104 protein-coding genes, 4 tRNA genes, 2 pseudogenes and 1 riboswitch (1 of these 111 running past the window's edge) are annotated in these 115343 nt (G+C 35.4%); of the genes and pseudogenes, 75 read left to right on the top strand and 35 right to left on the bottom strand.

The features are described 5' to 3' along the window. The 14 genes from AC3WTA_RS25520 to AC3WTA_RS25455 all read left to right on the top strand — a co-directional run. Positions 1-577 carry the 3' portion of an adenylosuccinate synthase gene (locus AC3WTA_RS25520; RefSeq protein ID WP_000100226.1) on the top strand. Its footprint begins 713 nt before the window's first position, so 577 of the gene's 1290 nt are visible here — the last part of the coding sequence; its start codon lies off the left edge, out of view; it ends in the stop codon at positions 575-577. A 140-nt stretch (positions 578-717) separates the two neighbouring features. Further along, positions 718-793: transfer RNA gene (locus tag AC3WTA_RS25515), tRNA-Lys, on the top strand. Between the two features lie 13 nt (positions 794-806). Continuing rightward, a tRNA-Glu gene (locus AC3WTA_RS25510) sits at positions 807-878 on the top strand. Between the two features lie 22 nt (positions 879-900). After that, a tRNA-Asp gene (locus tag AC3WTA_RS25505) sits at positions 901-976 on the top strand. A 41-nt stretch (positions 977-1017) separates the two neighbouring features. Then, a tRNA-Phe gene (locus AC3WTA_RS25500) sits at positions 1018-1090 on the top strand. Positions 1091-1474: 384 nt separating this feature from the next. Continuing rightward, entirely contained in the window at positions 1475-2182 is a 708-nt protein-coding gene (walR, locus tag AC3WTA_RS25495; protein ID WP_000971866.1) for a cell wall metabolism DNA-binding response regulator WalR, read from the top strand. 3 nt (positions 2183-2185) lie between these two features. Further along, on the top strand, positions 2186-4027 hold the full coding sequence (gene walK, locus AC3WTA_RS25490; RefSeq protein WP_000755363.1) for a cell wall metabolism sensor histidine kinase WalK: 1842 nt from the start codon (positions 2186-2188) through the stop codon (positions 4025-4027). Continuing rightward, complete coding sequence (locus AC3WTA_RS25485) at positions 4024-5340, top strand: YycH family regulatory protein (RefSeq protein WP_000061589.1); 1317 nt, start codon at positions 4024-4026, stop codon at positions 5338-5340. The genes walK and AC3WTA_RS25485 overlap by 4 nt, the downstream gene beginning before the upstream one ends. Then, the gene (locus AC3WTA_RS25480; protein ID WP_000383734.1) at positions 5321-6163 is read left to right on the top strand and encodes a two-component system regulatory protein YycI; all 843 of its coding nucleotides are present in this window, start codon (positions 5321-5323) and stop codon (positions 6161-6163) included. Before AC3WTA_RS25485 ends, AC3WTA_RS25480 begins: the two co-directional genes overlap by 20 nt. Beyond that, a complete protein-coding gene (locus AC3WTA_RS25475) occupies positions 6147-6941 on the top strand; it encodes an MBL fold metallo-hydrolase (protein WP_000522836.1) in 795 nt (264 codons plus the stop codon). Before AC3WTA_RS25480 ends, AC3WTA_RS25475 begins: the two co-directional genes overlap by 17 nt. 63 nt (positions 6942-7004) lie before the next feature. Beyond that, on the top strand, positions 7005-8180 hold the full coding sequence (locus tag AC3WTA_RS25470; RefSeq protein WP_000008035.1) for a S1C family serine protease: 1176 nt from the start codon (positions 7005-7007) through the stop codon (positions 8178-8180). Positions 8181-8233: 53 nt separating this feature from the next. Beyond that, positions 8234-8419: a CxxH/CxxC protein gene (locus AC3WTA_RS25465; RefSeq protein ID WP_001052827.1), complete on the top strand. Its 186-nt coding sequence runs from the start codon at positions 8234-8236 to the stop codon at positions 8417-8419. 59 nt (positions 8420-8478) lie between these two features. After that, positions 8479-8958 (top strand): 23S rRNA (pseudouridine(1915)-N(3))-methyltransferase RlmH, encoded by a 480-nt coding sequence (gene rlmH / locus AC3WTA_RS25460; RefSeq protein WP_001027003.1) that lies wholly within the window; start codon positions 8479-8481, stop codon positions 8956-8958. 171 nt (positions 8959-9129) lie between these two features. Then, positions 9130-10008 (top strand): radical SAM/SPASM domain-containing protein, encoded by an 879-nt coding sequence (locus tag AC3WTA_RS25455; RefSeq protein ID WP_000713629.1) that lies wholly within the window; start codon positions 9130-9132, stop codon positions 10006-10008. A gap of 37 nt (positions 10009-10045) precedes the next feature. Here AC3WTA_RS25455 and pepF read toward each other — a convergent pair whose 3' ends face one another. Both pepF and guaC read right to left on the bottom strand, forming a co-directional pair. Beyond that, positions 10046-11863, bottom strand: a complete 1818-nt coding sequence (gene pepF / locus AC3WTA_RS25450) for an oligoendopeptidase F (protein ID WP_000789358.1) — start codon at positions 11861-11863, stop codon at positions 10046-10048. Between the two features lie 137 nt (positions 11864-12000). Further along, positions 12001-12984, bottom strand: coding sequence for a GMP reductase (gene guaC / locus AC3WTA_RS25445; protein ID WP_000432444.1), 984 nt, complete (start codon positions 12982-12984; stop codon positions 12001-12003). 240 nt (positions 12985-13224) lie between these two features. Between guaC and AC3WTA_RS25440 the strand changes: the two genes are divergently transcribed. The 3 genes from AC3WTA_RS25440 (at position 13225) to AC3WTA_RS25430 (ending at position 17371) form a co-directional block, all read left to right on the top strand. Beyond that, positions 13225-14256: an acyltransferase gene (locus AC3WTA_RS25440; protein WP_000827021.1), complete on the top strand. Its 1032-nt coding sequence runs from the start codon at positions 13225-13227 to the stop codon at positions 14254-14256. 188 nt (positions 14257-14444) lie between these two features. Next, the gene (gene dbpA, locus AC3WTA_RS25435) at positions 14445-15890 is read left to right on the top strand and encodes an ATP-dependent RNA helicase DbpA (RefSeq protein ID WP_000039357.1); all 1446 of its coding nucleotides are present in this window, start codon (positions 14445-14447) and stop codon (positions 15888-15890) included. 242 nt (positions 15891-16132) lie between these two features. Further along, positions 16133-17371 carry a hypothetical protein gene (locus AC3WTA_RS25430; RefSeq protein ID WP_001011936.1) on the top strand — a complete coding sequence of 413 codons (1239 nt, stop codon included), beginning with the start codon at positions 16133-16135 and terminating at the stop codon, positions 17369-17371. Between the two features lie 164 nt (positions 17372-17535). Here AC3WTA_RS25430 and AC3WTA_RS25425 read toward each other — a convergent pair whose 3' ends face one another. After that, positions 17536-18096, bottom strand: a complete 561-nt coding sequence (locus AC3WTA_RS25425) for a DUF1836 domain-containing protein (RefSeq protein WP_000427911.1) — start codon at positions 18094-18096, stop codon at positions 17536-17538. Positions 18097-18260: 164 nt separating this feature from the next. Between AC3WTA_RS25425 and trhA the strand changes: the two genes are divergently transcribed. The 4 genes from trhA (at position 18261) to AC3WTA_RS25405 (ending at position 22195) form a co-directional block, all read left to right on the top strand. Then, positions 18261-18908, top strand: coding sequence for a PAQR family membrane homeostasis protein TrhA (gene trhA, locus AC3WTA_RS25420; RefSeq protein WP_001099732.1), 648 nt, complete (start codon positions 18261-18263; stop codon positions 18906-18908). A gap of 223 nt (positions 18909-19131) precedes the next feature. Then, a complete protein-coding gene (gene galE, locus AC3WTA_RS25415) occupies positions 19132-20148 on the top strand; it encodes a UDP-glucose 4-epimerase GalE (RefSeq protein WP_000996152.1) in 1017 nt (338 codons plus the stop codon). Positions 20149-20617: 469 nt separating this feature from the next. Continuing rightward, positions 20618-21208 carry an AmiS/UreI family transporter gene (locus AC3WTA_RS25410; RefSeq protein WP_000542574.1) on the top strand — a complete coding sequence of 197 codons (591 nt, stop codon included), beginning with the start codon at positions 20618-20620 and terminating at the stop codon, positions 21206-21208. Positions 21209-21307: 99 nt separating this feature from the next. Beyond that, positions 21308-22195: an NAD-dependent epimerase/dehydratase family protein gene (locus AC3WTA_RS25405; RefSeq protein ID WP_050552136.1), complete on the top strand. Its 888-nt coding sequence runs from the start codon at positions 21308-21310 to the stop codon at positions 22193-22195. An 88-nt stretch (positions 22196-22283) separates the two neighbouring features. On the opposite strand, the gene sodA is transcribed toward AC3WTA_RS25405, so the two are convergent. Further along, a complete protein-coding gene (gene sodA, locus AC3WTA_RS25400; RefSeq protein ID WP_000094059.1) occupies positions 22284-22910 on the bottom strand; it encodes a superoxide dismutase [Mn] in 627 nt (208 codons plus the stop codon). Positions 22911-23126: 216 nt separating this feature from the next. On the opposite strand from sodA, the gene AC3WTA_RS25395 reads away from it, so the two are divergent. After that, complete coding sequence (locus AC3WTA_RS25395; protein WP_000047642.1) at positions 23127-24197, top strand: nitric oxide synthase oxygenase; 1071 nt, start codon at positions 23127-23129, stop codon at positions 24195-24197. 361 nt (positions 24198-24558) lie between these two features. Further along, positions 24559-26127, top strand: a complete 1569-nt coding sequence (locus AC3WTA_RS25390) for a BCCT family transporter (protein ID WP_001242479.1) — start codon at positions 24559-24561, stop codon at positions 26125-26127. Between the two features lie 108 nt (positions 26128-26235). Here AC3WTA_RS25390 and AC3WTA_RS25385 read toward each other — a convergent pair whose 3' ends face one another. Further along, on the bottom strand, positions 26236-27534 hold the full coding sequence (locus tag AC3WTA_RS25385; protein ID WP_001103439.1) for an MFS transporter: 1299 nt from the start codon (positions 27532-27534) through the stop codon (positions 26236-26238). A 328-nt stretch (positions 27535-27862) separates the two neighbouring features. Here AC3WTA_RS25385 and lytS point away from each other — a divergent pair, with 328 nt between their 5' ends. From lytS to msrB, 6 genes are all read left to right on the top strand, one after another. Next, complete coding sequence (lytS, locus tag AC3WTA_RS25380) at positions 27863-29632, top strand: two-component system sensor histidine kinase LytS (protein WP_000933595.1); 1770 nt, start codon at positions 27863-27865, stop codon at positions 29630-29632. Continuing rightward, positions 29610-30350, top strand: a complete 741-nt coding sequence (locus tag AC3WTA_RS25375) for a LytR/AlgR family response regulator transcription factor (RefSeq protein WP_000921819.1) — start codon at positions 29610-29612, stop codon at positions 30348-30350. Before lytS ends, AC3WTA_RS25375 begins: the two co-directional genes overlap by 23 nt. A 133-nt stretch (positions 30351-30483) precedes the next feature. Beyond that, positions 30484-30915 carry an antiholin-like murein hydrolase modulator LrgA gene (gene lrgA, locus AC3WTA_RS25370; RefSeq protein ID WP_000104908.1) on the top strand — a complete coding sequence of 144 codons (432 nt, stop codon included), beginning with the start codon at positions 30484-30486 and terminating at the stop codon, positions 30913-30915. Positions 30916-30949: 34 nt separating this feature from the next. Next, positions 30950-31642 carry an antiholin-like protein LrgB gene (gene lrgB / locus AC3WTA_RS25365; RefSeq protein ID WP_000168858.1) on the top strand — a complete coding sequence of 231 codons (693 nt, stop codon included), beginning with the start codon at positions 30950-30952 and terminating at the stop codon, positions 31640-31642. Between the two features lie 327 nt (positions 31643-31969). Continuing rightward, entirely contained in the window at positions 31970-33013 is a 1044-nt protein-coding gene (locus AC3WTA_RS25360; RefSeq protein ID WP_001165997.1) for an AI-2E family transporter, read from the top strand. Positions 33014-33104: 91 nt separating this feature from the next. Next, a complete protein-coding gene (gene msrB / locus AC3WTA_RS25355; protein ID WP_000290183.1) occupies positions 33105-34070 on the top strand; it encodes a peptide-methionine (R)-S-oxide reductase MsrB in 966 nt (321 codons plus the stop codon). Positions 34071-34095: 25 nt separating this feature from the next. Here msrB and AC3WTA_RS25350 read toward each other — a convergent pair whose 3' ends face one another. After that, a complete protein-coding gene (locus AC3WTA_RS25350) occupies positions 34096-37212 on the bottom strand; it encodes an efflux RND transporter permease subunit (RefSeq protein ID WP_001031850.1) in 3117 nt (1038 codons plus the stop codon). Between the two features lie 143 nt (positions 37213-37355). Here AC3WTA_RS25350 and AC3WTA_RS25345 point away from each other — a divergent pair, with 143 nt between their 5' ends. Beyond that, positions 37356-38228: a TetR/AcrR family transcriptional regulator gene (locus AC3WTA_RS25345; RefSeq protein ID WP_000659622.1), complete on the top strand. Its 873-nt coding sequence runs from the start codon at positions 37356-37358 to the stop codon at positions 38226-38228. 30 nt (positions 38229-38258) lie between these two features. Here AC3WTA_RS25345 and AC3WTA_RS25340 read toward each other — a convergent pair whose 3' ends face one another. After that, on the bottom strand, positions 38259-39230 hold the full coding sequence (locus AC3WTA_RS25340; RefSeq protein ID WP_001170707.1) for a glycosyltransferase family 2 protein: 972 nt from the start codon (positions 39228-39230) through the stop codon (positions 38259-38261). A 36-nt stretch (positions 39231-39266) separates the two neighbouring features. Further along, complete coding sequence (locus tag AC3WTA_RS25335) at positions 39267-39650, bottom strand: GtrA family protein (protein WP_000413287.1); 384 nt, start codon at positions 39648-39650, stop codon at positions 39267-39269. A gap of 307 nt (positions 39651-39957) precedes the next feature. Between AC3WTA_RS25335 and AC3WTA_RS25330 the strand changes: the two are divergent. Further along, positions 39958-40241: pseudogene (locus AC3WTA_RS25330) on the top strand (glycosyltransferase family 39 protein); the annotation flags it as partial. 238 nt (positions 40242-40479) lie between these two features. Here the strand turns inward: AC3WTA_RS25330 and AC3WTA_RS25325 are convergent. The 5 genes from AC3WTA_RS25325 to AC3WTA_RS25305 all read right to left on the bottom strand — a co-directional run bounded on the left by AC3WTA_RS25325 (position 40480) and on the right by AC3WTA_RS25305 (position 47000). Next, positions 40480-41943, bottom strand: a complete 1464-nt coding sequence (locus AC3WTA_RS25325; RefSeq protein WP_098116602.1) for an ArnT family glycosyltransferase — start codon at positions 41941-41943, stop codon at positions 40480-40482. Between the two features lie 94 nt (positions 41944-42037). Next, a complete protein-coding gene (locus tag AC3WTA_RS25320) occupies positions 42038-43591 on the bottom strand; it encodes an ABC-F family ATP-binding cassette domain-containing protein (RefSeq protein WP_000055399.1) in 1554 nt (517 codons plus the stop codon). A gap of 207 nt (positions 43592-43798) precedes the next feature. Beyond that, positions 43799-44620, bottom strand: a complete 822-nt coding sequence (locus AC3WTA_RS25315) for a glycosyltransferase family 2 protein (protein WP_000672692.1) — start codon at positions 44618-44620, stop codon at positions 43799-43801. Positions 44621-44648: 28 nt separating this feature from the next. Continuing rightward, positions 44649-46103 (bottom strand): oligosaccharide flippase family protein, encoded by a 1455-nt coding sequence (locus AC3WTA_RS25310; RefSeq protein ID WP_001172393.1) that lies wholly within the window; start codon positions 46101-46103, stop codon positions 44649-44651. A gap of 384 nt (positions 46104-46487) precedes the next feature. Then, positions 46488-47000, bottom strand: a complete 513-nt coding sequence (locus AC3WTA_RS25305) for an acyl-CoA thioesterase (RefSeq protein ID WP_000412135.1) — start codon at positions 46998-47000, stop codon at positions 46488-46490. Between the two features lie 308 nt (positions 47001-47308). Here AC3WTA_RS25305 and AC3WTA_RS25300 point away from each other — a divergent pair, with 308 nt between their 5' ends. Beyond that, the gene (locus AC3WTA_RS25300) at positions 47309-48622 is read left to right on the top strand and encodes an ArnT family glycosyltransferase (RefSeq protein WP_492333072.1); all 1314 of its coding nucleotides are present in this window, start codon (positions 47309-47311) and stop codon (positions 48620-48622) included. Between the two features lie 93 nt (positions 48623-48715). Here AC3WTA_RS25300 and AC3WTA_RS25295 read toward each other — a convergent pair whose 3' ends face one another. From AC3WTA_RS25295 to AC3WTA_RS25285, 3 genes and pseudogenes are all read right to left on the bottom strand, one after another. Then, positions 48716-49522: a methyl-accepting chemotaxis protein gene (locus AC3WTA_RS25295; RefSeq protein WP_371399815.1), complete on the bottom strand. Its 807-nt coding sequence runs from the start codon at positions 49520-49522 to the stop codon at positions 48716-48718. Next, positions 49520-49897 (bottom strand): annotated as a pseudogene (locus AC3WTA_RS25290) (protoglobin family protein); the annotation flags it as partial. The pseudogene AC3WTA_RS25290 and the gene AC3WTA_RS25295, both read right to left, overlap by 3 nt. Positions 49898-50147: 250 nt before the next feature. Further along, entirely contained in the window at positions 50148-50780 is a 633-nt protein-coding gene (locus AC3WTA_RS25285; RefSeq protein WP_492333071.1) for a trimeric intracellular cation channel family protein, read from the bottom strand. A 271-nt stretch (positions 50781-51051) separates the two neighbouring features. Here AC3WTA_RS25285 and AC3WTA_RS25280 point away from each other — a divergent pair, with 271 nt between their 5' ends. The 8 genes from AC3WTA_RS25280 (at position 51052) to AC3WTA_RS25245 (ending at position 60415) form a co-directional block, all read left to right on the top strand. Then, positions 51052-52458, top strand: coding sequence for an O-antigen ligase family protein (locus tag AC3WTA_RS25280; protein WP_000947789.1), 1407 nt, complete (start codon positions 51052-51054; stop codon positions 52456-52458). Positions 52459-52535: 77 nt separating this feature from the next. Continuing rightward, positions 52536-53636, top strand: coding sequence for a glycosyltransferase family 4 protein (locus AC3WTA_RS25275; RefSeq protein WP_000865941.1), 1101 nt, complete (start codon positions 52536-52538; stop codon positions 53634-53636). 15 nt (positions 53637-53651) lie between these two features. Then, complete coding sequence (locus AC3WTA_RS25270) at positions 53652-54392, top strand: WecB/TagA/CpsF family glycosyltransferase (RefSeq protein WP_000453366.1); 741 nt, start codon at positions 53652-53654, stop codon at positions 54390-54392. 291 nt (positions 54393-54683) lie between these two features. Beyond that, positions 54684-55883: an MFS transporter gene (locus AC3WTA_RS25265; RefSeq protein ID WP_000521098.1), complete on the top strand. Its 1200-nt coding sequence runs from the start codon at positions 54684-54686 to the stop codon at positions 55881-55883. Between the two features lie 226 nt (positions 55884-56109). Beyond that, positions 56110-56826 (top strand): LytR/AlgR family response regulator transcription factor, encoded by a 717-nt coding sequence (locus tag AC3WTA_RS25260; protein ID WP_000698270.1) that lies wholly within the window; start codon positions 56110-56112, stop codon positions 56824-56826. 121 nt (positions 56827-56947) lie between these two features. Continuing rightward, positions 56948-59026, top strand: coding sequence for a carbon starvation protein CstA (gene cstA / locus AC3WTA_RS25255; protein WP_088107529.1), 2079 nt, complete (start codon positions 56948-56950; stop codon positions 59024-59026). Beyond that, positions 59019-59222 carry a YbdD/YjiX family protein gene (locus AC3WTA_RS25250; protein ID WP_000919815.1) on the top strand — a complete coding sequence of 68 codons (204 nt, stop codon included), beginning with the start codon at positions 59019-59021 and terminating at the stop codon, positions 59220-59222. The genes cstA and AC3WTA_RS25250 overlap by 8 nt, the downstream gene beginning before the upstream one ends. 146 nt (positions 59223-59368) lie before the next feature. Next, positions 59369-60415, top strand: a complete 1047-nt coding sequence (locus tag AC3WTA_RS25245; RefSeq protein WP_492333070.1) for a GGDEF domain-containing protein — start codon at positions 59369-59371, stop codon at positions 60413-60415. An 81-nt stretch (positions 60416-60496) separates the two neighbouring features. Here AC3WTA_RS25245 and pdxK read toward each other — a convergent pair whose 3' ends face one another. Further along, a complete protein-coding gene (pdxK, locus tag AC3WTA_RS25240; protein WP_000174241.1) occupies positions 60497-61321 on the bottom strand; it encodes a pyridoxine/pyridoxal/pyridoxamine kinase in 825 nt (274 codons plus the stop codon). A 134-nt stretch (positions 61322-61455) separates the two neighbouring features. Here pdxK and AC3WTA_RS25235 point away from each other — a divergent pair, with 134 nt between their 5' ends. The 3 genes from AC3WTA_RS25235 to AC3WTA_RS25225 all read left to right on the top strand — a co-directional run bounded on the left by AC3WTA_RS25235 (position 61456) and on the right by AC3WTA_RS25225 (position 64512). Continuing rightward, complete coding sequence (locus AC3WTA_RS25235) at positions 61456-63027, top strand: GAF domain-containing sensor histidine kinase (protein WP_000485086.1); 1572 nt, start codon at positions 61456-61458, stop codon at positions 63025-63027. Positions 63028-63047: 20 nt separating this feature from the next. Further along, positions 63048-63695 (top strand): response regulator, encoded by a 648-nt coding sequence (locus AC3WTA_RS25230; RefSeq protein ID WP_000695794.1) that lies wholly within the window; start codon positions 63048-63050, stop codon positions 63693-63695. Positions 63696-63885: 190 nt separating this feature from the next. After that, on the top strand, positions 63886-64512 hold the full coding sequence (locus AC3WTA_RS25225) for an FMN-dependent NADH-azoreductase (RefSeq protein WP_000246730.1): 627 nt from the start codon (positions 63886-63888) through the stop codon (positions 64510-64512). A gap of 62 nt (positions 64513-64574) precedes the next feature. On the opposite strand, the gene AC3WTA_RS25220 is transcribed toward AC3WTA_RS25225, so the two are convergent. After that, positions 64575-65246 (bottom strand): transcriptional regulator YeiL, encoded by a 672-nt coding sequence (locus AC3WTA_RS25220; protein WP_000868707.1) that lies wholly within the window; start codon positions 65244-65246, stop codon positions 64575-64577. A gap of 106 nt (positions 65247-65352) precedes the next feature. Between AC3WTA_RS25220 and AC3WTA_RS25215 the strand changes: the two genes are divergently transcribed. Continuing rightward, positions 65353-66048, top strand: coding sequence for a YjjG family noncanonical pyrimidine nucleotidase (locus AC3WTA_RS25215; RefSeq protein ID WP_000760181.1), 696 nt, complete (start codon positions 65353-65355; stop codon positions 66046-66048). Between the two features lie 40 nt (positions 66049-66088). Here the strand turns inward: AC3WTA_RS25215 and AC3WTA_RS25210 are convergent, their stop codons facing one another. Beyond that, positions 66089-67321 (bottom strand): chloride channel protein, encoded by a 1233-nt coding sequence (locus AC3WTA_RS25210; protein WP_000185594.1) that lies wholly within the window; start codon positions 67319-67321, stop codon positions 66089-66091. 314 nt (positions 67322-67635) lie between these two features. Continuing rightward, a riboswitch (SAM riboswitch) is annotated at positions 67636-67740 on the top strand. A 93-nt stretch (positions 67741-67833) separates the two neighbouring features. Here AC3WTA_RS25210 and AC3WTA_RS25205 point away from each other — a divergent pair. The 3 genes from AC3WTA_RS25205 to AC3WTA_RS25195 all read left to right on the top strand — a co-directional run bounded on the left by AC3WTA_RS25205 (position 67834) and on the right by AC3WTA_RS25195 (position 71458). Further along, entirely contained in the window at positions 67834-69132 is a 1299-nt protein-coding gene (locus tag AC3WTA_RS25205) for a bifunctional O-acetylhomoserine aminocarboxypropyltransferase/cysteine synthase (protein ID WP_000504750.1), read from the top strand. Continuing rightward, a complete protein-coding gene (gene metA / locus AC3WTA_RS25200; RefSeq protein ID WP_001121546.1) occupies positions 69116-70021 on the top strand; it encodes a homoserine O-acetyltransferase MetA in 906 nt (301 codons plus the stop codon). The genes AC3WTA_RS25205 and metA overlap by 17 nt, the downstream gene beginning before the upstream one ends. A 141-nt stretch (positions 70022-70162) precedes the next feature. Then, positions 70163-71458 (top strand): homoserine dehydrogenase, encoded by a 1296-nt coding sequence (locus AC3WTA_RS25195; RefSeq protein WP_000659071.1) that lies wholly within the window; start codon positions 70163-70165, stop codon positions 71456-71458. A 30-nt stretch (positions 71459-71488) separates the two neighbouring features. Here the strand turns inward: AC3WTA_RS25195 and AC3WTA_RS25190 are convergent, their stop codons facing one another. Then, positions 71489-72115 (bottom strand): YczE/YyaS/YitT family protein, encoded by a 627-nt coding sequence (locus tag AC3WTA_RS25190; RefSeq protein WP_000943426.1) that lies wholly within the window; start codon positions 72113-72115, stop codon positions 71489-71491. Between the two features lie 97 nt (positions 72116-72212). Here AC3WTA_RS25190 and AC3WTA_RS25185 point away from each other — a divergent pair, with 97 nt between their 5' ends. Genes AC3WTA_RS25185 through AC3WTA_RS25165 form a run of 5 tightly spaced genes read left to right on the top strand, consistent with a single transcriptional unit; the run spans position 72213 to position 76678 of the window. Then, complete coding sequence (locus tag AC3WTA_RS25185) at positions 72213-73190, top strand: LacI family DNA-binding transcriptional regulator (protein WP_000181999.1); 978 nt, start codon at positions 72213-72215, stop codon at positions 73188-73190. Between the two features lie 10 nt (positions 73191-73200). After that, positions 73201-74082, top strand: a complete 882-nt coding sequence (locus AC3WTA_RS25180; RefSeq protein ID WP_116480677.1) for an SGNH/GDSL hydrolase family protein — start codon at positions 73201-73203, stop codon at positions 74080-74082. After that, the gene (locus AC3WTA_RS25175; protein ID WP_000207746.1) at positions 74079-74996 is read left to right on the top strand and encodes an ABC transporter ATP-binding protein; all 918 of its coding nucleotides are present in this window, start codon (positions 74079-74081) and stop codon (positions 74994-74996) included. The genes AC3WTA_RS25180 and AC3WTA_RS25175 overlap by 4 nt, the downstream gene beginning before the upstream one ends. Beyond that, positions 74989-75981 (top strand): DUF2705 family protein, encoded by a 993-nt coding sequence (locus AC3WTA_RS25170; protein ID WP_001206503.1) that lies wholly within the window; start codon positions 74989-74991, stop codon positions 75979-75981. The genes AC3WTA_RS25175 and AC3WTA_RS25170 overlap by 8 nt, the downstream gene beginning before the upstream one ends. 19 nt (positions 75982-76000) lie before the next feature. Then, positions 76001-76678 carry a uracil-DNA glycosylase gene (locus tag AC3WTA_RS25165; RefSeq protein WP_000800192.1) on the top strand — a complete coding sequence of 226 codons (678 nt, stop codon included), beginning with the start codon at positions 76001-76003 and terminating at the stop codon, positions 76676-76678. Between the two features lie 41 nt (positions 76679-76719). On the opposite strand, the gene AC3WTA_RS25160 is transcribed toward AC3WTA_RS25165, so the two are convergent. The 3 genes from AC3WTA_RS25160 to AC3WTA_RS25150 all read right to left on the bottom strand — a co-directional run bounded on the left by AC3WTA_RS25160 (position 76720) and on the right by AC3WTA_RS25150 (position 79609). Beyond that, positions 76720-77013, bottom strand: coding sequence for a DUF3817 domain-containing protein (locus tag AC3WTA_RS25160; protein ID WP_000953396.1), 294 nt, complete (start codon positions 77011-77013; stop codon positions 76720-76722). Between the two features lie 209 nt (positions 77014-77222). Further along, positions 77223-78044 carry a Cof-type HAD-IIB family hydrolase gene (locus AC3WTA_RS25155; protein WP_000221370.1) on the bottom strand — a complete coding sequence of 274 codons (822 nt, stop codon included), beginning with the start codon at positions 78042-78044 and terminating at the stop codon, positions 77223-77225. A 281-nt stretch (positions 78045-78325) separates the two neighbouring features. Next, positions 78326-79609 carry a purine/pyrimidine permease gene (locus AC3WTA_RS25150; protein WP_000847012.1) on the bottom strand — a complete coding sequence of 428 codons (1284 nt, stop codon included), beginning with the start codon at positions 79607-79609 and terminating at the stop codon, positions 78326-78328. Between the two features lie 95 nt (positions 79610-79704). Between AC3WTA_RS25150 and AC3WTA_RS25145 the strand changes: the two genes are divergently transcribed. From AC3WTA_RS25145 to AC3WTA_RS25135, 3 genes are all read left to right on the top strand, one after another. Further along, positions 79705-80697 carry a potassium channel family protein gene (locus tag AC3WTA_RS25145; protein WP_000994006.1) on the top strand — a complete coding sequence of 331 codons (993 nt, stop codon included), beginning with the start codon at positions 79705-79707 and terminating at the stop codon, positions 80695-80697. 6 nt (positions 80698-80703) lie between these two features. After that, a complete protein-coding gene (locus AC3WTA_RS25140) occupies positions 80704-80991 on the top strand; it encodes a YwdI family protein (RefSeq protein WP_001167358.1) in 288 nt (95 codons plus the stop codon). Positions 80992-81056: 65 nt separating this feature from the next. After that, positions 81057-81425 (top strand): DUF423 domain-containing protein, encoded by a 369-nt coding sequence (locus AC3WTA_RS25135; RefSeq protein ID WP_000688324.1) that lies wholly within the window; start codon positions 81057-81059, stop codon positions 81423-81425. Between the two features lie 31 nt (positions 81426-81456). On the opposite strand, the gene gerQ is transcribed toward AC3WTA_RS25135, so the two are convergent. From gerQ to hemQ, 4 genes are all read right to left on the bottom strand, one after another. Next, entirely contained in the window at positions 81457-81885 is a 429-nt protein-coding gene (gene gerQ / locus AC3WTA_RS25130; protein WP_000068648.1) for a spore coat protein GerQ, read from the bottom strand. Between the two features lie 27 nt (positions 81886-81912). After that, positions 81913-82335, bottom strand: coding sequence for a cell wall hydrolase CwlJ (cwlJ, locus tag AC3WTA_RS25125; RefSeq protein ID WP_000538163.1), 423 nt, complete (start codon positions 82333-82335; stop codon positions 81913-81915). 175 nt (positions 82336-82510) lie between these two features. After that, the gene (locus AC3WTA_RS25120) at positions 82511-83782 is read right to left on the bottom strand and encodes a serine hydrolase (RefSeq protein WP_000722846.1); all 1272 of its coding nucleotides are present in this window, start codon (positions 83780-83782) and stop codon (positions 82511-82513) included. A gap of 356 nt (positions 83783-84138) precedes the next feature. Next, positions 84139-84882, bottom strand: a complete 744-nt coding sequence (gene hemQ, locus AC3WTA_RS25115) for a hydrogen peroxide-dependent heme synthase (protein WP_001287602.1) — start codon at positions 84880-84882, stop codon at positions 84139-84141. Between the two features lie 279 nt (positions 84883-85161). Here hemQ and pta point away from each other — a divergent pair, with 279 nt between their 5' ends. Beyond that, complete coding sequence (gene pta / locus AC3WTA_RS25110; RefSeq protein ID WP_000067226.1) at positions 85162-86133, top strand: phosphate acetyltransferase; 972 nt, start codon at positions 85162-85164, stop codon at positions 86131-86133. A 48-nt stretch (positions 86134-86181) separates the two neighbouring features. Here the strand turns inward: pta and lipL are convergent, their stop codons facing one another. Together lipL and AC3WTA_RS25100 are read right to left on the bottom strand one after the other, a co-directional pair. Next, positions 86182-87027, bottom strand: a complete 846-nt coding sequence (lipL, locus tag AC3WTA_RS25105; protein ID WP_000071923.1) for an octanoyl-[GcvH]:protein N-octanoyltransferase — start codon at positions 87025-87027, stop codon at positions 86182-86184. A 128-nt stretch (positions 87028-87155) separates the two neighbouring features. Next, positions 87156-87848: an RsfA family transcriptional regulator gene (locus AC3WTA_RS25100; protein WP_000868352.1), complete on the bottom strand. Its 693-nt coding sequence runs from the start codon at positions 87846-87848 to the stop codon at positions 87156-87158. 284 nt (positions 87849-88132) lie between these two features. Here AC3WTA_RS25100 and AC3WTA_RS25095 point away from each other — a divergent pair, with 284 nt between their 5' ends. The 6 genes from AC3WTA_RS25095 to AC3WTA_RS25070 all read left to right on the top strand — a co-directional run bounded on the left by AC3WTA_RS25095 (position 88133) and on the right by AC3WTA_RS25070 (position 94156). Beyond that, positions 88133-88357, top strand: coding sequence for a YuzB family protein (locus AC3WTA_RS25095; protein ID WP_000526075.1), 225 nt, complete (start codon positions 88133-88135; stop codon positions 88355-88357). Positions 88358-88671: 314 nt separating this feature from the next. Beyond that, positions 88672-89727, top strand: coding sequence for a FecCD family ABC transporter permease (locus AC3WTA_RS25090; RefSeq protein WP_000388284.1), 1056 nt, complete (start codon positions 88672-88674; stop codon positions 89725-89727). Beyond that, entirely contained in the window at positions 89724-90740 is a 1017-nt protein-coding gene (locus tag AC3WTA_RS25085; RefSeq protein WP_001260766.1) for a FecCD family ABC transporter permease, read from the top strand. Before AC3WTA_RS25090 ends, AC3WTA_RS25085 begins: the two co-directional genes overlap by 4 nt. Before the next feature lie 15 nt (positions 90741-90755). Further along, complete coding sequence (locus tag AC3WTA_RS25080; RefSeq protein WP_000212065.1) at positions 90756-91568, top strand: ABC transporter ATP-binding protein; 813 nt, start codon at positions 90756-90758, stop codon at positions 91566-91568. A gap of 189 nt (positions 91569-91757) precedes the next feature. Next, entirely contained in the window at positions 91758-92705 is a 948-nt protein-coding gene (locus AC3WTA_RS25075; protein ID WP_000787720.1) for an ABC transporter substrate-binding protein, read from the top strand. A gap of 146 nt (positions 92706-92851) precedes the next feature. Further along, positions 92852-94156: an HD domain-containing protein gene (locus AC3WTA_RS25070; protein WP_000262747.1), complete on the top strand. Its 1305-nt coding sequence runs from the start codon at positions 92852-92854 to the stop codon at positions 94154-94156. 39 nt (positions 94157-94195) lie between these two features. On the opposite strand, the gene thmT is transcribed toward AC3WTA_RS25070, so the two are convergent. Next, positions 94196-94381 carry a 2-hydroxymuconate tautomerase gene (gene thmT, locus AC3WTA_RS25065; RefSeq protein WP_001147171.1) on the bottom strand — a complete coding sequence of 62 codons (186 nt, stop codon included), beginning with the start codon at positions 94379-94381 and terminating at the stop codon, positions 94196-94198. A 111-nt stretch (positions 94382-94492) separates the two neighbouring features. On the opposite strand from thmT, the gene AC3WTA_RS25060 reads away from it, so the two are divergent. Together AC3WTA_RS25060 and AC3WTA_RS25055 are read left to right on the top strand one after the other, a co-directional pair. After that, positions 94493-95167: a site-2 protease family protein gene (locus tag AC3WTA_RS25060; protein ID WP_000372469.1), complete on the top strand. Its 675-nt coding sequence runs from the start codon at positions 94493-94495 to the stop codon at positions 95165-95167. Positions 95168-95192: 25 nt separating this feature from the next. Then, positions 95193-95702, top strand: coding sequence for a YwhD family protein (locus tag AC3WTA_RS25055; RefSeq protein ID WP_000136684.1), 510 nt, complete (start codon positions 95193-95195; stop codon positions 95700-95702). Positions 95703-95736: 34 nt separating this feature from the next. Here the strand turns inward: AC3WTA_RS25055 and AC3WTA_RS25050 are convergent, their stop codons facing one another. Beyond that, positions 95737-97788, bottom strand: coding sequence for a transglycosylase domain-containing protein (locus tag AC3WTA_RS25050; protein WP_000372981.1), 2052 nt, complete (start codon positions 97786-97788; stop codon positions 95737-95739). Between the two features lie 102 nt (positions 97789-97890). Continuing rightward, complete coding sequence (locus AC3WTA_RS25045) at positions 97891-98616, bottom strand: glycerophosphodiester phosphodiesterase (RefSeq protein ID WP_001039760.1); 726 nt, start codon at positions 98614-98616, stop codon at positions 97891-97893. Between the two features lie 152 nt (positions 98617-98768). Between AC3WTA_RS25045 and AC3WTA_RS25040 the strand changes: the two genes are divergently transcribed. The 4 genes from AC3WTA_RS25040 to speB all read left to right on the top strand — a co-directional run bounded on the left by AC3WTA_RS25040 (position 98769) and on the right by speB (position 102451). Next, positions 98769-99176: a MerR family transcriptional regulator gene (locus AC3WTA_RS25040; protein ID WP_000276576.1), complete on the top strand. Its 408-nt coding sequence runs from the start codon at positions 98769-98771 to the stop codon at positions 99174-99176. Between the two features lie 5 nt (positions 99177-99181). Beyond that, a complete protein-coding gene (locus AC3WTA_RS25035; protein ID WP_000444247.1) occupies positions 99182-100345 on the top strand; it encodes an MFS transporter in 1164 nt (387 codons plus the stop codon). 186 nt (positions 100346-100531) lie between these two features. Then, on the top strand, positions 100532-101359 hold the full coding sequence (speE, locus tag AC3WTA_RS25030) for a polyamine aminopropyltransferase (protein ID WP_000424696.1): 828 nt from the start codon (positions 100532-100534) through the stop codon (positions 101357-101359). Positions 101360-101578: 219 nt separating this feature from the next. Continuing rightward, complete coding sequence (gene speB, locus AC3WTA_RS25025; RefSeq protein ID WP_001209823.1) at positions 101579-102451, top strand: agmatinase; 873 nt, start codon at positions 101579-101581, stop codon at positions 102449-102451. Between the two features lie 264 nt (positions 102452-102715). Here the strand turns inward: speB and AC3WTA_RS25020 are convergent, their stop codons facing one another. Beyond that, entirely contained in the window at positions 102716-103753 is a 1038-nt protein-coding gene (locus AC3WTA_RS25020) for a PTS sugar transporter subunit IIC (RefSeq protein ID WP_000996303.1), read from the bottom strand. A gap of 234 nt (positions 103754-103987) precedes the next feature. On the opposite strand from AC3WTA_RS25020, the gene AC3WTA_RS25015 reads away from it, so the two are divergent. Continuing rightward, complete coding sequence (locus tag AC3WTA_RS25015; RefSeq protein WP_000779940.1) at positions 103988-104350, top strand: YxeA family protein; 363 nt, start codon at positions 103988-103990, stop codon at positions 104348-104350. Between the two features lie 25 nt (positions 104351-104375). Here the strand turns inward: AC3WTA_RS25015 and AC3WTA_RS25010 are convergent, their stop codons facing one another. Then, positions 104376-105362, bottom strand: coding sequence for a S66 family peptidase (locus tag AC3WTA_RS25010; RefSeq protein WP_000938064.1), 987 nt, complete (start codon positions 105360-105362; stop codon positions 104376-104378). 202 nt (positions 105363-105564) lie between these two features. On the opposite strand from AC3WTA_RS25010, the gene AC3WTA_RS25005 reads away from it, so the two are divergent. From AC3WTA_RS25005 to AC3WTA_RS24985, 5 genes are all read left to right on the top strand, one after another. After that, a complete protein-coding gene (locus AC3WTA_RS25005; protein WP_000414868.1) occupies positions 105565-106002 on the top strand; it encodes a YwiB family protein in 438 nt (145 codons plus the stop codon). Next, complete coding sequence (gene argS, locus AC3WTA_RS25000; RefSeq protein ID WP_001086441.1) at positions 106002-107672, top strand: arginine--tRNA ligase; 1671 nt, start codon at positions 106002-106004, stop codon at positions 107670-107672. The genes AC3WTA_RS25005 and argS overlap by 1 nt, the downstream gene beginning before the upstream one ends. Positions 107673-107840: 168 nt before the next feature. After that, on the top strand, positions 107841-108368 hold the full coding sequence (locus tag AC3WTA_RS24995) for an RNA polymerase sigma factor (RefSeq protein WP_000391646.1): 528 nt from the start codon (positions 107841-107843) through the stop codon (positions 108366-108368). Continuing rightward, the gene (locus AC3WTA_RS24990; RefSeq protein WP_000656677.1) at positions 108355-108669 is read left to right on the top strand and encodes a hypothetical protein; all 315 of its coding nucleotides are present in this window, start codon (positions 108355-108357) and stop codon (positions 108667-108669) included. Before AC3WTA_RS24995 ends, AC3WTA_RS24990 begins: the two co-directional genes overlap by 14 nt. Then, positions 108653-109324, top strand: a complete 672-nt coding sequence (locus tag AC3WTA_RS24985; protein WP_000568903.1) for an ABA4-like family protein — start codon at positions 108653-108655, stop codon at positions 109322-109324. Before AC3WTA_RS24990 ends, AC3WTA_RS24985 begins: the two co-directional genes overlap by 17 nt. A 25-nt stretch (positions 109325-109349) precedes the next feature. On the opposite strand, the gene AC3WTA_RS24980 is transcribed toward AC3WTA_RS24985, so the two are convergent. Beyond that, a complete protein-coding gene (locus tag AC3WTA_RS24980) occupies positions 109350-109724 on the bottom strand; it encodes a hypothetical protein (RefSeq protein ID WP_000738235.1) in 375 nt (124 codons plus the stop codon). Positions 109725-111446: 1722 nt separating this feature from the next. On the opposite strand from AC3WTA_RS24980, the gene AC3WTA_RS24975 reads away from it, so the two are divergent. Beyond that, positions 111447-115343: Cna B-type domain-containing protein (locus AC3WTA_RS24975; RefSeq protein WP_492333073.1), on the top strand; the 3897-nt coding region annotated here is incomplete at its 3' end.

The raw sequence follows: 115343 nt of genomic DNA, 5'->3' as shown, positions 1-115343 counted from the left end.
ATCTTCTAACCCGATTGCTGGTGGTGTAACAGTTGGAACTGGAGTTGGTCCTGCGAAAGTTACTCGCGTTGTAGGTGTGTGTAAAGCATATACAAGCCGCGTAGGTGATGGTCCTTTCCCTACTGAGCTTCATGATGAAATTGGTCATCAAATTCGTGAAGTTGGTCGTGAGTATGGAACGACAACTGGTCGTCCACGCCGCGTAGGTTGGTTCGATAGCGTTGTTGTAAGACATGCACGTCGTGTTAGTGGTTTAACAGATTTATCATTAAATTCTATCGACGTTCTAACAGGTATTCCGACTCTTAAAATTTGTGTTGCTTACAAATACAATGGCGAAGTTATCGATGAAGTTCCAGCAAACTTAAACATTTTAGCGAAATGTGAGCCTGTATACGAAGAGCTTCCAGGTTGGACAGAAGATATTACTGGTGTAAAATCATTAGACGAGCTTCCTGAAAATGCACGAAAATACGTAGAACGTGTTTCTGAGTTAACAGGAATTCAATTATCTATGTTCTCAGTTGGACCAGATCGTAACCAAACAAATATTGTTCGTAACGTATACGAAGCTTAATTGATATTTTTGAGAAAAAACTCATGTCCGCATGAGTTTTTTCTTATCTTTTATAAAAAATAAAAAAAGGTATTGCAAAAAACAAAGAAAACATGTTATGATACATCTTGTCGTCACGAAAATATGACGTTGGTGAGTATGAGCCATTAGCTCAGTTGGTAGAGCATCTGACTTTTAATCAGAGGGTCGAAGGTTCGAATCCTTCATGGCTCACCATTTTATTTTTCGTGGCCCGTTGGTCAAGTGGTTAAGACACCGCCCTTTCACGGCGGTAACACGGGTTCGAATCCCGTACGGGTCATGTTTTTTTTATGTTCATTTTTGGTCCCGTGGTGTAGTGGTTAACATGCCTGCCTGTCACGCAGGAGATCGCCGGTTCGACCCCGGTCGGGACCGCCACTTTTGTTTATACCACCATTAGTGGTTTTATATATAGTTTTGGCTCGGTAGCTCAGTCGGTAGAGCAGAGGACTGAAAATCCTCGTGTCGGCGGTTCGATTCCGTCCCGAGCCACTCTCAGGATATTAAGTGGGCCCACTTAATATCCTTTTTATTTGTGTAATTTTACAAAAGTGAGTAGTTATTTTAAAATAGAATGAGAAGCCTCTAGCAGTTGAAGCTAGAGGTTTTTCTATAGATCGTATAGGATTCCGTGTAAAAGTGGATCATACATGAGTCTGTGAGAATAGAGGAGAAAGTACTTAAGCAAAAGATGCGGTCATATAGGGACATACTATGTAGACATCAATGTGTTTAGGGATATTGACCATATTTTTACCCGCTATTTGCCGAGCAGTAAGACCCCACCCCAAAATTCAGCGAAGGTAAAGAAGTTAGGTGTGGGATGAAGAAAACCAACACCGATTAAAGTTTCACTTTATAAGGAGGAAATAGACGATGATGGGAAAGAAAATTTTAGTAGTTGATGATGAAAAGCCGATTGCGGATATTTTGAAGTTCAACCTAGAAAAAGAAGGTTTTGAAATTGTAATGGCGCATGATGGTGATGAAGCGATTGAAAAAGCGAATGAAGAGCAGCCAGATATGGTTTTATTAGATATTATGCTACCAGGTAAGGATGGCTTAGAGGTTTGCCGTGAAATACGTAAAAGCTCAGAAATGCCGATTATTATGCTTACAGCAAAGGACTCTGAAATTGATAAAGTATTAGGGCTTGAGCTTGGAGCAGATGATTATGTAACGAAGCCATTTAGTACGAGGGAATTACTTGCTCGTGTGAAGGCGAATTTACGTCGCCATCAACAAGGTGGTGCTGCAGAAAAAGAAGAAAATACGGAAATGGTTATTGGACCAATCGTTATCAATTCAAATGCGTATAGTGTAACGAAACGTGAGGAAAATATTGAACTTACACATCGTGAATTTGAGCTACTACATTATTTAGCCAAACATTTAGGACAAGTTATGACTCGTGAACATTTATTGCAAACAGTTTGGGGTTATGACTATTTTGGAGATGTGCGTACAGTGGATGTAACAGTGCGTCGTTTACGTGAAAAAATTGAAGATAATCCAAGTCATCCTACTTTAATTGTAACTAGACGTGGAGTAGGGTATTACTTGCGTGACCCAGAGCAGGAATAGTATATGAAGAAAGTTGGTTTTTTTCAATCTATTCATTTAAAATTTGTACTCATATATATGCTATTAATATTAATAGCTATGCAAGTGATTGGGGTATATTTTGTAAGAGAGTTAGAAAAGAGTCTTGTACAAGGCTTTAGAGATTCTTTAACGCAGCAAACGAACTTATTAGCATATAACTTGAAACAAGAGTTTAAAAAAAGTTATACAAAAGCAGAAACAGAATCAACAGATGAAACGATTAAAACTTCAATTCGAAAATTTGCCTCTGATCGAAAGAAAGATATCCAAGAGGTAAGTGTATTTGATTCGCATAGAAAGTTACTCGCTATTTCAGATGAGTCAAAGCAAAACAAGGTAAATAGAACATCAACTGATATAGCTGTTCAGCGGGTATTGGTACAAAAAAAGCCAGAAGTGAAAATTGAGAAGGATGGTCGTACAGGCCATCGTGTACAAGTTATGCTTACTCCTATTCTAGATGATAACGGCAAGGATGCACTTGGTGTTATTTACATTGTTGCATCTATGGAAGATGTTTATAAACAGATGAAGGATATTAATCAAATTTTTGCGACTGGAACCGTTATTGCATTACTCGTAACAGCTGTACTGGGAATTTTATTAGCTCAAACGATTACGAGACCAATCTCAGATATGCGAAGACAAGCGATTGAAATGGCAAAAGGAAACTATTCAAGAAAAGTAAAAGTGCATAGCCATGATGAAATTGGACAATTAGCATTATCTTTCAATAATTTATCAAAAAAATTACAACAAGCTCGTTCTTCAACTGAAAGTGAAAGACGTAAATTATCATCCGTTTTATCACATATGACAGATGGAGTAATAGCTACTGACCGAAAAGGAGACATTATTTTATTGAATGATCCTGCGGAAAAGATGCTAAATGTTTCGCGTGAAACGGCGCTCGATCAATCTGTTTTAGAAGTATTAGGGATACAAGAAGAATTTACGCTCGATCATTTATACGAAGAGCCTGATTCCGTTTTATTAGATTTTAGTACGAGAAATGAGCCATATATTTTACGTGCTAGTTTCTCTGTTATTCAAAAAGAGACAGGGAAAGCAAATGGTTTAATTGCCGTATTATATGATGTAACTGAGCAGGAGCGTATAGAAAGGGAACGCCGCGAGTTTGTGGCAAACGTTTCCCATGAATTAAGAACGCCATTAACAACGATGCGTAGTTACTTAGAGGCACTTACGGACGGCGCGTGGCAAGATCCGAATATTGCACCGCAATTTTTAACAGTTACACAAGAAGAAACAGAAAGAATGATTAGACTTGTAAATGCGTTATTGCAACTTTCTAAACTTGATAGTACAGAACATCGTTTAATGAAAGAATGGGTCGACTTTACTGACTTCTTTAATAACATTATTGATCGTTTTGAAATGTCTAAAGAGCAAAACGTAAGTTTCAAACGATCTTTCTCTAAGAAATCCCGATTTATTGATATGGATACGGATAAAATTACGCAAGTTTTGTATAACATTATTTCGAATGCATTAAAGTATTCACCAGAAGGTGGAACAGTAACATATCGCTTACGTGATCGGGGGGAATTATTAGAGATTAGTGTAAGTGACCAAGGAATGGGTATTCCAAAAGAAAACGTCGATAAAATCTTTGAACGTTTTTATCGCGTAGATAAAGCACGTTCAAGACAAATGGGTGGTACAGGACTTGGATTAGCAATTGCGAAAGAAATGATTGAGGCGCATGGTGGCTCGATTTGGGCGAAGAGTGAGGAAGGAAAAGGGACAACTATTTATTTCACATTGCCAATGGCAGCGGATGAAGAGGACGATTGGGAATGAGTATGGAAAATGTTAAAACGATAGTTTTAATTAATTTAGTTGTAATTAGCCTATTTCTTACTTTTAACTTATGGACGTATGTGCCAGATTCCACGTCTATGCAAAACGCAAAATTTGTGCAGGGGAATGAAGGAACTACTCAAACTAAAATCGCTGATGTTGTCCGTCCTACTTCTATCATCGTGCATAAAGATAAAAATCATTACGGGAGCAAAAGAGAGGGCGATATAGAATCAATCTATAAACCTTTGGAAGCAGGGGAATTACATGATTTCAAAGAGATATCGATTGCTAAGGCTGATTTCCTTTCTTATGTGCATGGTGAAGGGAAAATGGAACTTGTTTTTCCTACCAACATCCCATTTGATGCAGTTAAATCTATGTTTAATATGAAAGAAAAAAGTATAGATAAGCCTAAACATTTTAATCGAATTATTCTTGACCCTTCTAGAAGTAGGGATCAAGAAATTAAAATTAATTTTGTTTCTGATGGCGATAACTCTAGAATATATGAAGCAAAATTAAGTGGTTTGTATTTAAAAGATATTGTAAATGCACAAAATCAATTTATAGTATCGGCAAAACCTTATTTTGACTATCAAATTAATGATATGAAAAAGCTATTTTTACCAGATGGAACGACAGAATTAAGTAATATAACATATATTTCATCTAATTTAGCGGTCGACACATTTAAGAATGCTCTTTTTAGTGACCCACGTTATTTAAGCCCTATTACCGAGAAATCGAAAGAAACATTTACAGATGGTATTAGGTCCATGGAGATTGAAAACGATCGTCATATGCTAAAGTATAAAAATTCTTCTGTTTCAAGTGAGAAAACGACAGATAATTTAATGCTTTTACAAAAAAGCTTTGATTTTGTAAATGGTCACAGTGGGAGTTTGGATTCATATCGTTTGGACTATATGAATAAAGGACAGACGGTATTCCGTTTACATGAAGATGGATATTCCGTATTCAATACAGATGGATTAGCTGAATTGAGACAAGTATGGGGATCAGAAGAAGTAATGGAATATGAAAGACCGTTGTTGTCTTTAAATACGAAAGGTATAGAACAGAAGGTTACTCTTCCATCAGGTCACGTTGTAATAGCATCCTTAGAAAATAATGCCGCGGTAGATAAACGATTCATTAAAGACATTGGTATTGGATACAAATTATCACTAGATGGACAAGTAGCTCGACTACAGCCAATTTGGTATGTAAAGTTTGTTGAAGATGAAGCGGGTAAACAAAAAATATATGAGTGGAGTGAGGGAGGACTAAATGGATTGGGATCGGATTAAAACCATATTTATTGTGACCTTTTTTGTTTTGGACCTCTTTCTCATTTTTCAATTCATTCAAAAGCAAGATAGTAATCAGTTGGAGCTTATTGCAGAAACAAAGATAGATCAAGAATTAAAAGCAAACAAAATTACTATGGGTAATTTCCCTAAAGAACCGAAAAAAGAGTCATTTATTAGGGCGGAAAACAAGGCATTTAAAGAAGAAGATGTACAGTCCTTAAAGAGTCAAACGGCGCATATACAAAATATGTACAAGATAGAAAGTAAGCTAAAAGAGCCCTTTTTAAATACAAAATCATTATCCAAAGATAAGTATAGTGATTTTTTGAAGAACTATGTATTGGATGGACAAAAGTATGAGTTTGGGGCGATGAAAGACTCTAAAATTTACTTCTTCCAAAAATATAAAGATAAGCCTATTTTCTATAACGATCAGGCAATGATTGTTGTGGAATTAAATGAAAAAAATGAACTTGTGTCGTACACGCAGACGATGCTAACTGATTTAAAAGAAATGGGCGAAAGTGAAAAAACGAAACAGCAAGAAATTATTACTGCTCAAACAGCTTTAGAAAATCTGTATTTAAAAAATAAAGTTCATGGGAATACACATGTAAAAGAAGCACAAATTGGTTATGCCACCCTTACCGCATCTACTTCTAATAACCAAGTACTCGCTCCAACATGGAATTTAAAAACGGAGCAGAAGCAGGACTTCTTTGTAAATGCAATTGAAGGACAAGTTATGGAATTAGGGGAAAGGGAAAATCAAGTGGTTGATGAACATACTGGAGTGAGAAAGAATGGGGTTGCATTTTAGCGTACTTGCAAGTGGAAGTACAGGGAATATGCTATATGTAGGAACAGATGAAAAAAAATTGCTCGTCGATGCAGGTTTAAGTGGTAAAGCAACAGAGGCTTTATTTAAACAGGCAGAACTAAATATAAATGATGTATCAGGTATTCTTGTAACACATGAACATAGTGACCATATTAAAGGGTTAGGTGTATTGGCACGTAAATATGATTTACCTGTTTATGCAAATGAGAAAACATGGAATGCAATGGAACATTTAATAGGAAATATCCCAACTGAGCAAAAGTTTATTTTCTCAGTTGGGGATGTGAAAACATTCGGTGATATTGAGGTCGAGTCATTTGGGGTTTCTCATGATGCGGCAGAGCCGATGTTCTATGCTTTTCATAACAATAATAGAAAGTTAGCCCTTATTACAGATACGGGATACGTGAGTGATCGTATGAAAGGTGTTATTAAGGGTGCTAATGCTTTCGTGTTTGAAAGTAATCATGACGTGGAAATGCTTCGTATGGGACGTTATCCATGGAGTATTAAGCGACGTATTTTAAGTGATGTGGGTCACGTTTGTAATGAGGACGCTGCATTAGCGATGGCGGATGTAATTACAGATGAGACAAAACATATTTATTTAGCCCATTTAAGTTTAGATAATAACATGAAAGAACTAGCACGTATGTCAGTATCACAAGTATTAGAGGAAAAAGGATTTGGAGTGGGAGAAGCCTTCGAAATTCACGATACAGATCCGAAAATGCCTACAAAAATTCAATACGTATAATTCTTCATTTTAGTAAACAATAAAGGTGAATATAGTTGTTTTCAGGAAGATGGGTGAACAAATATGTCCTTTATTGATGAAGAGAATTATCGTATGAAACGTGCAAGAAAAAAGAAGCATAAAGGTATTGTTATTTCTAGTATAGCAGGAACGATTGTAGGAGCTTCGTTATTTGCATTTGGAGCTCCTTTATTTGCGAATGATGCGGGGGCGCTTCCGCAAGCTGAAGCAAGCGGAAGTAATATGGCTGAAGCTCAAGGAATTAAACAGATTAGCTTTGTTGATGCTGTTGATCGTGCGTCTGAAGCTGTTGTTGGCGTTATTAATATTCAAAGAGATAATTTTTCAGAGGCAGATTCAGAAGCTGGTACAGGATCGGGTGTAATTTATAAAAAGACAGATGGTCAAGCTTATATTGTAACGAATAATCATGTTGTTGCTGGAGCAAATCGTATTGAAGTAAGTTTAAGTGATGGTAAGAAGATTCCGGGAAAAGTATTAGGAACTGATGTAGTCACAGATTTAGCTGTACTAGAAATAGATGCAAAGCATGTAAAAAAAATAATTGAAATTGGCGATTCTAATACTGTTCGTAGAGGGGAACCGGTCATTGCGATTGGAAACCCACTCGGGCTGCAATTTTCTGGAACTGTCACACAAGGCATTATTTCGGCTAATGAACGTATTGTCCCTGTGGATTTAGATCAAGATGGACATTATGATTGGCAAGTAGAAGTATTGCAAACAGACGCAGCAATTAATCCAGGTAATAGTGGTGGTGCACTTGTAAACGCGGCAGGTCAATTAATTGGCATTAACTCAATGAAAATTGCAGCAAAAGAAGTAGAGGGAATTGGACTAGCTATTCCAGTTACTAGAGCTGTTCCAATTATGAATGAATTAGAGAAGTATGGAAAAGTAAGGAGACCGTATGTTGGAATTGAACTTAGATCGTTAAATGAGATTCCAAATTACCATTGGTCAAAAACATTGCATTTACCAGGCAATGTAACAGAGGGAGTTTGCATTTTAGATGTGAAAAGTCCTTCGCCAGGTGTAGATGCTGGTTTACGAGAACACGATGTGATTGTAGCAGTAGATGGAAAACCGGTTCGCGATATTATCGGATTCCGTACGGCCTTATATGATAAAAAAATTAATGATAAAATGACTCTTACGTTTTATCGTGGTACAAAACGAGCAACAACAACGGTTAAACTAGGCATTCAAAAGTATTAAAAACAGGAGGGCCTACCTCCTGTTTTCTATTGTAGAAAAGTGAGGTGAAGAATATGAATTTACCTTGTTGTTTAGAACATGTTGAATTAGCTTTAGATATTATTGTGGATGAGTGTGAAGTTGCGCCAGTTATTAACAATGTGGATAACTCGGAAAAAGAGAAAAAAACATGTGAATTTTGTCAAAACGAGGCGACATATGTTGTATCGAACACAGATTCTCACACAATATGTGGGTAACAATTGTGGATATGTGGATAAGTTATGTGGATAACATGTTTGTAAGGTGGGGAATGAGTGTGAATATCTCGATTATTTCAATTGGGAAATTAAAAGAAAAATATTTAAAACAAGGTATAGCAGAATACTTAAAACGATTATCTGCATACGCAAAAGTAGAAGTAATTGAATTGCCAGATGAAAAGGCGCCAGAAAATTTAAGTGAAGCAGAAATGTTAATTGTAAAAGAAAAAGAAGGTATACGTATACTGGATAAAATTTCTGACGATACGCATGTCATTGCGTTAGCGATAGAAGGAAAGCAAAAATCATCAGAAGAATTTGCAGTAAGCTTAGATCGTCTTGCTACATATGGAAAGAGTAAAGTTGCATTTGTAATTGGTGGATCACTTGGACTAAGTTCAGAAGTAATGAAGCGTTCAAATGAATCTCTTTCTTTTTCAAAGATGACATTACCACACCAATTAATGCGATTAGTATTGCTTGAGCAAGTGTATAGGGCATTTCGGATTAATCGTGGGGAACCGTATCATAAATAAATTTACTTTTTGTATATAAAAAGACCATTGGAAAAAAACCACCGATGGTCTTTTAAACATTAATAGGTAGTACGAAGGTTTTCTAAAATAAGTATGTTTCTATTTATAAAAAAGTGTGTTGTAATATGAAGAGGAAAAAGTATAAGTAGTCATAGAAGTGAGGAATTAAAGGTGAAGAAGTTTAAAAAGTTTTACTTGGAGATTACGAGTGTATGTAATCTTGCGTGCAGCTTTTGTCCGCCGACGGAAAGGCAGAAGCAATTCATTTCTGTGGAGGATTTTGCTAAAAGATTAGACCAAATTAAACCTCACACAGACTACATTTATTTGCACGTGAAGGGTGAGCCATTGCTCCATCCGAAAATAGATCAACTGTTAGATTTAAGCCATGAAAAAGGGTTTAAAGTTAATATTACAACGAACGGAACGTTAATTAATAAAAGAAGGCATAGACTGTTAAATAAGCCTGCTTTAAGACAAATGAATTTTTCACTGCACAGTTTTGATGGGCATCCAGGTTCGCAAGATAAAGAAGGTTATGTAAGGAGTATACTTTCCTTCATTAGAGAGGCGACAAGTCAATCGGATTTAATTGTTTCACTACGGTTATGGAATTTAACTCAGGATAATAAAACAAATGCTGAAATCCAGAAAAATAGAGATTTATTATCCATCATTGAAAATGAGTTTGGTCTATCTTATCAAATCGAAGAGAAGCTTACACCAGGAAAAGGTATAAAAATTGCGGAACGTGTCTTCATTAATCAAGACTATGAATTCCAGTGGCCAGCATTACATGAAGAAGAGGATGATGGAAAAGGATTCTGTCATGGTCTTCGAAATCAAGCTGGTATTTTAGCGAACGGAACGGTTATTCCTTGTTGTTTAGATGGTGAGGGGATTATTAACCTTGGGAATATTAATAATGACTCATTTTCTAACATCATAGAAGGTGAAAGAGCAACAAACATTGTCGATGGATTTTCGAAAAGAGTTGCAGTCGAAGAGCTATGCAGAAAATGTGGATACCGTAAAAGATTTGGAAAATAAATATGAAACAAGCCCTCATAAAGCGAGGGCTTATTTTTTATTCTTGATAAGAGCGTTCTAATTCATCAATTAAGGAACCGACGTAAGAAACAGCTTTACGGATTGCATCTGGTTTTGACATATCTACTCCAGCATGTTTCATTAATTCAAGTGGTTTCATCGTACCACCAGCGCGAAGTACATCTAACCAGCGATCAACGGCAGGTTGCCTTTCCTCTTTAATCATTTGAGCTACCGCAGTAGATGCGGTGAGGCCTGCGGAATAGGTGTAAGAATATAAGCCCATATAGTAATGAGGTTGACGCATCCAAGTTAAGCCAGCATCCTCGTCAATTTCTACAGAATTTCCCCAGAATGTCGAAAGGACATTTGTTTTTATTTCAGTTAAAGTTGTAGCTGTAAGTGCTTCTCCTTCTTCTGCTAGGGTATATACTCTTCTTTGATATTCCCCCTCAAGTAAGTGAGTAACAAAGTTATGATAATATGTGCCGAGTAGTTGCAGAATCACCCATCTACGCATTCTCTTATCGTCAGTCGTCGCTAATAAATGCTGGGCTAATAGTAATTCGTTCATCGTAGATGGTGCTTCGACAAAGTACATAGATGGACGTACATTCATAATACGCTGGTTTTTATTTGCTAAATAAAAATGACCAGCATGCCCAAATTCATGGGCTAATGTGAAGCATCCACGCATCGTATTTTGCCATGTAATTAAAATGTATGGATGAGAACCATATGGACTTGAACAAAATGCCCCTGTTGATTTCCCTACATTATCTGCAAGATCGACCCATCTCTCTTTAAATCCTTTTTCGATAATGGAACTATATTCATCGCCTAATACCTTTAAAGAATCTTGAATTAATTTACCAGCCTCCTTGTATGTGATGGTTGGATTAAATTCGGGATCTAAAGGTGCATGTAAGTCGCAGAACAGCATTTGATCGAGTCCTAATACTTTCTTTTTTAAATCTGCAAAACGGCGCATATGAGGCGCTAATTCTTTATAAATAATATCAAGTTGACTGTTATACATTTCAAGTGGAACTTTTTGAGGTTCTAGAAGCATATGAGTAACAGATTCAAATTTGCGTAAGCGAGAAAGTGTCACTTGTTTTTTTACCTCAGTCGCATATGTTGTTGCCACTGTATTTTTATATCGTTTCAACGTGGAAACAAATGAAGAGTATGCTTTTCTACGTATGTCTACGCTTGGAGAAAACTCATATTTACTTTCAAATAATGCAAATGATACAGGGAGTTCGTTTCCTTGTTCATCTTGTATGGAGGTAAAATCCATATCGGCTAATTTAGTCATACCGTAAATTTTGTATGGAGAACTATGTACTTCGCCAAGTGCAGCAAGAGCTTCTTCTGTTTCAGGAGAGAGCGTGTGCGGCCTTTTTTTTAGTATGTCTAGTAATGATTTACGGAAAGGTTCGAGTTTTGTTTCTTCAGCTAAATATTTTTCAATTGTTCCTTCGTCGAATGAGAGGATTTCATTATGGATAAAGGATAATGCAGTATGTACTTTCGTCCATAAAGCAGCAATTTTGGAAGAGTTCGCTTGAATAACTGGATTTGTACGATCAGTTGATTCTTTTAAATTTGCATAGGAGTATAGTTTTGTTAACTTCATTAAAAGCTCTTCTTCTAAAAGCAGGCAATGCAATAAGGTAGTGGGACTAGTATGTAATTTTCCTTTAAACGCATCAAGTTTTTTTAAATCGTCTGTTAATACACGTAATGCAGTTTCCCACTCTTTATCAGATTCATATAAATCAGAGAGGTCCCATGTTAGTTCAGTAGGGACTTCTGCGCGAATATGGCGTTTCTCAATTATATTTTTCATTTGTTATATCCCCCTTATTATAAGTATCTAAAAACATGATACTAGAAAATTCAGTAAAATGAAAATATTTAACATTTCTATATATGAAAAAGAAGGACAAGCATAAAATTGCTTGTCCTTCGAGTTAAATTTAAAAATTAATATACTTTATCACCGTTGAAAATAGAGTTTTTCACGACTACATAATCTACAGTACGAATTGAGTCTAATTTTGTTCCACCAGCGTAAGAGATAGAAGATTGAAGATCTTGTTCCATTTCGATTAAAGTGTCTTCTAAAGAACCTTTATGCTCAACGAACATTTTCTTACCTTCAACGTTTTTCTTCTCGCCTTTTTGGAATTCAGAAGCTGAACCGAAATACTCTTTATAAAGTTTGCCGTCTTTTTCGATTGTTTCCCCTGGAGACTCTTCATGACCAGCGAATAGAGAACCGATCATAACCATAGTCGCCCCAAATCGAATAGATTTAGCTACGTCGCCGTGTGTACGAATACCACCGTCAGCGATAATTGGCTTACTTGCAGCTTTTGCACACCAGCGAAGTGCAGCTAGTTGCCAACCGCCAGTTCCAAAGCCTGTTTTAATTTTAGTAATACAAACTTTACCAGGTCCAATACCAACTTTTGTTGCGTCAGCACCAGCGTTTTCTAATTCTCTTACCGCTTCTGGAGTTCCGACGTTTCCAGCGATAACGAAGCTTTCTGGTAAATGCTTTTTAATATGTTGAATCATGTTGATTACCGCATTAGAATGTCCGTGCGCGATATCAATCGTGATGTATTCAGGTGTAAGTTGCTCAGCAGCTAATTGTTGTACGAATTCATACTCGTCCTCTTTTACACCAACGCTAATAGAAGCGATTAATCCACGTGATTGCATGTCTCTAATAAATGAGATACGTTTCTCTGGCTGGAAACGATGCATGATATAGAAGTAATTATTTTCAGCTAAATAAGTTGCGATTCTTTCATCAATAATCGTTTGCATATTAGCAGGTACGACAGGTAATTTAAATTTATGTTTACCTAAAGTGACAGTTGTATCACATTCAGAGCGGCTGTTCACAATACATTTTGCAGGAATTAATTGAATATCTTCATAGTCGAATACGTTTTCCATCATTTACACCCCTAAAATACGAATATTTCATTCAGTTTGTTTAAAAATGTTCGTCCAAAGGATAATTTACATTATTTTCACTCATAAGTCAAAGGTTTTCATGTTTATATTTTAAAATTAAAATTTAGCCGCCTATGTTGTAAGTTCATATAACTAAAATGTGTTTAAACATAGCATTATTTGATGTAAAATTATGTTTGGAAAAGAAAAGTTAAATAGGTAAATTTAGGAGGGCTGTTAATGAAGCGCTTAGTATATATGGATTGGTTGCGTGTATTAGCAACAATCGCAGTGGTTACAATTCACGTTTCTGCTGGTTATGCTTCTATGTTAGATGCAAATAATGTATCACGCTGGATGGCTGGTAATCTATTTGAATCGATTTCACGTGCGAGTGTGCCGATTTTTGTAATGATTAGTGGAGCTTTATTGTTAAAAGGAACGAAAGATATTTCAGTTGGGGAATTTTTACAGAAGCGTGCAAGTAAAGTAATTATACCTTTTGTAGCTTGGAGTGCTATATTTTATGCATATGGAGCATATGCAGGATATTTCCCGGCATCTTTAAAGCAAGGGATAAAGCACTTTTTAACGGATACAATTGGGGGACATTTATGGTTCTTATACATGATTGTAGGTATATATTTAATTACACCTTTACTGAAAATCTTTGTGAAGAATGCTAAAAAAAGAGAGATAGAATACTTTTTAATTTTATGGCTATATGCGTCTGTTGTAGTCAATTTAGTTAAATATTATTATCCTATCAACTTTAATATTGAATTATTTTACGTTACAAATTATGTAGGGTATTTCTTACTTGGTTATTACTTATCCAATTACGATATTACGAAAAAGTGGAGAAATATTTCTTACATTGGAGGACTTGTAGGATTTATTAGTACATTCTTTATTACATATTACTATACAGTAAAAGCAAATGGACAGTTAGAGCAGTTTTGGTACGGATATTTTGCGCCAGGCGTTGTACTGATGGCGATTGGATTATTTGTATTTTTCAAATATGCTTTCCAAAAATCAGAACGAGAATTACCATTGTTATTCCGTTTTATAAATCAAGCAAGTCTTGGAATCTATATTCTTCACTTCTTCTTATTAAATAACTTGTTGTACATGGTTTTCCCTAAGGTAAATGAGCGTGTACATGCAATATTGGCAATACCTATTAATGTAACGATTACAATTGTTCTTAGTCTGGTAATTACGTTAGTATTGCAAAGAATACCAGTTGTGAAAAAATTAGTTCCGTAAAAAATGAATACAGTATAGATAGGGCAGACTTATTATTAAGGCTGCCTTTTCCTATTTTAAAATTATACTTAGATAAATTTAGGTTTAAACGAATTAAAAACAGTGGATTAATATAGTATCTTACTATAGTCTAAAGTGAGGTATGAAGAACAGAATAAGTTAAATATAAAATTAAATGAGGTTAATATATGAGTAAAAAAAGCTTTAGTAATTATGCATTAAGTAAAGAAGTAAGACGAGCACTTACTGGTTTAGGATATGAGCATCCAACAGAAGTGCAAGGAGAGGTTATTCCAGTTGCATTGCAAAAGAAGGATCTTGTTGTAAAGTCGCAAACGGGAAGTGGGAAAACGGCTTCGTTCGGTATACCACTTTGTGAAATGGTAGAGTGGGAAGAGAATAAACCACAAGCATTAGTTTTAACACCAACGAGGGAACTTGCTGTTCAAGTGAAAGAAGATATTACGAATATAGGGCGATTCAAAAGAATTAAAGCTGCTGCAATTTATGGTAAATCTCCTTTTGCACGTCAAAAATTAGAGTTAAAGCAAAAGACGCATATTGTAGTGGGGACCCCAGGACGTGTGTTGGATCATATTGAAAAAGGGACCCTTTCTTTAGAGCGATTGAAATATTTAGTGATTGATGAAGCAGATGAAATGCTAAATATGGGCTTTATCGATCAAGTAGAGGCAATTATTGATGAATTACCTACAAAAAGAATGACAATGCTATTTTCAGCAACCCTACCGGAAGATGTTGAAAAGTTATCTCGTACATATATGAATGCACCAACTCATATTGAAATTAAAGCAGCTGGGATTACAACAGATAAAATTGAACATACCCTTTTTGAAGTTAGGGAAGAAGAGAAGCTTTCACTTCTTAAGGATGTAACTATGATTGAAAATCCCGACAGTTGCATTATTTTTTGTCGTACACAAGAAAACGTAGACCATGTATATAGACAGCTAAAACGAGTTAATTATCCTTGTGACAAAATACACGGTGGTATGGTACAGGAAGATCGTTTTGAAGTTATGGATGATTTTAGAAAAGGAAAGTTCCGTTATTTAGTAGCAACTGATGTAGCTGCGAGAGGAATTGATATTGATAATATTACACATGTTATTAATTACGATATTCCATTAGAAAAAGAAAGCTATGTGCACCGTACTGGAAGGACGGGACGAGCTGGTAATAATGGAAAAGCTATTACATTTATAACGCCTTATGAAAATAGATTTTTAGAAGAGATTGAGGCATATATCGGATTTGAAATTCCAAAGGAACTGGCACCTTCAAAAGAAGAGGTTATAAAAGGGAAAGTAGTATTTGAAGAAAAGATATATGCTAAACCAATTATAAAGAAAGATAAAAATGCAGACCTAAACAAAGGAATTATGAAATTGTACTTTAATGGCGGAAAGAAAAAGAAAATTAGGGCGGTAGATTTCGTTGGTACAATTGCTAAAATTCAAGGTGTTTCTGCTGATGATATAGGTATTATTACAATACAAGATAATGTTTCGTATGTTGAAATATTAAATGGAAAAGGACCACTTGTTTTAAAGGTTATGAGAAATACAACGATAAAAGGTAAACAATTAAAAGTTCATGAGGCAATTAAATAAATGAAAATATCCACTTTAAAGGTGGATATTTTTTTGGGGATTACTTATAGAGCAGACAATTTGAATGGACTTTAACTAATACGTGATTGACGATTGTTTTTTTGTATGTTAGTATATTTATTTAATTTTTTTACCATTGAATGGAGAAATTGTTAATTCATTGAGGAGTATATTTTTATATAAGTAAATCAATTTCAATTTAATTGTTGTAAGCTATAAAAAGTAAGGACGGTGTTTATTAAATGAATTTTACTCAAGATAGGTGGAGTTTAAAATGGCTTCATTTTTATTTGATTGTAGTAGTTGTTGCATCTCTGTTATTACGTTTATATTTAGCATTTCATTTAGAAGGATATGAACGAGATCAACTATTTTTTGTGGATTGGATGAATACAGTAGGTAAATATGGACTAGGTGATGTGTATGCACATGGAGATTTAGTAAACTATCCGCCATTTTTCTTAGCTCTTTTAGGTATTTATGGAGGCATATTGTCATTTTTTAATACATATGTGGAAGCTGCAGGTGTTTTAATTCGAGTCCCATCCATTGTATTTGAAGTAGTAGCTATAATTATCTTTGCTATAGTTTCTAAAAGGATAAACAATTCGATTGTGAGAGCAGCATTAGTAACATTTTTTGCATTTAGTCCAGCCGTTATAGTGGATGGAACTATTTGGGGTCAAGTAGATATGCTACATAGTATATTGATGGTTAGTTCTATTTTATTACTAATGTCTAAGCCAACTTGGTCTGGTGCTATTTACGCTATAGCGTTACTGGCTAAATTTCAATCGATCGTAATTGCGCCTGTATTTGCTATGTATTTCTTAAAAATCATTTGGGAAAAAAAAGAGGGCAAGCAATTAACCAAATTTATAATAGGGTTCTGTATTCCTTTATTAATATTCGGTTTGTATTTCGCAGCGCATGGAACATTTATCACGATGTTAAAACAAGCATATTTAAATGCGGTAGGTACGTTCCCAACGGTAACTGTATTTGCTATGAACATTTGGTATTACGCGATTGGTACGGATCCTAATACAGTGGATACTATTCAAATTTTACCACATATTACATTGAAAACAGTTGGATTAATACTCTTATCTATTGCAGCGGCATTAACTTGTTTATATGTCTTTTTCCATCGTCATATGAATACGGCAGTTCTATTAAAAGCAGCGACTTTTATAAGCTTTGCGTTCTTTATGTTACCTACGCAAATGCATGAGAGATATGCTTTCCCAGCATTAGTATTTGTCATCTTTTTACTGCTATATGAAATGAAGTGGACAGGAATAGCATTAGGATTAACGTTAACAATCTTTTTAAATATAGTAATGGTTCTGTATGCGGGCTCTAATACGAATATGGGAATGTTTATTGTTATTATTAATGTTTTCATTTTCTATGCTATGTGTAAATTATTAGTAAAAGAGTATTGTGATCGCTTTGGATTGCTAATAAAGAAACAATAAAAATTATAATTTTAAGGGGAGGTACATTTTGCTAATATGCAGAATGTGCTTTTTTCTATTGAAATAGTAAAATCTCAATAGAAAAAATAAACATGAGAGGATACTTGAAGTTCATTCTAATAACTATAAAACGCTACCTAAAAGCAGGTAGCGTTTTATAGTTATTAGGCTCCTTCTAAATCATCGATCAACTTCTCAGCTAAGCGCCTATACATATTACTCATCGACACAAATGATGTTAGTAATAAAAATTTCTCTAGATTCGGATCTTCTAAGGAAGAAATTTCACTTACTTCTGAAACACGGTTATTTACGTCTTGTGTAAAGCTTTCGACGTTGTTTTCGGTAAGAGAAAGATAATCTTTATATAGTGTATTTAATTCGAATGAATCATCACTTAATAAGGATTCATTTATATTTTCTAAGGAGCTTTTTATGTCATTAATGGAAAGGGCTCCTTTTAATTGATAAATTAAGCTGATTAAAATCATATGCTCTTTTGAGTATTTTTTATTTTTGATTGGAATAAACAGTTTCCCTTTTGCGTAATTGTTAATCATTGTTTTTGTTAATACTTTTTCATCATCGGTTCTTGTTGTATCCGCATAAGTATTTTCAAATAATTGGACAACCTGGTCTACATACAAGTCGACATTTGGAATATCCTCAAGCGTAATATTTTTTTCTAAATGTAATGTTTCAAGCAGTTTATTTATATTTTCCACGTAGAACCCCTCACTTTTATAACTTAGTGGAGCATAATGTTTAGTTTATCTCTAAATATGGTATTACGAAACAAATGAATTGTAAATGTTGACCTCTAATAATAATGCGTATATAATTACATGTAGTTATTAAAACTACATGTAATTATATGAGGGGTGTATATATGAATACCTATGTAAGAGAACCAGTTAATGCTTTTACCCATTTGGGAGGAGCTGTATTATCATTTATTGCATTATTAGCTATGCTTGTAAAAGTTTCTATTAAGATGCCATCTTTTGCGGCAATTACAGCTGTTATTTTGTTTGGCATCGGAATGATGGTTCTGTATACAGCATCAGCTGTATATCATAGTGTTGTAGCCAGTGAACGTGTTATTTATTTCTTTCGGAAGCTTGATCACTCTATGATTTTTATATTGATTGCAGGTACATATGCACCATTTTGTTTAATTACATTACATTCCGCAAACGGTTTATTATTATTTTGTTTAGTTTATGCAACTGCCATTTGTGGTATTGTTTTTAAAATGTTTTGGTTTAGTTGCCCGAGATGGTTATCAACAGCAATTTATATTACAATGGGCTGGTTAATTGTTTTGTTCTTTGCACCGTTAGCTGCTAACTTAAGTGCAGGAGGTATCGTGCTGCTAGTGCTTGGAGGCATTCTTTATACGATTGGTGGATTTATTTATGGAACAAAGCCAAAATGGTTAGAGTTTAAACATATGGGGCATCATGAAATTTTTCACGTGTTCGTGTTATTGGGAAGCCTTGCCCACTTTTTAAGTGTATATTGCTACGTAATTTAACAAGATGAAATTTCCGAGTGATTTTTATTTTTTCTTGATTAATAAATAAAGATATAGACACATATGTATGTTAAAGAGTTGCATAACGTAAAGGTTATGCGGCTCTTTTTTATGAATAATAATTAAAAATAAATTTTTGGAATTATCAGTCTTTTTATGGTAGGATAGATATGTATTGAGGTTATAAAATTTTATAATTAATAATTAGTGGGGGACTATATATATGGCGATACTTATAACGGGTGGAGCAGGATATATTGGTAGTCATACGTGTATAGAATTATTAAATAATAATTATAAAATTATAGTCGTAGATAATCTTTCAAATAGTTCAATCGAGTCTTTAAACCGAGTAAAAGAGATAACAGGAAAACAATTCGAATTTTATAAAGAAAGTGTTTTAAATCGTGAAAAAATGAATGAGATTTTTTTGAGAAATAACATTGAAGCGGTTATACATTTTGCTGGGTTTAAAGCGGTGGGGGAATCAACTACAATTCCTCTTACATATTATTATAATAATATAATAAGCACGATCATACTATGTGATGTGATGCAGAAACATAATGTTAAAAAATTTATTTTTAGTTCATCTGCAACTGTATATGGAATTCCAAAAACGTCACCAATTACAGAAGAATTTCCACTAAGTGTGACAAATCCATATGGGCAAACAAAATTAATGATTGAGCAAATTATGCGTGATGTGGCAAAAGCTGATGATGAATGGAGTATTGCGTTACTTCGTTATTTCAATCCATTTGGAGCACATAAAAGTGGCCGTATTGGAGAAGATCCAAATGGGATTCCGAATAATTTAATGCCATATGTAACGCAGGTGGCGGTAGGTAAGTTAAAGGAGCTAAATATATTCGGAAACGATTATCCAACGAAAGATGGGACAGGTGTCCGTGATTATATTCACGTTGTTGACCTTGCAAAAGGACATGTAAAGGCACTTGAGAAAGTACTTGAGATGAAAGGAATAGAGGCATATAATCTTGGCACAGGTAAAGGGTATAGTGTGTTGGAGATGATAAAGGCTTTTGAGGAGGTTTCAGGTAGAAAAATACCTTATAAAGTGATAGGGCGTCGTCCTGGTGATGTGGCAGTATGTTTTGCTGATGTATCTAAAGCGAAACGAGAATTAGGATGGGAAGCAGAATATGGGTTAGAAGAGATGTGTGTAGATTCTTGGAGATGGCAGGTAAATAATAAAAATGGCTATCAAATGATTTAATGTAGTTAGTAAAGCATTCTCTTATTATTTTGTAGGATATGTTATGTATATAATAAATTGTATTCTTTATTATGTTGCTTTGGGTCAGTAATATGTTTAATTTAGGAAAGAGAATGTAATAAAATATTACTGACCATAGCATTTGAATAGCAACCGGTTCTATTGAAAAGTATTCCAATACTTGTATCCTTGTTAAAGTGCGTTTATAATCAAATAATCTTATTAGCTTTTTGCTTGAATTACGTATTATTGAAAGCGTTTTTATTGCGTGATATATTTTGATTGAAATCATTACTGTATGACATGTATAAAAAGGGTTTTTCTATTGTTTTTTAAGGTAGGAAGTCTGACTTATTTTCGAAAAAACTTTGTATGTAGTTGTAAGTAAGAAGGAGAATAAGGAATAATATAATTTTTACAAGACGGGGAGGGTACAGTGTGAAAATGTAAGGTTTTCACATGAGGATATATGGGGTACGTAGGATTATTACTTTCGGGTGCAGCTTTATTTTTAAATAGTCTTGTTATATTAGGGAAAGCAGAGATGAAAAGTGCGGGTGTTTTTAATTTATTTGTAGGTGCACTACAAATTATTATTCCGTTCTATTTGATCATGATTTCTGACCAAAGCAATTGGACAGTGTATTCATATGCAGCTACTTTCTTATTTGGATTAACCTATTTATATGTAGGTGTTACCTTTATAAAAGGAATGGATAGTAGCGGTTTAGGTTGGTTTTGTATGTGGGTAGCAATTATTGCTTTATTCTATATGGTTGTTTCATTTGTTCAATTTCACGATGTTGTTAATGCATTAACGTGGTTTATGTGGGCGTTACTTTGGTATTTATTCTTTGTATTAAATACACAAAAGAAGAATATCAATCAATATCTTGGAAGAATTGCCTTCGTACAATCATGGGTAACATTGACGTTGCCTTCACTCTTTTATTTTATGGGAGTATGGGGAGAGGGATTCGTATATGAACTATGGGTTTATGTATCCGTAATTTCTATTTTATACTTCTGTTATTGTATTTATAAATATCGAGTACGTTAATATATTTTCTGCAGAAAAGCATGGAATCGTTAAACGAATTCCATGCTTTTTATATATGAGCAGTTATAATAGAGAGGTATTATTTTACATTTTATCAAAATGGGGATGATGAAATTGAAAAAAGTATTGGTGCTAGGGGGAACAAGATTTTTTGGTAAACATTTAGTAGAAGCACTTTTGCAAGATGGACACGATGTAACGATTGCGACGAGAGGGATTACAGAAGATCCTTTTGGAAGTGCAGTAAAAAGGCTGATTGTCGATAGAGAAGACGAAAAACAACTTGCAGAGCGTCTAGAAGATAAAAGTTATGATATCGTATACGATAATTTATGCTATAGCTCGAATGCAGCGAAGGTAATATGTGTGGTGTTACGAGGAAAAACGAAGAAATACGTTATGACATCTTCAATGGCTGTTTACGAGCCAGCAATAGGATTGTTAGAAGAGAACTTTAATCCGTATGAGTATGCTATTACGTATGGGGATAGGAAGGATTTTAATTATGGTGAAGGCAAGCGATTAGCTGAAGCTGCTGTATTTCAACACGCAACATTTCCAGTTGTTGCAGTACGTTTTCCAGTTGTTATTGGAGAAAACGATTATACGAAAAGGTTACAATTTTACGTTGAACATATTGTGAAGCAAGAGCCTGTCGCGGTGAAGCATTTAGATGGAGAGTTGTCATTTATACATGAGAAAGAAGCAGGAGAATTTTTAGCTTGGTGCGGAATGAAGGACATAAAAGGGCCAATTAATGCTTGTAGCAACGGGGTAGTTTCTACTAGCGAAGTTATTCATTTCATAGAAGAAAGTACGGGAATAAAAGCACTCGTTCAAGAAGTAGGAGATAATGTAGCGCCTTATAATGAAGTGATTAATTGCACATTACATAATGGAAAAGCTAGTGAATTAGGATTCCCGTTCCGAGAGGTGAAAATAGACATAGAGCAAGTATTACGTTATTACATACATGCAATGGAATAATCATAAATCCCCCGGTGGCAATCCGGGGGATTCTGGAGGATTTCGACAATACTAATTTTACATTACCAAACTTACCTTATACGCACGACTAATGTTTTTGTGATTGAATTGCTTGTAAATACTTTTCATTTACTTGGTCCCAGTTCACCGTATGCCACCAATTGGTAACAAATTCTGGACGCCGATTTTGATACTTTAAATAATAGGCGTGTTCCCATACATCGATGACGAGTAATGGAATTTTACCTTCTTGCAAAGGTGTATCTTGATTGGGTGTACTCATAACGGAAAGTTCTTTACCATCAAGGACAAGCCACCCATAGCCACTTCCAAAACGACTAATAGCTGCTTTGGAAAGTTGATCTTTTAAGTTGTCAAAGGTATTGAAATAATAATCAATTACTTTTGCAACGTCTCCATTAGGCTCGCCGCCACCTCTTGGGCTCATTACTTCCCAAAAAAGACTATGACAATAATGTCCACCACCGTTATTTCTGACAGCTGTAACAATTTCCTTTGGTAAAGTTTCTAAATTACATAGTAACTCTTCTAAAGATTTATTATGTAATTCCGTATAGTTTTCTAAAGCGGCATTCAAGTTATTTACGTATGTCGCATGGTGCTTTCCATGATGAATAGAAAGCGTGTTGCTGTCGATATATGGCTCTAGTTCATCATAGTCATATGAAAGCTTTGGCAATTGAAATGAAGACATAACATTCCCTCCTTTCTTATTAAAAAGTTGGTCTAGGTAAAAAGAATTTACCTAAGTCAAAAATACACCTATTTTTTAGACAAGTCAATAGTAATCCCTTTAATTTTCTGAAAAATATTACAATAAAAGTAACACTTCGACTTTCATTTGTGACTCTTATTCTTTTTGCTTATACTGTAAAGTAGAACGTTTTGTTGAAATAGAAGGAGATCGTTTATGAGTAAAACGAAACAATTAATAGAGGAAGCGAGTCAGTTTATTATGATTTGCTATAAAGAGCTTAATAAAGAGCAATTCATAGAAGAGCGTGTGAAAGAAATTCAAGTTGAGATAGAGAAGACGGGGACGTATGAGCATACATTTGAAGAACTTGTTCATGGATCGCGAATGGCATGGCGAAATAGTAATCGATGTATCGGAAGACTATTTTGGAGTAAGATGCACATATTAGATGCACGTGAAGTAAATGATGAAGAAGGTGTATATAATGCATTAATTCATCATATTAAATATGCAACGAACGATGGAAAAGTGAAACCGACAATTACAATTTTTAAGCAACATCAAGGTGAGGAAAATAATATACGAATTTATAATCACCAATTGATTCGATATGCAGGATATAAAACAGAAATGGGAGTGATTGGTGACTCTCATTCCACTGCGTTTACGGATTTTTGCCAGGAACTTGGCTGGCAAGGAGAAGGTATGAATTTCGATGTATTGCCACTTGTTTTTTCTGTCGATGGAAAAGAACCTGTATATAAAGAAATTCCTAAAAAAGAAGTGAAAGAGGTACCGATTGAACATCCAGAGTACCCAATCTCATCTTTAGGAGCAAAATGGTATGGGGTTCCAATGATTTCAGATATGCGCTTAGAAATTGGCGGTATTTCCTATACAGCCGCTCCGTTCAATGGATGGTATATGGGGACGGAGATTGGGGCTCGTAACTTAGCGGATCATGATCGTTATAATTTACTGCCGGCTGTTGCGGAGATGATGGAGTTAGATACATCGAGAAACAGTACGTTATGGAAAGACAAGGCACTAATTGAGTTGAATATTGCTGTATTACATTCCTTCAAAAAACAAGGAGTTAGTATTGTGGATCACCATACAGCTGCACAACAATTTCAACAATTTGAGAAGCAAGAAGCATCATGTGGACGGGTTGTAACAGGCAATTGGGTGTGGCTCATTCCACCACTGTCGCCAGCTACCACTCATATTTATCATAAACCGTATCCGAATGAAATTTTGAAGCCGAATTTCTTTCATAAATAATATTTAGTATAGTTTTTTTATGCAAATTATAATTTTTTTTAATTACTGTTACGTAGCAAATGGAAGCCTTTACTCTCGGTTATTTTTGGAAGGGTTTTTTTGAACCAAGGAGTTCCTTATGTTATAATCAAATTTCTGTTTCGAAGACCTTATAGAAATATAAGGTCTTTTGTTTTGCTTTTTTATGTAATAGGAATAGGAATTTTCTTTTAAATAAGGGATTTAGCATATTTTTAGGGACAACATAAGTGTGTAGAAAATCGATGAATTATTATGCTTATATAATCATTATGTTTTGGGTGTAAAAAATAAAACATAATAAAGTTGTTTTTTTAGATTGCTGAGGAAGGAGGAAGTGTAAATGAGAATGAAGAGTCGAAAAACAGATTGGCCTGTATTTCTTATTAGTGGTGGCTCACTTTTATTATTTGTAATTGCAGTTATTTTAAATAAGAGTTACGTAGAGGGAGTCATTAATAGAAGTTTTGCAGCTTCGATTAAATATTTTGGTGCCTTTTGGCAGGTTTTATTAATTGGTACATTTATTGTGGCAATGTGTATGGCGTTTTCAAAATATGGGAGAGTTAAACTTGGGGGGCTAGAAAAACCTGAGATTAGTACGACAAAATGGCTCGCTATTATTATGTCTACATTACTTGCCGGAGGTGGCGTTTTTTGGGCAGCTGCAGAGCCAATGTACCATTTGATGACGGTGCCACCAATACATGAGGGTATAACTGCTGGAACGAAAGAAGCAGTAATGCCTGCTTTAGCACAAAGTTATATGCATTGGGGTTTCCTCGCTTGGACGATTTTAGGAACAATTAGTGCGGTAGTTATGATGTACGGACATTATCATAAAGGTATGCCGTTAAAACCTCGAACGCTTTTATATCCTATTTTTGGAGAGAAATTGCGAAAGAGTTGGCTTGGAACAACGATCGATGTGTTTGCAATTATTGCGGTAGCAGCAGGGACAATTGGTCCAATTGGATTTTTAGGACTACAAGCAAGTTATGGATTACAAGCATTGTTTGACATTCCTGATGTGTTTACTACTCAATTAGCCATTATTGTTTGTGTAGTAGCTGTTTCTACTATATCTGCGGTAACAGGAATTGATAAAGGGATTCAAATTATAAGTGATTTAAATGTTAGGTTAGCAGTTTTATTAATGGTATTCGTATTACTGTTTGGACCAGGTGGATTTATTATCGATTCATTTGTTTCTTCGTTTGGATTTTATATAAATGAATTTATTCCAATGAGCACATATCGTGGGGATACAGGTTGGTTAGGATCATGGACAATCTTTTTCTGGGGATGGTTTATTGGATACGGACCGATGATGGCAATTTTAGTGAGCCGTATTTCAAGAGGAAGAACAATCCGAGAAATCATCGTTGCAATTGGAATTATTGCACCTATTATTACAACGTTTTGGTTTACTATACTAGGGGGATCAGGTGTGTTTTATGAGTTAATGAATCCTGGTTCTATCTCGACCGCATTAAGTGAATCTGGTATGCCGGCGGCTATGATTGCAATTACAGAGCAACTGCCACTATCTAATATTATTGGACCTGCATTTCTTTTATTAACAATTTTATTTGTAGTGACAACAGGAGATTCTATGGCGTATTCGATTTCAATGGCAGTGACTGGAGATGGAGATCCTAGAATTAGTTTGCGAGTGTTTTGGTCGCTTATTATGGGCGCAGTTGCAGCGATTCTTTTATACATGGGTGAGGGAAGTATTAACGCCTTACAATCATTCATCGTAGTAACTGCTGTCCCAGTATCTATTCTGTTATTCCCAATGCTATGGCTAGCGCCTAAAGTTGCAGGGGAATTAGCGTTAAAACAAGGTATTGTAAAAGAAGAAGAGAAAACTTCCTTCTTGTTCCAAAAAGCTAGTAAATCAAAATAAAGAATTGTATTTATATAAAAAGAGGAAGCATTTCATTTGAGATGCTTCCTCTTTACTATTTATTTAACTACTTTTCTCGAAGGGGATAGTACTCTGTGCAGTTTCAATCTATTCTAATACTTTATCTTTCGTCTCTGGGACACATAATAGCATTGTAGCTAAACCGATTGGATAGATAATGAAGATGAGAGATAGTGCTCCCATTAAGTTACCACCTGTAGCAAGTAATCCGATAATAACAGGTCCAAATCCAGCTAACCCACGTCCTGTACCGAAAATAAAGTTCTCTGCTGTCGATCGAGCTTCAGCAGGATAGTTTTCAGCTAAAACTGCTCCGAATCCTCCCATCATGCCATTTGCAAAGAATCCCAGCAATGCACTTCCCCATAACAATAATGTTGAGTCTGTGAATAAGAAGAAGTAAATGAGACAGTATATAGTACCACCGACATAATAGATTGTAAAAGTTTTACGGCGGCCAATTTTATCGGCTAGAATACCAAACGTTGCAATTCCAATTAGCATGCCGATCGTAGAGATGAACATCCAACCGCTCGCTTTTGCTAATGTGTAGTTATATTTATTTGCTAAAATAGTTGGCATCCATGTGAAAATTCCATAATATCCGAAGTTCTGGATAAATGACATAATAATAAGACCAATGGTTGTTATCGTTACTTTTTTATTGGCAAATAACCTTCGAAGTGGGAACTTTTTCATTTGCTTTAGTTGTTCTGCCTCAGTAGTTGTTAAATTACCTTCAGTTTCTTTTTGTAACAACTCTTTTTTGTATCGTTGTTTTCGTTCCCATATTTTCGGTTCACTTAAACTTTTGCGCACATAGACAGCTAGTAGAGCGGGAATGAGCCCAAATAAGAAAACAGCTCTCCATCCGAAATGCGGGACGATAAATGCTGGAAGGAGTGAAGCGACTAGTACGCCAAATTGCCATCCCAGTGCAACAACGGATGTCGCCTTAGCGCGCATTTCTTTAGACCATGTTTCAGTTACGATGGCCATCCCAATCCCGAATTCACCACCAACTCCCATTCCAACTAAAAAGCGAAGAATTAATAATTGCCAATAATCTGTTGCGAAATAAATAAGTGCTGTTGCTAGTGAGAATAGTAAGATTGTGAAGGCCATCGTACGGATACGCCCAAATAAATCAGCAATAAATCCAAATAAATAAGACCCAATTAGCATTCCTATTGTGGTAGCTAATGTTAAGTTTCCACCTTCAACAGGGCTTAAATGAAATTCTTTTAAAATGTAGACGAGTACGAAAGATAAGAGCAACATATCTAAACCTTCTGCTGCATATCCTAGCGCAGAACCAAACAATGTTTTATATCTTTTCTCCTTCGTTTCCTCTGTTGTTGATTGTACATCAGTAGTGACGTTCATCATTACTCCTCCTTATTTTTTTCTACAGTCGCTATGGAAGAATAACAAAAGGCCTTCTCACCTGATATGATGAGAAGGCCAAAAAAGCATACGTATCCCTAAAAAAGACCATACGTATAGTATATTCCGACTTCCTTCTCAACCTCACGGGGTTGGGTTAAAGGACTGTATTATATTACTTTATTTTTAGCACTCTTCTATTAGATTGTCAAATAAAGAGGGGATAGTTATGTGTAAAATATTTCAAAAGATACTTCATTCTCCTTGACGCCCACTTCATTATTTTCCCATAATAAAACTAACTCATATAAAAAGGAATGAATCACAGATGCTAAATTTAGTACTTATGATGATTGAACGTGTTGGACTTATTGTTATTTTAGGATTTTTACTTTCTCATATTAAAACGTTCAGGCGCCTTCTTCATAGACAAGATGGATATGTAGATAAGCTTAAGCTTATTTGTATTTTTTCAGTGTTTACAATTGTAAGCAATTACACAGGAATTGAAATTGCCGGGAATACAATTATGAAAGAAAATTGGCTACAAGGTGTTTCGTCATCTAGTACAATTGCGAATACACGTATTATGGGTGTTGGAATTAGTGGATTGCTTGGTGGTCCTATCGTCGGCATTGGAGTGGGATCGATTGCGGGTATTCACCGTTATATGCTTGGCGGGACGACAGCGCTAAGCTGTGCAATTTCATCAATTTTAGCAGGTGTTATAACGGGGTATATTGGATACATTTTTAAAAAATATAATCGTGCAATTACGCCTAAATTTTCAGCGATTTTAAGTGTGTTTATCGTTTCTTTAGAGATGATTATGATCCTATTAATCGTAGAGGATGGGATTAGTATCGTGAAAACAATTGCGATACCAATGATACTTGTAAATAGTTTCGGGAGTTTTATTTTACTTTCTATGATACAAGCTATTTTGCGCCAGGAAGAAAATGCGAAAGCTTTACAAACGCATAAAGTATTACGAATTGCTGACAAAACATTACCATATTTTCGCCGTGGATTAACAGAGGATTCTTGTAAACATGTGGCACAAATTATTCACCGCTTTACGGGAACAGATGCGGTATCCTTAACAGATACAGAGAAAATATTAGCTCACGTTGGATTAGCATCAGATCACCATATTCCTTCACATAGTTTAATAACTGGTTTATCGAAAGAAGTGTTGAACACAGGAAAAATAATGAAAGCGAAATCGCGTGAGGTTATTAATTGTCAACATGAAGGCTGCCCTTTGCAGGCGGCAATCGTTATTCCACTAACTTCACATGGAAATACAATTGGGACATTAAAATTATATTTTAAAAATTCTAGCCAGTTAAGTCGTGTGGAAGAGGAATTAGCAGAAGGGTTAGCAAAAATATTCTCTACACAACTTGAGTTAGGTGAAGCAGAGTTACAAAGTAAGTTATTGCAAGATGCCGAAATAAAAGCGTTACAAGCACAAATCAATCCGCATTTTTTATTTAATGCAATTAATACTGTATCGGCTTTATGCCGAACAGATGTAGAAAAAGCGAGAAAATTATTATTGCAGCTTAGCGTGTATTTTCGTTGTAATTTGCAAGGGGCACGCCAATTGCTTATTCCATTAGAACAAGAGTTAAATCATGTACATGCATATTTATCGTTAGAACAAGCGAGGTTTCCGAATAAGTATGAAGTGAAGATGTACATTGAGGAAGAGTTAAAGACGACCTTAGTTCCACCATTTGTACTGCAGTTATTAGTTGAAAATGCATTGCGCCATGCTTTTCCGAAAAAGCAGCCGGTGTGCGAAGTTGAAGTACATGTGTTTGAAAAAGAGGGGATGGTGCATTTTGAAGTCCAAGATAATGGACAAGGAATTGAGAGTGAACGTCTAGGACAATTAGGAAAAATGGTAGTTCCATCAAAGAAAGGGACTGGAACAGCTTTATATAATATTAATGAACGACTTATCGGGTTATTTGGGAAAGAGACAATGCTTCAAATTGAAAGTGAATTAGAGCAAGGGACAAAGTTCCTCTTTGTAATTCCGAAAAAAGTAGGGGAGGAAAAACGGAGTGTTAAAAGTATTAGTAGTTGATGATGAAATGTTAGCGCGTGATGAATTGAAATATTTATTAGCGCAAACGAAAGAAGTAGAGATAATTGGTGAGGCAGATTGTGTAGAGGATGCATTAGAAGAGCTAATGCAAAATAAACCAGATATTGTGTTCCTAGATATTCAGTTATCTGATGATAACGGATTTGAAATCGCAAATATATTAAAGAAGATGAAAAATCCACCTGCAATTGTGTTTGCTACGGCCTATGATCAATATGCGTTGCAAGCATTTGAAGTAGATGCGTTAGACTACATTTTAAAGCCGTTCGATGAAGAGCGTATCGTACAGACATTAAAGAAATATAAAAAGCAAAAACAAATAAAATTAGAAACGAAACAAGAAGTAAAGAGTGTAGACGTAACGACCGAGATGCATAAATTAGCATTACCAATTGAAGAATCGATTGTACTTGTGAATATTGAAGATATTATATATGTAGGACTTGTGGACGGAAAAGTGACAGTAAAAACGATGAGAGAAACATATGTAACACATGATACACTTGTCATTTTGGAAAAGAAGTTGCCGCAAGCAAGTTTTATGCGTGTCCATCGCAGTTTTATTGCAAATATTAATCATATTACGGAAATACAACCATGGTTCAATTCTACATATAATTTAATTATGAAAGAAGGATCAAAAGTACCTGTTAGCCGTACATATGCAAAAGAACTCAAAAAGCTACTTCGTATTTAAGAAGTAGCTTTTTGTATTTCGTCTGCCTATTTTTGTAACTAATTTTGTATATTTGACGTTCTGTTGTGTAAACGCTTACAGTTTTATTTTTATCTTATACAATAAAGGTACCAAATCGAAAGAGGTGGCCAAAATGAGTACGAAAAAAGTATATAGTTTCTTATCACAAGCATTCATATTTTCAGCTATTATGTTAGTTTCTAATATTATTGCAACGCATTTACCAATTCCGATGCCTTCATCAGTAATCGGGTTAGTCATTTTATTTAGCCTATTATGTTTAAAAGTTATTAAATTGGAACAAGTTGAATCACTCGGAACGGCTTTAACAGGTATTATCGGATTCCTTTTCGTTCCATCAGGTATTTCGGTTATTAATTCTCTCGGTGTAATGGGACAATATTTTGTACAAATTTTAACTGTAATTGTTGTCGCAACAATTATTTTACTCGCTGTAACAGGATTATTTGCACAATTTATTTTAGGAAAAGACGATAAAGAAATAGAAGATACGAAAGAATTGAAAGTAGTAAATAAAGGACGCAAGCACGGAAAAGTTGCGTAACCAATTTAATATATATTGTTAGGAGGGAATGAACATGGCAAGCACAATGACTCCATATTTCGGAATCGTCATTTCATTAATCGCATACGGAATCGGAACATTATTATTTAAGCATTCAAAAGGATTCTTCTTATTCACACCATTATTCGTAGCGATGGTATTAGGGATTGTCTTTCTAAAAGTAGGTAACTTTACTTTTGAAGAATATAATACTGGCGGAAAAATGATTAGCTTCTTCTTAGAACCAGCAACAATCGCGTTTGCAATTCCATTATATAAACAAGTGGATAAGTTAAAAAAATATTGGTGGCAAATTTTATCGGCTATCGTGGTTGGATCTATTTGCTCAGTAATTGTCGTGTTCATTGTTGCAAAAGCGATTGGTCTAGATACAGCAGTAATGAATTCAATGTTACCACAAGCAGCAACAACAGCAATTGCATTACCGATCTCTGAAAGTATTGGTGGTATACCAGCAATTACATCGTTTGCAGTTATTTTTAACGCGGTTATTGTATACGCATTAGGAGCATTATTCTTAAAAACATTTAGAGTAAAACATCCAATTGCAAAAGGTTTAGCACTTGGAACAGCAGGTCACGCATTAGGAGTGGCAGTAGGAATTGAAATGGGTGAAGTAGAGGCAGCTATGGCAAGTATTGCTGTAACAGTAGTAGGGGTTGTAACTGTAGTTGTCATACCGATGTTTATGCCATTCATTGGCTAGTAAAACTTACTTAAAAAATGAGAAAAGCAAGCTATTTGTAGGACAGATTTCTACTGATAGCTTGCTTTTTATGTTACAGTAGTGGTAAGACCTATTCTAATAAAATGTAAGTTTCCTTAAATCTTCATTAATACTGTGTAGAATACGTTTTGAATTAGGTCATTGTATTGTAAAATAAGAAGTAAGCTACTATAGGATCTGCTAAGAGAGATCTATAATAAGCTTATAAAAATCTTTATATGAATAAATAATTAAAGGTAGAGAAGAGAGAAAAAATCTACTTATTAACGTTTTACTTTATAGGACAGGAGAGAGTACTCGTCGATTATGCAAATAAAAAACCTGTTTCAAAGCAAAGGATTTCAGAGGTTTCTCGTATTAGTAATACTTGCTCTCGTGTTATACGGGCTGCAAAGTATGTTGAATTTAATTTTAATTACGTTTATTCTCACATATTTAATGGATCGATTCCAAAAGTTTATTTCTCGCAAATTAGATCATTTCATGCCTATTAACAGAAAAATTATTATAGCATTTCTATATGTAATGTTAATTGGTGGAATTGCTATTACGCTATTTAAATATTTACCAGTATTAACGATACAAATTTCACAATTGATTTATCAATTTAACGTATTTTTAAGAAACCCACCGGATAGTGAATTAATTAAGTATGCAGTGAATGCTGTCAATCATATGGAACTTTCGAAATATGTAGGACAAGGCGTTGACATTTTGTATAAATCGATTACGAATGTTGGGAAATTTGGCCTTCAAGTGTTACTTTCTTTAATTTTAAGTTTATTTTTCTTATTGGAGAAAGCTCGGATCGTTGCTTTTACTGCAAAATTTAAAGAAAGCCGACTTGCAATTTTCTATACTGAAATTGAGTACTTCGGTAAGAAATTTGCACGTTCATTCGGAAAAGTAATCGAAGCACAATTTTTAATTGCAGTTGTGAACTGTGTTTTATCCGTTATTGCACTATGGATATTAGGATTCCCGCAATTATTAGGTTTAGCGTTAATGATCTTCTTACTCGGTTTAATTCCAGTAGCTGGGGTTATCATTTCGTTATTCCCCCTTTGTATGATTGCTTACAATATTGGCGGTATTATGTACGTTGTTTATATTTTAATTATCGTAACAGTAATTCATGCGCTTGAAAGTTACGTGTTAAATCCGAAGTTCATGTCGCAAAAAACAAACTTACCGATTTTCTATACATTTATGGTATTAATCTTCTCAGAACACTTCTTAGGTGTATGGGGATTAATTATCGGTATTCCAATCTTCATTTTCTTATTAGATGTCTTAGATGTGACAAGTGATGAAATGGAGCATGAAGCCAGAAAAAATAAGGTGAAGTAAAGAAAAAGCATCGATGTTCGATGCTTTTTCTTTTATAACATGATGTTTTTTATGCCATACTGTAAGCAGAAGATAGAATAGGGGTGAAATAATGGCTGTAAATGAAAAGGTAGAGTTAGCTACATTTGCTGGAGGATGCTTCTGGTGTATGGTTTCGCCATTTGAAGAGATGGAAGGGATTATACAGGTTGTTTCTGGCTATACAGGTGGTCATAAAGAGAATCCAACGTATAAAGAAGTATGTTCAGAAACGACGGGACATTATGAGGCAGTACAAATTACATTTGATGCAAATAAAATGCCGTATGAAGAGTTATTAAATATATATTGGAGACAAATTGATCCGACTGATATAGGAGGACAATTTCACGATCGTGGACAGTCTTACGAAACAGTAATTTTTTATCATAATGAAGAACAACATAAAAAAGCAGAGGCTTCAAAAGAAGAGCTTGCAAAGAGTGGACGCTTTTCAAAGCCAATTGCGACAAAACTTTTACCAGCTGCTACATTTTATTCAGCTGAAGAATATCATCAAGGGTATCATAAGAAAAACACATTCCGCTATGAGTTATACCGTAAAGGATCAGGACGAGATGCTTTTATTAAACAACATTGGCCAAAAGATAATACTCATTTAAAAGAAAAACTCAATGAGATGCAGTTTTATGTCACACAGGAAAATGGTACAGAACCACCATTTCGAAATGAGTATTGGAATCATAATGAAGAAGGTCTTTATGTAGATATCGTTTCAGGAGAACCGTTATTTACTTCTTTAGATAAGTTTGATAGTGGGTGTGGATGGCCTAGTTTTACGAAGCCAGTTATGTCAGCAAGTGTGAAAGAAAAAATGGATGTCAGTCATAATATGACGCGTACAGAAGTGAGAAGCAAAGAGGGAGATTCACATTTAGGCCATGTATTCCCAGATGGCCCAGGACCAAATGGTCTTCGTTACTGTATTAATTCCGCAGCCCTTCGATTTATCCGAAAAGAGGAATTAGAGAAAGAAGGATATGGTGATTTTCTAGTTGTATTTGGGAATAAAAAATAACCTCGCAATTAGCGAGGTTATTTTTTTATTTTACTTTTTTCTTTTTGAACTTGCTTAATACTTCATAAACGATTGGTACAATAAGAAGTGTTAATAACGTTGAACTTGTTAATCCACCAATTACTGTTACACCAAGTCCTTTAGAAATTAAGCCGCTACCTTCAAATCCTAATGCAAGCGGGATAAGAGCACCGATTGTTGCAATTGCAGTCATTAAAATAGGACGAAGGCGTGTTGCACCGGCTTCCAATAAGGCTTCACGTGTTGATAGCCCTTCATTTTCCTTATGAATAACGCGGTCGATCAGTACGATAGCGTTTGTTACAACGATACCGATTAACATAAGTGCACCAATCATTGCAGAGACACTTAACGTTTCACCAGAGATTAATAAGGCAACAAGAGCTCCGATAATTGTGAATGGTAGCGAGAATAAAATTGCGAATGGTGCAAGGGCACCGCCAAATGTAACGACAAGGACGAAGTATACAATGGCAATCGCAGCTAACATCGCTAAGCCAAGTTGCTTGAATGATTCTTCAATATCTTTTGTAACACCGCCCATAGAAACATCTACGCCAGAAGGAAGATCCATTTTATCTACTTCTTTTTGAACAGCAGCAGATGCTTTTGAAACGTCATCAGATGTTAGTTTTGCGCTTACTTCCGCATAAACACGGCCATCGCGGTGTTTCACTGTATTCGAAGTTTCACCTTCTTTTACAGTCATCACATCTTTCACAGCCACTTCAGTACCAAGTGGAGTTGTAATTTTTTGATTTGTTAAGTCATCGATTGTTTCATAATTTTGTTTTTCAGCTTCTACATATACGTTGACATCTTTACCGTCTTTTTTAATTGTTGTCAGAGTAGGGCGATCATGTTGATTAGAAAGTCCCATTCCAATTTGTGCAGCCGTTAGACCCATTTTACTTAGTTTTTCCTGGTCCGCGACTAAAGTGTACTCTGCGTATGTTTTTGCAATACTAGAGTCTATATCCTTTAAGTCTTTATTTTTCTTCATGATATTTTGAATATCTTTTACAATAGGTTTAATGTCTTCCGAGCTATCTCCGTAAACGTATAGTTTAATTTCATTACTACCGCCACTCGCTCCGAAGTCTTGGTTTTTCCATTCGCCTTTTCCAGACATCTTCTGTAAATCTTTAACGACTTGCTCTTTTTCTTTTTCGAAGTTTTTCGTGTCGTTATCATATTGCACGAAGAACATTGCTTGATTTGATTGACCAGGACTCATTGGGTTTTCGCCACCTAATGAGAATTGAATTGTTTTGACGTCTTTATTATCTTGGAAGTGCTTCTCAGCTTTCGTTGCAATTTTTTCAACGTCTTCTAACGTTTGACCTGGTTCAGGGTTGTACGTTGTAATGATCATTTTTTCTTCTTCAGATGGTAAGAAACTTACGCCGATAATTGGAACAAGTGCAAGACTACCAACTAATAGAAGGACAGCGATACTTGATGTAATGATTTTATGATTTAAAGCCCATGCAAGTATGCGTTTATACCAGTTTGCTAATTTACTTGGTTTTTCTTCATGATGTACTTCTTTTTCCCTCATGCTCTCTTTTTTAAATAAAGAGTGAGCTAACATCGGCACGATTGTAACAGCTACTAGTAACGATGCTAATAAAGCGAAGACGATAGTTAAGGCAAATGGTAAGAACATTTCACCAATCATACCTTTTACTAGTCCAAGTGGTAAGAATACAGCAATTGTTACAATGGTAGAAGACATAATTGGGATAAACATTTCCTTCGTAGCTTCACGAATTAAATCTTTTCCGCGCAGTTTCTCTTCTGATAACGACATTCGTCGGTAAATATTTTCAATAACAACAATAGAGTCATCAACAACGCGTCCAATAGCGACTGTCATTGCTCCAAGTGTCATAATATTAAGCGTAATATCCATTTGTTTTATGACTAATACAGCAATTAATAAAGAAAGTGGTATGGAAACGACAGAGATTAATGTTGTTCGGATATTTCGTAGGAACAGCATAATAATAACAATCGCAAAGATAGCACCAAAAATGGCTTTGCTCAGCATTGTTTCTACTGATTTCTCAATCGGTGCACCTTGGTCGAATGTTGAAATAATCTCTAAGTCTTTATATTTTTTCTCAAGGTCTTTTACTTTATCTTTCACTGCATTTACAACATCAACAGTATTCGCGTCAGCAGCTTTCACAATTTGAATTCCAATTGCTTCTTTTCCATTTGTTCGAGAAATAGATTCTGCTTTTCCAACTTCTTTAATGTCAGCAATTTCGTCTAATGTAACTGTCGGAATCCCGTTCATAGCCGCTGGATTCATTTGCGGTGTTTGTGTACCAGCTCCAGCGTTTTGACTACCTTGACCGCTAGGTGATGAAGGTATGGCCGGGATCTTTAATTCTTTTAATGCTTTAATTGTCGTAATATTCCCATCTACAACAACCGATTTTTCTGTATCTTTAAATGTATATAAGCCAAGTGGTAAAGATACGTCCGATCCTTTAATTACATTTTTTACAGTATCTTCACTTAAACCTAATTCTTTCAACTTATCTTTCTTGAAGACAAGTTGTACTTCATCTACTTGTTGACCTGAAATTTGAACAGATGCAACACCATCAAGTCCTTTTAATCCTGGCACAACATTCTTCTCTACATTTTCAGTTAAGGTAGCTAAAGATTCATTTTTACTTGCTACGCTTAACGAAATAACTGGAAAGGCATTAAAGTTTACACGTGAAACTTTCGGGTCTTTTACACCTTCTGGCAATTTCACATTTGCGAGAGCTTCTTTAATTTCTGTTTCAGCCTTTTCCATATTTTTATCAAAATCATATTCTACCTGAATAGAAGATGCGTTTTGAAAAGATGATGAACTAACAACGTTTACACCACTTAAATTTTGCAGTTGCTCTTCCATCGGTTTTGAAACTTTGTCAGCTACTTCTTCTGGTGTAGCACCAGGATAAACCGTGGTTACTGTTACAATTGGTGTTGTAATATCAGGAATTGTTTCCAGCTTCATGTTCAGCCCAGAATAAATACCTGCAATGGTAACAATAATGGTTAGTAGCCAAACTGCGAACTTATTTTTTAACGAGAAATTAATGAATTTGTTCATGTTTGCGCTCCCTTTTGTATTGTATTGACCAACTGGTCAGTCTAATACATAATATAACTGACTGATTGGTCAGTCGTCAATGAAAAGGGATGGTATAATAAATTCATAATAAGATGCGAGATTAAATTTAGGAGAGACATGATATGAAAGAAAAAGAGCGTTTAATTATAGAGATGGCTATGAAGTTATTTGCGACTAAGGGTGTAAATGCGACATCAGTACAGGAAATTGTGACCGCTTGTGGCATATCTAAGGGAGCTTTCTATTTATACTTTAAATCGAAAGAGGAACTTTTATTAGCAACACTTCGATATTACTATGACAAGATTCAAAATAAAATGATGGATATTGAAAAAGAATCGTTATTGCCGCGTGAAAAATTTGCAAAACAATTGCATTGCCAGTTTAATGATATACAAAAGCATAAAGAATTTATTATTATGCATGCGAGGGAAAATGCTATACCTTTTAATAAAGAAGTAGAAGAGTTTATGATGAGAATGAAGTTAGAGTCTCACGCATTTTATCGGAATAGTTTATTGTCTATTTATGGTGAAAAGGTTATGCCTTATTTATTAGATTTAGTCATTATGGTAGAAGGCATATGCCGTGGATATTTAGAACTAATCATTTTACAAGCACCGGAAATTGACTTATCTTATGTTTCTGCTTTTATTTTGAAAAGAGTAGATGATTTAGTAGATGGATTGGTAGAATCTTCGGAAGAACCTGTGTTACATGAAGAAAAGCTTGGAGAATTTCTTTGCAAATCAGAGCTTATTAAGGAGCAGGTTAAGGAACACTTTTTAAAAGAAATTATTGTTTTTAAACGCACATTAGCTGATCAACTAGAAGATGAGGAATTGCTTGTTACATTAGATGTTTTGGAGGCAGAAATGAGATTGCAAAATCCAAGGATCCCGATCATTCAAGGGATGTTATCTAATTTAGAGATATATCCAAATTTAAAAGAATTTCGTTTGAGGATTATGGGGTATTACAATATAAAAAGGTAACAATGATGGTTTTCATTGTTACCTTTTTTATTATGCATTCACTTTTTCTTTTGTTTGTGTAGTCTCTTCTTGCTCAATATTGATTGTTTCTTTTACGATATAAATCGGACGGTTTTTACTCTCGTCATAAATACGAGCAATATATTGGCCAACGATTCCAAGACCAAGTAACTGAATACCGCTAAAGAATGTAATAGCAACCATAATAGATGCCCAACCTGTTTGAGTACCAGTACCAATAATTTTTACAGTAATTGTATATAGTAAGACGATTATTGAAATAAGAACTGATAATAAACCTAAAGTCATAACGATACGTAATGGTTTTGTTGAAAATGCAATAATGCCATCTGATGCAAATTTAATCATTTTCTTTAATGGATATTTTGTTTCACCAGCAAAGCGCTCATCGCGTTCATATTCAACATACGTTTGACGGAAGCCAACCCAAGACATCATACCGCGGATGAAGCGATTTCGTTCAGTCATTTGATTGAAAACATCAGCTACTTTGCGATCGATGATTCGGAAATCACCAGTATCTTTTGGGATATCGATATCAGACATGTAGTTTAAGAATTTATAGAAATATTTAGCTGTTAAAAGTTTAAACCAAGTCTCACCTTTACGTTGTTTACGTTTCGCATAAACAACTTCATATCCTTCTTCCCATTTTGCAATAAGTTCAGGAATAACTTCAGGTGGATCTTGTAAGTCTGCATCGATAATTACAATAGCGTCACCTTTTGCAGCAGCAATACCAGCTGTAACAGCTATTTGGTGTCCAAAGTTACGTGCGAAATTAACGATTTTTGTACGGTAATCATTTGCTGCAATCTCAGATAAGATTTCCATTGTACGGTCTGTGCTACCGTCGTTTACAAAGACAAACTCGTAATTAATATCATTTTGAAGCATAACGGACTTTAAACGGTTATAACATTCCTGTGCTACTTCTTCCTCGAAGTACATAGGAACTACAACCGAAATTAATTTTTGCATGTTGTATCCTCCGTATTTTTAATAAGTTGTTTAAGTTTAATTAGTAGCCTTTTCAGTTTGGTTGAATGTCCAAATTTTATTAAGGACAAAATTTATAACCATTCCGACACCAATTGCGAAAATCTGTGCAATTAACGCATTAAAGGTAAGTTTATCTACTAATATAAATAAACATAATGTATTAAAAGCAAATACAATTAAATTTACAGTTAGAAATTTAAAGAACATTGACGTGCTTTTATTATTAGGTTTAAACACCCAATTTTTATTCCAATAGTAGCTATTGGCAACACCAATTGAATAGGCAATGGTATTTGCAATAAGGTAGTTCATCCCAAATTTTAATAATATCCAAAAGCTAATAATTGTAATAAGCGTATTAAAGATTCCTACTAAACCAAACTTTAAGAGTTTCTCCATAATAGTATCCTCATCTTTATAAAATATATAAATAAAACAGGAAATGTAGAAAGGTTATTCGTACATAACAAATACTTATTATAGCATATTTTATGCTGAAACGTTATTTATTTTGATTAGAGTGTTTTTTGAATAATTAGAAGGAAACAGTAATTGTAAGCAAAATGTAGATATATATGATTTATTTGCTGTTGCCAATTAAAAAGGGATATTATAAACAAAAAAATGAGTGTTTTAAGCTTTTGATGGAAATGAATATCTCTACAGATTCATTATGTTTTTGTAATTGGTGTTTTAAGGACGGTCTTTGTTCTCTGCAAGTGCGGTATATATCATCTCCGTTTTTTTGCTTCAATATTACTTAGTAATTATTTTTCAGATACTCAAAAGTATAATTATGTAACAGTATGAGTGGGTGATTTATTATTATCTATAGTGGGAAGTTTTATTCTTAGAAAAGGTTCGCTGCCTTTAGAAAAATCAAATAAAAAAATGCTTTTTCGTTTTAGTAATTGTTTGTTTTGTGGTTAAATTAGCATGGGTGCTTAGCTACCAATTGAACCATTAGTTGATTATGCCATGTTTTATTATTTACTTATATGCGATAGGTTTAATAATGGCATAGTTGTTAGTAGAAGTGGCATCAAGATATCATTGTGCAGATACAATTTCAATGATCATTTTTGCTACATTTGGTATAAATTATGCTTACAATAAAAAAGAGGATGTAGATATACATAAAAAGGCATGAGCTCGGTATTGCACCGGGCTCATGCCTTTTTAGTTCGTTTTAATGTGTTTTGATGATTAACTCTTCACTGGTTAAAGTTTAATTTTGTACTTTGGAGGTTTTTCTGTCTGATATAAATCGATAGCACAAATATAGTCCATAACTTTGAATGATTGTAAAGCTAGGAATGATAAAGTATCGATATCTTGTTTGGTATTCAATCAAGAAGTGAACAGTTACATAACCGATTATTAATAGTAAAAATATTGTGTAATGCGTGTTGTTTTGCTTAGTAAATATGAGATATAGAAGTGCTAGCGTACCAAATAGCATAGCTGTCATATACATATACTTTTCATATTTCATAAGGTCATTTTGTAAAGTAATCATATTATTATCTGTGTTCCCTAGTGTTAGTAGGCTCCATGATGGGGCGGAGTCGTAATCTGCCCACATGAGTGTAAACTTATCACCGAATAACGATAAAACCTTCTGTGGATCAGCTAATCGCTCTTGAATCAGTTTCTTTTCAGCAGCTTTTCGTTCTTCGCCAATCTCAAAGGACATCATATATTCTGCATCCGCTGTAGAATAACCACCTTTTGTTTCGTGGTTAAGTCCTACTGTGAATTTCCAGAGAGGATCACGGTTGGATAGTGGGTATTGTGTAATTCCAGCAGATATAAATGAATAACTTATAATGTAATGAACAAGGTAAAATACGATGAAAATCCCACAAAGTTTTTTAATAGAAGTGAAAATATCTCGTTTCGATTTCCCTAACATACCGTGTAAAAAGAAATAAATAGTTACTGCAATTAGGATGATAGCACCAAGTGGGCGCATAATGTCTCCTAAAGAAAGCGATATCCCTATAAAAATCCACATATATTTATGGCTTAAGCCTTTTGTAATTAATAAATAAAATCCAAGGTAAAATAGGAATGTGGCAAGGTGTTGATTTGTTAGGACTGAGCTTAATACAATACTTGGGATATATAATGCATATATTAATCCCGCCACGCGTCCAGTCCACTCATTAAATATGTGAGAAGTTATTTTGTAAACTAATAATGTTGTTCCTGTGCAATATAACACATTTAAGAACTTTAGAAAGAAAGTCCCCTCACCGAATAAATTAATAATCAAAGCTTGGTACATTGTAAATCCAAGCTGATAAACCCAAGAAGTATAATATATGCTTTGAGCAAAACTAAAATCTCCTTTAGTTGCTTGCACGGCTCCATTGTACATCATAGCAAAATCTGATTCGATAGGAGTTTGGATATTAAGAAACCAGATGAATCGAATAGAGAAGGCTAAAATGATAAGCGAAATAGTGAATAGTAGTTTTGACATATATTTATTGGCAATATAGCCAATAAATATAAATAGAAGGCTTATTAAAATGATACTTGGGATTATAATAAGTAAACGAGTGTCGGCCTGTGCTCTAACCACGGATACTGAGTCCAATGTAATAGCTGCAGAAATAATTAGACATAGTACTAATAAACATTTCACAAAAAATGTATTGAGTTTTAGAAAAAATGTACTTTGCATTATATATAAAAACTCCTTATCAAACTTTATGGTATTTTAAAACGAAATCCCTTTGCACGCTAAATAGCAGTGTAAAGGGATGTTTTTTAGGAAATTAAGAATTTTCTTGGGCCCATTTTTCTACATCCCAAGTTTTTGTTATCCAATCTTCATAAAAGTCTGGTTCGTGGCATACAAGAAGAATTGTTCCTTTGTATGCTTTCATCGCTTTTTTTAGCTCATCTTTTGCTGTAACATCAAGGTGGTTTGTTGGCTCATCAAAGAGTAGCCAGTTACTTTCTTCGCCCATTAGTTTACATAAACGAACTTTTGCTTGTTCGCCACCGCTTAATTGATTCAGTGGACGAGAGATATGTTCGTTTTTTAAACCGCATTTCGCTAACATTGCACGTACTTGATGTTGGTCTAAGCTAGGGAATGTATTCCAAACATCATCAATTGGTGTTACATTATCAGCTTTTACTTCTTGCTCGAAGTATGATGGGTTTAAGAAGTCACCAAGACTTGTTTTTCCGCTTAATGGTTTGATTTTACCTAAAATCGTTTTTAATAGTGTTGACTTACCGACACCATTACATCCAACAATTGCAATTTTTTCACCACGTTCAATTGTCATTGTTAATTTTGGTAATAACGGATGTGTATATCCAATCTCTACATTTTCTCCTTCAAAGACGAATCGGCTACTTGCGCGGCTCTCTTTAAATGAGAATTCAGGTTTAATTGCTGTTTCAGGACGGTCGATACGTTCCATACGATCGAGTTGTTTTTGACGACTCTTTGCACGACCTGTCGTTGAGTAGCGAGCCTTATTTTTCGCAATAAAATCTTCTTGTTTTTTAATAAACTCTTTTTGTTTTTCGTAAGCATTAATATGTTGATTTTTATTAATTTCCGCTAGTTCTAGGAATTTTTCATATGTCGCTGTATAACGCGTCATTTTTGTAAACTCTAGATGGAAAATAACATCGACACATTTATTCATAAATTCCGTATCATGGGAAATTAATAGGAATGCATGTGGATATTCTTTTAAATAATTTGTTAACCAATGAATATGTTCAACGTCTAAATAGTTGGTAGGTTCATCTAATAGTAATACTTCTGGTTGTTCAAGTAGTAACTTTGCAAGTAATACTTTTGTACGTTGTCCACCACTTAACGCCGCAACATCACGATCTAGACCAATTGCATCAATTCCAAGACCACGTGCTGCTTCTTCAATTTTCATATCTAATAAATAGAAGCCACCTGCTTCAAGGGCATCTTGAATTTCCGCCATTTGCTCAAGAAGCTCCTCTAATTCTTCTGGTGTAGCAGTTCCCATTTTTTCTGTAACTTCATTTAAAGCTTTTTCTTTTTCAAATAAAGGTAAAAACGCATCTGCTAATACGTCACGGATCGTGCGACCAGGTGTTAAAATGGTATGTTGGTCTAAGTAACCGTAATTTGTACCAGGCGTCCATTCTACACGACCTTCGTCATGGATAAGCTGACCAGTAATTATATTCATAAATGTTGATTTACCAACACCGTTTGCTCCAACTAATCCAACGTGTTCTCCTGCGAGTAAGCGCATGGATACATCTTTAAATAATGTACGATCACCAAATGTATGGCCTAATTTTTCAACAGTTAATAAGCTCATAATGTCCTCCGTTCAATTCTAAATAGTGTCTTGAATCATGATACTAAATTCTTCGATATAATGCTATCATTTCAAAAATATATAATGTAATTGACCAGTGGGGATGCGATTACAAAGAATGATGGATTGCTTTGCAAGAAATAAGCGATGTAAGAGAAATAAAAAATAAGGTGTAACCATTTAATAAAAGTGGTTACACCTTGTTTTTTATTTTAAATATCCACGAACAATACCGCGTAAGCGATTGGCGTGGAATTTCCGCTTATCATTAGAAATGTTTTGTGTCATACGGAATGATGCGGCAGCGACAGCACGTAAGAAATAGGGGAATCCATAGTGTAAGCGAATAACCCTACCAAAACCACCAGCATAAGAAATAGCACGTTTTAATGATTGTTCATTAATAATTTCCTCTTTTACAGGATGATATACGAACAGTTCTTTTCTAAATAAACCAGTATAATTTTGTTTCATACCACGTAGTACAAAGTCAGTTTCTTCACCAGCTCCATAAATCGTTCCAGAACCAACACCTAAATCTTCATCAAATGTACCTACATCTTGTACAAATTGTTTTGTGAAGAATAGTGTGAAAGAAGGTCCCATGAATCCATATTTATTATTTAAAATAATATCTGAATTCGGTGCGTGTATTAAAGAACCTGTACCTTCCACATTTGTAGTGTTTGTTGAGATGAAATGAACATCTTTATTAGAGTTGAAAGTTTCTAATATACTCTCTAAAACATTTGTTTCATAAATACAATCATCATCTGGAAAAGCGATGAAATCACCATCTGCTACTTTTAAACCTGCATTTCGAGCTCTCGATAGTCCTTTAATAGGTGTATAAATGTAATGAATAGAAAATTTATCTTTATATGCATCAAATAAATCAGAGATTGGCGTATCATTTTGATCTACTACGATAAGTTCAAAGTTTTTGTAAGTTTGTTGTTCAAGTGATTTTAGTAAGTCAAGAATATCATCACGTCTGCCACAAGTAGCCATGATTAAAGAAAATTTCAAGTTTAACAGCTCCTTTTAGAGATTGCGTTTAAGCTTTTTTGAATCGTGCTAATATCTTTTCAAGTAGTGAAAAGAGAATTTCATCCTTTGTTATAAAGAGGATAAGAGCATATGTTAATCCACACGTCATTATTACTAGGATAACTTGTAGTATTTGTCCAGATACGAGCATATCAATAACGAATGCTATCGGGACAAATGTTAGTGAATAAAATAGATATTTAAGTTTTTGTATATCGAATAACGTATAATTCACTTTTAATTTCTTTTTCACATAAATATATTCAAATGTGATTAAGAAACAATTCGCAATTGTTGTTGTGAAAATTGCGGTTGTTGGTGTAAGTACATGGAAATATATTAGTGCAATATTGGATGCTAAGTTGATAAATCCACAAATGAATAAAAATCGCACTAAAATGCTTTCTTTCTTTTTTACATAAATAATTTGATTCGATAAAATGGACTCAATACCGACTGTAATCATATAGAAGGCGAAAACAATTAATGTATTACCAGCCTCAGCAAATTGTTGTCCACCGTAAATAACAACAGCACCATGAGCAATGAGCATTAAACCAATTGAGGCGGGGAATAGGGTAATGAAATATACTTTTGAAATTTTGTTTAATAATGATTCGTATTCCATTTCAGATGCGTTCCCTGATAAGTAAGACAGTCTTGGAACGGTTACTTGTACAACACTTAACATAAGTGTATTAATAATCATCATAATTTGAAAAGCCATTACGTAATATGCAACTTCTTCTTTTCCAACATATACCCCTAAAACAAGACGATCTAATTGAGTATATAAAATATTAGCATTTGAAAAAATCAAGACTAATAGTAACGGTTTTAAATGAGGAATAATCGTTAAGTCGGAAAAATCAAATTTTACTTGGCGTTTCACATATATAAAGCTAATAGAGTGGTTTAAAAATGTCGATAATACTAATAAACCAGCATATGTTTTGTAATCGTCGACCCCATGAATGAAAGAGAAAAGAAGTACAACATAGATTAATCGAACGATAACTGTTTTTTTAGTGATGAAGTCATAATTTTCATATGCTTCATTGAACCATTCCACATAAAACATATTAGATATAAAGTTAAAACCGAAAATAAGAAGAACAGGAAATAGACTTTCATGTCCGTATCCAATATAACTAAAGAGCACAAAGCCTGATAAAGCCAAAATACTAGTTGTGAAGTTAATTACATAGAGACTTGTAAATAACTTAGAAACTTTCTTTTTATCGTTTTTAATTAAGCTAATTTCACGTAAACCATATTGATATACACCAAATACGGCGAACACGAAGAAGTAATTGAAAAAAGTTTCAGCAAGGTTAACGGTTCCAATTGAACTTGCTCCTAACGTTCGATATGCGTAAGGACCAACTAAAATTGGAAGTATAATATTAAACGTGTTGAGCAGTATTTTATAAAAAATATTTGAAGCAATTGATTTCTGCATAATTTCACCTTTCCATTAAAATAATCCAGTTTCATTAAAATACTTGCTATGTCATAGTAAGGTTTTTTTCACTAGAGTTAATTCTCTCAATATAATGAAGTGTAAGGTGTTTTCTACACTGTTTACAAATCCTTAAATTGTTTTGTTGACCACCCGTATAAGTGTACCCTACATAAACTTTGTAAATCAACTGTTGATGGCATAGAACCCTATTATAAATGGGTTTTTATTCATTAAAAAAAGCTAAGGCCGAGCAGGTATGTATAAAAATATTACATAATATGTGTGAAAAGGGGTAATGGTTGTATGAAGGTGTGGAATCTCTTATAAAAATGAGCGAATACATGATAGTATTCGCTCAGAAGATATTTTAATGGTGAAGGCCTATATACTCCAAGGTTTACTTAAAGTTAGAACTTCAGCCATTTCCTTGCTTTTTACACGTCCTTTTTTTCTACTTTCAGCACGTTCAGAACCAGTTGTGTGTAGCCAATGTTCTTCTTCCGTTTCAGGTAGCACTTGTGGAACAGAAGAAGGTTTTCCATCTTTTAATGCAACGAATGTAATGAAACATGTTGCAGCTATTCTACGTTCGCCTGCTAATAAATTCTCTGCAATTACTTTTACGAACACTTCCATTGAAGATTTTCCTGTATAACATACGAATGCTTCGTAACAAACAGAATCTGCTTGGTGAATTGGAGTTAAAAAATCAACCGAATCGATAGATGCTGTTACGCAATGTTTACGGCTATGTCTTGCAGCTGCAATTGAAGCGATACTATCAATTTCTGCTAATAATTTTCCTCCGAAAAGTGTTTGATGATTATTTAAATCATTCGGAAAAACACGTGTTGTTTTAATTGCTTTGGATTCTCGCATGAATTTCTTTTCCATATGGTCAGCCCCTATTTTCTGTTTTCAATCAGAATGACATGTATTGTAAGTGGAGTACAAATAAAAATCGATAGATATTTAATGAAGTAAAGAATTCCAGAAGAGGGTTAGTAAAACTTCTGTATTTGTATTCATGTAACTGAAAGAAAATTTATTACTATATAAAGTGTAGTGTAAAAGAGGATTCGCTTACATTGCAAGTGAAAAAATTAGGACCCTGTATTTGTCATAGAAATTCCCTATCAGCTGTGTACCTATTCATGATAGAATCGTTTTGTTATGAATGGAAATAGAGGTGCAATGGACATATGAATCATATACAAACAAATTTTTCGTCTTTTTTCAGTAAAATAATGATTGGTGCGATGCTCGCATTTTTTGTTTATAGTTGTTGGTCAGCGTTTGAAACAAGTAAACAATTTTTTGGCGACAGTACAACAAGTGTAACAATTGTATTGGTTATTTTTGTTATTCTCATGCTGTTAGTGGCATCAATTTTACAGTATCGTTTTACAGATAAACAATTTCTTGTTTTCCTTATGAGTACATCTATAATTGTGAGACTTAGTATGGTTCTATTTGTAGACGTTCCGATAATTGGTGATATGAAAGCTATGTTTGAGTCTGCAAAGCAGATTGCAATTGGTAATAACATAGAGAACGTAGCGCAGTTACCTTTTATTATTTATGAATCAATTATTATTCGTGTATTTGGTGATACAGTATTTGCATTGCAGTTATTCAATATTTTATTTTGCACAGGGACTGCATTTTTCATTTATCGTATTGCAGCAATGATCTTTGGAGAAGAATGCGGCCGTATTGCTTCTGTGTTTTACGCTTTATATATTCCGAATATATTTATGAGTTCCTTATTAACATCAGAATCGCTCGCAATATTTTTATTTTATTTGGCTTGCTACATACTTTTATATAAAGGTTTAGATCATCCTTATATGTGGGTACTTTCAGCAATTTTATTTGCATGCAGTAATATGATTTTCCCAATGGGATTATTTCTTCCTATTTTTATTGCTGTATATGTGTTGTTAATTGAACTCTTTCAAACAGCAATGAAGCAAAAAGTATTATTAAAGATGATAGGGATACTTATTCTATTTTATAGTGCCCATTTTGGTGTGAGTTATGGAATTCAAACGATGGGAATGTCACAATATACAATTTCAAATGAGACGTATGTACAATCTGTTTTAATTGGAAAAAGTAAAAATGAGGAAAAAACAACAAAGAACCAAAGCGTAACAGAGCATATTGATCAAAAGCTAAAAGAGATTGAAGAAGAAAGATTTAAACTTTTAAAGCCAGTAATTAATCAATTCTCAGGTGAGGGAATACATTTTATTCTATTTAAATGTGAAAAACTTATATATATAGCGGTAACGTTATTTATGTCTATAGCTTTATTACACTTTCTTATTAAGAAACAACAAAACGAAGGGTATATGTTGTTCGTTTTGTTAATTAGCGGATACGTAATGTTAAGGCTCTTCCAAGTAGATATGGCATATTACAACCTTATGGTGCCAGCTTTGTTTATTTTACAAAGCTTTGGTGTTTATATGAGTTATGTGTATTGTCAAAAAATATTCTTCAGAAAATAAAAAGAATCCAGTTTGGATTCTTTTTTGTATGAATGGAAGATGAGAAATAAGAGTCAGCAGAGATGAAGAACCTCTACTGACATAAGCTTCACCCTATCGATTCAGTTCTAGTTGTAAACTATCAGCTGTTAGAGCCATTTTTGAGGAATCGTCTTGAATTCCTTTCATTACTTGTGAAATGGTTTCTAGCTCATTTTCAATTTTTTTATTCTGTTCTTTCGAGTTAGACATGTCTTTTACAATTTCTTGGAAGTATTGATCTGTTGCAGACATACTATCCGTTCCTTCAGATACGAGGGAGCTAATTTGTTTCACTGAAGAAGAGACACGAACAATTTGTTCATTTGTTTTTTCAACGAGCTTTGTAACGTTGAATATAGATTCTTTCGTTTGCTCTGATAACTTGCGAATTTCTCCAGCTACAACAGAAAAGCCTTTGCCAAATTCCCCAGCACGTGCAGATTCAATAGCAGCATTTAGTGCGAGCAAATTTGTTTGCTCTGCAATTGATTTTACAATGTCTATAATCTCGTTAATTTTGTTAGAAATATCGAGAAGTTCATGAGTATCTGTAATAATCGTTTCCATGTTTGTTTGAATGTATTCCATTCGTTTATTCTGTTGATTTAATTGTTCTTTCCCTTTATTCGCTTTTTCTTCTGATGTTGTAGCTAATGATGTACCTGTTTTGGCAATTTCTACAATAGTTTCAGATTTAGCGGTTAACTGTTGAATAGAAGCACTCGTTTTTTCAGATACAGATGCTAGTTCTGTTGCAATATGCGTAATGGTCATAGCTGTTATTTCTTTTTCTTTTTCATGTTCTTTTTGCATTCTTTCATATTCATATTCATAGGCCGCAATAACGAGCTCTTGTTCAAGGGTAAATAATTTGTTTATTACGTTTATAGAATAAGAAAAATCGTCAATTGTTGTAATTTTTGTTTGCAAAATCTTCATGATAGAGCGGAATAATTCTTGATAAGCAGCTGTATACCACTTTCTATGTAAACCAATTTGTACATGTCTTTTGGCAATTCTAACACGTTGTTCAATAAAATCTTCGTGCATATCTCCGCTGAATAATTCTTTTATATGTGTTTTTAAAGTTTGCTTTAGTTTTGGAATAGAGCTATAACGTTCAATAATAGTAGTTAAATTAGGCTGCTTTGTAATATTGGCATAGAATTTTTCCGTAATCCAATCAATTTCTTCATAAATAAAGGGTTGTAGTACCTTTACGATTTGTAAATCTTCTTTTGAAATATGTAGCATATCCATTTGAATTTTCAGTTCAGAATTAGTAGGCACGTTAAAGGTGATTTTTTGATCCTTACTTAATTCAAGTATACTGGCGTTTGTTTTATTTGTATGTTTTTTAAAAACCCCAAGCATCGTTCTTCCCCCCTGTGTATAAAGCGTTTTCATTTTTAGTTCTAATATAATTATATATTTTTATATGCAATTACTCTATATTAGTGTGTAGAATAGTATATAAATTAAGAGAATTCTATGTAGAATTCTCTTAATGGCCTTTATTAATTTTAGCATGTGTTTTAAAGAAAACTGGGAAATGTACATTATATATTACAGTGACAACACGAATAATGAATGTTACTAATAAACAAACATAGAAAGCTAGTACGTGTGCCCCCATTGCATATGTGATTAGGAAACTAATTGCTCCTAAGATAGAAGCGATTGCGTAAATCTCTTTTCGGAATACGTAGGGGATATCTTGAGCGCAAATGTCACGCAAAATACCGCCTCCAATACCTGTAATGACTCCCATTGAAACAACTAAAAATGAGGCGTCAACATGATGTGAAATTGCCGCATTTGCACCAATGGCTGTAAAAACACCTAAGCCAACAGCATCAGAAAGCATAATAACGACTTGCAGTTTATTAATACGCTCAAAAAACATACAAGTAAATAATGCTGATAATACACTTACAAAAAAGTAAATGGGTTTAACAAATGCGACAGGAGGCAGGTTACCGATCATAATATCACGAATAATACCGCCGCCGAGCGCAGTGGCTACAGCTAAACAAAGGACACCGAATAAATCTAAATCTTTTTTTAAACCAACTAATGTACCGGAAATAGCAGCGGCGATAATGCCAAGAAACGTAAATATGTCGATTAATAACATTGCTGTAATCCCTTCCTCCTAAAGATGTTCCAGAGAAAAAATATACACTAAAGTTATGTAAATAACAATGCATTTTCTTTACATGTAGAAAAAAAGAAAAAATGAGGAAAGAAAGCGCTTGAAAATGCAAATATGCTTTTTTCTATAAGGTAAGATTGGGGAGAAATGTGAGACGTTTAATTAAAAAATATATGTTATAATAAATATTTGAGATAAGAAAAAAATATTAACAGTATAGATTGAAATTAGGTAATAGTTATGGAGGTTCTAGATGTTAAGCGAAAATAGTAAAAGTAATAAATTTGAAAATTTCCTATTAATCTTTATTTTGTTGCAACCAATTTTAGATTTGCTCACAGCATTCTGTATAATGGTTTTAAAAATTGATACGACCATTGGAGTTATTACACGCTTATTCGTTATGTTCCTAAGCGGGATATATATTTTAATTCAAACGAAGAAACAAGGAAATATAAAATATATATTGTATATAATTTTAGTAGGAATAGTCTTCACCATCGGATTGGTAAATAACAAGCTTACAAAAGATCCTATGGTACTTTCAGAGGAAATTAAGTTTATAGCAAAAGCATTATATCCGTTTGTTATGCTTACTTGTTATGTGTTTGTATTTAAGTCTTTAAAAGAGAAAAGCCGTTCAAATTCAAAAATGCGTGACTATATTACGTATGCGTCGCTAATTATAGGAGTAGTGATGGTAGCTTCGATTACTACTGGAACAGATTATAATAGTTATGAATGGGTAAAGTTAGGATCACGCGGTTGGTTTTATGCAGGTAACGAGCTAGGATCTATTTTAGCCATCATGTGTCCAATTGTTATTTTGTATTCAATCGAAAAAACAAAAAGTATAGGTAAAGCGTACTATTGGATTCCTTCAATTTTAGTTGTTTATTCACTATTTGCAATTGGGACAAAGGTTGGCGTAGGAGCAATCTTTGGATCAATGGCTATCGCAGTTGTTATGTGCTTTATTCAAGCATTTACACAGCGTAAAGATGGAAAGAAACATGCCTATTTATTGAATGGTTTTCTTGCAATAACTGTATTTGTAGGCATATTGGCATATACACCTTTTTCACCGTTTATGAAAAATATGGGATTCCATTTCCAATTAATTGAACAAGAACAGAGTGTGAAAAAGGAAGAGAAAAAGAAGGAGGAAGCTAAAGAGCACAAACCTCCTGTGACAGAGCAAGAAAAAGAGAAAGAAAAAGCAAAAGAAAAAGTAGCGGAGAAGAAAGAAGAAACGCAAGCTCTTATTTTTAGTGGGCGTCAATTATTTGAACAGATGTATAAAGATTTCTATAATGAAGCCCCAATGTCTCAAAAATTATTAGGAATGGGTTATGCTGGTAACTATAAAGAACAGCCGAAATTAATTGAACGTGACTTCCACGATTGGTTCTATTCTTTCGGAATCATAGGGTTTATTTTACTTGTAATTCCATTCTTATACTTTGGTATTAAATTTATTGCATGTATATTTACTAAATTTAAACAAATATTCACAGTGAAATATGCAATGATGATTGCAGCAATACTTCTCGGATTAGGTATCTCATTCATGGCTGGTCATATTTTAATTGCACCTGGAGTGAGTTTCTACTTAGTATTAATCATGGCATATTTAATAGTTGACTTGGAAATTGAATGATAGAAAAATAAAAGCTAGCATATGTTAGCTTTTATTTTGTTATAGTAAATAAAAAGAAAAAATGGGGGATGTAAGAAATGAAAGTGTTGCATATGAATGCTGGTGCAGAAGAAGGTGGGGGGAAAACACATATTATTTCACTTTTATCTCAATTTTCAAAGGAAGAAGTGGAATTAATGGTATTTGAAGAAGGTGCGATTGCTAGAGAGGCGAGAAACCTTGGTATTCAAGTGCATGTTTTTACCCAATCATCTCGGTACGACCTATCAATTCTTTCAAAAATAAAAGCATTTATTAATGAAAATCAATTTGACATTGTGCATACACATGGCGCACGAGCAAATTTCTATCTCTCCCTCTTGAAAAAAGGTATAAAAGCGAAATGGATAATGACTGTCCACAGTGATCCAACTTTGGATTTTATGAAGAGGGGATTAAAAGGATGGGTATTTACGAAGTTAAATTTACGTTCTTTCAGGAAGGTAGATTTATTCTTTGCAATTACGGAAAACTTTAAGAGAAACATAATAAAACTAGGTGTACCAGAAGAGAAGATTTGTACGGTTTATAATGGAATTGAGTATGATAAGACTCCAGCAAAACCTTATGATAAGAGTGAATTTGGCATCGATGAAGGAGTATTTACAGCCGTTCAAGTAGCACGTCTTCATCCTGTTAAAGGTCATGATATTTTATTTGAAGCGTTACAAAAAATTAAAATTCAAAATATAAAGGTGCTCTTGCTTGGGGATGGACCTATAGAAGCAGAATTAAAAGAGATGGTGAAACAAAAGGGCTTAGAGGATAAGGTGATGTTTCTAGGTTTTCGTACAGATTCCAAAGAATTATATGCATCTGCACACATTAATTTGTTAACCTCTTATAGCGAAAGCTTTCCTCTTGTTTTATTAGAAGCGGCTAATCAGCGCTTAACATCTATTGCAACAAATGTAGGTGATATGAGAAAGTTAATAGTTGATGATACGTATGGATGGGTTGTACCAATTGGTGATGCAGACTCATTAGCAAACGCGTTAGAAAATGCTTATGAAAAATGGTTGAATGGTGAATTAGAAGCGATGGGAAATCGTTTATATAATCATGCATCTACTCATTTCTCGCTAAAAAATTTGTATGAAGATACTTATAATGCATATAAAAAACTTTTACTGAAATAGAGAGGATAGTTAATCATGGAAGTAAAAACGGTTGATATTCTAGGTGTTCCTTTTTCTACAATGACAATGGATGAAACAATCCAATATTTGAAGGGACAACTAGAATTGGAGCGAACTCATACTTTTCAGGTAGTAACAGCAAATCCTGAAATTGTTATGTGTGCAAAAAAGGATGAAGCATTCCATAAAACATTATTAAATACAGATTTAATTACACCTGATGGTATTGGAGTTGTAAAAGCAAGTGGTATGTTAGGTACACCTGTAAAGGAACGTGTAGCAGGTTTTGATTTAATGTGTAATCTATTTGCAAAGCTATCAGAGGAGAATAAACCGGTATCTGTTTTCTTACTTGGTGCAAAACCGCATGTTGTACAAGCTGCAGCAAATCATTTAACGAAGACATATTCAGCTGTATCTATTGTGGGTACACAAGATGGGTACTTTAAACAAGAAGAAGAAGAGAGTATCGTTTCTCGTATTCAGGAAGCAAAACCAGATTTATTACTTGTCGCGCTTGGGTTCCCAAGACAAGAGAACTTTATCCAAACTAATAAGCATCGTTTAGAAACGAAGATGGCTGTTGGAGTGGGCGGAAGTCTAGATGTATGGGCTGGAGAGGTAAAACGTGCACCAAAATGGATTCAAGCGATTAACTTAGAGTGGTTTTATAGATTGTGTAGTAATCCAACGCGCTGGCGTCGTCAGTTAGTATTAGCGGAATTTTTAAAAGAAGTCATGCGTTCGAAAAAGTAGCGGAATATCGCTACTTTTTTATTTGGTCATTTTTAATAAAGTGAGGCTTTGCTCATCCATCACTGATGGTTAACCCTCACCAATCGGACGTTTAACAGCAGTTGATTTTCCATCTAACCTCTTTGCTTCAGCTAAATTTGGAGGTGGGAGTCTTACTGCCCTCAAATAGTGGGATAAGTATTTTACTTTTTGGGAATGATGAAGGAGAATTTTTTACACGAAAGTATTTTACTTATGCAATTCACACATGTAAAATTATGTGTAAAGACAGCTGTGTAAGGAGGACTTCTTGTGGGCAAGGTGAAGGAAATTTCGAAGCGAAAGCTACTTGGTATAGCAGGGCTTGGATGGTTATTTGATGCAATGGATGTTGGAATGCTTTCATTTGTAATGGTAGCATTGCAAAAAGATTGGGGATTAAGTACGCAAGAAATGGGCTGGATAGGCAGCATTAATTCAATTGGTATGGCAGTCGGAGCGCTCGTTTTTGGAATACTATCAGATAAAATAGGGCGGAAATCAGTCTTTATTATTACATTATTACTATTTTCTATCGGTAGTGGTTTAACTGCTTTAACGACGACACTTGCGATGTTCCTTGTGTTACGATTTTTAATTGGTATGGGGCTTGGCGGAGAGCTTCCAGTTGCTTCTACATTAGTATCAGAGAGTGTTGAAGCACATGAACGTGGCAAAATAGTTGTCCTATTAGAAAGCTTTTGGGCAGGTGGATGGCTAATTGCAGCTCTTATCTCGTATTTTGTTATTCCGAAATATGGTTGGGAAGTTGCAATGGTATTGAGTGCGGTTCCGGCGCTATATGCTTTATATTTAAGATGGAATTTACCGGATTCCCCAAGATTTCAAAAGGCTGAAAAAAGACCATCTGTTATCGAAAATGTAAAGTTGGTTTGGTCTGGTGAATATCGTAAGGCAACAATTATGTTATGGATTCTATGGTTTTCTGTTGTCTTTTCTTACTATGGGATGTTCCTTTGGTTACCTAGTGTAATGGTATTAAAAGGATTTAGTTTAATAAAAAGTTTCCAGTACGTACTTATTATGACGTTAGCTCAATTGCCAGGATATTTCACGGCTGCTTGGTTTATTGAACGACTTGGTCGTAAGTTCGTTTTAGTTACGTATTTAATCGGTACAGCATGTAGTGCTTACTTGTTTGGAGTGGCGGAGTCATTAACCGTATTAATCGTGGCAGGCATGTTACTATCCTTCTTTAATTTAGGTGCTTGGGGTGCATTATACGCTTATACACCGGAACAGTATCCAACGGTTATTCGTGGTACAGGTGCAGGGATGGCAGCAGCATTCGGTCGTATTGGTGGTATTCTTGGGCCGCTATTAGTAGGATATTTAGTTGCTTCACAGGCTTCACTATCACTAATATTTACGATTTTCTGTGGATCAATTTTAATTGGCGTAGTTGCTGTAATTGTACTTGGGCAAGAAACGAAGCAACGAGAATTAGTATAAGGTGAAACTTTAATCGGTGAGGGATTTATCCCCACTGATTATTAGCCAGCACCAATTGTGTTACTTCCTACAAATAATGGAATAAAAGGTCAGGGGGAACCGTTGTGGTTTCCTTTTTTCTGTTTTTTTAGATAAATAATGGTATAGTAAGAAAAAGGGAATGTTTCTTATAAAAGCGAATGTATACAACAAGACATATGGACAAACGAATTAGGTGGTTGAAGAAATGAAAATTTTACTGATCATGGAAGAAGCAGAAGAGCGAAGAAGTTTAGCTGAAAAATTTACTGAAAATATAAGGAATGTAGAATGTTTTGAAGCGAATACGGGAACAGAATCATTATTTATCATGAAAAAACATACACCAGATTTTGTTTTCTTGAATTCAAAATTATTAGATGGAACTGGTTTTGAATATGCGAGTTTATTACGGGAAGTAAATTGTTATACGAAATTGATTTTTATGGGTGAAGATATAGAAGAGTCGATTATGGCATTTCGTTTTCAAGCATTCTATTATTTACTACGCCCATTTCGTGAGGAAGATTTGCAATTCCTTTTATATAGAATGTGTAAAGAGCAAGGCGAGAAAGCAAAGAGTTATTTGCGGAAGCTACCGATAGAAGGTCAAGAGGGAATTCGATATATTTTCCCTGAAGATATTGTATATGTAAGCAAAAATAAGGAAAACAAAACGGTTTCAATTTATACAACAAATAATCATTATATTTCAACATATACACTTCAGGAGCTGGAAAATAAGCTAAATGTATATGATTTTTTACGTGTGCATAAAAGTTATTTAATTAATATGTCATATGTACAAGAACTAAAACCTTATTATAATGGCACATATAATCTGTATTTAGATAAATATGATGAGCAACCGATTCCAGTTAGTCGTAATTATGTGAAACGACTTCGAAATAAGATTGAATTATAGTAGGTAATGCGAATTTTTTAACATGATAAACTAAAAATCCTTCATGATAAGGAGGATTCAAATTAAATATTCAGAAAATTTAGTACAATCCCACTAAGCAATAGTATTGGGGGGATTGTATGTGAAAACATTGAATTCGATTTTACTATGGGGAGTTATTGCAGCAGTAGGCGCAGGTGCTTTTGGTGTAATAGCTTTATCACAAGGTGAAACTATTAATGCCGTGTGGCTCTTAGTAGCTGCGGTATGTGTGTATGCAGTTGCTTACCGCTTTTATAGTAGATTTATAGCGAGAAAGGTATTTGGTTTAGATAATAATCGGCAAACACCAGCCCATACATTAAACGATGGAAAAGATTATGTTCCGACAAATAAGTGGGTATTATTTGGGCACCATTTTGCAGCAATTGCTGGGGCAGGCCCTTTAGTAGGACCGATTTTGGCAGCGCAAATGGGATATTTACCAGGGACAATATGGATTATTGTTGGGGTAGTTGTCGCTGGAGCTGTACAAGATTTTGTAATTTTATTTGCTTCGATGAGACGGAATGGTAAATCTTTAGGAGAAATGATTAAAGATGAGATAGGTCCTGTTACAGGGCTTATTGCAATGATAGGCATTTTAGGCATTATGATTATTTTATTAGCGGTATTAGCATTAGTGGTAGTAAAGGCGCTTGTCGGAAGTCCTTGGGGAATGTTTACAATAGCAGCAACGATTCCTATTGCTATTTTAATGGGAGTGTACATGCGCTACATTAGGCCTGGCCGGGTTGGTGAAGGGTCAGTAATCGGAATTATTCTACTTATACTGTCTCTTATTGGAGGACAGTATGTAGCAGAGCATCCAACGCTTGCAAGCATGTTCACGTTTAGCGGTGAAACGATTGCTATTATGCTTATTGTATATGGATTTATCGCATCGGCCTTACCAGTTTGGATGCTTTTAGCACCACGTGATTATTTAAGCACATTTTTAAAAGTCGGAACAATTGTTGGATTAGCAATCGGTATTTTAATTGTAGCACCAGATTTACAAATGCCAGCAGTTTCGAAATTTATCGATGGAACAGGTCCTGTTTTCTCTGGAAACTTATTCCCATTCTTATTTATTACAATTGCTTGTGGTGCGGTGTCTGGATTCCATGCTCTCGTTTCATCAGGTACGACACCAAAGATGATTGAACAAGAGGGACACGCACAGCCAATCGGTTATGGGGCAATGTTAATGGAATCATTTGTAGCCGCGATGGCGATGATTGCAGCTTGTGTATTAACACCAGGGACTTATTTTGCGATTAATAGTCCCGCAGCGCTTATCGGTACGGATGTCTCGCAGGCAGCTCAAGTTATTTCCTCATGGGGATTTGCTATTACACCAAATGAACTAAAAGATCTCGCTGTAAACGTTGGAGAGCAAACAATTTTATCACGCACAGGTGGTGCACCAACGTTAGCAATAGGTATGGCGTATATTTTCTCACAAGTAATAGGTGGAACAGCCATGATGGCCTTTTGGTATCATTTTGCAATCCTCTTTGAAGCTCTATTCATTTTAACAACAATTGATGCTGGAACGCGTGTAGGCCGATTTATGATTCAAGATATTTTAGGACATGTATATAAGCCATTTGGGAAAACGGATTCTACATTAGCGAATGTAATAGCTACAACGTTATGCGTATTAGGATGGGGTTATTTCTTATACCAAGGGGTAGTTGATCCGCTTGGTGGAATTAATACATTATGGCCACTTTTCGGTATTGCAAATCAAATGTTAGCAGGTATTGCATTATTACTTGGAACGACAATTTTGTTCAAAATGGGGAAAAAGGCATATGTTTGGGTGACACTTATTCCAACTGTTGGATTGCTTATTGTAACGATGACGGCGGGTTATCAAAAGCTATTTCATGAAAACCCTAAAATAGGATTTCTATCTCATGCAAAGGTGTTTCAGGGAGCATTAGATGAGGGAAAAGTGTTAGCGCCAGCTAAAAATGTCGCTCAAATGAAACAAATTATTTTCAATGATTATATTGATGCAGCGCTTTGCGGGATTTTTATGATAGTTGTAATCGCTGTATTAATTTCTGCAATTCGAATTTGGATTCAAGTATTAAGAAATAGGCCGATGCCGCTAAAAGAGGCGCCATATATTTCTAGAGATGAAAGTGAGTCGAGGAACTATTATGCTTAAACGACTACAGAAAGTATGGGGACAAAGAAAACACTTTATTAGTTTACTGGTTGGGGTACCAAGTTATGAAACATATGTAGAGCATATGAAAAAGCATCATCCAGAAGAAGAGGTTGTATGTCAAAAACAATTTTTTGCAGAAGCGCAAGAAGCTAGGTTTAATGCAAAGGGTGGAAAGATATCACGGTGTTGTTAATAAAAAGGGCGACTTTTCGTCCTTTTTTATTTTTTGCTGTTTCACGTGGAACAGCAAAAAATAAATAAAAAGCTTTGGGAATTATAGGTATCTCGTATACAATAAAATAAGGAAAGGGATAGATAGAAAAGTTGGGAGATTATTTTATGTTAAGGGATTTATTTGTAAACACAACCATTATTCTTTCCTTTATTTTTGTTGGAGGTCAGCTTTTAAGAGAGAGGCCGTTAAAAGAAGGGTTCTCTTTTTGGCAGAAATGTGTAGTAGGTATTCTTACTGGAATATTAGGTATATTACTAATGTATTTCGGTGTTCATGTTGGTACCATCCTATTGGATTTGCGCTACTTAGCTGTTATAATTGGAGGCCCGATAGCGAGTACTATAGCTGTTAGTATGATTTTAGTAACTAGGTTATTATTTATGGATTATTCATTAGCTTCTCAAGTAGCTTTTTATACAATTATTGCGATAGGAGTAGGTAGTATCTTTATTTCGCGTCTAAATCTTTCTCTAGGAGAAAAGTGGGCATGGTTACATACATATATTTTATCTATTCTAATCCCCTCACTATATATATGGTTAATTAAAGATATTAACATAGTAGGATTATATTTAATTTCTAGTATTATTACAGGCTACATAACATTCATAAGTGCAAATTACGTTTTACAATCCAATGAGTTATTCCAAACGATGAAGCAATACGCAACGGTAGACGCATTGACAGGTTTAGGAAACGTAAGACAGTTTGATTTAGAGATGAATCGTCATATTGGTAATAAGCGCATGAAAAATGATTCACTTTGTTTACTACTTATAGATATTGATCATTTTAAGTGTGTAAATGATACGTATGGGCATCCTGCGGGAGATGAAGTATTAAAACAAATGGGGCATATTTTACGAGAAGTTTCAACGTTTCCAGATTTGGCTTTTCGAAAGGGTGGGGAAGAGTTCGCGCTTTTGATACCGCAGAAAGGATTAGCTTATGGAATGCGTATGGGGGAACAAGTTCGCACGGCTGTTGAAAACCATTCATTTCAATTGCTAAATGGAACAAAAATAAAAATTACAGTTTCAGTAGGAATTTCAGTGTATGAAGAATCACCAGAGCGATTTATTCAAGCTGCTGATGATGCATTATATTACTCCAAAAGAAATGGTAGAAATCAGGTTAGTTCTGCATCTTAAAGATAAGATGACCAGAAGAGCTTATAAAAAACACCCACAGAGAGGTAATATATAAACTCTGTGGGTGTTTTCATTTATATATTAGACAAGTTCTTTTGATGCAACGAATTTACGATATGCACCGTGATGTGTTGGGCCTACGTATTCGTTGATCTTGAATGAATAACGGATAGCAGCTGTGATAAATTCTTTAGCAGTTTTTACTGCTTCTTTCACAGTTTTTCCTTTTGCAAGTTCTGCTGTAATTGCAGCAGAATATGTGCAACCTGCGCCGTGTGTATTTGTCGTATCAATTTTTTCTGATTCTAGAAGATCGAATGTTTTTCCATCATATAGGACGTCGATTGCAGTTTCCGTACCAAGCTTGCTACCGCCTTTAATTAGGACGTATTTCGCACCTAAAGCGTGGATTTTTTTTGCTGCTTCTTTCATGTCTTCAAGAGAATTAATCTTTACGCCACTTAATTGGTAAGCTTCAAATAAGTTTGGTGTTACAACTAATGCTTTTGGAACAAGAACGTCACGTAAGCAGTCGTTCGTTTCAGGATGTAATGCTTCATCAGCACCTTTACATACCATAACAGGGTCAACTACTACATTTTTGAAATTATGTTTTTCGATTGTTTCAGCAACCATTTCAATAATTTCTACTGATCCAAGCATACCTGTTTTTAAAGCATCTACTCCAACACCGTCAATTGTCGTTTCTAATTGTGGTTTTAATGTAGAAGCTGGGATTGGGAATACGTTATGTGCCCAACCGTTATGTGGATCCATCGTTACGATTGTCGTAAGAGATGTCATTCCGTATACACCAAGTTCTTGGAATGTTTTTAAATCTGCTTGTATACCAGCACCGCCACTTGTGTCAGAACCAGCGATAGTAAGTGCTTTATTTAATGTCATTATGAAATCCCCCTCAAGTGATATAATGAAAACTATGTTTTCACCATTATATCAATGTTACGAATAAGTACAAAGTGAAAAGTAGATGATTTACTTTAGGGGCGATTTAAAATCTTGTATGTAGGAGACGAATTATGTTTCAAGAGAATCGTACAAATGAATTAGTTATATTAAAAGAGATTGCAGAGACGTTGAACACCTCAAATGATACATATCATGTGCTGCAAGCTGTGTTGGAAAAACTGTTGAATGTAACAGGTTTAACAACAGGATGGATATTTCTGGCAGATGAAAATGGTAGATATACAAAATTAATTGATTATCAATTACCAGAGGGATTAAGATTTGAAAATAAACGACCGATGTGTGAGGGGAATTGTTGGTGTTTACACCGATTTGTGGAAGGGAAACTAGAGAAAGCCGTTAATATTATTGAATGTAAGAGAATTAATAATGCGATTGAATATAACTGGGGAGATACAGAAGGGATTGTGCATCATGCGACAGTGCCGCTAAAAGCGGGGGGAGATGAATTTGGCGTATTAAATGTGGCTAGTCCAGGTAAAACACATTTTTCTGAAGAAGAGTTAGTGCTATTACAATCAGTTGCTTTCCAAATTGGAACAGCATTAAAACGTACAAAATTGTATGAAAATGAAAAGAGAAGGGCTCATTATTATGTAAAGTTAGACCGCTTTATTCAAGCTTTAAGGACGATTCATAAATTTAATGCATTGCCTGAGGAGATTGTAAAGCAAATAGGGAAGTTATTTTTATGGGAGCAAGTTGTATTCTTTATTAGAGAAGAAAATGAACTTGCTGTAAGGGCCTCATATAAGATAGATGAGCTACAAGAGGATTTGAAGTCAGCGGCACAGGAAGCTCTGAAAAAAGAAGAGCCTGTTTTGTTAAAGAGTCAGGTTGGGAATATCGTACATCCTAATCGTGCAGTTATTGCCATTCCCATACATATTCAAGATCATATATTTGGCGTACTAAGTGTAAGTTCGAATAATGGAGAATTTGATATAAATACGATAGATGTAGTACAGGCGTTAGCCAATCATATATCGTTAATGATAGAGAACTTAAGGTTAAATGAAAAGCGCCGAGAACTTGTACGAATGGAAGAACGTAATCGTTTAGCTAGAGATTTGCATGATTCTGTTTCACAAAAGTTGTTTTCATTAACTTTTATGACGAAAGGTGCCGAAGCCGTCTTAAAGGGGAAAAACGAAAAGGTAGATCAGTCTTTGCATGAGATACGTGAGTTATCGCAAGGTGCTTTAAAAGAAATGAGGACGTTAATTTGGCAACTACGTCCAGCGGGATTAGAGAAAGGACTATTACCAGCTTTAAAACAATATGGTGAAAGTTTGGGATTGAAAATTCGGGAACAAGTTACAGGTGTTCGTGATTTGCCGCGCGTAGTAGAGGAAGCGCTATGGCGAATTGGACAAGAAGCTTTAAATAACGTAAGTAAACATGCGAATGTCAGGGAAGCGGCGATTTATTTCAAAGTGACGGAGAAGAATGTATCATTAGAAATAGTCGATCAAGGAAACGGCTTTGTAGAAAAGGATGTAAAAGAGAAGAAATCACTCGGTATGACTACGATGCGCGAAAGAGTAGAATTAGTCGGTGGAACAATTAAAATTGTAAGTGATAAGAAAAGAACAAGTGTAAAAGTAAACGTACCATTATGATGTGAAAATGAGGGAAGTTTGTGAAAATAAAAGTATTGTTAGTTGATGATCATACAGTCGTTTTAAAAGGATTAGCATTTTTCTTAAGTACACAGGAAGATTTAGCGTTAGTTGGAGAAGCAAATAATGGGAAAGAAGCGTTAGTGAAAGTAGGGGAGACGAATCCTGATGTTGTATTAATGGATTTATATATGCCCGAAATGGATGGTGTCGAGGCGACGGCGTGCATCAAAAAAGAATATCCAAATGTGAAAGTAATTGTATTAACTAGCTTCTCTGATCAGGCGCATGTTTTACCAGCGTTAAGGGCGGGGGCAAGTGGGTATATTTTAAAAGATGTAGAACCGGATCAGCTTGTTGAAGCTATTCGAAGCGCATATAAAGGTAATATTCAATTACATCCGGATATAGCAAATACTCTTCTCTCTCAAACATTACCTGTGGAAGAAAAGGAAGAAGAACCTTCTATTCAAGTGGATGTGCTAACGGCGAGAGAAAATGAAGTGTTGCAGCTATTAGCGAAAGGGATGAGTAATAAAGAGATCGCTTCTGTTTTAGTTATTACAGAAAAAACGGTAAAAGCTCATGTAAGTAGTATTTTGAGTAAGTTGAATTTATCTGATCGCACGCAAGCAGCATTATATGCAGTGAAAAATGGAATTGTATAAGACAAAAGTCGTAAGACCTAGTTCGCCTTTAGAAGGTGGACTTTTTTTATAGAAAAATACGTCTATGTGAGGACGAAATTGTCTTGATATAAAGATAAAATATGTTTGTAAGCAACAAAACAACAATTACAAGGGATACCTTTTTTGAAAGCATATAACAACAGAAGAGTGAGTACTAGGAGGAAAAACAATGGCAACAGTTTTATTTGTAAAAGCAAACAACCGCCCAGCGGAACAAGCAGTTAGTGTGAAATTATACGAGGCATTTTTAGCAAACTATAAAGAAGCACATCCAAATGATACAGTAGTAGAACTTGATTTATATAAAGAAGAATTACCATATGTAGGCGTAGATATGATTAATGGTACATTCAAAGCAAGTAAAGGATTTGATTTAACTGAAGAGGAAGCAAAAGCAGTAGCAGTTGCTGATAAGTATTTAAATCAATTTTTAGAAGCTGATAAAGTCGTTTTCGGTTTCCCATTATGGAACTTAACGATTCCAGCAGTGCTACACACATATATTGATTATTTAAACCGAGCTGGCAAAACGTTTAAATATACGCCAGAAGGTCCAGTTGGTCTAATTGGAGATAAGAAGATTGCATTATTAAACGCGCGCGGCGGCGTATATTCTGAAGGTCCAGCAGCTGAAGTAGAAATGGCTGTTAAATATGTAGCAAGCATGATGGGCTTCTTCGGTGCAACAAATATGGAAACAGTAGTTATTGAAGGACATAACCAATTCCCAGATAAAGCAGAAGAGATCATTACAGCTGGTCTTGAAGAAGCAGCTAAAGTAGCAAGCAAATTTTAATTAAAAATAGAATCGTCACTCAAAAAAAGTAGCATTAACATATAAACGTTAATGCTACTTTTTTATATTTTAAGTTCATCAGCCAGTTTTTCTAAGTGAATTCGATCTTGTATGTAATAGGTTCTTCCGTCTTTTGTTAAGTAATTTTGCTGGCAAAACTGGTTTAATACATATAAAAGATGACGGTAGCTGACATTTAAGTATTCCGAAGCCTCGGTATGTTTTTCTGTATAACTGTTATTTTGTTCTGTTAATAGAATAAACGCCGCTAATCGATTTTCGAACGGATAGCTATTGTTTTTGGCGTAACTTTCTGTTCGGCTAATTGTTTTTTCGCCGATAAATTTGCATAGTTTCTGTAGAAATATAGCATCTTGCAACAAAAGATGCTGACAATCTTTAAGAGGAAGCGCTAAGCACATACATTCTTCAATCACTTCCACTGTTTTCGTAACGGATTCTACACCAATTAATCCTAATTCTCCAATGAACGAAGGTGCTTGAATAAAGTTAATTAAGGAGACCTTCCCGTTTTTGTGACTCATATATATTTTCGCTTTCCCGGAAATTAAGTAATAAAGATAAGGAACATCAACGCCTTCATTACATATCCTTTCTTTCTTTTGAAAGGAATGTAGTTCAGCGTAAGGTAAGACATCAAAAGAAAAAAAAGTATGGAAGTTGTAAGTTTGCATGTAATGAGAGATTTCGTCGCTATTTTTGCTGACTTTCATATTTTCACCTCATGTTTAGTATGAGATATCTCCTATTATTTTTACAAGAAGGAATGATACGATTTACGTAAATTTATTTTTGTAGAAAAGAGTGTGTGAAGGGCTTATGAAAAAATATAAAACATTGCTATTTGATGTAGATGATACATTGTTAGATTTTCAAAAGGCGGAGAAAGTGGCGTTACGTATGCTTTTTGAAGAGAAAGGGATTCCTCTAACTAGCGAGGTTGAAGTGCAGTATAAAAAAATTAATAAAAGTCTTTGGGATGCTTTTGAAGAAGGTGAAATCAACCGTGATGAAGTCGTAAATACACGGTTTTCGATTTTGTTTAAAGAATACGGGGAAGAGGTAGATGGGATATTATTCGAAAATAATTATCGTAGCTACTTAGAAGAAGGAGACCAACTTATGCAAGGTGCGTTTGAATTTATAAATCAAATTCAAAGTGAGTACAATTTATATATAGTGACAAACGGTGTTTCTAAGACGCAAGATAAACGTTTACGTAATGCAGGATTACATGCCTTGTTTAAAGATATTTTCGTTTCTGAAGATACAGGATTCCAAAAGCCGATGAAAGAGTATTTTGATTATGTTTTTGAACAAATTCCTAATTTTTCTCCTAAAGAAGGGCTCATTATTGGGGATTCGTTAAGTGCTGATATGAAAGGTGGATATGTAGCGGGAATTGATACTTGTTGGTTTAATCCAGAAAAGAAATCAAATAATAGCGAGATTGTGCCAACATATGAAGTACAAAATTTTGAAGAGTTATACGCGTTATTGAAGCAACGTGTGTAATAAAAATAGGCAGTGGAACTTTTGTCCCTACTGCCTATTTTTATTCGTTTGTAACTTCGTTGTTTTTAGGAAGTGGAAATGCATTACCAATCGCTGCCGCTCCAAGCATTGGTAATAGTAAATTGAGCGGGAAAAACATGAGTAATAGTAATGTTATAGCAATTGGTTTTCTTAATGCATAGCTTGAAATTGCTGTCGTGACGATGGCTACCGAAGCGATTGGATCTATCGGGATAATGGAAGCTATAGCATATCCGATACTAGATCCAGCAAATATAATTGGGAAAATATGTCCACCGCGCCAACCTGTATTTAAACAAACGGCAGTAATACATAATTTTAAAACACCTGAAAGAAGTAGTACCCAGAAGGATAAGTGACTCCATTCAACGACTAAATCTTTTAATTGGTGTTCTCCTGAGAATAACGTGTACGGGAGAAAAGTTCCTGTAATTCCTAATAAAATACCACCGATAATTCCAAGTGATAGTTTGTATTCCCTGAAGGGATGGATTAATTTCTCTAATGTGAATTCAAATTTGAAATAAAAGAAACCAACTATAGCACCAATACTAGCAAGTGGTAGAAAGGCAATCCATTCATTAAGAGAAAGGGAACCTTCCCCAAAATTAACGATAAAGGATCCGCGATTATCGAATTTACTAAGTAATATATAAACGGAAAAGCCAGCGAAAGTGGTAGCTAAATATACAATTGCTTTTTTTCCTTTAGAAAATTCGTTAATTTGCTCACCCTCATTTTCATTTGGAGCTAAATAACCGAATAATGGCGCGTTAAAAATTACACTTAAAGTAGCGCCAATTCCAACCTCTGTTAGTTCATTCATTCCTTTTAAGGCAAATGTAAAGCGATCCCCTACCCATGTACAAAGTCCACCGATAATTCCAACAAGTGCTGCTTCGGGACCTAAGCTAGCTCCAAATATTAAAACGATAATCGCAGTTAAAGTAGCTTTATGTACAAAACGGTATTCAATTCTACCTGTTTTTTTATATTCACCCATCACTTCCGGCATAAGACGTGGATATGTGCCGAAGTATTTTTGGGTTAAACCAACGAGAATACCACCGATAGTTGTTACACAAATAGTGTAATACGGGGGAGAAGAGAAAATAGTAGGTAAGTATCCCCAAATAAAGTGAATGCCGATATTTATTGTAACTAAAAATAGCCAGACTGTAGCTCCTACTATAGAGCCTAAAAGAATGCCGTATAGGACGATTATATAGTGCATGTCCTTTGTGTTTGTCATGTGATACCTCCGTTATGTAAGTTTTAATGTCGAAAGGATTAAATATGCTACTGTGAAAGGAATATGTATAGTATCTTTTTGAGATGTTGGCTTATTCAATATATTGAGGTCTCGTGAGAATTTGAAATGTATACAGTTAAACTACTTACTTAATTTTATATAGTAATCGTGGGTTTTAAAAGGTCTTTTTCGAATGAATATGGAATATATTTCTTTTGTTATGCATGTCAAATTTTTTGTGTTTAATTTAGAACATTCAGAAAAACTGATTGACATTAGGAAATTATTGCTATAAAATCAACGGTAATTGCATAGTCTTATCAAGAAAAGGTGGAGGGACAGGCCCGATGAAACCTTGGCAACAGCCGTATAACGGAATTGTGCCAAATCCTGCAGGTAATAATCCTGAAAGATAAGAAAGAGCCTTTAGAGCGTGTTTTCAAACTGCTCCTTTCTTGTTTTCAGGAAAGGAGCAGTTTTTTTATTTTGTATAAAAGAAAGGAGAATGAGAGATGGGAGAATCATGGGGAAAAGGAACAATTTGTGTGCAAGGTGGCTATACACCAAAGAATGGTGAACCGCGTGTTTTGCCACTTTATCAAAGTACAACGTATAAATACGATACTTCAGATGATTTAGCAGCGCTATTTAATTTAGAGGCAGAAGGATATATATATACGCGTATTGGAAATCCTACTTTAGCTGCATTTGAGCAAAAGTTAGCGGATTTAGAGGGTGGTGTAGGAGCTGTTGCAACGGCTTCTGGGCAGGCTGCTATTATGCTTGCTGTTTTAAATATTTGTAGTAGCGGAGACCACTTGCTTTGTTCTTCCACAGTTTATGGCGGAACGTTTAATTTATTTGGAGTGAGTTTGCGTAAGCTTGGTATTGACGTTACGTTCTTTAATCCGAATTTAAGTGCTGATGAAATTGTGGCCCTTGCTAATGATAAGACGAAACTTGTTTATGCAGAATCGTTAGGAAATCCAGCGATGAACGTTTTAAATTTCAAAGAATTTTCAGATGCAGCGAAAGAGTTGGAAGTACCTTTTATTGTGGATAATACATTAGCAACTCCTTATTTATGCCAAGCATTTGAGCACGGAGCAAATATTATCGTTCATTCTACGACGAAATATATCGATGGTCATGCAAGTTCTTTAGGCGGCATTGTCATTGACGGAGGGAACTTCGATTGGACAAATGGGAAATATCCTGAACTTGTTGAACCGGATCCAAGTTATCACGGCGTAAGTTACGTTCAAAATTTTGGTGCAGCAGCTTATATTGTGAAGGCGCGTGTTCAATTATTAAGAGACTACGGAAACTGTATGAGCCCATTCAATGCGTATATTAGCAATATCGGCTTAGAAACGCTGCATTTAAGAATGGAGCGTCATAGTGAAAATGCTCTCGCAGTTGCTAAGTGGCTTGCTAACCATGAACGTATTGAATGGGTGAATTATCCGGGATTAGATAGCAATGAAAATTACTCGTTAGCACAAACGTATTTGAAAAAAGGTGCTAGTGGTGTTTTAACATTCGGCATTAAGGGCGGATTAGAAGCAGCGAAAGAATTTATCGCAAATGTAAAACTAGCAACTCTCGTAACGCATGTAGCGGATGCACGAACTTGCGTTATACATCCTGCTAGCACAACGCATAGACAATTAAGTGCTGAAGATCAGCGTCTAGCTGGCGTTACATCAGATTTAATTCGTTTATCGGTTGGTATAGAAGATGTTTCTGATATTATTGCAGATTTAGAAGCAGCGCTAGTCGGAGGCAAAGAACATGCCGATCATAATTGATAAAGATTTACCAGCTCGCAAAGTGTTGCAGAAGGAAAATATTTTTGTAATGACGAAGGAGCGAGCAGAAACACAAGATATCCGGGCATTGAAAATTGCTATCTTAAATTTAATGCCTACAAAGCAAGAAACAGAAGCGCAATTACTTCGTTTAATTGGCAACACACCGTTGCAATTAGATGTTCACTTACTTCATATGGAATCACATTTGTCTCGCAATGTAGCGCAGGACCATTTAACGAGTTTCTATAAAACATTTCGTGATATTGAGAATGAGAAATTTGATGGACTTATTATTACAGGAGCACCAGTTGAAACTCTTTCTTTTGAAGAGGTAGATTATTGGGAAGAGCTTAAACGTATTATGGAGTATTCAAAAAAGAATGTAACATCTACGCTTCATATTTGCTGGGGGGCACAGGCTGGCTTGTATCATCATTATGGTGTTCCAAAGTATCCTCTTAAGGAAAAAATGTTCGGTGTATTTGAACATGAAGTCTGTGAGCAACATGTGAAATTGTTACAAGGGTTTGATGAATTGTTTTTTGCCCCGCATTCTCGTCATACAGAAGTACGAGAGAGTGATATTAGAGAGGTGACAGACTTAACATTATTAGCAAATTCTGAGGAAGCGGGTGTTCACCTTGTCATTGGGCAAGAAGGAAGGCAAGTGTTTGCGCTCGGGCATAGTGAATATAGTTGTGATACGTTAAAGCAAGAATACGAACGGGACCGCCAAAAAGGGTTAAATATTGATGTGCCGAAAAATTATTTTAAGCATAATAATCCAAATGAGAAGCCACTTGTAAGGTGGAGAAGCCATGGGAATCTATTATTCTCTAATTGGCTGAATTATTACGTGTATCAAGAAACCCCTTATGTATTATAAAAAAAGATTGTGTAACACGTGGCAACGTTTTCTTTGTAAAGATTAACTTATATTTTTCCGAATTTTCAAAAAACATTGTTTTTCAGATTTTTTACTCATATAATTTCATCTAAACACAATTTTTGAGGGGTGGACAGGATTATGAAAGAAATTCAAATTGGTTTATTAGGTCTTGGGACAGTTGGTAGCGGTGTAGTTCGTATCATTACAGATCATCAAGAGCGACTTATCCACCAAGTAGGTTGTCCTGTAAAAGTAACGAAAGTACTAGTACAAAATATTGAAAAAGAGAGAGAAGTAGAGGTACCTTCTACTCTATTAACACAAGATGCAAATGAAATTTTAGATAATCCAAATATTGACGTTGTCATCGAAGTGATGGGTGGCATTGATGATGCAAAAGCATATATTTTGCAAGCCTTACAGAGCGGGAAGCATGTTGTGACTGCCAATAAAGATTTAATGGCGTTACATGGGGCGGAACTGTTAGCGGTAGCAAAAGATAATAAAGCAGATTTATTTTATGAAGCAAGTGTAGCTGGAGGGATTCCGATTTTACGAAGTATCGTAGAAGGACTTTCTTCAGATCTTATTACGAAAGTAATGGGAATTGTAAATGGAACGACAAATTTTATTTTGACGAAAATGTCAGATGAAGGGAGAGCATATAACGACGTGTTAAAAGAAGCCCAACAACTTGGATTTGCAGAAGCAGATCCAACATCAGATGTGGAAGGTTTAGATGCAGCGAGAAAAATGACGATTTTGGCTACCCTTGGTTTTTCTACAAATGTAGAGCTTGGAGATGTGAAGGTAAAAGGGATTACTTCTATTACAGAAGAAGATATTGAATACAGTAAGAGTTTAGGATACACGATTAAATTAATCGGTCTTGCGAAGCGAGATGGTGAAAAATTAGAGGTAACAGTTGAACCGACACTTCTTCCAAATACACATCCTCTTGCGGCCGTGCAAAACGAATATAACGCTGTATATGTGTATGGTGAAGCGGTCGGAGAAACGATGTTTTATGGGCCAGGTGCAGGAAGTTTACCGACAGCAACAGCTGTTGTTTCAGATTTAGTAGCTGTAATGCAAAATATTCGATTAGGTGTAAACGGAAATAGTGCGGTATCCCCGCAGTATAAAAAGGTATTAAAAGAGCCAGACGAAATTGTTGTGAAGAAATTTTTAAGACTTCATGTAAAAGATGAAATTGGTGTATTTGCAAAAATTACTTCATTATTCTCTGAGCGTGGCGTTAGCTTTGAAAAGATTATTCAAATGCCGCTTGAAGAGAAAGGGAAGGCTGAAATTGTAATCGTGACGCATCGTGCGTCTCTTGCTGATTATGATTATATTCTACATACGTTGCAAGGGTATGAAGAAATAGATTGTTTGAAAGCAAACTATCGAATTGAAGGGGATGCTAAGTAGCGTCCCTTATCATAAAACAGAAAGAGCCTGTTAAGCAGCTTGCTTAACAGGCTCTTTTCTATTTAAAATCTTCGTACCAATTTGAATAAATGCTTGGATAATCCAGCCTGTTGTAAAGGATAAGATGATTGTTCCAAAATAGATAGGTCCATCTAATAGGAAGCTTAATGTTAAAAATAAAAACGCTAACGAAATTTCTGTTCTTCTAAATGTCCATTTCTTTTTCTCAGCAACGGTTAAAACGAAAGCTTCTTGAGGTGCTGCGCAAAGGTTTGTAGAGACGTAAAGACCAATCCCAGCTCCAACGAATAGATTTCCGCAAATAAGTGTTATATATTTTGGAAGAGAACGGATAGCGTCCATAATAGTTGGAATGGAACCAATCCAATCAACAAAAAGAGAAATAAGAACCATCGTTACAATTGTACCGATCGTAATTTGTTTTTTATTCCAAAAGAGTACGATAAGGGTAAAAGCAAAGTTAATCATGAAAATCCAAAAACCGATACTTATCCCGAAATTTTGATATAGTGCAATAAAGAAGGAATCATAAGGGCTAAGTCCAAAGGAAGTAATTGTCGTCATCATATTAATACCGATGGCGAGAGTGAGTAGACCGCCAATGAAAAATATATATTCTAATTTGAATCGAAGCATAGTTGTATATCCTTTCAAAATGTATTTGCTAGGAAAGGATATATTGTGGAAAGCTTACCAGGTCAAGGGAGAATTTTTGCGAGAAGGGGAAAATGAGATGACGAATATAAGGAAGATTGCTGAACTTGCTGGAGTATCTGTTTCAACTGTTTCACGTGTGTTGAATAATCATCCATATGTGAATGAACAGAAACGAAAAGAAATTTTAACAATTATAGAAGAATTAAATTATACGCAAAATGTGAATGCAATTCATTTAGTGAAAGGAAAAACGAATGTCATTGGTGTTTTATTACCGCACGTAAATGATCAATATTATAGCGCTATTATCGAGGGAATATCAAAGGAAACAGCAAAGAATAACTATAATATGATGCTTTGTCAGACGAATTATAGTGAGGAAAGAGAATTAGAAATTTTGAATATGTTAAAAATGAAAAAGCTTGATGGGGTTATTATATGTTCCCGAGCAAATAGTAAGGAAAAGCTTGAAGAATATACGAAATTTGGTCCAATTGTTATGTGTGAAGAAATAGACTCGAATTTCATTTCGAGTGTGCATATTGATTACTATAAAGTCTTTTCGCGCGGCATGAAGAGCTTAATAGATGCCGGCCATACAAGTATTGGGTATTGCATTGGAAGAAGTAATAGCATTAATAGTCAGAGAAGAAAACAAGCGTATGAGGATTCGCTTCAACAGATTGCTGTAACACCGATAGAGGCCTGGAAGTTTAAGGGCTGTTTTACAGTGGAAGATGGACGTAATGTAATCAGGGAATGGGTCTGTATGTCAGTGAAACCAACTGCGTTTCTTGTATCTTGCAACCATATTGCAGCGGGAATGGTAACGGAAGCAAAAAAACAAGGAATTCGTATTCCAGAAGATATTACGATTATCGGTTGTGATGATCAAGATGTCGCAGATATTTTAGGCATTACGACGATTTCGTATTGTAGTAAAAATGTTGGCGTGAAGGCATTTGAATTATTATATGAAAAGATTAATGATAAGAAAATAGATGTAAAGCACGTAGAGTTATTGCCAGAACTAGTACATAGGGAAACAACATAATAGATAAGGTGTGAAAATCGCTTTTCAAAATTGCGTTTGGTATAATTATGGACAATCTATGAGGGCTAAAAGGGGTTTTGATATGAGATCAAAAGTAGTAAAAGTAATTCTACTCATTACAATTGCATCTTTCTGTTTATTTGCATATGGCTTTGTTTCAGGTGTAAATGATGTGTTAAATCCGAAAGCTTCAAATTTAATTAAAAAGACCGATGTAGTGGCAAAAGAGAAAAAGAAAACGGGAACGTTACAAATCGTTAGTTTAGGTGATTCATTAACACGTGGTGTTGGTGATAAAGAAGGAATTGGCTATATTGGAAGGGTGAAAGAAGATTTACAAAAAGATTATAAGCAAAAGGTTGCTTTAACGAACTTAGCTGTTAGTGGTGCGAAAATGCCGGACTTATTAAAACAAATGGAGAGTAGTGGCGCTCAATATTCAATTAAGCAAGCAGATGTAATCGTTTTAACGATTGGAGGGAATGATTTATTTCCAGGTTGGGAATCGCTTGGAAAGGTAGATTTAGAAACATACCGTCCTGATACAGAAACATTCCAGAATGAAGCAAAGAAAATTATAGAAGAAATTCGTAAGTTAAATACAGATAGTCCTATTTTTTGGCTAGGTTTATATAATCCTTTTGAAGATGTAGAAGATTTAAAAGGGTCTTCAAACATTGTTGTAGACTGGAATGCATCTTTAGAAAAATTAGCGCTAAATGATAAAAATGTATATATTACACCGACATTTGATTTATTCCAAAACCGCGGGAAAGATTTATTATACTCCGATCATTTCCATCCGAATGAAGTAGGGTATACATATATGGCAGACCGATTAGTTCAAAATGTTGCGAGTAAATTAAAACTAGAACAAGGAGGGGTAAAATGACGACGATACTTTCCGTACGAGACGTGAAGAAGGTAATTGGAAAGAAGACAATTGTAGAGAATATTTCCTTCGATGTAAAACAAGGGGAAGTGTTTGGTTTCCTAGGGCCGAATGGTGCCGGAAAAACAACTACAATTCGAATGTTAGTTGGATTGATTAAAGAAACAGAAGGTACGATTTCTATCGGTGGTTATTCTATTAAGGAAAATTTCAGAGAAGCGATGCGTCAAATAGGGAGTATCGTTGAAAACCCAGAACTGTATACATATTTAACTGGATGGGAAAATTTAAAGCAATTTGCCCGTATGCTAGGTGGTATATCAGATGAACGTATTATTGAAATTGCTCAAATGGTTCATTTAGATGAAAGAATTCACGATAAGGTAAAAACGTACTCACTTGGTATGAAACAGCGCCTTGGTATTGCGCAAGCGCTTCTTGGAAATCCAAAATTGCTCATATTAGATGAGCCAACAAATGGTTTAGACCCAGCTGGAATTAGAGAACTTAGGGAATTTATACATAAGCTTGTGGAAGAAGAAAATATGAGTGTGTTTATTTCAAGTCACTTGCTAAGTGAAGTACAAATGATATGCGATCGGGTTGCGATTATTCATAAAGGAAAAATGATAACAGTTGCCAAGATTGAGGAGTTAATTAAAACAGCAAGTGATCGTGTAGAATGGATTGTTACACCGATTTCTAAAGCGAAAGATATGCTAGAAGATGCTAAGGAAGTAAGAGAAGTGAGTATAGAAGATAATCGATTACTATGCCGCATGGATATCGCATCTATAAGTAGTTGGAATAAACATTTTGTAGAAAATGGGATAGATGTGCATAGCGTTAAGGAGCTTGTATTTACGCTAGAAGATTTATTTATTGAACTCACAAGGGGTGAGCAGCATGCGTGAATTTGCGAATCTAGTTTTAAATGAATCGGAGAAAATTTATCGTAAGAAACGTATTTTTGTTGTCATGCTTATTTTAGCAATCTTGATCCCACTTTTTGTATATGCGCAGTATCGTGAAGTAGAAACGACACAAAAAAGGCTAGGTACAACGGATTGGAAAGTTTCGCTGCAACAACAAATTGTTGATTCTCAAAACCGCTTGAACAATTCTAGACTACCAGAAGAATGGCGTGATTGGCTAAAGGTAAGAGTGGAGCAGCAACAATATTATTTAGATCATGATATTAATCCGATGGCACCGGGTGCACCCACTTTTGTAAGGGCGTTTATTGAGCAAGGAATTACATTGTTTATTCCGCTTCTTGTAATGATTGTAGCTATTGATATTGTTTCAGGAGAACGAAGTGATGGAACGATGAAGATGTTACTTACGCGGCCGATTCGGCGCTGGAAAATACTCCTTAGTAAGTACGTGACGATGTTATTTTTCATTTCACTCATACTGCTCCTTGTCGGTTTGTTTGCTTACGTATTATCAGGGCTTGTATTTGGATACTCAGGATGGAATTTACCCGTTTTAACTGGGTTTGTTATTGATAAGGAAACGTTAAATACGAATTTTGTACACCTTATTCCGCAGTGGCAATATATTTTGATGGCGTATGGATTAGCTTGGTTTGTTGCTATCGTTGTCGGAACTATTTCATTTATGGTTTCCGTTTTAATTCGAAATACACCAGCTGGTATGGGCGTTATGTTAGCCGCTCTAATTGCAGGTGGTATTTTAAGCTCATTCGCAACATCGTGGGAAGGTGCGAAATATATTTTTAGTGTGAATTTATCATTAACAGATTATCTATCAGGAAAATTACCTGCATTACAAGGGTTATCGATGGGGTTTTCTTTAATGAATTTAACTGTATGGGCCGTTGTGTCCCTTATTATTTCGTTTGTAGTATTTACAAAGCAGGATATGGTGAATTAATTGGACGGGAAGTGAAAGCATGAAAAATGTTTTAAAAAATGATTGGGGGCCATTATTGGCACTGGAATTTGAGAAAGAATACTATCGCACACTAGCTGGTTTTTTGAAAGAAGAGTACAGCACACATGTTGTTTATCCGAAAGTAGAAGATATTTTTAATGCTCTAGAATATACAAGTTATGAAAATGCAAAGGTCGTTATTTTAGGACAAGACCCATATCACGGACCGGATCAAGCGCATGGTTTAAGCTTTTCGGTACAACCTGGTATTAAAACGCCGCCATCATTGCTAAATATGTATAAAGAACTTCGAGATGAATATGGTTATGAAATCCCGAATAACGGTTATTTAGTAAAGTGGGCAGAGCAAGGAGTTTTATTATTAAATACTGTACTAACAGTTCGACAAGGTGAAGCAAATTCTCATAAAGGGAAAGGATGGGAGCATTTCACAGATCGCGTAATTGAGCTATTAAATGAACGTGAAACGCCGGTTATTTTCATATTGTGGGGACGCCATGCACAGGCGAAGAAAAAGTTAGTTACGAATACGAAGCACCATATTATCGAATCTGTACATCCAAGCCCACTATCAGCAAGACGTGGTTTCTTTGGTAGTAAACCATATTCTAAAGTAAATACGATTTTAGCTAATATGGGCGAGAGAGAAATTGATTGGGAAATTCCAAACCTATAAATAGAAAAGGTAGTTAACAGTCGTTAACTACCTTTTTGTTATTATTGTTGTTCGTTCTTTAATTTTGCATCTAGTACAAACGTACCGAATGGGATAACTGATGAAACGAATGCTCCAAGTGCCCATAAAATTGATTTACGGTGTACGATTGTTACTTGAATTACCGCAAAGATGAATAGAATAAATAAAACACCATGAGCCATGCCTGTAATTTTAACGGCTGTAGCAAATCCTGCAAAATATTTTAATGGCATTGCTACAAATAATAGTAGTAGGAAAGAAATCCCCTCAACAAGTCCAATTGCTCTTAATCGTCCGATTGGTGTAGATAACATGAAGTAGCCTCCTTTAATGTATGCTTGTATATAGTAAATTTGTATTCTTTTTCAAAATAAAATAGTCTATTTTGTTCCATTATATACAAAAAGAAAGTTTACACTACGAGAATAGTGCAAAGTTCAAAATATAGTCACAAAAGCATGAGAATTTAAATAAAAACCTATTTGAAGTGTTTGACTTCAAATAGGTTTTATGAGTGAAAATATTAAACAAGTGCTTCTCTTTTTAGTACGAACTTCTCTACAACTTTTGCAACGCCATCGTTCATATTTGTATCTGTTACGTAGTTTGCAATTTCTTTAATATCATCTGGTGCATTGCCCATTGCAACACCAAGACCAGCAAATTCAATCATCGCTTGGTCATTATAGCTATCGCCCATTGCGATAACTTCTTCACGCTTAATGCCAAGTTTTTGAATCAGTTGGTTTAAGCTTGTTCCTTTTGTAACACCGGCTTCAGTAAATTCTAAGAAGAATGGTTTAGAACGCATAACACTTAATTGGCCTTCTAGTTGTTGTTGTAGTTTTGATTCTACCGTTTGTAAATGTTCTGGATTTTCTACCATTAACACTTTTACAACTGGTTGTTGTATAGATTCTTTCAGGTTATTTACTTCTACGATTGGCATACCCGTAATTTGACCTTCAATTTCTGTATAAGAGTTGTTTTTTTCAGTGATAATATCGTCACCAATGTATGTGTGAATCCATACATTTTCTTCTTTACTAATATCGTAAAGACTGTGAACGATTTCAGGGGATAATGTACTACTGAATAACTCTTCATCTGTTTTACAGTTAATAATTTTTGCACCATTAAATGAAAGAATAAAGCTACCGTACTCCTCTAATTGCAATTCTTTTGCGATTGCACGCATTGCGAATGTTGGACGTCCAGAAGCAAGTACAACTTTTACACCTTGCTCTTGTGCAGTCATTAAAGCTTCTTTCGTACGCGGTGAAATAGTATGGTCGTCACGTAATAAAGTATCATCTAAATCTAAAACAATCATTTTATAAGTCATATTGAAAATTCCTCTCTTTGTTGAAATAGAAATAAAGTTTTATGAAGATATTGGGGAATATATAGTAAGACATCGAACTTCTTTATGTGAAGCTAGGAGAAGTTCTGTATTTTTAGTATAAATTACCACGAGCATGTTGCCCATGATAATTTATACTGCTAATGCCCGATCGGTGAGAGCTAATCATTAGTAAAGATGAATAGCTCTCATTAATTAAAGTTTCACTTTATCATTATCGTAACAACTCTAAAGATAGAGTGCAATAATGGAAGTTTTCCAATTTACGATGGTTGTTTTTCTGTAGAACGAGAAAATAGTATTTCGAGCAAAATTGCCATTACAGATCCAAGAACAAGACCGTTACTTAAAAATGATGCTAAAAATGGTGGGAGTGTAGAAAATGCTCCTGCTGGAACAAACATAACTCCGACTCCTGTAAAGATTGAAAGACCTGCTACTTTAAATAACCGTTCTTTATCTTGTACTGTTTCGTATTCGCGAAAGGCAAGACCAATCATGCTTGCAAATACAGGGTAAATGGCAGCATATCCGACTGCGACAGGTATCGCCGCAAAGAATGAAGTAATCTTTGGGAATATACTAACGAAAATAATAAAGCTTGACCCTAACATAAAGGGGAGTCGTTTATAAATATTAGTCGTTGCAATAAATCCTGCTGATCCAGAAATCGCGACAGGTCCAATAGCTGAAAAAAGGCCTCCTAGCAATTGATTTATTCCTGTTATAATGCCGGCTTGTTTGAAACGATCTGGTGCTGCATTCTTTTCATACTTAGAGACAATCCTTTGCACAACGCGAATACTTGCTAACATATTTGTTAGAAGTAATAGTGTAACGAAAACGACTGTAATTGCCATATTCCATTCAACACGAGGCATTCCGAAAACAAATAGAGACGGAAAACGAATTATATCTGTCACAGGTGTTACTGGATTAGATAATCCGAAGCATGCAAATAATATCCAGCCGCAGACGATACTGAAAAGAACAGAATATTGTCCGATAATAGGTAGCTTCATGATGAAAAAGGATAGTAAAATAACAATGAGTGAAAGAATAAATACGTCAGCTTGTACTTCTGTATGTTGTCCGTCAAGACCGAACATTCCCTTTAAGAAGGACCCGCTAAGTTGCGCGACAAGAAGAAATAAATATGTTCCAATGACCGTCGGTGTAAAATAGCGAACTAGTTTATCGATGAGTCCAAAAACGCTAAGAATAATACAAATAATACCACTTAATAGGAAGGCGTACTGAAGGACTTTAAGCGTTTCGTTGCTGGATCCAAATAATACGACACCTAAACTTGCATAAAGGGAGAAAATGCCCCACCAAAGGCCTGCAGGACCTTCTTGAATAGGAAGTTTATGTCCAAATATAGCTTGCAGTAGGCCGGCAAAGCCAAGAACAAATAATGTTCTTTGTACGAATGCAATAGCTTCAGCGCCATCGAGACCATAATTAGTTGCGACGCTAATTGGTACAATAAGGCTCCCAGCTAAAATAAATAGCGCCCATTGTAAGGCGGAAAGAAATGTTTTCATTATATCAACCTCTTTCATAGATTCCGTATCTAGTATATATGTATTTCATTTCCACTGGCAAAGATTGTAGATAGAGAAAAGAGTTGAAACACGATATGAATGCACGTAAGCAATTATGGATAGCAGTTATATGTATGACCTTTGTTGTAATTCTAGGAACGTTAGGATTTATGACGATTGAAGAGATTAGTTTGTTTCAAGCATTTTGGATGACGATGATTACTGTATTAACTGTTGGGTACGGAGATGCCGTTCCTGTAACACAGGCAGGAAAAGTTTTTGCGCTTCTTATCATACCGGTTGGAGTCGGTATTGTTACATATGCAATTGGTGTAGTGGCAGCTATGATTATTGAAGGGAATTTATTTCATGCAGTTCGGAGGAAGAAGATGGATAAACAAATAGCGCAGTTACAAAATCATATTATCGTATGTGGTTGTGGTAGAGTGGGGCTTCAAGTTGTACATGAATTGCAAGAAAAGAACATTCCATTTGTCGTTGTGGATAAAGATGAAAGCATATTAGAGAAGGAAAAACTTTTGTATGTACATGGAGATGCAACGGAAGACCAAGTGTTACATCATGCTGGAATTTCAAAGGCAGCTGGTTTAGTTGCTATCGTAGCAAATGATGCTGAAAATGTATTTATTACATTAACGGCAAGAGGATTAAACGATGCAATTAAAATTGTGGCAAGAGCAGAAAAACCAGAAACTGAAGATAAGCTAAAGCGGGCTGGGGCAAATAAGGTGATTAATCCATCTAGCATGGCAGGAATTCATATTGCAAAAGGTATTGCGAATCCGCTAACAGTTCATTATATTGATACAGTACTATATGGCGTGGATCAGTCATTTGTAATTGAAGAAATTGCAGTCGGCAAGGGTTCTATTTTAGCTAGTAAATCGTTACTAGAGAGTGATGTGAGAAATAAATTTGATGTAACAATATTAGCGATTTTGAGAAATGGGAATGTTATACATAATCCAACGGGGCAGGAAAAACTACAAGAACATGATATGATAATAGTGTTTGGTTCAGTAGAGAAGCTAGGACAATTTGAGAAAGAACTACAAAGTAAGAGGTGACAAGGAATGCAAATATCGAGCGATAAGATTTTAAATAAAATGGCGAATGAAATTGCAAAGGCAAAAAGCAGTGAAGGGCAACAATCAAAAGCGCATTTATTAGTTGTGCGAGCGTTATGTGATTTATTATTAGATGAACAAGCTGAGCCTTCTATGTATAGAGAACCTGAGATTCCATCACAAGTAATTGGCTCTCAGCCTATGACGACAGTTCAACCAGTTATGCCGGTTTCTGGAGAACCTGTTTATATAAAAGAAGAAGGCGCAAACGGTAATTCTTTATTTGATTTTTAGAAGATAAATCGTTTGGCTTATATGAAAAAATTGCTTATGATAAAGGTAAAAAAAGGGGAATTAAGATGAAAATTTTCTTTTTACTAGGTTGTATTGCGGCAGGGCTATCTGTTGCGTTAGGGGCTTTTGGAGCACACGGTTTAGAAAATAAAGTTTCTGCAAAAATGTTAGAAGTTTGGAAAACAGGTGTTACATATCAAATGTTTCATGCAGGTGGACTATTCGTAGTTGCTTTATTAATGGATAAAATTCAATCAACACTTTTAACTACTGCTGGCTGGCTTATGGTAGCTGGGATTATTATGTTTTCAGGTAGTTTGTATGCATTAAGTACGACAGGTATTAAGTTCTTTGGCCCAATTACACCTCTTGGTGGTGTAGCGTTTATCGTGGCATGGATCTTAGTCGGAACTGCAGTTGTAAAAGGATTATAAAAAACAAAAGCTGGCATACGCCAGCTTTTTTTTATGGTCTTGGAGCATAAGTTGCTTGTTGACTAGGTAAATAAGTAATTTCTTCTGGGAATTCTACATAATCTAAGTAAATCATTAATAGTAAATAACGTTTCCCTGATTGGGGCTCACTAATTACGATATGATCACGACCAGCTGCCTCAATAATACCTGTATAAGATTGTGTACCGAGCGAACTACCACGCTCATAAGTCATTACAACGGTGGCTTGCTTGCCTTTGTTCAAGCGAAGAATATTTTCAATGTACGACTGTTCTAATGGTAACATGCCTTGAGAAACGGCATATTGAGCTTGCGCAGCTTGTTGTTGCATTGCTTGCTGTTGTTGCTGTTGCTGTGGGGTCATTTGTTGCGGTTGTACATAAGTTCCAGATGGTTGATAGAAACCTGTTCCGTAATACGGGTTTTGTTGCTGTGCCATTCAAAAATCCCTCCTCATTATCAATCCTTAATATACGCCAGGACAATCCTCGCCAGATGGCTGGAAGAAGCAGTGCTTTTTGAAGCGACCAGAGTTTTGTTGATTATACCAAGTTGGCGGACAAGGGCCTTCCGGTCTAAAAAACCATAAGGAAAAGTTGGCGGGCCAAAAACGTTGTCCTTGAATCGTTCGCCTTGCTAATGCGATATCTTGTTCTCTTGCACGCTGATAAAAATACCCTTTTTGCGTTGCCTCAAAACCGCCAGGATTTTGATAAACCATTTGACGTAAATTACGTATTTTTTTAAAATCTAAACAATTTCCGCGGACACGATTTACTCCTACGTTTCCGACCATTAACATTCCTTGTTGTCCTTCTCCTTCGGCTTCAGCACGCATCAGTCTAGCTAATAACTTTACATCTTCTTCGTTATAAGCAATAACACCCATTATGTGTCACCTCTCTTTTTGGAATACCTTGTGGAAAGAGGTTTATTTCTAGATGAAGTGTGTAACGATTACTAGTTCATACGTATGAGAAAAAGGACTCAGATATGACAACCAAACGAAGTTTTACATGGAGAGAGGGAAATAAAAAAAGCTAGCGTGAGCTAGCTTTCCATCATTAAAATACTTTAGACCATAAGTTTGAGAAGAAATCTCCAATAGAGCGCATTGTTAATACGAACCAATTTGCCTTTTCAACTTCTTCTGTCGTTTTTGCAGTAACTTTCATGTTTTTATTTCCATCTAAAAATCCGTATTTATCAGTTGGTTCTAGAACGATGGAACCTACCTTTGCATCCTTTTTAACAGGAGCGACTAAATGTCCATCTTCAGCAAGGGATTTATCTACTTCAGTCCCAATTTTATAAGGATCTTTGCTACCTTTTTTCGCAATTACTGTTATTTCTTTTTCCGGTGTAACAGTCACTTGATCTTCTTTCCCTTTTAATACAGGGATTGTATTGTTTTTATCTACTTTTAATTTTTGTTTCTCAAAGTTATTAAATCCGTATTCGATTAATTCACGAGATTCAGTGAAACGCTCGTCCATTGATTTTGTTTTAATAATTACTGAAATGAGGCGTAAGTCACCACGTTTTGCTGTAATAGTGAATCCGTATCCAGCAGTATCAGAACTACCAGTTTTTAAACCATCTGTTCCTTCATAAGAAAAAGCGGCACCTGGTAACATCCAGTTCCAGTTTTCCATACGAATTGGTTTCGGATGATTATCTGGGAAGTTTCTAAATCTTTGTTTTGTATCCTCTAGCATTTCTGGATACTTTGTAATTATTGCTTTTGAAAGCATACCCATATCGCGAGCTGACATGGAATTTTCTCCATTCGGATCCGTTCCCTCAGGGTGTTTTCCCTTTAAGTCAGCGTTATTTAACCCAGTAGCGTTTACAAATTTATATTTCTTTAACCCTAGTTTTTTTGCATGTTCATTTGCAAGGTTTAAGAAGTTTTTCTCACTTCCTGCAAGAAGTTCTGCTAAGGCAATACTAGATCCGTTTGCAGAGAAGATAACGATAGAATGATATAATTCTCTTACAGTATATTGACGTCCCTTTTCAAACGGAACGTTAGAGAATTCATTATTACGTGAAACTTCATAAGCATAATCAGAAATGTTTACCTTTGTATCCCAAGTGATTTTTCCTTCTTTAATTGCTTCTAATACGGCATAAACAACAATTAGTTTTGACATACTAGCAATAGCTAGCAATTCATCTGGATTTTGTTCATGCAATATTTTTCCTGTATCTACATCAAATAGAAGTGCAGCAGCTGCCTCAATGTGTATTTTTTCTTCCGCATGGGATGTTGTTACTCCTAAGGAAGAAATTGACAATAAAAGCGCTAGTAAAATAGACAAGATTTTCTTCATATAGATTATCACCTTCGCATCGTTATTAGCATGTAGCTCGTACCATTTTAGCATAAATTTAGATATATAAAAGTTACAATTTTGTAAGGGATTTGAAAGGGATTTGTCGATTTTTGTTCAAATTTGCGGAGAAAAGAAGTTTTTTGAAGAGAAATATAGAGGGTAATAAAAAAAGGAACGAATTTCGTTCCTTTTTCACGATTTGCCCCGCTATTTGCCGGGCAGTAAGATCCCCACCTCAAAATTAAGCGAAAGCAAAGAAGTTAGGTGGGCGATCAACTGCTCGTAAAAGCCCGATTGGTGAGGGATGATAATGAGTGGGGATGAACAAAACCCCCACTCATTAAAGTTTCACTTTATATGTGTAAAAATTTCTCTACCTTTTCGTCTGGTAAAATGTTTCCAACGAAAAATGTTCCAAATTCACCATAACGAGCACTTACTTCATCGAAGCGCATTTCATATATAAGTTTTTTAAATTGAAGAACATCGTCAGCGAATAATGTTACGCCCCACTCAAAATCGTCGAATCCAACTGATCCTGAAATAACTTGGCGTACTTTACCTGCGTACTGGCGACCGATTTTACTATGACTGTACATCATTTTTTTGCGTTCTTCCATAGGAAGCATGTACCAGTTGTCATCACCTTGGCGACGCTTGTCCATTGGGTAGAAGCAAATGTGATTTGCTTTTGGTAGTTCTGGATATAAGCGAGCTAAGATTTGTGGGTTTTGATATGGATCTTCATCAGCTGGAAGGTAGTTGCTTAGTTCAACAACAGATACGTAAGAGTATGCAGGAACCATATATTCAGCTAATGTTGTTTTATTCAATTCTGTCTCAATTTCATTTAACTCTTCCATTGTTGGACGTAAAATCATAAGCATAATATCAGCTTTTTGGCCAACAACAGTATACATTGCATGACTACCTTTTTTCGCGGTAGATACTTCGTTCCATTTTTCAACGACATTTAAAAATTCAGACACAGCTTGTCCGCGTTCGTCGCTAGATAATGTTTTCCATGCAGCCCAATCAATAGAACGTAAATCATGTAAACAATACCAGCCATCTAACGTTGTTGTTGCTTCACTCATTCTATTCACCTCAGTTAATGATAGTTTTACACGTTAACTATAGCATATATAGTTTTAAAATTATCTATATAAAGCTTTAGCGCATAAAATTGTCACATTTAAATTTACTTGAAAATAGGAGAAGATAAGGCTTAAAGGGGATTTATTTCTAGGCTGAATTTTATGAAAATATAATCATTTTCATTTTATCTATTTTTTGGGAGCTATAAGTTTAAAATATAGAGGAAAAGCAGTATTCTTAAAGATAGAGTTTTTTAACATATGTAGGAGGGTTTATTCGTGAGCAACTTATTTACAACAGTAAAAGAAAAAGTTCAAGGAAAAGGCATTTCTATCGTACTTCCTGAAGGAACTGATGAAAGAATTTTAGGCGCTGCAGAGCGTTTAGCAAAAGAAGAGTTAGTACAACCAATTTTAGTTGGTAATAAAGAAGAAATTAGCGCAAAAGCTGCTAGCATGAATTTAACATTAGCAGGCGTTGATATTTATGACCCAGCTACATACGAAGAAATGGATGCAATGGTAGCATCTTTCGTTGAACGCCGTAAAGGTAAAGCAACTGAAGAAGATGCTCGCAAAATCCTTAAAGACGAAAACTACTTCGGTACAATGCTTGTATACATGGGCAAAGCACACGGTTTAGTAAGTGGTGCAGCTCACTCTACAGCTGATACAGTTCGTCCAGCACTTCAAATCATTAAAACAAAACCAGGCGTTACAAAAACTTCTGGCGTATTCATCATGGTACGTGAAGAAGAGAAATATGTATTCGCTGATTGCGCAATTAACATTGCACCAAACAGCCAAGATTTAGCTGAAATTGGTATCGAGAGTGCGAAAACTGCTGAACTATTCGGTATTGATCCACGCGTTGCTATGTTAAGCTTCTCTACAAAAGGTTCTGCGAAATCTCCAGAAACAGAAAAAGTTGTAGAAGCAACTCGCATTGCAAAAGAAATGGCTCCAGAATTAACTTTAGATGGAGAATTCCAATTCGATGCTGCATTCGTACCATCTGTAGCTGAGAAAAAAGCTCCAGGTTCTACAATTAAAGGTGATGCTAACGTATTCGTATTCCCAAGCTTAGAAGCTGGTAATATTGGCTACAAAATCGCTCAACGTTTAGGTAACTTCGAAGCAGTAGGACCAATCTTACAAGGTTTAAATATGCCTGTAAATGACCTATCTCGCGGATGTAACGAAGAAGAAGTGTACAAGTTAGCTTTAATTACAGCAGCCCAAGCACTTTAATTTTATAATGAATCGAAATAAAGACCGTCGCTATTATAGCGACGGTCTTTATTTTTCTAAGCCAAGTGCTTTATTGTTACGATCAATAATACGTTGTAAATTCGTCTCATATAAAGGTATTTCATCTATTGTTAATTGAGATGGTGTTAACTTTGGAGCGAATTGCTGCAGTGTTTTTAAAAGGCGCATCATTAAATCTTGTACTGTAATGGTTTCGCCAAGTAATTCTGAAAGTGAAGCCATCGTACTCGGTACAATTTCAGGATACGTAAAGCGTGTTTCTTCTCCTTGAATGGCTAGGTTGTAGAAATCACGAACGAGTGCGGCACGCTCAGAGCCACTTCCTGTAGCGCAGAGATAAATTTGGACAGCGACACCACCGCGAATACGGCGCTGTGAAATGCCAGCAAATTTTTGATTGCGAATACTTAAGTCATAGCTACCAGGACAGTAAGAACCAACAATTTCTTTTGCCTCGATTGTAACATCGTAATCGTTTAACATTTCCTTAATTAAATGCCACATTGTATCGTATCCAAGATCAATATCGATACCTTTTTCTGTCTCTTGGAATAAAAGTGATACGTTTAAAACACCTTCATCAAGTACGACTGCAAGTCCACCGGAATTACGAACGATAACATTGAAGTTGTTTTCTTGTAAAAAGGAAATACCTTCTTCCAAATGTGGTAGGCGTGAATCTTGAATGCCAAGAACAATTGTATTGTGATGAACCCAAGAACGCATTGTTGCAGCTGATTGACCATTTCCAATGCTTGTGCACAGTGAGTCATCCATTGCGAATGATTGCAATGCATGGAATGTTGGTCCCAAACTAGACTGATCTACAATACGCCACTCTGGCTGAGATAAAATGGAACGGGAATTGCTCATATAACTAACCCCTTATCTTTAAAATGACAATCTCTATTATAGCAAAAAATGTAGAAACGGGTTTTCTCATATATAAAGGGAAAGTTTAGAGGTAAAATAATAAAAGGGATGCATGCAATGCATCCCTTTTATTCTGCAATTTTTTCTAAATTACCGTTTCGATCCATTCGGAAAGATGTTTGAGAACGTTCTTCGTCATCCATGACTGCCAACTTACGAGCTCGATTCATAATGTTCATAAGTGTTTCGTAATCTTCTTGTACAGTATGAGATTGTTTTTCTAATTTTTCTAGTTTCCTTTCTAGTTCTTCATTCCGAAGGATTTGTGCTTTAATTTCTTGTTTCAATCTCGTATTCTCGTTTTCAAGAGCTGTCACTTTTATATTTGAAGATCCGACTGTTTGTAAAAAATAAATAACATCTTGCATGGTCATAGAGCCTTTTGCAGCAGGAGCAGTAGATTCTTGATATGGAATAGCTTCTTTATATTGTACAATTGCTTCCTCTTGTACGAATTCTTCATAATCAGTTATCGAGTCTGAAGCTGGTGGTGTATAAAGTAAACGTTTCTTCGCTTGTTCACCGCTTGCGGCGCGCATTTTATCTTTACGATGTTTTTTTGCTAGTTGAAGAGCTTGCTCGTAGCTATAGCGAACAACAGCATTCCAACGGAAACCACAGGCAGCCGATGTACGATTTAATTGATCTCCTACTTCTTCAAATGCATTTAATTGAGTACTTCCTTCTCGAACGTGACGAAGTACAGTTTCAGCAAGCAATAAATCGTCCTCATCTGTCCAAGCATCTTGTCTTACTTTCATAGATTCAACTCCCTTTCTTTTTATGAACTTCCTATTTTTATAATGGGCAAAAAAATGAGCTTTTATACAAAGCTTTTAAAAATATGGTAGATTTCGATGAAAGGCGAAAATTTTGCTATGAATGATGAGAGCTTCTGTAGGAGAGCATATAAATATGTAGCATTATATGAAGAAAGAGCGTCGCAAGGAAACTTGCAACGAGCTTCAAAGAGCGGTAAAATACCATTTAGTGTTTATTTTTAAATGTACTTGAGAAAAGTTTAAAATAGAGGAAGTGTTATATAATGGGAAACGAATTTCGTGTGTGTGATGATTGTCAGGCAACGAATGTTAAAACGTTGATTCCGAAGTTAAAAAAAGTAGATTCATGTGCAACGATTGAAGTTGCATGTCAGTCTTACTGTGGCCCTGGGCGTAAAAAATCATTCGCATTTGTAAATAATCGTCCAGTTGCGGCTCCAACAGAAGATGAATTAATTGTAAAAATTGAAGCAAAGTTAAATAAGTAAGAAAAAGAAGAGTGAACAGATTACTCTTCTTTTTTTATGCCCATAAGAAGAATGATTTATTCTGAGAAAGTACAATTGATAGAGAGTAATATGCGATGAAAGATGGATATTACCTGTTTATTAAAATTTCGATCTATATGAATTTGTATTTCAAAATAATGGTTGACAGTCTTTTGAAGCGGTAGGTAGAATAGAAAGTGTCTGATTCTGAGAATCATTATCAGGAAAAGGTCAATTCACCTAATTTTTTTATTACTATTTGAGAATAAATTTCATTTTATTAAATATATGTTGTTGGTTAGGATGGTTGAGGGATGGAAGCGAGCGCAAGGAGTATAGAACAGCAAGATGTGAATGTTAAAGAGATTAAGAGCAGACCGCTCGTTGCTTCTATTATTTTAGTAGTAGGTACAGTTTTGCTAGCTTTAAGCATGGCAGTTTCTATTTCGTTTGGTGCTGCAGATATTAGCTTAAAGACTGTATGGCAAGCTGTGTTTCAGTTTGACGGTTCTATTACGCATCATAACGTAATTCAAGAACTTCGTATGCCTAGAGCAATAGGGGGCGTAGTTGCAGGTGCCTTTTTAGCAGTATCAGGGGCAATTATGCAAGGTATGACGCGAAATCCACTTGCTTCACCATCGTTAATGGGAATTACAGATGGAGCTGTATTTGGAATTGCAATTATGTATGCATTCTTCCCTAATTCACCTTATTTAATGTTCGTTATCGCATCTTTTATTGGGGCTGCGTTTGGAGCGAGCATTGTATATGGAATTGGGTCTTCTTCACCAGGTGGATTAACGCCTGTTAAGTTAGCTTTAGCGGGTGCAGCAATTAGTGCTTTATTAGGGGCCATTTCATCTGGAATTGCGCTATATTTCAACCTTGCCCAAGAGGTGAGTATGTGGAATGCAGGCGGAGTTGCGGGAGTGAAATGGGAAAGTATTAATATGTTAGTACCGATTGGCCTTGTTTGTCTCTTTATTGCAATTATGATGTCGAGGTATATTACAATTTTAAGCTTCGGTGAAGAAATTGCGATTGGACTTGGTCAAAATACGACATTAATTAAATTTATCGGAACAGTACTTGTTCTCGTGTTAACAGGTTCTGCGGTTTCTATGGCAGGATCGGTTGGATTTGTTGGTCTTGTAATCCCGCATATGACTCGTTTCCTCGTAGGCTCAGACTATAGATGGGTTATTCCATGTTCTGCGGTCTTAGGTGGGCTGTTAATTGAATGTGCAGATATGTTATCTCGCGTTATTAATCCGCCGTTTGAAACGCCAATTGGAGCAATTACAGCGCTAATTGGGGTTCCATTCTTCCTCTACTTAGCACGTAACGAAGGGAGAGGGAAAATGTGAGGACAAGTGTCTTAACAAAAAAGAACGTTTCTGTTTTAACAATCTTAGTAGGATTAATCATTACTGTATTTTTAGTAAGTTTAAATACAGGGACATTTAAAATACCGCCAATGGACGTATTAAAGTCATTGGTTGGACTTGGGGCTGAAGATCAGTCTGTTATTTTATTTGAATTCCGTATGCCGCGTATGGTTATCGCTATATTAGTCGGATCTGCTTTAGCGATGTCAGGTGCGATTTTGCAAGGATTATCACGAAATCCACTTGCTGATCCAGGTATTATCGGTATTAACGCTGGAGCGGGATTAACAGTTGTTATATTCGTCTACTTTTTCTTCGGAAAAGTTGGGACTGGTACATTTTTATCTGTATTTATCCTTCCATTCTTCGCGTTAGTTGGTGCAATATTAGCGGCGGTTATTATTTATTTACTAGCATGGAAAGACGGCGTTTCATCAACGAGATTAATACTAGTTGGTATCGCTGTTGCAGCCGGGTTTGGTGCTGTTAGTTTAATTTTTTCTATGAAGATGACATCTAACGATTTCCGTTTTGCTACGATTTGGTTAGCAGGAAGTCTGTGGGGCACAGATTGGAAGTTCGTGTTAAGTGTACTTCCATGGATGGTTATTTTCTTGCCACTTGCTATTAGTAAGGCGCACATATTAAATGTAATGAACCTAGGCGACTCGACAGCTGTTGGTCTTGGTTTAAATGTAGAAAAAGAAAGACGTAAATTATTATTTATTGCAGTGTGTTTAGCTGGTGCATCTGTCGCTGTTGCCGGAGGAATTGGTTTTATCGGTTTAATGGCTCCGCATTTAGCGAGGCGCCTTGTTGGTGGTAAACATCAAATTATGCTGCCTACTGCTGCACTAATAGGGACGTTTTTACTTTTATTCGCAGATGTAATTTCAAGAAGTGTGTTAACAACTTCAGAAATACCGGTCGGTCTTGTTATTTCTGTAATTGGTGCACCATATTTCATATACTTACTTATGAGGACAAAATAAAGGGAGGCTTTTTGTATGGCAACTTTAGCAGTTGATGCGGTATCTGTTGGATATAATGAAGGGTTAATTATTGATGGATTAACAGTTGAAATTCCGGAAGGGAAAATTACAACAATTATTGGACCAAATGGTTGTGGGAAGTCCACATTATTAAAAACGGCTTCTCGTATTTTGAAGGCGAAAAAAGGTACTGTTTATCTTGACGGAAAAGCAATTGAGAAACAGCCAACGAAAGAAATCGCAAAGAAAATGGCGATTTTACCACAGACTGCAGAAGTGCCAACTGGCCTTACTGTGTTTGAACTCGTTTCATATGGACGCTTTCCTCATCAAAAAGGATTTGGAACGTTGAAAGAAGAGGATTATCGCTACATTCATTGGGCACTTGAAGTGACGGGAATGACAGAATTCGCAAATCGCTCAGCAGAAGCGTTATCAGGCGGCCAACGTCAACGTGTATGGATTGCGATGGCCCTTGCACAAGGAACAGAATTACTCGTATTAGATGAACCGACAACGTACTTAGATATGGCGCATCAATTAGAAGTATTAAATTTATTGAAAAAGTTAAATGAAGAAGAAGGTAGAACGATTGTTATGGTTATCCATGACTTAAATCATGCTTCTCGTTTCTCTGATCATATGATTGCATTAAAAGCAGGTAAGTTAATGAAGCAAGGAACGCCGGATGAAGTGATGACAAGTGAAACACTTCGTAACGTATTTGAGATTGAAGCTCAAATTGTTCCATGTCCAGTAAACTGTAAACCGATTTGTTTAACATACGATTTAATGATGATTAATAATCAATTACGTAAAAAAGCATAAATAGAACCCCCTCTAGAGAGGGGGGACTTCTAATGGACGTTGAGCTTCTTATGTATGAATGGGAAGTTGAACGCCCGTTAGAATGGGTTATTAACAACAATTAATAAATATATATTGATTGATTGTTATCCTCGTTTCTTATAGTTCATTGTAACTTATAAGAGAAATACAGCTAGAAGGAGTGGGAACATGAAGAATTTTAAAATGGCACTATTAGCAATGGTACTAGTCGTAACTTCTGTACTATTTGCAGCTTGTTCTAACAAAGAAGAAGAGAAGAAAGCAGATGCGAAGGATGCGAAGACTGAAGAGCGCACTGTACAACACGCAAAAGGGGAAATTAAAATCCCTGCAAATCCAAAGAAAATTGCTGACCTTAGTGGTTCAACAGAAGAATTATTAATTTTTGGTATGAAACCAATTATTACTGCTAATACATCTCAAGAAAAAATTGATACACATATTGAAAAGAAATTAAAAGACGTAAAACCGGTTGGTTCTGCTTGGGGCGATAAAATTAACATCGAAGCAGTAGCTGCTGCAAAACCAGACTTAATTCTTGTAAACAATCGTCAAGAAAAGATTTATGATCAATTATCTAAAATTGCACCAACAGTTATGTTAAAAACTCCATTAGATCAATGGCGTCCAAAATTCGAAGAAGTAGGTCAAATCTTCGGTAAAGAGAAAGAAACAAAAGAATGGTTCAAACAGTATGATGAAAAAGCAAGCAAATTACATGATAAAATCGTTGCGAAAACTGGCGATGCTAAATTTATGAAAATGGCTGCATATCCAAATGCTTTCCGCGTATACGGTGACTACGGTTACGGTAGCGTAATCTTTAATGATTTAAAATTACCAGCAGTTAAAGGTACACCAACGGATAAACCACTAGTACAAGTACAAAAAGAAGCTTTGATCGATTACAACCCGGATTACTTATTCGTATTTACAACTGGTGACGGTTCTCAACGTCTAAAAGAATTCCAAGAAGAATCAATTTGGAAAAACATGAACGCTGTTAAAAACAACCACGTATTTACAATTAAAAACGAAGACGTAAACAAAGGTTACTTCCCTCTAGGTAAAGAAATGATCTTAGATGAAGTTGCTGAATTCGTTTTAGGGAAATAATGTATAAACAGAAATCACTTTTACTTCGGTAAAAGTGATTTTTTCTTTATATAAGGGCAATTAATATAGTCTTTCATTTCTTTCTGTTTCCTATTTCGTTTATAATATATAGTAAGAATGCAGTAAAGAAAGGGGGATGTCGGAAGGTGGTATATTTAAACGACAAACTCAGCGAAACAAAAGTGTTTAAAGACCCGGTACATAAATATGTGCACGTACGCGATCGTGTTATTTGGGATTTAATCGGAACGAAAGAATTTCAGCGCTTGCGCCGTATTAAGCAGCTTGGAACGACATTTTTTACATTTCACGGTGCAGAGCATAGTCGCTTTACTCATTCGTTAGGTGTATATGAAATTATTCGTCGTATGATTGATGATGTGTTTGATGGCAGACCGAACTGGAATGCTGAAGATAGATTGTTATGTTTATGTGCGTCATTACTTCATGATGTCGGTCACGGCCCATTTTCTCACTCGTTTGAAAAAGTATTTTCATTAGATCATGAGAAATTTACGCAAAAGATTATCGTTGGAGATACGGAAATTAATCGCATATTAAGTCGTGTGGATAAAGACTTTCCGCAAAAGGTAGCCGATGTAATCGCGAAAACATCTACTAATAAATTAGCGATTAGCATGATTTCTAGTCAAATTGATGCAGATCGTATGGACTATTTATTAAGAGATGCGTATTTCACTGGCGTAAAGTATGGAAACTTTGATATGGAACGTATACTACGTGTCATGCGTCCATATGGAAATCAAGTAGTCATTAAAAATAGTGGTATGCATGCTGTTGAGCATTATATTATGAGTCGTTATCAAATGTATTGGCAAGTATATTTCCATCCGGTAACGCGCAGTGCCGAAGTTATTTTAACGAAGATTTTACACCGTGCAAAATCATTGCATGAGAAATATTATACATTTAAAAATCATCCGGTTCATTTCTATTCTTTATTTGAAGAAGAAGTAACAGTAGAGGATTATTTAAAGTTAGACGAGAACGTTATGTATTATTACTTCCAAGTATGGCAAGACGAAGAAGATCCAATTTTAAGTGATTTATGCCGTCGTTTTATGAATCGAAACCTATTTAAATATGTAGAGTTTACAGATAAGCACGGTTTAGATAATTGGATGGAATTAAGTAGCTTATTTAAAAAGATTGGACTTGATCCAGAATACTATTTAGTAGTTGATTCAACATCAGACTTACCGTATGACTTTTACCGTGCTGGTGAAGAAGAAGAACGTCTGCCAATCTTACTTCTTATGCCAAATGGAGAGCTTAGAGAGCTTTCGCGTGAATCGGATATTGTTGAGGCAATTACTGGTAAGAAGAGAAGGGATCAAAAACTATTCTATCCGCATGATTTAATCTATGAAGATGGAAGAAAAGGAAAATATAAAGAGAGAATCATCGAATTACTAGAAGGAAAAAAATAAGAAGCAACTAAGAGCTGCTTCTTATGAAAGAACTTGAAATTATTTGTCGCTTAAGCGTTTTCCGCCAACTGCATAATGGTTTTTAGACATTTCTTCGATGAAAACAACGATGTTTTCTTCAGGAGCACCAGTTGTTTCGCTTACTGCTGCTGTTACTTTCTCAGCAAGAGCTTTCTTTTGTTCCTCTGTGCGTCCTTCTAGCATTTTCACTGTTACGTATGGCATATATAATCGCTCCTTTTATGTAAGTTACACTCTTATTATAGCGGATTATGGTGAAGAACAATCGAAAAAACAAATATTTTCTTTTTTGACAGATTGAAGAGGAGATGAATCATGGATCAGTTATTTAGATACCCATTGCAACAAATTCCGTTGGTAGCAATGGCCATTATTATTGCGTTATCAGTGCATGAATTTGCGCATGCATATGTTGCATATAAATTTGGAGACGATACAGCAAAGAAGCAAGGCCGTTTAACATTATCACCGATGGCGCACTTAGATCCTATTGGGATGATCGCTGTATTAATTCTTGGTTTTGGTTGGGCAAGACCTGTTCCTGTTAACCCATATAACTTTAAAAGGCCGCGTCTTGCAGGTATATTAGTTTCGATTGCAGGCCCAATTAGTAACTTAATTTTAAGTGCAATTGGTTTAATTATTTGGTATAGCCTATTAACATTTGGTGTATTAGACTCAATTCCATTTGCAGTAGCGGATACATTGGCTCAATTCTTCCGAATTTTTATTATGCTTAATATCGTATTACTTGTATTTAACTTATTGCCAATTCCGCCACTTGATGGGTATCGAGTTGTGGAAGATCTAGCACCAACAAATATTCGTGCGAAAATGACACAGTATGAAAAGTATGGAGCAATAGCGTTATTAATTCTTGTTATTACACCGCTTAGCAATTATACAATTCAACCTATTTTTAATGTTGTCATTCCATATGTATTTGTATTTTTAGACAGTATCATTGCGCCTATTTTTGGCCTTTTATAATCATTAAGTGAGGAGGAGTTTACATATGACAGAGAAAAAGAAAAAAATCGGTTTTAATATCGTGAAAAATGATTCAACAGATGGACATGGTGGTTTTGGTGTTGGAGCATTAAGTCTAGAAAACATTTCACCTGTATTTGTCGATGTACTAGAGAAAACAGCATTTGTTGATATCGGTGCAATGCATGCACGTAGTACAGTCGAAAAAGGTATTAAGTTTTTAACAAATAAAGATGAAGTTCCAAACGGAAAACCATTTTGGCTTGTGTGGGTAACGATTGAAAGAACGGCGACAGGTGCTTATTATGCAGGTGTAACAGCTTGTGAAATGACAGTTGACCGTGAAATTCGCCGCGGATATAAATCACTTCCAGAGCACGTAAACAAAATGGATAAATCAATGAAGCGTTACATTATGGTTGACCATATGGATGAAGCATCTAAAAAAGTACTTGGTACATTCTTGAAAGAACATAATGAAGCGATTTGGAACGAATCTAGTGAAGAATTGCGCCGTGCATTATTAAGTGAATAAAAAATAGCTGACGGATGCCCGTCAGCTATTTTTTTTACCAAGGAAGATATTTTTTCCACCAACTTGTTTTCTTCTTTTCTTCAGTTGTCTTTTCAAATTCCTCTTTGTCATCGACATGATCCATACAATATTCAGTTGGTTCTGTACCTTTTGCGAAATACATTTTAACTGAAATGGGACAATTTTTTGTAGCGATTTTTCCGTTTTCAGGGTTAATATCGACTGCAACGACGTCACTTGGTTGTTTAAACTCTTTTTGAGGTTGTCCATCTAAGCCTTTTTCCATCGTATCGGTCCATATTTTTTTCGCATATCCTTGTTCTGCTACGTTTGAAATCGATTTAGGTTGATCGTATCCAACCCACACACCAGTTACAAGTTGCGGGGTAAACCCTATCATCCAACTATCTGTTTCTGTAGAACCAGACTTTCCAGCATATGTTCTTGATAGCTTTGATAACATTGATTGGCCGGTTACAGCGGCATAACTACTTAGGTTTTTATTAAACATACCTGTCATCATTTCTTCCATTACAAACGCTTTGCTTTTATCGAGAACTTGTTTACTCTCCAAATGAGCATCGTATAGCATGTTTCCTTCCTGGTCCATAATGCGGCGAATAAACATCGGTTTTACTTCTTTTCCGCCGTTTGCGAACATGCTATAAGCGTTAACCATTTCAATTGGTTTTACAGGAGATGTCCCGAGAGCGAGAGACGGAACATCTTTTAATGCGGTAGTAATACCGAATTGCTTCGCTGTTTTTGTAAGAATGTCTTCGCCTAAAAATAAATTGGTCTTCACGGCATATACGTTATCAGAGACCGCAAGAGCTTGCGCCATCGTTACAAAATCGTCTGCATAATAGTCTTTATAGTTTTTCGGTTTATACTTTGAAACACCGTCACCTAAAGTGAACACAGTGTATTCGCTTTTTAAGCGCGTAGCAGGGGTGAATCCTCGTTCTAATGCCGCGTAATACAGGAATGGCTTAAACGTAGATCCAGGCTGGCGAGCTGCTTGCGTAGCCCTGTTGAATTGACTTGTATTATAATCAGTTCCACCAACAAGGGCAGCTACTTCACCTGTTTTTGGATTCATAGAGACGAGCGCTGTTTGTATGTTTGTTGTGTCAGGTATGTGATCTTTTACAGCTTGCTCTGCGACCGATTGTAATTTAGGGTCTAGCGTTGTATAAATACGCAGACCACCTTTTTGCAAGGCTTGTTCATCTAATCCGATATCACGAAGAAGAGAAGCTTGTACGGCATTTTGGAAATAAGGCGCGACCTCTGCCACTTTTTTCGTATCTAATGAGGCAAAGGTTAATGGCTCTTTCTTCGCTGACGTTGCTTGTTTCTTCGTAATATAACCTTGTTCTACCATTTCATCTAATATGAGAGATTGTCGTCCTTTAGCGCGATCCTCTTTTAAAAAGGGAGAGTAGACACTAGGTCCTTTCGGAATACCTGCGAGCATACTAGCTTCCGCTAATGTTAATTCTTTTGCTGTTTTATCGAAATATAGACGAGACGCAGCTTCGATTCCATAAGCACCATGCCCGTAATAAATTGTATTTAAATATCCTTGTAAAATATGATTTTTATTATAGTTCACTTCAAGGCGGATTGTGTACATCGCTTCTAATAGTTTACGTTTCCACGTTTTATCATGATCTAAGTATAGGTTACGAGCATACTGTTGTGTAATCGTACTAGCACCTTGGACCTTTGCCATCGCTTTTAAATCGGCAACAATAGCACCAGCAATACGTTTCATATCAAAGCCATGATGTTTGTAGAATCGTTGATCTTCGATAGACAGTGTCGCCTCTTTTACATAAGGAGAAATTTCATTGAGAGATACATTGTAACGTTTTTGCATTTCATTACTTTGTCCGATAACAGTGTCATCATTAGCGTAAAAGACACTTGTTTGTGGGACAGCAACGGGAGGAGGTCCCATAATTTTTGCAACTATAATAATAACAAAAAAGGAAAAAACGAAAAAAAGAACAGAAGAAAACATTACGGTGAAGAAAAGACGTTTATATTTTTTAAGTTTCGGATTCATAGTTTGATCCATCTTTTTCAGCCCCTCAATACTAATACAAACATTATTGTATTAGTATTGAGGGTTTTCGGTTATTTTAAACAATGAAATTTCGAAAACAAAAAGCTCCTTCAATTAAGAAAGGAGCTCAAAGGCACGTGCTGGCCAATCGGTAATAATGACATCCACGCCGTAGTCAATCATAGTTTGTAAATCTTTGTATTCGTTAATTGTATAAGGGCGGAAAACGTACCCTTGATTTTGTGCAAATAGGACAAATTCTTTTGTTAATAATTGAAAGTTTGGGTGTAAACCAGTTGCTTCTCTATTTTTTGCTTCAGCGATAGGATCAGCAAGTGGTGTATCATATAAAATTGCTCTTGGGATTTCAGGAGCTATTTCTGCTAGTAATGAAACAGAGTCGTGGTTAAATGATGAGAATACAATTTGATTAGATAGATGATATTCACGAACGAGAGCAACCACCTTTTCTTCAATGGTTGGATAGTGGATAACATCTGTTTTTAACTCAATATTGAGCTGTAAATTTGTCGTAGATAGCCAAATGAATACTTCACGTAACGTTGGGATTTTTGCTTCATGGAAAGAAGGGTCTTTATGGCTACCAGCATCTAAAGTTTGTAATTCCGCTACCGTTTTTTCAGAAACAAGACCTATGCCATTTGTTGTGCGATCTACTGTTTCATCGTGAATCACGACAAGTTCACCATCTTTTGATAGGTGGACATCAAGCTCAATGCCATGGGCACCAATACGTTCTGCTTCTTGGAAAGCGATCATCGTATTTTCAGGATGTGTCCCTTTTACCCCGCGGTGGGCGAAAATAAGTGGTTTATTCATACGGAAATCTCCTTATCGTTTCTTTTCCTTTATTATGAAACTGCTTTTGGAAAAATACAATTGAATGGGAGAAACATTTACAAAAGTCTAACAGTTGCACAAAAGTTAACGTTAACGTAAAATGTAATAATCGAGTGAAGGGAGGAATAAACATGTATAAAATTGATGAAGTCACAAAGCAAGTTGGTTTAACAAAACGTACACTTCGTTATTATGAGGAAATTGGTTTAATTCATCCCCCTGAACGTAGTGAGGGGAACATTCGCCTGTATACGGACGAGGACATCGGCAGAATTAAAAGGATTGTAGAAGCGAAAGAAGTATTAGGGATTACGCTTCAAGAAATGCAACATTTTTTATCGTTAAAAGAAAGAATGGAGCAAAGAAGAAATAGTGAGAATCCTCGTGACCGCGAAGTGATTCAAGAAATTAAAGAGATGCTTGAAAAACAAGTGCAAACGCTAGACGAGAAAATGGAGCAAATGCAGCGTGTAAAGGCGGAACTCGAAGATAGCCTACATCGTGCAGTGACATTTTTGGAGAGTACAAAAGGAGAATGATCAAAATGGAGAGCAAACAAAAATTAGGGAGATTGATTACAGTGGTTGCTACCTTCCTTGCCTTTTCGGGTATAGGGGTAGTCGACCCAATCTTACCAAGCATTGCTGAGCAAATTGGTGCATCGCACTGGCAAGTAGAGATGTTATTTACAGCATATATTTTAACGATGGCAATTATGATGTTACCAGCTGGAATATTCGCATCAAGATTTGGTGATAAAAGAATGATGACGATCGGCCTTGCGATCGTGACTGTATTTGCGTTTATATGCGGTATATCGCAAACGATTGCCCAATTATCTCTTTTCCGCGCTGGATGGGGATTAGGAAATGCGATGTTCTTCGCAACGGCGATGACATTATTGATTGCATTGAGTAAAGAAGTTCATGAAGCAGTAGGACTATATGAAGCAGCTATCGGTTTAGGGATGGCAGGCGGACCGTTATTAGGCGGGATATTAGGTGGACATTCTTGGCGTTACCCATTTTTTGCGACGAGTATTTTAATTTTCTTAGCATTTATTTTAGTTTTCTTTTTTGTAAAAGAACCGGAGCGAAAAGTGAAACGTAAGGCGGCAGGCGTAGGGGAATTGCTTAACCTGGTGAAATATAAACCGTTTATGCAAGGTGCGATTTCAGGAATGTTATACTACTACGGATTTTTCGTTGTGTTAGCATATTCACCACTTATTATGCATTTATCTGCTATTCAATTAGGGTTTGTATTTTGCGGATGGGGATTAGCGTTAGCTTACGGTTCTGCAATTTTGGCCCATAAGCTAGAAGGGAAATATGAGCCGAAAGCATTGTTGAAAGGTAGTTTACTCGTATTTGCGCTTTTCTTAATCGCACTATTCTTCGTGAAAGTTATGTGGTTACAAATCGTATTAATTGTTCTATCGGGATTAGCATCTGGATTAAATAATGCATTATTTACAAGTTATGTAATGGATATTTCACCTTATGAAAGATCTGTTACATCAGGTGTTTATAACTTCGTTCGTTGGTTAGGTGGCGCAATTGCTCCAATCTTATCAGGAATCATCGGTCACACTGTTTCACCGCAAAGTCCGTTTTTAGTCGGTGGAATTGTTGTGTTAGTCGGTTGTGTAATGATTTTAATTCCGGTTCGAAAGCCGGTAGAAATAGAGACAAAAGCCCTTTCTTAAGAAAGGGTTTTCTTTCCTATTACAGAGCAATCCCTTTTCGTACATATGTTAGAACCCTCTGACTAAAATATATTTTCGGTATTTTTGTACTTTTAACTATACTTTTTGGATGTTTTGTTTTATTTTTGTTAGGGGACATTAATGATGTCCCTATTATAAATTTGCATTGAAAGGCGTGATTGTACGATGGAACTATGGTTCACTGAAAAACAAACAAAACATTTTGGGATTACGGCGCGTATTAACCGCACATTACATACGGAGCAAACAGAATTCCAAAAACTTGATATGGTTGAAACGGAAGAGTTCGGAAACATGCTTATTTTAGATGGCATGGTTATGACAACAGAAAAAGATGAGTTCGTTTATCATGAAATGGTAGCGCACGTACCTTTATTTACACATCCAAACCCTGAAAACGTATTAGTTGTAGGTGGTGGCGATGGCGGTGTTATTCGTGAAGTATTAAAACACCCAAGCGTAAAGAAAGCAACTCTTGTTGAAATCGATGGAAAAGTAATTGAGTACTCTAAACAATACTTACCATCAATTGCAGGCGCACTAGATAATGAGCGCGTAGAAGTAAAAGTAGGAGACGGTTTCCTACACATCGCAGAAAGCGAAAATGAATATGACGTAATTATGGTAGATTCTACTGAGCCAGTAGGACCAGCAGTAAACCTATTTACAAAAGGCTTCTACGCTGGAATCTCTAAAGCATTAAAAGAAGATGGTATTTTCGTTGCACAAACGGACAACCCTTGGTTCACACCAGAACTAATTACAACTGTGTTTAAAGACGTAAAGGAGATCTTCCCAATTACTCGTTTATACACAGCGAATATTCCAACTTACCCAAGTGGTCTTTGGACGTTCACAATTGGATCTAAAAAACATGATCCATTAGAAGTGAGTGAAGAGCGTTTCCACGAAATTGAAACGAAATACTACACAAAAGAATTACACAATGCAGCATTCGCATTACCGAAATTTGTTGGCGATTTAATTAAGTAAGAAATCGAGTTTGAACAAATAAAGTGTAGGTAGCTCATTTAAGGTGTTTGTCCAGAAGACTTGAACATGCTAGCTACTTACACTCCTGTAATGAAAATCGTCTTCTTATTGTTAAAAAAGAAGACACCGGTAAATCGAGAAAGAGGAGCAGCTCGCTCCAAATTTGAGAAATAATGAAAGGTTGGGATACCTTAAGTTCCACATAAGGAGGAAAAGAGTATGCGTTTTGATGAAGCTTATTCAGGTAAAGTATTTATTAAAAGTCATCCAAGTTTTGAAGAGTCAGAGGCAGTTATTTACGGGATGCCAATGGATTGGACAGTAAGCTACCGTCCAGGTTCTCGTTTTGGCCCTGCACGTATTCGTGAAGTATCAATCGGTCTTGAAGAATATAGCCCATATTTAGATCGTGAACTAGAAGAGGTAAAATACTTTGATGCGGGTGATATTCCATTACCATTTGGAAATCCACAGCGTAGCATAGACATGATTGAAGAGTATGTATCAAAACTTTTAGATGCCGATAAGTTTCCACTAGGTCTCGGCGGTGAGCACTTAGTGTCTTGGCCAATTTTTAAGGCAATGGCAAAAAAATATCCGGATTTAGCAATCATCCATATGGATGCCCATACTGATTTACGTGAATCGTATGAAGGGGAGCCTTTATCCCACTCTACACCTATTCGTAAAGTGTGCGATTTAATTGGTCCGGAAAACGTATATTCTTTCGGTATTCGTTCTGGAATGAAGGAAGAATTCGAATGGGCAAAAGAAGTAGGTATGAACTTATATAAATTTGACGTATTAGAACCGTTAAAAGAAGTATTACCGAAACTTGCAGGACGCCCAGTTTATGTCACAATCGACATTGACGTATTAGACCCAGCTCATGCTCCAGGAACAGGAACGTTAGAAGCTGGAGGTATCACATCTAAAGAATTATTAGATTCCATCGTGGCAATTGCAAATTCAAATATAAATGTAGTTGGAGCAGACTTAGTAGAAGTAGCTCCTGTCTACGACCATAGTGATCAAACACCAGTCGCAGCAAGCAAATTCGTGCGGGAAATGCTGCTCGGTTGGGTGAAATAAAAGTGAAGCCGACTGTTTAGACCCGGTGACTAAGGTTCTTTCCTGCAAAAGGTGTTTTTTACCTCGAAGGAAGAAGCGGAGCCACCGATCATTCAGCCGATGCAGCTAGATAAAATAAGAGCCCCCTATTCATATAGGAGGCTCTTATTTTGTCGTTATGTGTCGGTAAGTTGATATATTAAAAAAATCGCTAATATAATTTCATTTACTGTCACGCAACATCAAAAAGAGCTATTCATCAAACGATGAGAATAGCTCTTTTTCTTATGCAACCTTTTCTTCCGAAGTAATGCCGCGAATTTCATCAGCAGAACGAATTGGATATTTACGGAACACGATTGATCCGATGTATCCAACAATCGTGGTAACGATTCCACATAATACAGCAGCAATTGTTACTTTTACAACGTCATTAAATCCGAATAAGACAAGAAGTCCTGGGATTGGTGATGCTGTTCCTGGTGCATTATTAACGAGCTGGAACAGAGATGTAATAATACCAGCAAGCGCACCGCCAACGAAGTTTGTCGCATAAATTGGAATTGGATTTGCTGAAACAACATCGGCTTGTGTTAAAGGCTCGATTGCTACAGCGATTGTGTCTTTCTTTGAACAAATCTTTAGTCGCTTAAAGAAAATAAAGTTCATCGGGGCTGAGGCTGCTACGGCAAGACTACCAATTGCCATTGGTAAACCTGTTAATCCAAGCATTGCAGTTAGTGCCATAGAACTTAATGGAGAGGTAGAAATAACTGTTATTAATCCACCAAGCATAATACCCATAATGATAGGACTTTCTGTAGTTGCAACTGAAATCATAGAACCGATTTTACCAAGTGTTGCGTTCACGAGCGGATCCATAAGCATGGCCATGCCGCGCGAGATTGGTGCAGCAATAAATAAAATTGCTAAGAATTCTACACCAGCCGGTAATTTCTTTTCGAGAAATTTCACGACGAAAGCGCAAATGTATCCAGCGAAAAATCCTGGTAAAATACCGAATCCACTAGTAGCGATACCGATTAAAACAGCATATACGGGTGAAACACCGATTGCTAGTGCGACTAAAATTGCCGCTGCGACACCGCTCATACTACCAGAAGCTTCTCCTACTGATTGTAAAAAGTCATTATGAAACATTTCTCCACCGATATAACGGTGAAATGCTTCAATAAGAAAACTTGCGATTGCTGCATTAGCTAAAGCACCCATTGCTTTCATTCCGTAAGGAGCATGGTAACTAAAAAGTGTAAATAGACAAAGTACAACAAGTAATAGTGCTAAACCTTGCAAGATAGCCATTTGAAAACTGTCTCCTTTGATTTTTGTAATAAAAATTTGTATCATTCAATAATAATATAAAAGTTCATGAAACGGAAAAATTTTTTATTGGGAAATTGCTATAAGTTGAAAAACCCTTACAATAATGTAAGGAAAGTGTAAGACTTTTCAATAGAGTATAGTATGCCTTTTTCCGTATAATACAGGTATAGACATAAGATTAGTGAGAAAGAAGTGCAAACAGGAGGCGCATGTATGAAATTGGTAATTAAAGTTTTAGTTGTATTCGCCATCATTCTAGGTGGAACAGCGTACTATTTGAACACAAAAACAGAAGGTGTACATGCTTTTGTAGACAACTTCTTTTCAAATAAAGAAATACAAGATTATTATGCGGTGATAGATAAAGGTGAGAAAAAAGACGGTGAATACTTGTATACATTTAAAGGGTATACAGAAGACGGAAAGTTACAAGTTGTGAAAAGAATGATGAACCGTGAATTGCATACGGGAGCATTTATAAAAATTTATGCAAAAGGTATGCAAGGAAAAGGATGGGCTGAAATCTCAAAAGAATCAATTCCGCAAAAAGCGTTGGAAAAAATAGAAAAACCATAAAAGGAGCGACTCATTCGCTCCTTTTTTAGTGCGTTAAAATGGTGATAGATGTCTTTTCTTTATTAGAAATGATTTTTGCACGTCCACCAATTGGGAAAGTGAAAATCGGGGTTGTATGCCCGAAACTTGCGTTTGCAATGATAGGTATATGTATAAGTTCAGGCTTTGAAGCAATCATTTCTTGAATGTCTTCTATCGTACATTTTGTTCCTTTTTGCATTCTTCCTATAACAATGCCTTTTACATGTTCAAAGTTAGGTTGCTGCATAAGAGAATGTAAATAACGATCAAAAGTGTTAAGGGTAGCTTTTTCAGTTAAACTATCCTCCTCAAGAAATAATATTTTATCCTGTAAGTTTGGCATATATGGTGTACCTTGTAGTAAATTCAATGTGCTCATATTACCACCGATAATCTCTCCAGTTGCTTCGCCTTCATGAATCGAAACATAACCTTCATTTTTAATAAATTCTCGATTTTCCTGATCGATGTACCAAGAATCATCGCTCCATGTTTCAGATGGCAGGACTTCAATAGGTTCATTAGAAGTTAAGCATTTTAAAAAGTAATCAGTCGTATATTCGAGACCTTTCTCCATTCCAAATGAAGAGAAATGGGGGCCTGAATATGTAACAAGTCCTGCTTTTGTGTAAATTGCATTATTTAAAGCGGTAATATCAGAATAGCCACAGAAAAACTTCGGGTTTTCTCGAATTAAATCATAATCGAGATGTTTCAATAAACCATTAGAGTTGTATCCGCCAAGTGTTGTCAAAACGGCTTTTACATTAGGGTCTCTAAATGCATCATGAAGATCTTGAACACGTGAAGAAATAGAAGAAGAAGCAAATCGATCTATCTCATCAGCATATGTTGAGAATGTAACTTGAAAGCCCATGTCAGTTAATCTTTTTACAGCAAGCTTTCTGTTTTCAGTTGAGACAATACTTAAACTACAAGATGGTGAAATAACTCTAATTTCATCACCTTTTTTCAATTTTGTTGGTAGCACATAATTCACCTCTTTAAATGAAAGAATATTTAGATTTAAAAAATATTTTATCATATGAAATAAGGTGAAGGTGAATTATTTTTTGAAAAGGAGTTTTCCTGATTTTTCAGCAGACAGACAGAGGTTTTTTTTGATATGATAGGAAAAGTGATTTATTATAAGTAGTATTTAATATCTATAACATTTGAAAGGTGTGCAAGACGTGGAGAAACAACTTGCAGGCTTGCCGGTACACGTTCATTTCGTAACAGAAATCCGTGAAGGGGCGAGGAAGGAAACCGTTGCTTTTGAAGCAAATGGTCAATACTATGTAAAAGGTCAAGGTACATATGTAACATTCCAAGAGCCGAACGAACAGGGCGAAGTGAAAACAATTATTAAAATTCAAGATGAACAAGTTCTCATTATGCGTTCAGGTGCTGTTTCAATGCGTCAAACGCATGTGAAAGGTGAATGGACAACTGGTACGTATACGAGTGAACTTGGTACGTTTGCATTGCAAACGAAAACTGATAACGTTCTTTTTAAATGGTCGGATGAAAAGAAAAAAGGACAACTCTTCTTAACGTACGCATTGCTTCTAAGTGAACAAGAAGCTGGCAGATATACAATTACACTTAATTTGAAGGAGGCAAAATAATGAATTCTTTAGAACAAGTAAAAGGATTAATTAAAGAAGAAATTCAAGCTGCTGTATTAAAGGCAGAATTAGCGACAGAAGAACAGATTCCAAACGTTGTATTAGAATCTCCAAAAGATAAAACAAATGGTGACTTCTCTACAAATATGGCAATGCAACTTGCACGCGTTGCGAAAAAAGCACCTCGTATGATTGCAGAAGAATTAGTTGCAAACTTCGATAAAGCAAAAGCTTCTATTGAAAAAATTGAAATCGCAGGTCCTGGTTTCATTAACTTCTACATGGATAATAGCTACTTAACAGACTTAATCCCAACAATCGTTAACGCTGGCGAAGCTTACGGTGAAACGAATACTGGTAAAGGTGAAAAAGTACAAATTGAGTTCGTATCTGCGAACCCAACAGGTGACCTTCACTTAGGACATGCACGTGGTGCGGCAGTGGGTGACACTTTATGTAACGTATTAGCAAAAGCAGGATACGATGTATCTCGTGAGTACTACATTAATGACGCTGGTAACCAAATTCATAACTTAGCTCTTTCTGTTGAAGCTCGTTACATGCAAGCTTTAGGCCTAGAGAAAGAAATGCCAGAAGACGGATACCATGGTGCGGACATCATTGGAATCGGTAAGCTTTTAGCTGAAGAATTTGGTGATCGTTATGCAAAAGCTGATGCAGAAGAAAGCTATGAGTTCTATCGTTCATACGGTTTAAAATATGAGTTAGCAAAACTTCAAAAAGACTTAGAAAGCTTCCGTGTTAAATTTGATGTATGGTTCTCAGAAACATCATTATACAAAAACGGAAAAATCGATGCTGCACTTGCAGTATTAAAAGAGCGTGATGAGATCTTTGAAGAAGGCGGTGCAACTTGGTTCCGTTCTATGACTTACGGTGACGACAAAAACCGTGTATTAATTAAAAACGACGGTTCTTACACATACTTAACGCCAGATATCGCTTACCACCGTGATAAATTAGAGCGTGGTTTCGATAAGTTAATCAACATTTGGGGTGCTGACCACCACGGTTACATTCCTCGTATGAAAGCTGCTATTCAAGCGCTTGGTTACGATAAAGAAACACTTGAAGTAGAAATCATCCAAATGGTACAACTGTACCAAAATGGTGAAAAAATGAAGATGAGTAAGCGTACAGGTAAAGCAGTTACACTTCGTGAGCTTATGGAAGAAGTAGGCGTGGACGCAATGCGTTACTTCTTCGCAATGCGTAGCGGTGATTCTCATTTAGACTTTGATATGGATTTAGCTGTATCAAAATCTAATGAAAACCCAGTATACTATGCACAGTATGCTCATGCTCGCGTATGCAGTATCCTTCGTCAAGGTGAAGAGTTAGGATTAGCTACAGGCGGAGACGTGAACTACAAACTTGTTACTTCTGAGAAAGAAGTAGAGTTACTGAAAAAACTTGGTGAATTCCCAGCTGTAGTTGCGGATGCAGCGCAAAAACGTCTGCCACACCGCATTACAAGCTATGCATTTGAATTAGCAGCAGCATTACACAGCTTCTACAATGCAGAAAAAGTATTAAACCAAGACAACTTAGAATTAAGTAAAGCTCGCTATGAGTTAATGAAAGCAGTACGTACTACACTTCAAAATGCATTAGCAATCGTAGGAGTATCTGCACCAGAAAAAATGTAATAAAGAAAAGCGGAAGCCACTGAGTATTCTAGTCGATTTTTCGTTTTCAGTAAAAGGCAATCACACGATGTTGTGATTGCCTTTTTGTATGGAGATAATAAAAAAATAAAATTTTATCAAACAAAAGGAGAATTTGCGTCGTCTTATATAAATGACAGGAGGTTTAAGATGGAAGAAAAGGTAGAAGAATTAATTGATATATATAAGCAGCAAATATATTCCTTATGCTATAAATTAGCGAAAACGAAAGAAGATGCAGAAGATATTTTTCAAGAGACTTGGATAAAAGTTTTTTCCTCTAGGCACCAACTTTCTTGCGTGGAAAATTATAAAAAATGGATTACTACAATTTGTGTTCGTACGTTTTATGACTTTTATCGTAAAAAGAAAAGGTGGAAAGATCGCGTATTGGATTTGTTTCATAAAGAGGATGGTGGAGAAATCGATTTCGCAGATGAAGTGAATATATCAGAAGAATTTATTCAAAAAGTGGAAGCGGAAATGATACAAGAAGTTATACAGCTATTGAATGAAAAATATAAAACCGTGCTCGTACTCTACTATTATGAACAATACTCTTATAAAGAAATGAGCGAAATATTAAATATACCGATTGGTACGGTGAAATACCGCCTTAATTATGCGAAGAAGCAAATACGGGAACATTTGGGGGGGTTCGTTTATGAAGGAAGATAAGTTTGATCAGAAGATAAGGAGCAGCTTAGCTGAAGACACGATTCCAAGCGAAGAGCTGATAAATAATACGAAACAGAGCGTACGAAATGCTCGAAAATTAGAGAAGAGATGGGTTATTTGTATTCATGCTATTTGGATTATTTTATTAACAGTTGTTATGGAGCAGTTTGTCACTCATTTGAATCATAAAGTCCCTATGTTGATAGCAAGTGTGATTATGATGCATCTATACGTTCCTATATATGTTGTCATACAGTCATTTTTAAAGAAGGAGTATAAATTACATGATAGAGTTCGCTAATCCATTTGTAGTATTTGAGATAGCTGGGATTACAATGCTTTTGACTTTTATAGCACTTTTAGTATGTGTAGCATCATGGGTGTATACAGATGCGAAAACGCGTGGAATAAGTAGGTGGTGGAGTGTTATAGCGATTGTATTGCCATTTTTTATTGGAGTTTTGTTATATATGATACGAAGAAGTAACAAGAAAATAGAAGGAGAACATACGATGAAGGCTATGAAAAAACAAAAGATAACATTAGTTGTCATATTTGCAAGTACGATGTTTGTATTACTGAGCGGCTTTGCTTTCGTTCAAACGTTAGATGATATGTGGAGAGCTGGTGATATATATTTAGAAAATGAGAAGCAAAGGGAGACCGGTTACGAGGCAAAATTCTCATCATGGGATATTACTGGGAAAGATATTGAACTTGAGTATGCAAAAGATACAGAAGTAACATTTTCTTATGAGACAGATGCAAAACGTGGGAATTTATGTTTTAGCTTGTATGAAAGGCAAGGAGAAGGTATAAGAGAGTTAAAAGAGATCTGTGAATCGAAAAAAGGTACTTTCAAAGCTACATTAAAGGCAAATGAAAAGTATGTATTTAATATAAGTGGTGTAATGGTGAAAGATGGTTTTGTAAAAGTGAATTGGGAAATAAAATAAAGGGCCTTGAGAAAGGCCCTTTATTCTATTGGATTGTATACGTAACAGAAAAGCTAACAGGACTATAGTAAACGAAAGGTGCATGAAATTGAACATACATATTTCCATCTGTTTTTGCAGTGAAAATTCGGCCGTAACCATCAGAGTAGCGCCCGATAAGGTTATGATTTGAGTCATAAACACTGTAACTAGGAGTTTTACTGTTAGGTTGAATTGTTAGTTCCTGTCCTTTTTGAAGGAAAATAGGTTCTTGCTCAGAACTACTTCCAGTTTGTAAAGAATAAAATTTTGTAAAGCTTTGTTCTTGAGTGGCAGCAGCGACTTTTGTTTCAGGAATAAAAGCGGTAGCACCAGTAATTCCTGCTAAAGTTAAAGCACTGGCTAAAATCATTTTTTTCATAGTAGAAAAAACCTCCTTATTAGTTGTAATCATTTTTGTTACACTTAATATTGTATAGGATAATGAGCAGGAGGAAATATGCTTTTATGCATATATATATTTTCTCAATAAAATGTCACCACTTTAAAGTGGGTGATTTTTACTATAACTAATTGTTTTTTCTTTTGGACTGACAAAACAAGACGGATAAAGACTTTATTATATGTTTTTTTATTTTAATTAATTTATATTAAGAAATAGAAAAGTAAAACCTGAATTATTTGCATATTTTTAATGGGGATACAGATGTTATTACTTTTAAAAGAAAGGTGGGTTTTTCTGAAAAACATAAATATATAATGTTTTATAAATTAAGGAGAATTCTATGAGGGTGGTGAATCTTAGCCAGAATATGATATGCAAAATAGGATAATCGGTTAACCTAAAAACGCCTTATAATAATGAAGTGAAAATGGGGAACAACAATTAACTATTGATTTTTGGTAACAATTCTAGAATAATAGACTATGGAAAAAATTTGTTGTTTTTTGGGGGAATTACGAAAAAAGGCATGTCTGTATTATTTATTGATGAAAAGCTAATAGGGAATGTTGTAATTGCTTTAAATCATGTTATTACAATCAAGGTAAGTGTACTTAAATTTATAATCTACCTAACAACTTAGTAGGTAATCCTCAAAACTTCTTATTTATTTAAAGAGTTAGGGATTTGGTGCTAATCAACTTGGTTTTTTAGATTCGATAAAAATAATGAGGCGATATACACCTCTTATTTTTGATTTAACATCACTTATACTTATATATTAATACATAAATATATATAAGTATATATAAATATTTTATTATTCGTAAAGAAATTAAAAATTTTTAGCGGATAGATAATATGTAGGTTCATTTTAATTTTTTAGCATAGCTCTAGAATCAGATCCATCAGGAGAAACCCTTTTTCTTGACACCCATTTATATACTCCAAAAATGAAAAGACTGATTCCCGTATTTCTGCAAAATTCACCTGAAATCAGTTGAAAATCAAAAACGTTTTTAGTTACCCCAAAACTTGTTCCACTTTATTCAGATTTGGAGAATATTTCTTTTATCTTCATAGACAAACAATACTTCGTTCGTAATATTTTAACTCGCTCCACATTTATAAGCTTTTTTGTTGGTATGCTTAATTCGACTATAATCCTTAATTTTCGTTATTTTTTCAGGACGATAATTATGGGAGTTGATGGGATGCATATTTACTGTGAAGTAGTTAGTCTATGTTTGCCCGCACTAAAGTCTTTTACACACAGAATAATCATTTTATAATCCCTAAGGCACAAAAGAAGAATGGTTGTCATGTATTCCATTATCTGTCACCTATATATATTTATTATTTAAACTTCGTTATCAAAGTTTATCTATGTTTCTATTAAAAATATAGGTCAAAAGTACATAATTGTAGGCATGTTGAAAATGTTAGATAGACTTATAAAAAATCAAGTTTCAAGTTGTTAAGTAGTAGTGAAGGAGGGAAGAAATCATAGTAGCTATTAAAAATACGCAGGTGAAATAGTTGGATAACAGAATTTTCGTCATAACATGTTTGTACCAGAAACTATTTATATTTTAAATTATGAGGAGGCTAACATAAAGTATGTATTTAAAGAGAATAACTTCGATTTTTTCGATTATAATGATTTTTATGTTTACTATAGGTCAGAGTCTTTTGCCTATAGTGGCTAATGCACAAGAATTAAATAACACAGGGATTGTAGATAGCTTTACGTTCGATAAAGAAAAATTAGGTTACTACGAACGAATGGGAATAAAAGTGGAGTTTAGTGAAAAACCTGGAAATAGGATAAAGCCTGGGGACACACTAACGTTAACGTTACCTCCAGAATTACAAGGATTTAGTGACACGATTCAGTTAGATGATTATGGTACTTGTAAAGTAAATGCAGGTACTGTGGTATGTACATTTAATGACAAGGTGGAATCAGAGAAAGATATTCAAGGTCATTTTTATTTTACAGTTCAATCCACTTATGCGGAAATAGATCAAGAGAATAAGGTTGAGACAAATTTAGGTACAATTTTAGATAAGCAATCTGTCACAGTTACTGGTCCAAGCGGTGGCGGTGGTACAGATCCTGGAAAGGGACCTTTTTCCTACAAAGCCGGTGAAATCCGACCAGAAAACACTAATGAAGTGAACTGGTATTTAATTGTAAACTATAACAAAGAAGTCTTAAGTAATAATATTGATTTGACTGATACCTTGCAGGGAGGCCAAACGCTTAATAAGGATAGCTTCTATTTTGATTATGATAACGGTAATCCCGAAGACCGTAAAAATTTATCATTAGAAAAGTTCGTAGCTGAAGGTTATGGAAAGATTCAGTTTAATAGTGACGAAACCTCTTTTAGCGTTGAGATTAATAAGGATAAAGCAAGTGGTAACACAGTTACAATTGGTTATAAAGCTAATATAACTGAAAGCGGAAAGAACCAAAAGGATCTTGAGAATAAGTATACGATTAAATACCAAGTTAAAGATGAGGGTTTAATTACTAATTCGGATGGTTCCGTAGTTGAAAATATAATATCTGGTGGCGGCGCTGGAGGTAATAAGACTATATCAGTTTCAGGAACGAAGAAATGGAACGATAACAATGCAACAGATCGTCCAGCAACAATCAAAGTAGATTTACTACAAAGTGGTAAAGTAGTAGACACGAAAGAAGTAACAGCAGAAAAAGATTGGAAGTATGAATTTAAAGAATTAGCGGCATATGATGCCGAAGGTAAGGCATATGAGTATAAAGTGAAAGAACAACCGGTAGCAGGATATGAATCCAAAGTAGAAGGTTATGACATCACAAATACAAAAGTAGTACAAACGACAAACATTTCAGGAACGAAAAAATGGGAAGACTACAACAATAAATTTGGTACACGCCCAGAAAGCATCAAGGTTGAATTGCTTCAAGGTGATAAAGTGATACAAGACACGACAGTGAAAGCTGATGAAAAAGGAAACTGGAATTTCAGTTTTAAAGATCTACCGAAGTACGATGAAAAAGGAAAAGAAATTCAATACAAAGTAAGTGAAGTGAAAGTAGACGGCTACGAGACAAAAGTAGAAGGAACAACAATCACGAACACGTACAAAAATACAGAAACAACAGAAGTGAAGGGTAAGAAAGTCTGGGAAGACTACGACAACAAGTTCAACACGCGTCCAGGAAGTATCACAGTACAATTGCTTCAAGGTGATAAAGTGATACAAGATACAAAGGTGGAAGCAGATAAAGAGGGTAACTGGAACTTTAGCTTTAAAGATCTACCGAAGTACGATGAAAAAGGAAATGAAATCAAGTACACAGTAAGTGAAGTGAAAGTAGACGGCTACGAGACAAAAGTAGAGGGAACAACAATCACGAATACTTATAAGAATACGGACAAAACAGAAGTAAGTGGTAAGAAAGTCTGGGAAGATTACAACAACAAGTTCAACACGCGTCCAGAAAGTATCACAGTACAATTGCTTCAAGGTGATAAAGTGATACAAGACACGACAGTGAAAGCTGATGAAAAAGGAAACTGGAATTTCAGTTTTAAAGATCTACCGAAGTATGATGAAAAAGGAAATGAAGTTCAATACAAAGTAAGTGAAGTGAAAGTTGACGGCTACGAGACAAAAGTAGAGGGAACAACAATCACGAACACGTACAAAAATACAGAAACAACAGAAGTGAAGGGTAAGAAAGTCTGGGAAGACTACGACAACAAATTCAACACACGTCCAGGAAGCATCAAAGTTGAATTGCTTCAAGGTGATAAAGTGATACAAGATACAAAGGTGGAAGCAGATAAAGAAGGTAATTGGAACTACAGCTTCAAAGATCTACCGAAGTATGATGAAAAAGGAAATGAAATCAAGTACACAGTAAGTGAAGTGAAAGTAGACGGCTACGAGACAAAAGTAGACGGAACAACAATCACGAATACTTATAAGAATACGGACAAAACAGAAGTAAGTGGTAAGAAAGTCTGGGAAGACTACGACAACAAGTTCAAAACGCGTCCAGGAAGTATCACAGTACAATTGCTTCAAGGTGATAAAGTGATACAAGATACAAAGGTGGAAGCAGATAAAGAGGGTAACTGGAACTTTAGCTTTAAAGATCTACCGAAGTACGATGAAAAAGGAAATGAAATCAAGTACACAGTAAGTGAAGTGAAAGTAGACGGCTACGAGACAAAAGTAGAGGGAACAACAATCACGAACACGTACAAAAATACAGATAAAATAGAAGTAAATGGTAAGAAAGTCTGGGAAGACTACGACAACAAATTCAACACGCGTCCAGGAAGCATCAAAGTTGAATTGCTTCAAGGTGATAAAGTGATACAAGATACAAAGGTGGAAGCAGATAAAGAAGGTAATTGGAACTACAGCTTCAAAGATCTACCGAAGTATGATGAAAAAGGAAATGAAATCAAGTACACAGTAAGTGAAGTGAAAGTAGACGGCTACGAGACAAAAGTAGACGGAACAACAATCACGAATACTTATAAGAATACGGACAAAACAGAAGTAAGTGGTAAGAAAGTCTGGGAAGACTACAACAACAAGTTCAACACGCGTCCAGGAAGTATCACAGTACAATTGCTTCAAGGTGATAAAGTGATACAAGATACAAAGGCGGAAGCAGATAAAGAAGGTAATTGGAATTTCAGTTTTAAAGATCTACCGAAGTATGATGGACAAGGAAATGAAATTCAATACACAGTAAGTGAAGTGAAAGTAGACGGCTACGAGACAAAAGTAGACGGAACAACAATCACGAACACATACAAAAATACAGAAACAACAGAAGTGAAGGGTAAGAAAGTCTGGGAAGACTACGACAACAAATTCAACACACGTCCAGGAAGCATCAAAGTTGAATTGCATCAAGATGATAAAGTGATACAAGACACGACAGTGAAAGCTGATGAAAAAGGAAACTGGAATTTCAGCTTCAAAGATCTACCGAAGTATGATGAAAAAGGAAATGAAATCAAGTACACAGTAAGTGAAGTGAAAGTTGAAGGCTACGAGACAAAAGTAGAAGGAACAACAATCACGAATACTTATAAGAATACGGACAAAACAGAAGTAAGTGGTAAGAAAGTCTGGGAAGATTACAACAACAAGTTCAACACGCGTCCAGGAAGCATCAAAGTTGAATTGCTTCAAGGTGATAAAGTGATACAAGACACGACAGTGAAAGCTGATGAAAAAGGAAACTGGAATTTCAGTTTTAAAGATCTACCGAAGTATGATGAAAAAGGAAATGAAGTTCAATACAAAGTAAGTGAAGTGAAAGTTGACGGCTACGAGACAAAAGTAGAGGGAACAACAATCACGAACACGTACAAAAATACAGACAAAACAGAAGTAAATGGTAAGAAAGTCTGGGAAGACTACGACAACAAATTCAACACACGTCCAGAAAGTATCACAGTACAATTGCTTCAAGGTGATAAAGTGATACAAGACACGACAGTGAAAGCTGATGAAAAAGGAAACTGGAATTTCAGTTTTAAAGATCTACCGAAGTATGATGAAAAAGGAAATGAA

The organism is Bacillus sp. EB106-07-01-XG149, from assembly GCF_058791555.1.
This window is presented reverse-complemented; position numbering and strand designations above follow the sequence as displayed.

Coding starts and splice junctions, on each gene's coding strand:
- walR (WP_000971866.1), top strand. CDS start 1,475: ATGATGGGAAAGAAAATTTTAGTAGTTGATGATGAAAAGCCGATTGCG.
- walK (WP_000755363.1), top strand. CDS start 2,186: ATGAAGAAAGTTGGTTTTTTTCAATCTATTCATTTAAAATTTGTACTC.
- AC3WTA_RS25485 (WP_000061589.1), top strand. CDS start 4,024: ATGAGTATGGAAAATGTTAAAACGATAGTTTTAATTAATTTAGTTGTA.
- AC3WTA_RS25480 (WP_000383734.1), top strand. CDS start 5,321: ATGGATTGGGATCGGATTAAAACCATATTTATTGTGACCTTTTTTGTT.
- AC3WTA_RS25475 (WP_000522836.1), top strand. CDS start 6,147: ATGGGGTTGCATTTTAGCGTACTTGCAAGTGGAAGTACAGGGAATATG.
- AC3WTA_RS25470 (WP_000008035.1), top strand. CDS start 7,005: ATGTCCTTTATTGATGAAGAGAATTATCGTATGAAACGTGCAAGAAAA.
- AC3WTA_RS25465 (WP_001052827.1), top strand. CDS start 8,234: ATGAATTTACCTTGTTGTTTAGAACATGTTGAATTAGCTTTAGATATT.
- pepF (WP_000789358.1), bottom strand. CDS start 11,863: ATGAAAAATATAATTGAGAAACGCCATATTCGCGCAGAAGTCCCTACT.
- guaC (WP_000432444.1), bottom strand. CDS start 12,984: ATGGAAAACGTATTCGACTATGAAGATATTCAATTAATTCCTGCAAAA.
- AC3WTA_RS25440 (WP_000827021.1), top strand. CDS start 13,225: ATGAAGCGCTTAGTATATATGGATTGGTTGCGTGTATTAGCAACAATC.
- dbpA (WP_000039357.1), top strand. CDS start 14,445: ATGAGTAAAAAAAGCTTTAGTAATTATGCATTAAGTAAAGAAGTAAGA.
- AC3WTA_RS25430 (WP_001011936.1), top strand. CDS start 16,133: ATGAATTTTACTCAAGATAGGTGGAGTTTAAAATGGCTTCATTTTTAT.
- trhA (WP_001099732.1), top strand. CDS start 18,261: ATGAATACCTATGTAAGAGAACCAGTTAATGCTTTTACCCATTTGGGA.
- galE (WP_000996152.1), top strand. CDS start 19,132: ATGGCGATACTTATAACGGGTGGAGCAGGATATATTGGTAGTCATACG.
- AC3WTA_RS25410 (WP_000542574.1), top strand. CDS start 20,618: ATGGGGTACGTAGGATTATTACTTTCGGGTGCAGCTTTATTTTTAAAT.
- AC3WTA_RS25405 (WP_050552136.1), top strand. CDS start 21,308: ATGGGGATGATGAAATTGAAAAAAGTATTGGTGCTAGGGGGAACAAGA.
- sodA (WP_000094059.1), bottom strand. CDS start 22,910: ATGTCTTCATTTCAATTGCCAAAGCTTTCATATGACTATGATGAACTA.
- AC3WTA_RS25395 (WP_000047642.1), top strand. CDS start 23,127: ATGAGTAAAACGAAACAATTAATAGAGGAAGCGAGTCAGTTTATTATG.
- AC3WTA_RS25390 (WP_001242479.1), top strand. CDS start 24,559: ATGAGAATGAAGAGTCGAAAAACAGATTGGCCTGTATTTCTTATTAGT.
- AC3WTA_RS25385 (WP_001103439.1), bottom strand. CDS start 27,534: ATGAACGTCACTACTGATGTACAATCAACAACAGAGGAAACGAAGGAG.
- lytS (WP_000933595.1), top strand. CDS start 27,863: ATGCTAAATTTAGTACTTATGATGATTGAACGTGTTGGACTTATTGTT.
- lrgA (WP_000104908.1), top strand. CDS start 30,484: ATGAGTACGAAAAAAGTATATAGTTTCTTATCACAAGCATTCATATTT.
- lrgB (WP_000168858.1), top strand. CDS start 30,950: ATGGCAAGCACAATGACTCCATATTTCGGAATCGTCATTTCATTAATC.
- AC3WTA_RS25360 (WP_001165997.1), top strand. CDS start 31,970: ATGCAAATAAAAAACCTGTTTCAAAGCAAAGGATTTCAGAGGTTTCTC.
- msrB (WP_000290183.1), top strand. CDS start 33,105: ATGGCTGTAAATGAAAAGGTAGAGTTAGCTACATTTGCTGGAGGATGC.
- AC3WTA_RS25350 (WP_001031850.1), bottom strand. CDS start 37,212: ATGAACAAATTCATTAATTTCTCGTTAAAAAATAAGTTCGCAGTTTGG.
- AC3WTA_RS25345 (WP_000659622.1), top strand. CDS start 37,356: ATGAAAGAAAAAGAGCGTTTAATTATAGAGATGGCTATGAAGTTATTT.
- AC3WTA_RS25340 (WP_001170707.1), bottom strand. CDS start 39,230: ATGCAAAAATTAATTTCGGTTGTAGTTCCTATGTACTTCGAGGAAGAA.
- AC3WTA_RS25335 (WP_000413287.1), bottom strand. CDS start 39,650: ATGGAGAAACTCTTAAAGTTTGGTTTAGTAGGAATCTTTAATACGCTT.
- AC3WTA_RS25325 (WP_098116602.1), bottom strand. CDS start 41,943: ATGCAAAGTACATTTTTTCTAAAACTCAATACATTTTTTGTGAAATGT.
- AC3WTA_RS25320 (WP_000055399.1), bottom strand. CDS start 43,591: ATGAGCTTATTAACTGTTGAAAAATTAGGCCATACATTTGGTGATCGT.
- AC3WTA_RS25310 (WP_001172393.1), bottom strand. CDS start 46,103: ATGCAGAAATCAATTGCTTCAAATATTTTTTATAAAATACTGCTCAAC.
- AC3WTA_RS25305 (WP_000412135.1), bottom strand. CDS start 47,000: ATGGAAAAGAAATTCATGCGAGAATCCAAAGCAATTAAAACAACACGT.
- AC3WTA_RS25300 (WP_492333072.1), top strand. CDS start 47,309: ATGAATCATATACAAACAAATTTTTCGTCTTTTTTCAGTAAAATAATG.
- AC3WTA_RS25285 (WP_492333071.1), bottom strand. CDS start 50,780: ATGTTATTAATCGACATATTTACGTTTCTTGGCATTATCGCCGCTGCT.
- AC3WTA_RS25280 (WP_000947789.1), top strand. CDS start 51,052: ATGTTAAGCGAAAATAGTAAAAGTAATAAATTTGAAAATTTCCTATTA.
- AC3WTA_RS25275 (WP_000865941.1), top strand. CDS start 52,536: ATGAAAGTGTTGCATATGAATGCTGGTGCAGAAGAAGGTGGGGGGAAA.
- AC3WTA_RS25270 (WP_000453366.1), top strand. CDS start 53,652: ATGGAAGTAAAAACGGTTGATATTCTAGGTGTTCCTTTTTCTACAATG.
- AC3WTA_RS25260 (WP_000698270.1), top strand. CDS start 56,110: ATGAAAATTTTACTGATCATGGAAGAAGCAGAAGAGCGAAGAAGTTTA.
- AC3WTA_RS25250 (WP_000919815.1), top strand. CDS start 59,019: ATGCTTAAACGACTACAGAAAGTATGGGGACAAAGAAAACACTTTATT.
- AC3WTA_RS25245 (WP_492333070.1), top strand. CDS start 59,369: ATGTTAAGGGATTTATTTGTAAACACAACCATTATTCTTTCCTTTATT.
- pdxK (WP_000174241.1), bottom strand. CDS start 61,321: ATGACATTAAATAAAGCACTTACTATCGCTGGTTCTGACACAAGTGGC.
- AC3WTA_RS25235 (WP_000485086.1), top strand. CDS start 61,456: ATGTTTCAAGAGAATCGTACAAATGAATTAGTTATATTAAAAGAGATT.
- AC3WTA_RS25225 (WP_000246730.1), top strand. CDS start 63,886: ATGGCAACAGTTTTATTTGTAAAAGCAAACAACCGCCCAGCGGAACAA.
- AC3WTA_RS25220 (WP_000868707.1), bottom strand. CDS start 65,246: ATGAAAGTCAGCAAAAATAGCGACGAAATCTCTCATTACATGCAAACT.
- AC3WTA_RS25215 (WP_000760181.1), top strand. CDS start 65,353: ATGAAAAAATATAAAACATTGCTATTTGATGTAGATGATACATTGTTA.
- AC3WTA_RS25210 (WP_000185594.1), bottom strand. CDS start 67,321: ATGACAAACACAAAGGACATGCACTATATAATCGTCCTATACGGCATT.
- AC3WTA_RS25205 (WP_000504750.1), top strand. CDS start 67,834: ATGGGAGAATCATGGGGAAAAGGAACAATTTGTGTGCAAGGTGGCTAT.
- metA (WP_001121546.1), top strand. CDS start 69,116: ATGCCGATCATAATTGATAAAGATTTACCAGCTCGCAAAGTGTTGCAG.
- AC3WTA_RS25195 (WP_000659071.1), top strand. CDS start 70,163: ATGAAAGAAATTCAAATTGGTTTATTAGGTCTTGGGACAGTTGGTAGC.
- AC3WTA_RS25190 (WP_000943426.1), bottom strand. CDS start 72,115: ATGCTTCGATTCAAATTAGAATATATATTTTTCATTGGCGGTCTACTC.
- AC3WTA_RS25185 (WP_000181999.1), top strand. CDS start 72,213: ATGACGAATATAAGGAAGATTGCTGAACTTGCTGGAGTATCTGTTTCA.
- AC3WTA_RS25175 (WP_000207746.1), top strand. CDS start 74,079: ATGACGACGATACTTTCCGTACGAGACGTGAAGAAGGTAATTGGAAAG.
- AC3WTA_RS25170 (WP_001206503.1), top strand. CDS start 74,989: ATGCGTGAATTTGCGAATCTAGTTTTAAATGAATCGGAGAAAATTTAT.
- AC3WTA_RS25165 (WP_000800192.1), top strand. CDS start 76,001: ATGAAAAATGTTTTAAAAAATGATTGGGGGCCATTATTGGCACTGGAA.
- AC3WTA_RS25160 (WP_000953396.1), bottom strand. CDS start 77,013: ATGTTATCTACACCAATCGGACGATTAAGAGCAATTGGACTTGTTGAG.
- AC3WTA_RS25155 (WP_000221370.1), bottom strand. CDS start 78,044: ATGACTTATAAAATGATTGTTTTAGATTTAGATGATACTTTATTACGT.
- AC3WTA_RS25150 (WP_000847012.1), bottom strand. CDS start 79,609: ATGAAAACATTTCTTTCCGCCTTACAATGGGCGCTATTTATTTTAGCT.
- AC3WTA_RS25145 (WP_000994006.1), top strand. CDS start 79,705: ATGAATGCACGTAAGCAATTATGGATAGCAGTTATATGTATGACCTTT.
- AC3WTA_RS25140 (WP_001167358.1), top strand. CDS start 80,704: ATGCAAATATCGAGCGATAAGATTTTAAATAAAATGGCGAATGAAATT.
- AC3WTA_RS25135 (WP_000688324.1), top strand. CDS start 81,057: ATGAAAATTTTCTTTTTACTAGGTTGTATTGCGGCAGGGCTATCTGTT.
- gerQ (WP_000068648.1), bottom strand. CDS start 81,885: ATGGCACAGCAACAAAACCCGTATTACGGAACAGGTTTCTATCAACCA.
- cwlJ (WP_000538163.1), bottom strand. CDS start 82,335: ATGGGTGTTATTGCTTATAACGAAGAAGATGTAAAGTTATTAGCTAGA.
- AC3WTA_RS25120 (WP_000722846.1), bottom strand. CDS start 83,782: ATGAAGAAAATCTTGTCTATTTTACTAGCGCTTTTATTGTCAATTTCT.
- hemQ (WP_001287602.1), bottom strand. CDS start 84,882: ATGAGTGAAGCAACAACAACGTTAGATGGCTGGTATTGTTTACATGAT.
- lipL (WP_000071923.1), bottom strand. CDS start 87,027: ATGAGCAATTCCCGTTCCATTTTATCTCAGCCAGAGTGGCGTATTGTA.
- AC3WTA_RS25100 (WP_000868352.1), bottom strand. CDS start 87,848: ATGAAAGTAAGACAAGATGCTTGGACAGATGAGGACGATTTATTGCTT.
- AC3WTA_RS25095 (WP_000526075.1), top strand. CDS start 88,133: ATGGGAAACGAATTTCGTGTGTGTGATGATTGTCAGGCAACGAATGTT.
- AC3WTA_RS25090 (WP_000388284.1), top strand. CDS start 88,672: ATGGAAGCGAGCGCAAGGAGTATAGAACAGCAAGATGTGAATGTTAAA.
- AC3WTA_RS25080 (WP_000212065.1), top strand. CDS start 90,756: ATGGCAACTTTAGCAGTTGATGCGGTATCTGTTGGATATAATGAAGGG.
- AC3WTA_RS25075 (WP_000787720.1), top strand. CDS start 91,758: ATGAAGAATTTTAAAATGGCACTATTAGCAATGGTACTAGTCGTAACT.
- thmT (WP_001147171.1), bottom strand. CDS start 94,381: ATGCCATACGTAACAGTGAAAATGCTAGAAGGACGCACAGAGGAACAA.
- AC3WTA_RS25060 (WP_000372469.1), top strand. CDS start 94,493: ATGGATCAGTTATTTAGATACCCATTGCAACAAATTCCGTTGGTAGCA.
- AC3WTA_RS25055 (WP_000136684.1), top strand. CDS start 95,193: ATGACAGAGAAAAAGAAAAAAATCGGTTTTAATATCGTGAAAAATGAT.
- AC3WTA_RS25050 (WP_000372981.1), bottom strand. CDS start 97,788: ATGGATCAAACTATGAATCCGAAACTTAAAAAATATAAACGTCTTTTC.
- AC3WTA_RS25045 (WP_001039760.1), bottom strand. CDS start 98,616: ATGAATAAACCACTTATTTTCGCCCACCGCGGGGTAAAAGGGACACAT.
- AC3WTA_RS25040 (WP_000276576.1), top strand. CDS start 98,769: ATGTATAAAATTGATGAAGTCACAAAGCAAGTTGGTTTAACAAAACGT.
- AC3WTA_RS25035 (WP_000444247.1), top strand. CDS start 99,182: ATGGAGAGCAAACAAAAATTAGGGAGATTGATTACAGTGGTTGCTACC.
- speE (WP_000424696.1), top strand. CDS start 100,532: ATGGAACTATGGTTCACTGAAAAACAAACAAAACATTTTGGGATTACG.
- speB (WP_001209823.1), top strand. CDS start 101,579: ATGCGTTTTGATGAAGCTTATTCAGGTAAAGTATTTATTAAAAGTCAT.
- AC3WTA_RS25020 (WP_000996303.1), bottom strand. CDS start 103,753: ATGGCTATCTTGCAAGGTTTAGCACTATTACTTGTTGTACTTTGTCTA.
- AC3WTA_RS25015 (WP_000779940.1), top strand. CDS start 103,988: ATGAAATTGGTAATTAAAGTTTTAGTTGTATTCGCCATCATTCTAGGT.
- argS (WP_001086441.1), top strand. CDS start 106,002: ATGAATTCTTTAGAACAAGTAAAAGGATTAATTAAAGAAGAAATTCAA.
- AC3WTA_RS24995 (WP_000391646.1), top strand. CDS start 107,841: ATGGAAGAAAAGGTAGAAGAATTAATTGATATATATAAGCAGCAAATA.
- AC3WTA_RS24990 (WP_000656677.1), top strand. CDS start 108,355: ATGAAGGAAGATAAGTTTGATCAGAAGATAAGGAGCAGCTTAGCTGAA.
- AC3WTA_RS24985 (WP_000568903.1), top strand. CDS start 108,653: ATGATAGAGTTCGCTAATCCATTTGTAGTATTTGAGATAGCTGGGATT.
- AC3WTA_RS24980 (WP_000738235.1), bottom strand. CDS start 109,724: ATGAAAAAAATGATTTTAGCCAGTGCTTTAACTTTAGCAGGAATTACT.